Source organism: Mesorhizobium sp. M0909 (assembly GCF_040319515.1).
In the GTDB taxonomy this organism is placed as follows: Bacteria; Pseudomonadota; Alphaproteobacteria; order Rhizobiales; family Rhizobiaceae; genus Mesorhizobium.
On sequence record NZ_JAMYOA010000004.1, the window covers coordinates 279,512 to 389,755 of the forward strand.

Below are 110,244 nucleotides of genomic sequence, written 5' to 3' on the forward strand. Positions count from 1 at the left end.
ATGAGCACAGCCGACGATGGCGCCTCCATTTGGAGGTCCGATATCGCGCTGGCGCTGCTTGCCACGGTGCTGGCACTTGCCGTCAATGCCTTTGCCGGCTTCCCGGCACTGACCAATGCCGGCGGCGACAACGACAATCTGCTGCGCCTCGTCGAAGTTCGCGACATGCTCGCCGGCCAAAGCTGGTTCGATCTCCACCAGTACAGGATGGGCCTGGAAGGCGGCTTCGTCATGCATTGGTCGCGGCTGGTCGATGCGCCGATCGCCGCCATCATCATCGCCGTATCGGCCCTGACCGGCAGCGCGGCGCTTGCCGAGAATGTCGCGCAAGTGCTGTGGCCGGCGCTGCTCTTCTGCCTGACCGTATTTTTCACCGCCCGCGCCGCACGCAGCTTTGCCGGTCACGGCGCTGTGCTGCCGGCTGTCGTCGTCGGCGCCGCCGCACTGCATTTCCTCGGCATTTTTTCGCCTGGCGCGCTCGATCACCACAATATCCAGCTGATGCTGAGCATGGCCAGCCTGAGCTTGTTGCTTGAAGCGCCATTGCGCAAGGCGGCGGCATTGCTCTCCGGCCTATGCGCCGGGCTGATGCTGGCCATCGGTATGGAAACCGCGCCATACGTTGCCACCATCGGCGCCTATGTCGCCATGCTGTTTGCCCTCGACGTCAATGGCGAGAGGTCGATCGCCAGGGATTTCGGCCTCGGCTTTGCCGGCATCTCCGCCCTCGTTTTTGTCGTCACCATTCCGTGGTCCGCTTGGGGTCAGGCGCAATGCGACGCCTTCTCGGCCGTGCAGTTCGTCGTCGCAGCGATTGCCGGAACCGGCCTTGCAACCATAGCGTCGATCGAGCCGGCCGGCCGCACGCGCCAACGGCGCATCGCCTCACTTGGCCTGCTCGCCATGCTATTGGGCGCTGTCGTCGTCTTGTTGTTCCCACAATGCCTGGCAGCGCCCTACGCCAACCTCGATCCGCGCCTCAAGGAGCTGTGGCTTGATCACATCGACGAGGCGCAGTCGCTGTTCAAGCTGCTCGCTGAAGATCCGGCCGGGGTGGTGGCGCGCTATGCCACGCCGCTCATTGCGCTCGTGCTGATGGCGCTTCGCCTTGGCCGCGGTGGCTGGCGGCGGCAGGACAGCCTTGTCGGCGCGCTGCTTGTCGTGGCCTTCATCGTCAGCGCCTGGCAGGTACGCGGTTCGACATTCTCGATCGCCTTCGCCGTCATTCCGCTTGCCGCCTGGATTGCCAAATGGCGTCAACGGGCCGAGGCCAGCGCGTCGCGCGGTGTGGCGCTGCGCATGGCTGCCGTCTGGCTGGTTTCGGTGAATGCGGTCTGGACTGGGGCTGCCGCGGCGACCTCGGTAGCCTTCGAAGACAGCAACACCACGGCGGATAATGGCGACGGCACCGATGTCGCTTGCCAGCGCAAGGCCTCCTTTGCGGCGCTCGGCCGCCTGCCCGGCACCACCGTGCTGGCAATTTCCAATCTCGGATCGCCTATCCTGGCCTATTCCGGACATCGCGTCTTCGCCGGGCCTTATCATCGCAATGTCGCCGGCAACCTGCTGGCGCTCGATGCCTTCCTTGGGTCCGATGCCGATGCCAAGACGGTCGTCGCGGATCATAACGTCGGCCTCGTCGCGCTGTGCCCCGGCAGCGCCGAAAGCAAGCTCCTCGCCGCCAAGGCGCCGGCAGGCTTTCTTGCCGGGCTGATGCGCGGCAGCGTGCCGGAATGGCTTGCGCCGGTTGCCGGGACCAGTGGAGCCGCCGTCGAATTGTACCGCGTCCGGCTGGGCGGCTGATCGATCGGCGGCGCGTGCGGCCTTTTGTCGGACATAAGTCGCGCCAATCCACTCTTTCGCCCTTGCCCGCCCGACACGGCTGGATAGGATGCGCGCCGGCCGACCGAGATCATTGGACCGGGAGAGAATTTCATGATGCCATCGGCACGCTTTGCCGACCTCGAAGGCGCTTCGGTGCTGATCACCGGCGGCGGCTCCGGCATTGGTGCTGCCTTGACCGAAGGTTTTGTCCGCCAGGGGGCAAAGGTCGCCTTTATCGATATCGCCGACCGTCCGAGCCTGGCGCTGGCCGATCGGTTGGACAAGGAGCTCGGCCGGCGGCCGTTCTATCTCAAGACCGACATACGCGACATCGAGGCATTGCGGGTATCAATCGCCAAAGCCGCCGAGGCGCATGGCGACGTGACCGTGCTGGTCAACAATGCCGCTCAGGATGACCGTCATGCCGTCGAAGACGTCACGGTCGAGTTCTGGGACAACAACCATGCCATCAACCTGCGCCCGCATTTCTTCAGCGCACAGGCGGTGGCGCCAGGCATGAAGCGGGCCGGTGGCGGCTCGATAATCAATTTCACCTCGACCTCGTTTCTCATTAACCATCCCGATATGCCGGCCTATACCGCCGCCAAGGCCGGCATCGTCGGCCTCACCAAGGGTCTCGCCGGCAAGCTTGGTGCCGACGGCATTCGCGTCAACGCGATCGCGCCCGGCTGGGTAATCACCGAGCGGCAGAGAAAGCTCTGGGTCACCGAAGAGGCGCTCGCCGCCCACGTCGCCAAGCAGTGCATCAAGCGTGTGATGCAGCCGGAAGACATTGTCGGCACCGTGCTGTTCCTGGCGTCGGATGCTTCACGCATGCTGACCGCGCAGATGCTGATCGTCGACGGGGGGTTCCTGTGATCTCACCGAGCAAGGCAGCTTCCGTCGCGGCCGTCGACTGGGGCACCACCCGCATGAGGGTATGGCTGCTCGACGGCACCGGCGACGTTCTCGCCGAGCGGCGCGGCGATGACGGACTGATCACCGCTCAGGCTAAAGGGTTTTCGTCCATTCTCGAAGGGCATCTGGCCGCCATGGGCGCACCCGAAAACCTGCCGGTCATCATTTGCGGCATGGCCGGCTCGCGCCAGGGCTGGCTGGAGGCGCCCTATGTCAGCGTTCCCACGCCAATCGGCGCTATCCTGGCCGACGCTGCCCGCATCCCCGGCCAGCGCCGCGATATCCGCATCGTGCCCGGCCTTGCCCAACGCCTCGCCGATGCACCTGACGTCATGCGCGGTGAGGAAACGCAGCTTGCCGGAGCCGGTTTGCCGGCAAAGGGACGTCACCTCGTCTGCATGCCCGGCACCCATTCGAAATGGGTGCTGGTCGAGGACGGCTCCGTTGCCGGGTTCGGCACCTGGCCGACCGGCGAGCTGTTTTCGGTGCTCGCCGCGCACTCGATCCTGCGCCATTCGCTGGGCGAGCCGCCGCAGCCGGTTGCCGCCGAAAGTCCGTTTTTTCGGGACTGGTGCCTGAAGGCGTTGGCCGAAGGCGGTGACGTCGTTTCAAGTTTGTTCTCGATCCGCGCCGCCAGCCTGCTGCAGGACCTGAAGCCCGAAGGTGCCGCAGCCTGCCTGTCCGGCCTGCTGATCGGCGGCGAGATCGCTTCGGCAAATCGCCGTTATGAAGCAAGCGCTGTGCCCGTCGTGCTGATCGCGTCGGGCGCACTCGGCACGCTCTATGCCGAGGCGCTCGGCCTTGCCGGGCTCGCTTTCAGGGCCGTCGACGCCGACGAGGCGGTGCGTGCCGGCCTCGCCGAAGCCGCGCGCGAAAATGGCATGATCGCCAAAAATGGAGTTGTCGCATGACCGAAACCGCACCTTTTCCAAAGCTCGAGCGGGGTCTGGTCGCGATCCTGCGCGGCCTGAAGCCAGGCGAGGCGGTGGCGATCGGCCAGGCGATCTTCGGCGCCGGCATTGAAGCGATCGAGGTGCCGCTCAACTCGCCCGAGCCCTTTGCCTCCATCGCCAGCATTGTCGAAGCGCTTCCTCCGACAGCTCTGGTCGGCGCCGGCACGGTGCTCACCGCCGCCGATGTCGACGGTCTGCACAAAGCCGGCGGGCGGCTGCTGGTCAGCCCCAATATCGATGCCGAGGTCATGGGCCCTGCCATGCAGTACGGTATGGTGACGATGCCCGGCGTGTTCACGCCAACCGAGGCATTCCAGGCCATCCGGCTCGGTGCTTCGGCACTGAAATTCTTCCCGGCGAGCGTGCTTGGCGCGGCAGGCATTTCGGCGATGCGCGCGGTGCTGCCGGCCAATGTGCTGGTCGGCGCCGTCGGCGGCGTTTCAGACAAGGATTTTGCCGGCTACAAGGCAGCCGGCGTCAGCGTCTTCGGTCTTGGCTCCAGCCTGTTCAAGCCGGGAATGAGCGTCGACGAAGTGGCAGCACGGGCGAAAGCCGCAGTTCAGGCCTGGGACGCGGCGTTTGGAGTGGCATGATGAGCGAGACCATCGTTTCGGTTTTTTCCGACCACGTCTGCCAACTCGGCGAGGGACCAAGCTATGACCCCGCCACCGACACGCTCTACTGGTTCGACATCGTCAACGGCCAGCTCCTGGAAAAGCGTTTGTCCGGCGGTGCGGTCAAGATCCACGAGCTCCACCAGATGGCCAGTGCGATTGCCGTCATCGACGACCGGCGTCAGCTGATCGCCACGGAAACCGGCCTGCATGTCCGCGACGTCGCGACCGGCAAGCTGACGCTGCACACGCCGATCGAGGCCGACAATCCGCTCACCCGCTCGAACGATTCACGCGTTCACCCTTGCGGCGCCCTCTGGGTCGGCACCATGGGCAAGGGCGAGGAGAAGGCCGCCGGTTCGATCTACTGGTTCTTCAAGGGCGAGCTGCGCCGGCTCTATGCGGATATCACGGTGCCCAATTCGATCTGCTTTTCCGAAGATGGGACCATCGCCTATTACACCGACACCAGCACCGGGCTGTTGATGCGCGTCGGCTGCGATCCGGCGACCGGCCTGCCGGTTGGCGAACCGAAGGTCTTCGTCGACCACCGTTCGGCCAAGGGCTATATCGATGGTTCGGTGCTCGACCGCGACGGCATATTGTGGAACGCCTGCTGGGGCGGCAGCGTCGTCGAAGCCTATGGGCCCGACGGCAAACTTGTCCGTTCGGTGGCGATGCCGGTCACGCAACCGTCCTGTCCGGCTTTTGTCGGCGGGAATGCCGACCGGCTCGCGGTCACCTCCGCCTGGTCGGGCAAGAGCGAGAAGCAGCGCCTGCTCGACCCGCAAGCCGGCATGACGTTTATGCTCGACATTCCGGTCAATGGTCGCTTCGAGCCGCGCGTGTTGATTGCCTGAGAGCAGTTGCTGTCGTGCGGGCACCCGGCTGACGTCGATTCCGCGAAAGCCGAATGCGCTCGCCGTGCGATGCTAGAACGGTTCATCGTTTCGCGGGAACGCTGAACCGCTCTATCTCTTTGTTTGAAGCAATTCCGGACGGAAAACCGTTTCACACTTTTCCTGGAATTGCTCTAGCAATCGTGCTGCCGGGAAATCGTTCAGTCATGTCAAGCCGCAAGCCGAAGCTGATCCTTGTCTACGAGCCGGAACAGGCCTGTTTCGATCGGCTGGTCACCGACAATCATGTGCCGGAGCGTGCCGCCGAAATCGCCTCCTACCTGGCGCAATCGACCGACATCGCTGCTGAATTCGACGCACTTGCCGCCGCTTGCCAAACGCGCGGCTTGTCGTTTGCGCCGGTGGCGCTCGACGACGCCGCAAGCGTTCTCGCCGGCGAAGTTCCGAAGACCTCGCTTGTCTGGACGTTGACCGACGGCATTGCCTATTTCCGCGGCGGCGCGGCACCGGCTCTGGCACGGCTGAATGGCTTCGACGCGATCGGCGCCGACGATGCGTTGTTCGCGCTCTGCCAAGACAAGTTCCGGTCCGGCGCCGTGCTCGGCGCGCTTGGCCTGCCGGTGCCGCAGGCGGGCCTTGCCCGTGACGGTGCGTGGCTGGTCGCGCCGCCGGCCTCGCCGGCCGGCTGGTTCGTCAAGCCGAACCGGCTCGGCGCCAAGATCGGCATCTGGCCGGATTCGCGCTGTCACGATCTCGGCCACGCGCTAAAGCTTAGCCGGCGCGTATTCGCCGCCTATCGCGACGATGTCGTCGTCCAGCCCTATGTCCCCGGACGCAATGTGCGGGCCAGCTTTCTCGGCCTGAAGCCGGATACCGGCATTGAGGCGCTCGGCGTCGCCTTTGTCGATTCGGGCGGCGATTTCCAAACCATGCAGGACAGCTTGGCGCTTTACGGCAATACCGGCGAAGCGGCCAAAGCCACGGGAAATTACGCCGAGCCGTTGCTGCTTCCCGTTGGCGCCAGCCAGCCTCGAGCCGATGCAAGAATCCGTCGCATCGCCGAAAGCCTGATGGTCGGGCTTGGCCTGCGGGACGTCTTTTCCATCGACTTCCGGGTCGAAGCCGACGACAGCGTGCATGTCATCGAGTTCGAGGTCTGCCCGGGCCTGCCTTGCTTCGATTTTCGCGATTACTGTCGCAAGCAATGGGGCCTGAGCCTCGCCGATGCGATGGCGGAGGCAGCGGCGAACCGGCTTCGCGCCTAAATCCCCTCGACCAGGACGATTTCGCCATCGGCCACCTTCTGGCGGATCGCGACGGCGCGCTGGTATTCGGGCGAGTGGTAGCAGTCATGCGCCACCGCAAGCGACGGAAATTCGATGATCACGTTGCGGTCGCGGCCCGGTCCCTCTGCCTTCTCATGCGCGCCGCCGCGCGCCAGGAACTTGGCGCCGAAGCGGTCGAAGGCCAGCTTGGCGGCTGCGACATAGTCTTTGTAGCCTTCCGCATCGCGCACATCGACGCGAGCGATCCAGTATCCCTTGGGCATGGTATTTCTCCGGGTTAATTCCTGGCATCAGGCCGAGCGCATTTCATCGAGAATGGCTTCCGCCGCCGCCCGCCTGTCGGTGGCGCCGACGATCGGCCGGCCAACGACGAGATGGCTGGAGCCGTTGCGGATCGCCTGCGCCGGCGTCACCACGCGTTTCTGGTCGCCATGGTCGCTGCCCTTCGGTCGGATTCCCGGCGTCACTACCGCCAGATCGGGGCCGACGATGCGGCGTACCGCCTCCGCTTCCTCGGCCGAACAGACGATGCCGCCCATGCCGGCATGCAGCGCCTGCTCGGAGCGCCTCAGCACCAGCGTATGCGGGTCATACTCATAGCCGGCGTCGATCACGTCTTGCTCGTCCATCGAGGTCAGCACGGTAACCCCGAGCAGGCAAAGGTCGCTGCCCCTGGCAGCCTCGACCGCCGCCTTCATCGTCTTCGGATAGGCGTGGATGGTCAGCATGCTCATGCCCATCCTGACGATGTTGTCGACCCCCTTGGCAACGGTGTTATCGATGTCGAGCAGCTTCATGTCGAGAAAGATCCTGGTGCCGCCGCTGGCCAGCTCGCGGGCGAAGTCGAGCCCGCCGGCAAAGGCGAGCTGGTAGCCGATCTTGTAGAAGGAGACGATCCCGTCGAGCTCGCGCACCGCCTTCTCGGCTTCCCTCAGCGTCGGCAGGTCGAGGCCGACGATCAGCCTTTCCTGAATTGTGTCGGCACGCGCGGCGTCCGGGATCATGCCTCGATCCGCGTCGACAGCATGCGCGAGGTTTCGATCAGCGTTCGGCATAGGTGCTCCATCGATTGGCGTAGTCTTTCGTCCCGGAAGTTGCCTTCGTCGTCGAAGGCGCTACCGCCCTCCGGCACCGAACACTCCGGTGTTACCACCTCCATCCGGCAGCGCACCAGCACAGCGCGCAGATGGTTGATGCAGCGTATCCCTGCAAAGGGTCCGCTGGAAGACGAGCACAGGCCGGCGACCTTGCCGGCAAGCGGCCTGAACGTCCGGCCCCCATCCTTGCGCAGTTGGCTCACCCAGTCGATGGTGTTCTTGAGCAGCGGCGGAATGGAGCCGTTATATTCGGGCGTCGCGATCAGCAGGCCGTCATGGGCGGCGATCATCCGGCCGAGGCTGACGGCGTTTTCGGGAATGCCTTCGTCCTTTTCCAGATCCTGGTCGAGGATCGGCAACGGATAGTCGGCGAGCGAGATGCGGGTCACCTCCGCGCCCTGCATGGCAAGTTCCTTCTGCGCCACGTCGGCAGTCCTGCCGCTATAGGCACCGCTGCGCACCGAACCGGCGACGACGAGAATTTTCGGGACGATCGGCATCGCAATCCCTTGCTGTGGCGGCAGCTATAGGCGATGCGTGGGATGAATCAATAGCCGAGATTGCGGCACGCATTTAGCCTTGGCCGCTTTGGCGACCGGCGCCAGCGGATAGGGCGGGACCTCGTGGGATTGAAATGGGTTGGCTATGGTCTTGTCGCTCTCGCGGTGGCTGCTGCCGTCGGCTACGCCGCTTTCGTCCTTAGCCCGTGGCCTTCGGTCCTTCTAATCCGTTACGCTTTTCACAAGGATGCAGTGGCAAAGAACCGCGCGCTTGAAAAGCACGTGCCCGCCAATGTCGGCGAACTGCGCGACGAGCGCTATGGCGAGGACCCCGACGAGACCCTTGACGTCTTCTTTCCCTTGGACGCTCAGGCAAAGGCGTTGCCGACGGTGGTCTGGGTGCATGGCGGCGGCTTCGTTGCCGGAAACAAGGCCGACATCTCGGCATATATGAAAATACTGGCCGGGCGGGGCTACGTCACTGTCTCGGTCGGCTATTCCATCGCCCCTGGCGCCCGCTATCCGACGCCAGTCCTCCAGGCCAACAAGGCGCTTGCCTTTCTTTCCGGCAATGCCGGCCGCTACCGCATCGATCGCAACAGACTTTTTCTCGCCGGCGACTCCGCCGGCTCGCAGATCGTCGCTCAACTGGCTGCCACGATCAGCAATCCCGCCTATGCCGCCATGATGGACGTCGATCCGGGCATAGAGCGCGCGCAACTGAAAGGCGTTGCACTGTTCTGCGGCATTTACGATCCCGCGATGATCTCGCCCGAAGGGCCTTTCGCCGGCTTCAACAGGACCGTCATGTGGTCGTATCTCGGCGTGAAGCGGCTGGACGACGACCCGCGCATTGCCGAATTTTCAGTCGACAGGCACCTGACGCCGCAATTTCCGCCGGCATTCGTCTCGGTCGGCAATGCCGATCCGCTGGCGCCGCAGTCGCGTCTGATCGCGCGCGCGATCACGGCGCAAGGCATTGCGGTCGACATGCTGTTCTTTCCGGACGACTACAGTCCGGCCCTGCCGCATGAATATCAGTTCGATCTCGACGGCAAGGCGGGAGAGCAGGCGTTCGAAAGGCTGACGGCATTCCTGGACCGATTGGCCAACCAGCCGCAATGACCGGCATCGGGAACTCCGATATGCGTTCAGCCGCGCCGATAGATCCAAAGCTGCGTCGGCGGAATGTTGCGGATGACGAAATGGAAATGCTCGACCGTATAGTCGCCGCGGCCGGGCGGGATCGGCGACAGCGGCCCGTAAGTTAGTTGCACGATCGGCCGGCCCGCCGGGATACGGTCGAGCAGGCTCTCGACATAGGCGATGCGCTGGGCGACCGGAAAGTTGAGCAGCGGCACGCCCGATATCACCGAATCGAAGATCAGGTCGCGCTTGTCGCCAAGCGTCGCGTCGAGATTGAAGGCGTCGCCCTCGATGACGTTGACGCCTGGATAAAGCTGACGCAGATGGCGCACGAAATCAGTGGAATATTCGACCGCGTAGAGATTTTCAGGCTTTATGCCCTGGGCGAGGATGGCGCGCGTGATGACGCCTGTGCCGGGCCCGACCTCGAGCACCGGCAAGCCGGATTTCGGATCGACGATCGAGGCCATCTTGCGCGCGGTGACGGAACTGGTCGGGACGATCGAACCGACCGCCTTCGGCTTGTCGATCCAGCCCTTGAAGAACTTCAACTCGTCGTCGAACTTTTCCGCCAGCGTCTTTCGCAGTCCGGGACTACGCGTCATCGAAAGTCCTCCTCAACGCTCCCTCGCATGCTACTTAACAGCTACGAGGTGCAAGACAAGGCGAATCCCCGGATAAGGTGTTGATGACGCTCGGGAAGCGTTTTCCAGGGATCAGCTTCGGTGCTCGCCGAACGTTTCGAAAAAGTCCTTCATGCGGGCGAAAAATCCGCTCGACTGAGGCGAATTGTCCTTTGAGGAAAGCTGCTCGAATTCTTCCAGCAATTCGCGCTGGCGGCGCGAAAGGTTCTGCGGCGTCTCAACCACGGTCTGGATGTAGAGGTCGCCAATATTGGGCTGGCGCAGCACCGGCATGCCCTTGCCCTTGAGGCGGAACTGGCGACCGTTCTGGGTGCCTTCCGGCACCTTCACCTTCGTCTGGGTACCGTCCAGTGTCGTCACCTCGAACGAGCCGCCAAGCGCTGCCGTTGTCATCGAGATCGGCACCTTGCAATAAAGATCGGCGCCGTCGCGCTGGAAGAATTCGTGCGGCTTGACCGCGAGGAAGATGTAGAGATCGCCGGACGGGCCGCCGCGTAGGCCGGCCTCGCCCTCATTGGCCAGCCGGATGCGGGTGCCGTCCTCGATGCCGGCAGGGATGTTTACCGACAGCGAGCGCTCCTCGGTGACACGGCCCTGGCCGGCGCATTTGGGGCACGGATCCTTGATGGTCTGGCCGCGCCCCTGGCATTGCGGGCAGGTGCGCTCGATCGAGAAGAAGCCTTGCGTGGCGCGCACCTTGCCGTGGCCGTTGCACATCGAGCAGGTGACGGGCTGGGTGCCGGGCTTGGCGCCGCTGCCGGAGCATTCCGAGCAGGAGATCGAGGCCGGCACGCGAATCTGCGCGGTCTTGCCGGAAAATGCCTCCTCCAGCGTGATTTCCATATTGTAGCGCAGGTCGGCGCCGCGCTCGCGGCCGCCGGACGAGCGGCGCTGGCGCCCGCCCATCATGTCGCCGAAAATGTCTTCGAAAATGTCGGCGAAGCCGCCCGCGCCAAAGCCCTGCGCCCCGCCATTCATGCCGCCGTGCTCGAAGGCCGCGTGGCCGAAGCGATCATAGGCGGCACGCTTTTGCGGGTCCTTCAGCGTTTCGTAGGCTTCGTTGATTTCCTTGAACTTGTGCTCGCAGGCATGGTCGCCTGGGTTGCGGTCGGGATGGAACTGCATGGCCAACTTGCGGAAAGCGCTCTTGAGCTCCTTCTCGTCGGCGCCCTTTTGCACGCCCAGCGTTTCGTAAAAATCAGCTTTCATGTTTTCCCGCAGTCCGGATAGTCAACGTCTTGAAGCATCGTTGCGTCGTTTGCCGGCACGCTGTTCCGATTTAGGTGTGATGGAGCCGCGATGCCAGTGTCTACGAGGCTTTGTCCGCATTTTTTCGGGGAGCTCCGCGTTTTTCTGGCAAAGGGTTGCAAAAAAGCCCGGCTGCGCGCCGGGCTTTTTGCTTACCTGTACCGTCAGGCGGTTCAGGCCGACTTCTTCTTCTCGTCGTCCTCGTCGATTTCCTCGAAATCGGCATCGACGACGTCGCTGTCCTTGGCGGCATCAGCCTTGGCGTCGGCCTCGGCGGCTTCCTTCTGCGAAGCCTCGTACATGGCCTGGCCGAGTTTCATCGAGACTTCGGCGAGCGTCTGCGTCTTGGCCTCGATCTCGGTCACATCGTCGCCTTCGGCAGCGGTCTTCAATGCCGCGATCGCATCGGCAATCGCCGTGCGGTCGGCCTCGGAAACCTTCTCGCCATATTCCTTCAGCGACTTCTCCGAAGAATGCACCAGCGCCTCGGCCTGGTTGCGGGCCTCGACCAGCGCGCGCCGCTTCTTGTCCGCTTCGGCATTGGCCTCGGCGTCCTTGACCATCTTCTCGATGTCGGCGTCCGAAAGGCCGCCAGACGCCTGGATGCGGATCTGGTGCTCCTTGCCGGTGCCCTTGTCCTTGGCCGAGACGTTGACGATGCCGTTGGCGTCGATGTCGAAGGTGACCTCGATCTGCGGCACGCCGCGCGGCGCAGGCGGGATGCCGACCAGATCGAACTGGCCGAGCGCCTTGTTGTCGGCGGCCATTTCACGCTCGCCCTGGAAGACGCGGATGGTCACCGCCGACTGTGAATCCTCGGCCGTGGAGAACACCTGGCTCTTCTTCGTCGGGATCGTCGTGTTGCGTTCGATCAGCCGCGTGAACACGCCGCCCAGCGTCTCGATGCCGAGCGACAGCGGCGTCACGTCGAGCAACAGCACGTCCTTGACGTCGCCCTGCAGCACGCCGGCCTGGATGGCGGCGCCCAATGCAACAACTTCATCCGGGTTGACGCCCTTGTGCGGCTCCTTGCCGAAGAACTGCTTCACGATCTCCTGGATCTTGGGCATGCGGGTCATGCCGCCGACCAGGACGACTTCGTCGATTTCGCCGGCCTTGAGGCCGGCGTCCTTGAGCGCCGCCTTGCAGGGATCGATCGTGCGCTGGACGAGATCCTCGACCAGGCTCTCGAACTTCGCCCGCGTCAGCTTCAGCGTCAGGTGCTTGGGGCCGGTGGCATCGGCGGTGATGAAGGGCAGGTTGATTTCGGTCTGCGTGGTGGACGACAGCTCGATCTTGGCCTTTTCAGCCGCTTCCTTGAGGCGCTGCAGGGCGAGCTTGTCGTTCCGCAGGTCGATGCCCTGTTCCTTCTTGAACTCGGCCGCCAGATATTCGACCAGGCGCATGTCGAAATCTTCGCCGCCGAGGAAGGTGTCGCCATTGGTCGACTTCACCTCGAACACGCCGTCACCGATTTCGAGCACCGAAATGTCGAACGTGCCGCCGCCAAGGTCATAGACGGCAATCGTCTTGCCTTCCTTCTTGTCCAGTCCATAGGCAAGTGCGGCCGCCGTCGGCTCGTTGATGATGCGCAGCACTTCGAGGCCGGCGATCTTGCCGGCATCCTTGGTCGCCTGGCGCTGGGCGTCGTTGAAATAGGCCGGAACGGTGATGACCGCCTTCTCGACCTTCTCGCCGAGATAGGCCTCCGCCGTTTCCTTCATCTTCTGCAGGATCATCGCCGAGATCTGGCTGGGCGACTGCTTCTTGCCGCCGGCCTCGACCCAGGCATCGCCATTGTCGCCCTTGACGATCTTGTAGGGGACAAGCTTCTTGTCCTTCTCCGTCACCGGATCGTCGTAGCGGCGGCCGATCAGGCGCTTGACCGCGAAAATGGTGTTTTCAGGATTGGTGACCGCCTGGCGCTTGGCCGGCTGGCCGACGAGGCGCTCGCCGTCGCTGTTGATGGCGACGATGGAAGGGGTCGTGCGGGCGCCTTCCGCATTCTCGATGACCTTGGATTCCTTGCCATCCATGATGGCGACACAGGAGTTGGTTGTTCCCAGATCGATACCGATTACTTTTGCCATTGTTCTAATCTCTCCGCTAAGCAGGCTCTCAGGACCCGTACAGGCGTTCCGATGAAAGCCCCTGTTCACAAGAAATTCCGCTCCGGCAACCGGCATTCGGCGCTGGACGGCTTGGCGCGTATATAAGAACAGGCTGCGTGGCGCGCAAGCATTCTGCGCAAGGCGTTCACCATTCATCGCGGTTGATCGGATCCGGGACCGGCAGGCCGGTATTTTCCGGCGGTGATCCAGCCGGCCCGGCCCCGGCCCATGAACCTTTCCGCCTCGCCCCGCGACAGACGCTCAGGTGCCGCACGGTGCGGCCCCGGAAAGGAAAGCCCCATGACCACAGATCCAGAGGCTCCATGGTCTCATGGAACAGCAGGAGCTCAGCGCGACCTTCGCCTTCCCATGACCTGTGGGGGGAGATCCATGTCTTGCGACCACGGGGCGTTCGTGCGCTCTCGTGGCGGCCGTTTGCGCCGCGCCATCCAGGCTGCCAGCGGATTGTCGATCTTGGCGCTCGCCGCTGGGCTGAAGAAGCCCGATCTGCAGAAGGTGAAACAAGGCAACCGCAAGCTCTTCCTGCCACGGACGGCCAGGCTGCGGCGCCATTCGAACTGAAATCCAAGGCCGTGCACTGGAAAGGCCTTGGAGGAAAGGTCTGCACCAGAAGAGAAGTGGCTCGCACCGCTTCTCGCCTTCTGCGCGGACGCCGGATTCCTGTCGACAAGCGGCGCCGAGATGATTACGGCGAAGGCGGGCTCAACAACGGGAAGCGGACATGGCTCAAAAAACCCTGATTGCGCCATCGGTGCTGGCTTCCGATTTCTCGAAGCTCGGCGACGAGGTCGAGGCGGTGGCCGCCGCCGGCGCCGACTGGATCCACCTCGACGTCATGGACGGGCATTTCGTCCCGAACATCACCTTCGGGCCGCCGGTGATCAAGGCGATCCGCAACCGCACCAAGGCCTTCTTCGACTGCCATCTGATGATCGCCCCGGCCGATCCTTATCTGGCCGCCTTCGCCGACGCCGGCTGCGACGGCATCACGGTGCACGCCGAAGCCGGGCCACATCTCGACCGGTCGCTGCAAACGATCAAAAACCTTGGCAAGAAGGCCGGTGTGTCACTCAACCCCGCGACACCGGAGACGATGATCGAATACGTGCTTGACCGGCTTGATCTGATCCTGATCATGACGGTCAATCCGGGGTTCGGCGGCCAGGCCTTCATTCCGGCGATCGTCGACAAGGTGAAGCGGGTGAAGGCGCTGATCGGCCGCAGGCCGATCAGGATCGAGATCGACGGCGGCATCTCGCCCGAAACTGCGCCCCTGGTCACTGCCGCCGGCGCCAGCGTGCTGGTCGCCGGTGCGGCCATCTTCAAGGGCGGCAGCGTCGAAGCCTACCGGGCAAACATCGAGGCAATCAGGACGGCGGCGGACAAGGCGGCCGGCTGACCGCCGCCGTCCGGCCGGAGTCAGCCGCTCGGGGTAAACATGAGCAACCATCTGTTTGATGCTTTCCGTGCCCGGATGCTCGCGCACGGACGCCTTTTGATGGAGGCAGAGGACGGGCGCTCGATCAGCTACGGCGATATGCTGGCGCGCTCCGCACAACTGGCGCATGCGCTGTCGCGGCTCGGCGTCGAAGCCGGCGACCGCGTCGCCGTTCAGGTCGAGAAGAGCCCGGAGGCCATTTTCCTTTACCTCGCCTGCCTGCGTGCCGGCGCGATCTTCCTGCCGCTCAACACCGCCTATACGCTGACCGAGCTCGACTATTTCTTCAGGGATGCCGAGCCACGCCTGGTCGTCTGCGACCCGGCGCGAGTGAGCGAAATCGGCGCCTTGGCGCAGGCCTCGGGCGCTGCGGTCGTGACACTCGGCAGCAAGGGCGAGGGTTCGTTGACCGATCGCGCCTCTGAGGCGGCCGTGGACTTCCACGATGTGGCGCGCGGGCCGGACGACCTTGCTGCGATCCTCTACACGTCCGGCACGACCGGCCGTTCGAAAGGCGCCATGCTCAGCCACGAAAACCTCGCCTCGAATGCGCGGGTGCTGGTCGACCTCTGGCGCTTCACCGCCGCAGACGTGCTGGTTCACGCGCTGCCGGTTTTCCACACGCATGGCCTTTTCGTCGCCACCAATGTCGTCCTGATGGCCGGCGCCTCGATGCTGTTCGAAACCAAATTCGACCCGGCCCGCATCGTCTCGCTGCTGCCGCGCGCCACCGTCCTGATGGGCGTGCCGACCTTCTACGTCCGCCTGCTGCAGCAGGACGGTTTGAACCGGCAGGCGGCGAAAAGCATCCGCCTGTTCATTTCTGGCTCGGCGCCGCTTTTGGCCGAGACGCACAGAGCCTGGCGAGAGCGCACCGGCCACGCCATTCTCGAGCGCTACGGTATGACCGAGACCAATATGAACACGTCGAACCCGTATGAGGGCGAGCGGCGAGCCGGCACGGTTGGCTTCCCCTTGCCCGGCGTCTCCCTGCGCATCGCCGATCCCGACGGCGGCGAAACACTTGCCCGGGGCGAGGTCGGCATGATCGAGGTCAAGGGCCCGAACGTCTTTTGCGGCTACTGGCGCATGCCGGAAAAGACCAGGGCCGAATTCCGTGACGATGGTTTCTTCATCACCGGCGATCTCGGGCTGATCGATGCCGACGGCTATGTCCACATCGTCGGTCGCGGCAAAGACCTGATCATTTCGGGCGGCTACAATATCTATCCGAAGGAAGTCGAGAGCGAGATCGACGCGCTGCCTGGTGTTGCCGAAAGCGCTGTCATCGGCGTTGCCCATCCGGATTTCGGCGAAGGCGTCACCGCGGTCGTGGTGCGGGCGCCGGGCTCGACCATCAGCGCCGCGGGGATCATCGAGGCTATCGCCGGGCGCCTTGCCAGGTACAAGCATCCGAAACGGGTGATCTTCGTCGACGAACTGCCGCGCAACACGATGGGCAAGGTGCAGAAGAACCTGCTGCGCGAGACCTATAAGGACCTCTATACGTCCAAAACCGGCTAAGCCGGAGGGATAGCGTTAGCTGCAAAAACTTTGGCGCCGTCGATCCAGACGCTTTTAATGTCCAGATCGTCCGACAGCGAAACGATGTTGGCGGCGGTGCCTTTGGCGAAACGCCCGAGCCGGCGCGACTGGCCGATCGCTTGCGCCGGATAGAGCGAGGCCATGCGCAAGGCTTCGTCGAGGTCGAGACCGACGACGCGGTGCACGAAGCGCACCGCGGAAATCATGTCGAGATCGGCGCCCGCCAGCGTGCCGTCGGCAAGTGTCAGCCTGCCATCCTTACGGTGGATGGTGCGGCCGTTCAGCGTAAACGAGGTCATGTCGGTACCGATCGTCGCCATCGCGTCGGTGACGAGCAGGATCTTGCCCGGCCCCTGCTTGGCGCGCAAGGCGATGGCCATGGTGGCCGGATCGACATGGATACCGTCGGCGATGATGCCGGCATAGAATGTGCCGGCATCGATTGCCGCGCCCGCCAGCCCCGGCTCGCGATTGCCGATCTGGCTCATCGCATTGAACAGATGGGTGACCACCGTTGCGCCGGCCTCGGCAAAGGCGCGAGCCGTGGCATAGCCGGTATCGGAATGGCCGATGCTGACGACAATGCCGGCCTTGCTAAGTGCCGACACCTGGCCGGGCTCGACGGATTCGGGCGCCACCGTCGTCAGCAGCACGGGCAGGTTTTTCCGTGCGGCGATCAGCATCGCCTGGTCGGGGCCTAGCATCGGCCGGATCAGGGCCGGGTCATGCGCGCCCTTGCGGGCGATCGAAAGATGCGGCCCTTCAAGATGCAGGCCCAGGAACCCTGGCACCTTCCTCCGTGCCGCCTCGGCTCCGGCCGCAACCGCCGCGGCGGTGATCTCGGACGTGTCGGTGATCAGCGTCGGCAACAGCGCCGTCGTGCCGAAGGGTGCGTGCGCCCGGCAGATGGCCTCGATCGAGGCAACGTCCGGATGGTCGTTGAGCATGACGCCGCCGCCGCCATTGACCTGCAGATCGACGAAGCCAGGCGCCAGCATGCCGCCGCCGGTCTCGATACGCGCAACATTTGATGGAATCGCGCCGGCGGCAACGATGGCCTCGACGAGGCCGTCGCGCACGACAAGCGCCGCATTGTCGTGCCAGTCGTCGCCATCGAAAATCCGGGCGCCGGTCAGGGCAAAGCGATCGCTCATAGCGTTTCCGTCACCTTGCGCAGATTGGGCGGCGTGTCGGGGTCGAGACCGCGATGGCGAGCAAAAGCCTCGACGAAACCATAGAACGACACGATCAGCGTCAGTGGATCGGTCAGCGGATGACCGGTTGCGACATGCGGCAGCGGCTGTGCGCTCCTTGCCTTGTTCGACGTCACAAAGACGGCGGCGCCCTTGCCGGCCAGGCTGTCGGCGGCATCGGCCACCGACGGTTCGGACGCATCGCGAGCAGCCAGAGCCAGCACCGGGAAGCCGGGACCGATCAGCGCCAGCGGGCCGTGCATGACCTCGGCGGCACTATAGGCTTCCGCGTGCATGGCGCAGGTTTCCTTGAATTTCAGCGCCGCCTCGTTGGCGATCGCCGCCGACGGGCCACGGCCAAGGATGAACAGCGATTTCGGCGTCTCGAGTGCCGCTGCCAGCGCCATCCAGTCGCAAGCGATCGCCTTGCGAAAATGCTCCGGCAGGCGGGCGAGTGCTGCCAGAAGTTTGTCATCGCCGGTGCTGTGCGCCATCAAGGCGAGGCCGGCGACCGCCGAATTGACGAAGGTCTTCGTCGCCGCGACGCTGAGCTCCGGTCCGGCCAAGATATCGATGGCGTAATCCGAGGCTCGCGCGAGCGGCGAATCGGCAGTGTTGGTGATGGCGACGGTCAGCGACCCGCCGGCCCGCGCCGCCTGCGCCATTGCGACGATGTCCGGGCTCTTGCCGGACTGCGAGATCGCCAGGCAGGCCGAGCCGCCCAGCTTCAGCTTGGCGCCATAGATCGAGGCGATCGACGGGCCGACCGATGCAACCGCCAGCCCGGCGGTCAGCTCCACGGCATATTTCATGAAGGTTGCGGCATGGTCGGACGAACCGCGCGCCACGGTGACGACGAAATTCGGGTCGCGCTCGCGAATGCCGCGCCCGGCCTCGGTCAGCACCGCGGCCGAGCCGTCGAGCAGGCGCGCGGTGGCCTCCGGGATCTCGTCGATCTCGCGCCGCATATGGGTAATTGTTGCGCTCATGACCGGCCCTCTTCGCCCGGCCCGCTTAGCCGGAGTTCGGCGACAAAATCATAGGCGTCGCCTCTGTAGATGGAGCGGGTGAACTCGATCACCTTGCCGCTCGCCAGATAGGAGATACGCTCGATATGCAGGCCGGCAATGCCTGGCGGCACTTCGAGCAGATGCGCATCGCCATCGCCGAGATTGGTGGCGGAAATGCGCTGCACGGCCCGCACCGGTCTGTTGCCGGTCTTTTCCAGCGCCGCGTAGAGCGACGAACCGATCGCCGCCGGATCGGGCAGCACGCTTGTTGATAGCGAGGCGCGCTCGATCGCCAGCGGCGTGTCGTTGGCGATGCGCAGGCGCGCCACGCGCGCCACCAATTCGTTCGACGCCAGGCCGAGCACCATCATCTCGTCGGGCGACGGCGGATAGAGGCCGCGGTCGAGCCAGGCTGAACGCACCGCCATGCCGCGCCGCGCCATGTCTTCGGTAAACGAGGTCAGCATCGACAGCGACTGCTCGACGCGCTCCATGCGCGGCGCAACGAAGGTACCGGAACCATGGCGCTGGACGAGGATGCCGCCCTTGACCAGGTCCTGCACCGCCTTGCGCACGGTGACGCGCGAAATGTCGGCCTTGCTGGCGATGTCGCGCTCGGAAGGCAGCGCATCGCCCGGTCCGATCAGCCCGCGTTTGACCGCATCCTCGATGCTCTTCCTCAGCTGCAGATAGAGCGGCGCGCCGCTCTGCGACGATTGTTTCAGCGCCGTGAATATCTGGTCGGCGGCCTCGCTCATCGCGCTGTTTCCGCCGTGTTTGCGAAAATCCGAACCGCCATCTGCACCGCGCCGCCCAGCGCGTCGTCGAGCGGCGGTTTCAGCAGCGCCCGGTAGCGGGCCGACAGGCGCGGCGCGTAAAGCGGCGCCAGCCCGCCGAGCAGGCAGAGCGGATCGTCGCCGCCCAGGTCGAGTACGCCAAGCGCTGCCTCGACATCGGCGACCGCCTTGTCGAGGATCCAGATAGCGACGACGTCGCCTTTTTCGGCGTGTTCGAACACCTTGGGCGCGAAGCCGCCGAAATCGCCGGGCTTGGCGTTGGTGGTGAATTCGACCACATCCTCGGGATTGTTGCGGAAGATGGCGAGCATGGCCTGCGTCAGCGGCGAGCCTTCGCGGATGCCGTCATAGGCGAGCAGCGTCTGCTCAAGCAGGTCGCGGCCGATGCGGGCGCCGCTGCCCTGGTCGCCGACCTGGAACCCCCAGCCGCCGATGGCGCGCGACTTGCCTTGTCTGCGCGCCATATAGGCGGTGCCGGTGCCGAGGATGGCCATGGCGCCGTCGCCGGAGCCGACCGCACCTTCCAGCGCGATTTCGGCGTCGGTCTCGACACGGCTGATGCGGAACGGCAGGATCGCTTCGAGCTGCTGCCTATAGGTGCCGACATTGGCGCCGGCCAGGCCGAGAACGGCCGGCGTTTGCGGGATCAGTGCGGGATCCCTGCCCGCGGCGACAAAGGCCTGCTGCGCCGCGTCGACGATGTTCGTCCTGGCGCCGGTGAGATCGGTGCGGATGTTGGCGGCGCCGCTTTTGGCGCGGCCGAGGACGCTGCCGTCGGCCGTTGCAAGGGCCGCCCTGCAGCTGGTGCCGCCGCCATCGATGCCGAGCACGAATTTCACGCGATTTCTCCTCGGGGCGGATAATACCAATAAAATACCAATAGCCAAGGGTTAATTTCCATTTCAAAAAAGTTAAGGCCTAGTTTGTTGAGAAATCAGCGGATTTCGTCTGCAGGCCTATCCCGAACGTAGGGATTTCATTAATGCGTGTGGACAAGTGGTATTTTTTTGGTATTGTTTTCTGGATTGGAGGAAAGCGGATGGCCGAAACGCGCACCGAAGCGCTTCACCACAATGCCGAGGGACTGGACATCCAGGCCCCGGACGCCATCCTTTCCTCTTTGGCCAACGCACAGATCGAGGCCGCCAAGGCCGTACGCGGCGCCATTCCTGCCATTGCCGCGGCAGCCGAAATTATCGCAACCCGGCTGAAAAGCGGCGGCAAGCTCGCCTATGCGGCCGCCGGCAGCTCGGGCCTGATGGCATTGGCCGATGCGCTGGAACTGCCGGGCACTTTCGGTATCCAGCGCGACCGCATCGCCATCCTGATCGCCGGCGGCGACGAAGCTTTCAGGACACTGGCCGGCGGGCCTGAGGATGACGTTGACGAAGCTTCGGCTGCGGTCGCCGCCGCCGGCATCGGCAATAGCGATTGCCTGATCGCCGTCTCGGCCAGCGGCTCGACACCTTACGCTGTCCGCGCGATCGAGGAAGCCAGGCGCCGCGGTGCAGCGACGATTGCCATCGCCAACAACAGGGATGCGCCGCTGCTGCGGCTGGCCGACATCGCCATCCTGCTCGAAACGCCGCCGGAGCTGATTGCCGGCTCGACGCGCATGGGCGCCGGCACCGCCCAGAAGATCGCGCTCAACATGCTGTCGACGCTGGCCGCAATCCATCTCGGCCATGTCCATAACGGCTACATGGTCAACCTCATGGCCGACAACATCAAGCTGCGCGACCGCGCCGCACGCATCGTCGCCGCCGTCAGCGGGCGCGACAAGGACGAGGCGGCGCGCCTGCTCGAAAAGAGCGGCGGCGCCGTCAAGACCGCCATTCTGCTCGCCGCCGGCGCCACCAGCGCCGACGCGGCCGAGAAGATACTGGAAGGGACCGGCCACAAGCTGCGGCCAGCCCTTTCCGCGATCGAGGGGAGCAAGGGGCGCAATGCCTCTGTTCTCATCAAAACCGAACCTGAAAAAGGTCAACAGGGAGACTGAGCATGACAACGAAGCTACTGACGGCACTTCTTCTCGGCACCAGCATTCTCGGCTCCGCCGGGGTGGCTTACGCCGACGACGTAACGCTCAACATCGAAAGCTGGCGCGGCGACGACCTTGCCATCTGGAAGGACAAGCTGATCCCGGCCTTCGAAGCCAAGAACCCGGGCATCAAGGTGGTGTTCGCGCCGTCGGCGCCAACCGAATATGACGCCGCCCTCGGCGCCAAACTCGCCGCCGGCTCGGCCGGCGACCTGATCACCTGCCGCCCGTTCGACAAGTCGCTGGAGCTCTTCAAGAAGGGCAACCTCGCCGACATCTCGACCCTGCCCGGCATGGAGAACTTTTCCGACGTCGCCAAGGCCGCCTGGCAGACCGACGACGGCAAGTCGAGTTTCTGCGTGCCGATGGCCTCCGTCATCCATGGCTTCATCTACAACAAGGACGCCTTCGACAAGCTCGGCATCAAGGTGCCGGAGACGCGCGACGAATTCTTCGCCGCGCTGGACAAGATCAAAGCCGACGGCACCTACATCCCGATGGCGATGGGCACCAAGGACCTCTGGGAAGCGGCGACCATGGGCTACCAGAACATCGGCCCGAACTACTGGAAGGGCGAGGAAGGCCGCCTGGCGCTGATCAAGGGCGAGCAGAAGCTGACCGATCCGCAGTGGGTCGAGCCCTTCAAGGAACTGGCCAGGTGGAAGGACTATCTCGGCGACGGCTTCGAGGCGCAGACCTATCCGGACAGCCAGAACCTGTTCACGCTCGGCCGCGCCGCCATCTACCCGGCCGGCTCGTGGGAGATCGGCCTGTTCAACACGCAGGCGCAGTTCAAGATGGGCGCCTTCCCGCCGCCGGTGCAGAAGGCCGGCGACACCTGCTACATCTCCGACCACACCGACATCGGCATGGGCCTCAATGCGGCCTCGAAGAACGCGGATGCGGCCAAGACCTTCCTGTCCTGGGTGGCCTCGCCGGATTTCGCCACCATCTACGCCAACGCGCTGCCGGGCTTCTTCAGCCTGAACAACACCCCGGTGAAGATGGAAGACCCGCTGGCCCAGGAATTCGTCTCCTGGCGTGGCAAGTGCAAGTCGACGATCCGCTCGACCTACCAGATCCTGTCGCGCGGCACGCCGAACCTCGAAAACGAGACGTGGGTTGAATCGGCCAACGTCATCAACGGCACCGACACGCCGGAAGCTGCCGCCAAGAAGCTGCAGGACGGCCTCGACAGCTGGTATAAGCCGGCGAAGTAAGAGCGCGGCGAAGCGTTGTCTCCCCCCTCGAGGGGGAGATGTCGCCGAAGGCGACTGAGAGGGTTGGTCGAGGCAGGCTGCGGCTTGATCGCTGCTGGAAAGCACGGTCGAAACCACGATGGCGGGCCGCCTCGCCGACCCCACCCGCCTCGCTGTGCGAGGCGCCCTCCCCTCGAGGGGGAGGGAGGCGCCGCGCCCTTTGACGGCAATTGCAAGAACCTGATCCGCGGGGACCGAACGCATGGCCGCAGCACCGAAAAGACCGTTCCGTTGGCATATCGGCGTTTTCCTGGCGCCGGCGCTGCTGGTCTATACGGCGATCATGATCCTGCCTCTGGCCGGCACGCTGCAGCTTTCCTTGTTCCGCAACATCAATCAGTCGCAGGTCTTCGTCGGACTGGAAAATTTCCGCATGCTGTTCGGTGACCCCAACTGGTCGGTCAACTTCTGGAACGCGCTCAGGAACAATGTCTGGTTCTTCATCATCCATATGCTGGTGCAGAACCCGATCGGCGTCCTTTTGGCCGCACTTCTGTCCAGCCCCAGGCTGCGGTTTTCCGCCTTCTACCGCACGGCGATCTTCGTGCCGACGATCCTGTCCTTCGTCATTGTCGGCTTCGCCTGGAAGCTGATCCTGTCGCCGCTATGGGGCGTGGCGCCGCATATGATGGACCTTGTCGGCCTGAAAAGCCTGTTCACGCCCTGGCTCGGCAAGGCACAATATGCGCTGACCGCGCTCAGCCTGATCTCGGTGTGGCAGTTCGTCGGCATCCCGATGATGCTGATCTATGCGGCACTGCTGTCCATTCCCGAAGAGGTGATCGAAGCGGCCGAATGCGACGGCATCACCGGGATGGCGCAGTTCTGGAAGATCAAGCTGCCGCTCATCCTGCCGTCGATCGGAATCATCTCGATCCTGACCTTCGTCGGCAATTTCAACGCTTTCGACCTGATCTACACCGCGCAAGGCGCGCTGGCCGGGCCGAACTATTCAACGGATATTCTCGGCACCTTCCTCTACCGCGCCTTCTTCGGTTTCCAGCTGCAGGTCGGCGATCCCAACATGGGCGCGGCGATCGCCACGATGATGTTCCTGATCATCCTCGGCGGCGTCTGCGTCTATCTGTTCCTCGTGCAGACGCGCTTGCGTCGCTACCAGTTCTGAGGCGCGACATGAGCACGGCAACCCGCTCGCTGCCCCGCACCATTGGCGCCCACGCGATCCTGTTGACCTACACCGCCATCGCGCTGTTTCCGGTCATCCTCGTCATCATGAATTCGTTCAAATCGCGCGCAGGGATTTTCGGCGCGCCGCTGACGCCGCCGACGCCAGGGACGTTCGACCTGATCGGCTACGCCACGGTGATCGGCCAGGGCGACTTCATCCACTATTTCCAGAACAGCCTTGTCGTCACCGTCGCCTCGCTGTTCTTCGTGCTTCTGTTCGGCGCCATGGCTGCGTTCGCGCTGTCGGAATACCGCTTCCGCGGCAATTCGCTGATGGGGCTCTATCTGGCGCTCGGCATCATGATCCCGATCCGCCTCGGCACCGTCGCCATCCTGCAGCTGATGGTGGCGAGCGGGCTGGTCAACACGCTGACGGCGCTGATCCTGGTCTACACGGCGCAGGGCCTGCCGCTTGCCGTCTTCATCCTGTCGGAATTCATGAAGCAGGTCTCGGACGATCTGAAGAATGCGGGCAGGATCGACGGCCTGTCCGAATACACTATCTTTTTCCGGCTGGTGCTGCCGCTGGTGCGCCCATCGATGGCGACGGTCGCGGTCTTCACCATGATCCCGATCTGGAACGATCTGTGGTTCCCGCTGATCCTGGCGCCGTCGGAGGAGACCAAGACAGTGACGCTCGGCGCCCAGCTGTTCCTCGGCCAGTTCGTCACCAACTGGAACGCCATTCTGGCGGCACTGTCACTGGCGATCATGCCGGTGCTGATCCTCTACGTCATCTTCTCGCGGCAGCTGATCCGCGGCATCACTTCGGGAGCGGTCAAGTGAGTTCGCAACAACCTCTGCGCGTCGTCGTCGCCGGTCTCGGCAATATGGGCCGCAGCCATGCGCTGGCCTACCATACCAATCCGGGCTTCGAGATCGCGGCACTGGTCAATCGCTCCGACGTGCCGTTGCCGGCCGGGCTCGCCAGTTATGGCATCAGGCGCTCCTTTGACCAGGCGCTGCGCGACGAGAGTCCTGACGTCGCCTGCATCGCAACCTATTCCGACAGCCATGCCGACTATGCGGTGAGAGCGTTCGAGGCCGGCTGCCATGTCTTCCTCGAGAAGCCGCTGGCAACCACCGTCGCCGATGCAAAGCGCGTGGTCGCGGCAGCCAAGGCCAACGGCAAAAAACTGGTGATCGGCTACATCCTGCGCCACCATCCGTCCTGGATCCGGCTGATCGCCGAGGCGCGCAAGCTCGGCGGCCCTTACGTGTTCCGAATGAACCTCAACCAGCAATCCTCCGGCCATAGCTGGGAGACGCACAAGCAGTTGATGCAGACGACGTCGCCGATCGTCGACTGCGGCGTGCATTATCTCGACGTGATGCTGCAGATCACCGACGCCAGGCCGGTCGAGGTGCGCGGCATGGGGCTGCGGCTGACCGACGAGATTGCGCCCACGATGTATAATTACGGCCACCTGCAGGTGCTGTTCGACGATGGTTCGGTCGGCTGGTACGAGGCCGGCTGGGGGCCGATGATCTCGGAGACGGCCTTCTTCGTGAAGGACGTGATCTCGCCCAATGGCTGCGTGTCGATCGTCATGAAGGAGGGCGTCAGGTCCGACGACATCGACACCCACACCAAGACCTCGACCATCCGCCTGCACAGTGCGGCGACCGGCGCGGACGGCAAGTTCGCCAAACCGGACGAGATGCTGTTGATGGAGGGCGAGCCTGGCCATCAGGATCTTTGCGACCTGGAACAGGCGTTTGTGCTGAAGGCGGTTCGCGAGGATCTCGACTTGACCCGTCACATGGACGACGCGGTGAAGTCGCTCGCCGTCTGCCTTGCCGCCGACGAGAGCGTGCGCAGCGGCCTCGCCGTGAAACTCTAGAACAGGGACGAAGCCGTGGGCTCGCTGAACATCGAGAATGTCAAAAAGGCCTTCGGGCCGGTAGAGGTGCTGAAGGGCATCAACCTCGAGGTGACGGATGGCGAGTTCGTCGTCTTCGTCGGTCCATCCGGCTGTGGAAAGTCGACGCTGCTCAGGGTCATTGCCGGGCTGGAGGACTCGACCTCGGGCCGCGTGGTGATCGACGGGGCGGACGTCTCCGCCACGCCGCCCGCCAAACGCGGCATCGCCATGGTGTTCCAAACCTATGCGCTCTATCCGCATCTGACGGTGAAGAACAACATGGGTCTCGGCCTCAAGCAGGCGGGCACGCCGGCGGCCGAGATCGACCGCCGCATCGGCATCGCCTCTTCGATGCTGTCGCTGGAGCCCTACCTAGAGAGGCGGCCGGCCGAGCTTTCCGGCGGTCAGCGCCAGCGCGTCGCCATCGGCCGCGCCGTGGTGCGCGAGCCCAAGCTTTTTCTGTTCGACGAGCCCCTGTCCAACCTCGATGCCGCGCTGCGCGTCAACACCAGGCTGGAGATCGCCCAGCTGCACCGTCGGCTGAAGGCCACGATGATCTATGTCACCCACGACCAGGTCGAGGCGATGACACTGGCCGACAAGATCGTCGTGCTGAACGCGGGAAAGATCGAGCAGATCGGCGGACCGATGGAGCTTTACAATTCGCCGGCAAATGAATTCGTCGCCGGCTTCATCGGCTCACCGAAGATGAACTTCGTCGACGGGGCCAGGCTTGGCGAGACGGCCAAGACCATCGGTGTCCGTCCCGAGCACCTGACCGTCGATGCGAAATCCGGTGCCTGGAAAGGCACGGTTGTCCATGCCGAGCATCTTGGCGCCGACACCAATCTCTATCTCGACTGCGAGAAGGCTGGCTTGATCACCGTGCGCATTTTTGGCGTCTATAACGCCGAACCTGGTGCCACGCTCTACGCGACGCCGGATCCGGCGAAGACGTACCGGTTTGGGGCCGATGGGAGGGTGCTGAAGTAGCTGCTCTTTTTCCTTCTCCCACAAGGAGAGAAGGGAAGAGTGCGCTACACGTCAGCCCTGAACGTCTGCTTCTGGATGCCCAGCCCTTCGATGCCGAGCTCGACGACGTCGCCGGGCTTCAGGAACACCGGCGGCTTCATGCCGAGGCCGACGCCGGGCGGCGTGCCGGTCGAGATGATGTCGCCGGGGTGCAGCGACATGAACTGGCTGAGATAGGACACGAGATAAGCGACGCCGAAGACCATGGTCTTGGTCGAGCCGTTTTGCATCGTCTTGCCGTTGACCGTCAGCCACATCGGGATGTTCTGCGGGTCCTTGACCTCGTCCTTGGTCACCAGCCACGGACCGATCGGCCCGAACGTGTCGCAGCTCTTGCCCTTGGTCCACTGGCCCTGGCGCTCGGCCTGGAACGCGCGCTCGGAGACGTCATGCGCGACGCAATAGCCGGCGACATAATCCAGCGCCTCGGCCTCGGTGACATACTTCGCTTTTCTGCCGATGACCACGCCGAGCTCGACCTCCCAGTCGGTCTTGACCGAGCCGCGCGGGATCAGCACGTCGTCATTCGGCCCGACAATAGCCGAGCTTGCCTTCATGAAGATGATCGGCTCAGGCGGCACGGTAGCGCCGGTTTCGGCGGCGTGGTCGGAATAGTTGAGACCGATGCAGATGAATTTGCCGGTGCCGGCGACGCAGGCGCCGATCCGCGGCTTGCCGGAAACCGCCGGCAGCGATTTCGGATCGAGCTTCGACAATGTCTCGAGCGATGCCGGGTCAAGCGCCTTGCCGGCAATGTCGGTGACATGGGCGGAGAGGTCACGGATCGTTCCATCGGCATCGAGCAGGCCGGGGCGTTCGTTCCCCGCCTCGCCATAGCGCAGCAGTTTCATAGAATTCCTCTCCTTGATTTGAGATGAGCTTAGATCGACCAGCCACCGTCGATATTATAAGCCTGCCCCGACGTATAGGTGGCGCCGGCCAGATAGACGGCGAGATCGGCGATTTCCTCGGGCGTGCCGAGGCGGCCCATCGGCTGGCGAGCGATGAAGGCGGCGCGAGCTGCTTCGTAGTCGCCCTGCGCATGCATGCGATCCTGCAGCGACGGGCTTTCGACCGTGCCCGGACAGATCGCATTGCAGCGTATGCCCTTGCCGACATAGTCGGCGGCGACCGATTTGGTCAGGCCGATGACGGCTGCCTTGGTCAGCCCGTAAACGAAGCGGTTCGGCACGCCCTTGGTCGAACTGGCCAGCGACGCCATGTTGATGATCGAGCCGTCGCCGCGTTCCAGCATGCCGGGCAGCACGGCGCGGATGGTGCGGATCATCGAGCGGACATTGAGATCATAGGCGAAGTCGAGATCGCCGTCCTTCATCTCGAGGATCGAGCCGGAATGGACGAAGCCGGCGCAATTGAACAGCACGTCGACGGCGCCGATCTCGGCAAAAGCGGCATTCACCGCCTCGTCGTTCAGCACGTCGAGCTTGCGGGTCTTGATACCGGGCGTCTTGCCGAGATCGGCGAGCACCACCTCGTTGATGTCGGTGGCATGGACGACGGCGCCGGCCTTGGCGAACGCCAGCGCACTTGCCCGGCCGATGCCTTGCGCCGCCGCCGTGACGACAACGATCTTGCCAGTCAGATCTGCCATGCTTTTCTCCTCGCCCGTCTTTAATCGTTCGGCTTTTTACCGGCACAAGGCCGGGCGCAATGTGCCAGGCGGGCAGTACCATCCCGCCTGTTTCGGTATTCGCTTGCCGCCCAAATGTTTTTTCTCGGTAAAGAACATCTTTTGGCCCGTCAAGCCCGGACGTCCCCTCCGGGACACTCAGTCGCCGTAGGGCACCCAGACGTTCTTGACCTCGATCGCACGCCGCAGCAAGGCATCGCCGGCTGCTTGGCTCGACGCCCAGTCGAGGCTGTGGCCGTTGCCGGTCCAGACACGCTTGAGATTGCCGATGGACTCGGCCTCCGCCTTGGCACAGGTGTCGGCATCGGCGAACATCCAGAGCCCGTCGACATCGTCGTGCTTGGCCAGCACGCCGGCCAGCTCGGCGCTACGGCCCGTAACGATGTTGATAGCGCCCGCCGGAACGTCGGAATATTCGATGACCTGGTAGAGGTCGGTGGCAAGCAGCGGGTATTTTTCGGATGGCACTGCGACTACGGTGTTGCCCATGGCGAGCGCCGGTGCCATCAGCGAGATCAGGCCAAGCAGAGGCGCATTGTCCGGTGCGATGATGCCGACGACGCCGACTGGCTCGTGCAGCGCCAGCGTGACGGCGCGGGCCGGCGGCTGGTGGACGCCGCCCTCGAATTTGTCGGCCAGGCCGGCATAGAGGAACAGGCGCTCGATCGACAGCTCGACCTCGTCACGCGCCGCCTTGCCGGTCGCGCCGGTGAGCTGGGTCAAACGGGCGGCAAACTCGTCGGCGCGGCCGGAAAGGTTTTCGGCCACGTAGTAGAGTACCTGGCTGCGGTTGTAGGCGGTCGCCTCCGGCCAGGCCTTGCAGGCGCGCGCGGCCGCGACGGCGTCGCGGATATCCTTGCGGTTGCCGAGACCGACCTCGCCGGCAAGCTTGCCCTTGGCGCTGGCGATGGGCAAGGAATAATTGCCGTCCGGCCGGACCTGCTTGCCGCCGATGAACAGCTTTGCCGTGCGGTCGATGACGCCACCTTCCGCCTGCTCGACAGGTTGGGCAGAAGAATTTGCGGGTTTGATGATCGGGCCGAGCGGCAGTTTTGCCGAGAGATATTCGAACATGCCCTCGCGCCCGCCTTCGCGGCCAAAGCCGCTCTCGCGATAGCCGCCGAAGCCGCAGGCGGCGTCGAACATATTGGTGCCGTTGACCCAGACGACGCCGGCCTTCAATTGCGGCGCGACGTGCAGGGCAAGATTGATGTTCTCGCTCCACACCGAAGCGGCCAGGCCATAGCGTGTGTTGTTGGCGAGCTCGATCGCTTCCTCGGTGTTGCGGAAGGTCATGGTGACGAGCACCGGCCCGAACACCTCTTCCTGTGCCAAGATGTTAGCCGGCGAAACACCGGTCGCCAGCGTCGGCAGATGGTAATAGCCCGCGGCGGGCAGCGCCGAGTCCGGCTGCCAGCAGATCGCGCCCTGCTTGGCACCGTCGGCGATCAGGCCCTTGACGCGATCGAGCTGAGTCAAATCGACCAGCGGGCCGATATCGGTGTTCTTGTCGAGCGGGCTGCCGACGCGCAGCCGGCTCATCCGCGTCTTGACCTTGGCGATGAAGGCGTCGGCGATGCCTTCCTGCACCAGAAGGCGCGAGCCGGCACAGCACACCTGGCCCTGGTTGAACCAGATGCCGTCGACCAGACCCTCGACGGCGCTGTCGAGGTCGGCATCCTCGAAAACGACGAATGCCGACTTGCCGCCAAGCTCCAGCGAAAGTTTCTTGCCCGAGCCGGCAGTGGCCTTGCGGATGATCTTGCCGACCTCGGACGAACCGGTGAAGGCAATCTTCTGGACGCCGGGATGGTTGACGATGGCCGCGCCCGCCTCCGGCCCGCCCTGGACGATGTTGACGACGCCCTTCGGCACGCCGGCGCGTGCGCAGATCTCGGCAAACAGGATCGCGGTGAGTGGCGTGAATTCCGCGGGTTTGAGCACCACGGTGCAGCCCGCGGCGAGCGCCGGCGCGATCTTCCAGGCGAGCATCAAGAGCGGGAAGTTCCACGGGATGATCTGGCCGACGACGCCGACGCCCTTGTGACCGGGAAAATCCCTGTCCAGCGTCTGCGCCCAGCCGGCATGATGGATAAAATGGCGGATCGCCAGCGGCACGTCGATGTCGCGGCTTTCGCGGATCGGCTTGCCATTGTCGATTGTCTCAAGCACCGCGAACAGCCGTTGGTGGCGCTGCATGGCGCGGCCGATGGCATAGAGCACCTTGGCTCGGCTGTAGCCGGTGCTGGCGCTCCATTTCGGCAGCGCTTTTGTGGCGGCCGACACCGCCGCGTCGATATCGGCGGCACCAGCGTCCGACACCTTGGCCAGCAGCTTTCCCGAGGACGGATCGCTGGTGTCGAAGGTTTTGCCTTCGCTGGCTGCCTTCCAGTCGCCGCCGATGAACAGCGCCTTGCCGAAATCCCGCGCGGCCAGCCAGGCATCGGCCTCGTTGCGGGCTTCCGGCGCCAGCCCGTAATCCATGGCGTGATAGCGTTCGAGGATGTTCATGAAGCGCTCCGAATCACGCCATCGCGTGGCGATGATTGGCCGAGTAGTGGCCGGTCAGATGATGCTCGAGCTGGCGCTCGATATCGGTCAAAAGGCTCGATGCTCCGAAGCGGAACAGCTCCGGCTCCAGCCACGGCCGGCCAAGCTCTTCCTTCATCAGCACCAGCCAATCGAGCGAGGCTTTTGCCGTGGAAATGCCACCGGCCGGCTTGAAGCCGATGAGATAGCCGGTTTCCTCGAAATAGGCGCGGATGGCGCGCACCATGGCAAGGCCGACCGGCAGCGTCGCGTTGACACTTTCCTTGCCGGTCGAGGTTTTGATGAAATCTGCACCCGCCATCATCGCCACCATCGAGGCGAGCATGACGTTGCGCAGCGTGGCGAGGTCGCCGGTACCGAGGATCACCTTCAGATGCGCCTCGCCGCAAGCGGCGCGCATCGAGACGATCTCGTTATAGAGCTCCTGCCATTTCGCCCCGAATACCAAGCCGCGCGGGATGACGACGTCGATCTCGTCGGCGCCGTCGCGGACCGATGCTTCGATCTCTTGCAGGCGCGTCGAAAGCGGTGCAAGTCCATGCGGGAAGGCGGTCGAAACGGCGGCGACATGGACGCCGCTGCCGCGCAGCGCTTCGACGGCGGTGGCGACGAAGGGATGATAGACGCAGACCGCCGCGGGGCGGATCTTTTCACCAGTAATGCCGAGCCCTTCGACGATGTCGCGACGGAACGGGTTCACCGCCTTGGCACAAAGCCGGCGCACGCGCTCTTCCGTGTCATTCGAGTTCAGCGTCGTCAGGTCCATGCAGGCGACGGCGCGCAGCAGCCAGGCCGCCTGGTTATCGGCCTTGATCGAGCGTCTTTTGGTCAGGCTGGCGACGCGGCGTTCCAGCGCCGAGCGGTTGACGCTGCGCATCGATTCCATGAAGCCGAGATCGAGCCTCATGCCGGGATTGCGGGCAATGCCATGGGCTTGCGGCATCGGCGCATTGGCGGCGGCGCGCGCCGGCAGCGGCGTGATCTTGGACGTGCCGAGATCGGTTTCGCGGATTGTGCTGCTCATCTCCTGCCCCTTGTTCAGCGAGTTATGCCGAAGATAGACCGTGAAGCAGCGCTTCACGAGTCCTTCAAGCGGTCATAGCGGAAAAAGACGGTCGAGGCAGCCGACTTTTGACCGTATGGTCAAAATCAGGGTCGCAAACCAGTAGACTCTGAACTGCCGCGTCTCAGCCGACGAAGGCGCGCTCGACGACGAAGCTTGCCGGATGATGCAGCGAGCCTTCCTGGAAGCCGTGGCTTTCAGCCAGCTCCTTGACGTCCTTGAGCATATGCATCGAGCCGCAGATCATGATGCGGTCGGTCTCGGGATTGAGCCTGTCGATGCCGAGATCGGTGTAGAATTTGCCCGAGCCGATCAGCGCGGTGATGCGGCCCATGCGCTCGGAGGTCTCGCGCGTTGTCGAATTATACAGCGTGACGCGGCCGCCGGTAAGCTCGCCGATCAGCGGATCGTTCTCCAGTGCGGCCACCAGTTCCTGGCCGTAGGTGAGCTCGGCATTGTCGCGGCAGGTATGGGTCAGGATAACCTGCTCGAACTTCTCATAAGTATCGGGATCGCGCAGCAGGCTGGCGAAGGGAGCAATGCCGGTGCCGGTCGAGATCATGAACAGGCGCTTGGCCGGCGTCAGCGCGTCGACCACCAGCGTGCCCGTCGACTTCTGCCGCATGATGACGGTATCGCCGATCTCGATTTTCTGCAGCTCCGAGGTAAGCGGGCCGTCCGGCACCTTGATCGAGAAGAACTCGAGTTCGTCGTCCCAGGACGGGCTGGCGATCGAATAGGCGCGGAACACTGGCTTCTCGGCATTGGGCAGGCCGATCATGACGAATTCGCCGGAGCGAAAGCGCAGCGACTGCGGCCGGGTGATGCGGAACGAAAACAGCCGGTCGGTATAATGCTTCACCGAGACCACGGTTTCGGCATAGACATTGGCCGGTATCGGAAACTGCAGCGGCCGCGCGCCGGCGGTGTTGAACGCGGATGTGGTGTTCATCAAACTAACCTTCTGGGCCGGCTCAGCGGCGGCGCCAAATCTCCACCTGCGCGCCCGAACCGGTCAGGTTCCAGCGTGCCGTTTGCACACTCCGAAGCGGTAAGCTCTTGTGTCCGGAATTTATTAGTATACAAACGATATTTGCGTCAAGACGCCGCCGTAAAACAGCTTTCCAAACTAAGGCATGTAGGCAGTTCGGGCATTTCGGGTTTCGACAATGGGACAGAATTTTTCGGCGCAAGCGCTGGATTCGACTGGCAGCGTCGTCGCCGGCATCGATGTCGGCGGAACTTTTACCGACCTCCTTCTGATCGACGGCCGTGACGGTGGCCGGGTCCACATCGCCAAGACCCCGACGACAGTCGACAACCAGGCGTTCGGCGTCGTTTCGGCACTTGGCGCCACCGGATTTCCGGTCGACGGCATCGACCTCATCGTGCACGGCACGACGACGACCACCAACGCGGTCCTGGAGCGCCGGCTGGCCAAGACCGGCATGATCACCACGCGCGGCTTTCGCGACGTCATCGAGCTTGGCCGGCGGACACGGCCGCAGGCCTATGGAATGACGGGCACCTTCGTTCCGATCATTCCGCGCAATCTGCGGCTCGAAGTGTCGGAGCGGGTCGAGGCCTCAGGCGCGGTGCGCATCCCGCTCGACGAGGCCGAGATGCGGACAGCGGTTTCACAACTGATCGCAGCCGGCTGCGAATCCCTGGTCATCCATTTCCTGCATTCCTACGCCAACCCGGCGCATGAGCGGCGCGCCGCCGAGATAGCGGCCGAGCTTTGGCCGAACGGCTACATCACGACAGGCCACGCCCTGCTTTCGGAAGCGCGCGAATTCGAGCGCGGCGTGACCGCTTCGGTCAACGCCTCGGTGCAGCCGATCCTCGAACGCTATGTCGAGCGGCTGCGCAAGGAGCTGGCGTCAAAAGGCTACGCCCGCGACTTCCTGATCATGAACGGCAATGGCGGCATGATCTCGGCCCGCTTTGTCACACGTGAGTCGGCCAAGACCGTCATGTCCGGCCCCGCTTCCGGTGTCATTGCTGCCGCCTATACCGGCAAACGCGCCGGCTTCGAAAACCTGGTCACCTACGACATGGGCGGCACCTCGACCGACGTGGCGCTGATCCGCAACGCCGAGCCGGCAGTGTCGAACGAGATCGAGATCGAATATGCGATGCCGATCCACGTGCCGATGGTGGCGGTCCATACGGTCGGCGCCGGCGGCGGCTCGATCGCCCGCGTCGATGCGGCCGGCCTGATCCAGATCGGCCCGGAAAGCGCCGGCGCCAATCCCGGGCCAATCTGCTACGGACGCGGCGGCTTGGAGCCGACCATCACCGACGCCAATCTGGTGCTCGGCAGGCTGGCGCCGAAGAAGCTGCTCGCGGTGGAAAACCCGGTCACCGTCGAACGGGTCACCGGCATATTCGAGGACAGGATCGGCCGCGCCACAGGCTTGTCCGGCGTCGAGGCGGCGGGTGCGGTGCTGCGGCTCGGCAACGTGAAGATGGCCGGCGCCATCCGCATGGTCTCGGTGTCGCGCGGCCACGACCCACGCGATTTCGCGCTGTTCGCCTTCGGCGGCGCCGGTCCGCTGCATGCGACGGCATTGGCGCGCGAACTAGGCCTGCCGAAAGTGCTGGTGCCGGCGCGGCCAGGCATCACCAATGCTCTCGGCTGCGTCGTCGCTGATCTGCGCCATGATTTCGTCAACACGGTCAACCAGCCGGTGGCCAATCTCGATGAAACCCAACTCCACGAGACATTGGAACGGCACCGAAACGAAGGCGAGGAGCTGATCGGCAAGGAAGCGGTGAAGCCGGAAGCAATCCGTGTCACGCATTCCGCCGACATGCAGTTCGTCGGCCAGACGCATATCATCAACGTGCCGCTGCCGTCGTCTGCCGTGACACGTCAGGTACTGCAGCAACTGTTCGAGAGTGCCTATTTCGCCCGCTTCAAGGTCGAGCTACCGGAAATCCGCGCCAATCTGGTCAACCTCAACACGTCGGTCACCGGGGTGCGGCCGACGATCGATCTGTCCCGGCTGATCGACCCGGCTGGGCGCGCCAAAACGCTCGAAGGGGCGCGGCGCGAGATCCGGCCGGTCTGGTACGGCGGGCGCTGGTACGATACGCCGGTCTACAGCAGGGAAAAGCTGCCGCTCGACGCAGTCATCATGGGGCCGGCGATCCTCGAACAGATGGACGCCACTACCGTGCTAGAGCCCGGCGACCGGGCGCGGTCGGATGCCGACGGCAACATCATCATCGATATCGGTGAGGCCTGAGATGGCGCAGCTCGACACTATTACGCTTTCGGTCCTCCAGGCGGCCCTGCAGCAGGTCTGCGACGAAATGGACCTGACGTTTTCGCGCGCCGCGTTTTCGCCTGTTATCGCCGAGGCCAATGACCGTTCGGATGGCATCTATTCGGCGCTCGATGGTTCGCTGATCGCGCAAGGCAGCCAGGGCCTGCCGGTGTTCGTCGGCGTTATGCAGTATTCGACCAAAACGGTGATCGAGATGATCGCCGACGGCCGCTGCCTGCCGCCCGAGCCGGGCGATATCTACATCGTCAACGATCCTTATCTCGGCGGCACCCATCTGATGGATGTGCGCTTCGCCATGCCGGTCTACCGGGACGGGAAGATCTTCTGCTGGCTGTCGAACACCGGCCATTGGCCCGACATTGGCGGTTCGGTGCCGGGCGGCTTCTCCGCCTCGGCAACGGCGGTCGAGCAGGAAGGCTTGCGGTTGCCGCCGGTGAAACTGTTCAAGAAGGGCGTGCTCGACCCGGAGATCTACGCCATCATCTCTTCCAACATCCGTGTTGCCGACCAGCGCATTGGCGATATCCGCGCACAGGCGGCGGCACTGCTGATCGGTCAGGACAGGCTCAACGGAATCCTGGATCGTTACGGAGATGAAACGGTTGTCGAAGCGATCGCCGAATTGCGGCGCCGCGCCGCTGAACAGATGCGCGTCAACATATCGGCCATTCCCGACGGGATCTATCGTTCGCTGGCCTTCGTCGATTCAGACGGCGTGGTAAACGAGCCGCTGATCATCGCGCTGGCAGTCGAGAAAAAAGGCGACACGCTCAGCTTCGACTTCTCGGGCTCATCAAAACCCTGCGCCGGGCCGATGAACAGCGTTCTGGCGACGACGTTGTCCTCGGTCTATCTCGCCATGCGCCATATTTTCCCGGATGTGCCGATCAGCGCCGGCGCCTTCGAACCGCTGATCGTCAAGCGGCCGGAAGGCACCTTCCTCGACGCCAAATATCCACGCCCTGTGTCGGGCTGCGCAGCCGAGGTTTCGCAGCGCATCGCCGAGGCGGTGTTCGCGGCGATGGTGCAGGCTCTGCCGGACAGGGTGACGGCGGCTCCGGCTGGCTCCAGCGGCAATTTCGCGCTCGGCGGCAACGACCCGGTCCGTGGCCGCGACTACGTCATGTACCAGATTTCCGGCGGCGGCTATGGTGGCAATGCTGATCACGACGGCCTGACCAATGGCTGCTCGACCATAGGCATCTCCAAGTCGCCGCCGGTCGAAATCATGGAGCAGGCCTTCCCGGTGCTCTACCGCCACTATGCGCTGCGCGAAGGCTCGGGCGGCGCCGGCAAGCACCGCGGCGGTTTCGGGCTTGCCTATGAGGTGGAAATCCTGCGCGGCGACGCCCGCGCCTCCTTCGTCATGGATCACGGCCGGTTCGGCCCGCAAGGTGCGCTCGGCGGCAAGGACGGCGCGGTCAACACGGTGACCGTGTTCCGCGACGGCAAGGAACATGTGCCGCCGCATCTGTCCAAGGAGCAGGACATCGCGTTGAAGGCAGGCGACCGCGTGCGCGTCGGCACACCGGGCGGCGGCGGCTACGGCGACCCGTTGCAGCGGGACGCCGATCTGGTGGCGAGGGATGTCGCGCTGGGCTATTACACGCCCGCAGAAGCCGCCGAAAAGTTCGGGGTCGCTCTCTCGGCGGATGGATTGGGGATCGACCGGGCAGCCACGGAAAAGAGGCGCGCCGGATGACGGCGCGGCCTCGGATTCCCTCATTTGCGGCCAACAATCAGTTGCGGTGATCCAGTCTCGCGACCAGCCGGTCGCCGGCCCACTGGATGCCGCAGACCAGGACGATCAGGACGATGACCACGGCGATCATGACTGACGTTTCGAAGCGCTGGTAACCGTAGCGGATGGCGAGGTCGCCGAGCCCGCCGGCGCCGATGGCGCCGGCCATCGCCGAGGCGCCGATCAGCGTCACCAGCGTCACCGTGAAGCCGGCGACGATGCCGGGCAGCGCTTCCGGCACCAGCACCTCGCGAATGATCGTCCAGCGGTTGCCGCCCATGGCGCGCGCCGCTTCGATCAGCCCGTGGTCGACCTCACGCAGCGACACTTCGGCGATCCGGGCATAGTAGGGCGTCGCGGCGATCGACAGCGGAACGATCGCTGCCCAAGTGCCGATCGAGGTGCCGACGATCAGCCGCGTCACCGGGATCAGCGCAACCAGCAGGATGATGAAAGGCACAGAGCGGAAGCCGTTGATGACAGCGCCAAGCGCGCGGTTCACCCACAGGTTTTCGGCGATGCCGCCGCGGTCGGTGGCGACCAGCGCCAGGCCGAGCGGCAGCCCGAAAACCAGCGAGATGAGGCCGGAGGCGGCCGTCATCAGGATCGTTTCCCAGATCGAACGGACGAGAAGCTCAAACAGAACCGGCGACATGGCCAAGCACCTCCACCCGCGCTTGGCGGGCTTTCAAGAACGCGATCACCTCTGCCAGGTGAGCTTCATTGCTGCCGGCGACCGCAACGAACAGTGTCCCGACCGGCTGCTGCTGGACGTGATCGATGCCGCCATGCACGAGGCGGAACGAGCCGGGAACTGCCGAGGCAAGATCGGACAAAAGCGGGCTTCGCGCGGCCTCACCGGCCACGTCGATCCTGAGGATCGCCTCCACGCCGGCGTTCCGCGTTAGCCGGCTTGCGATCTCTGCCGGCAATTGCGGCCGGATGCCGCCGAGCAGGCTCTGCGTGATCGCCGACTTGGGGTCCGCAAAAACCGACCAGACCGGGCCTTGCTCGACGATCCGCCCAGCGTCGATCACCGCGACACGATCGGCGATCGAACGGATCACCTCCATCTCGTGCGTGATGAGCAGGATGGTCAGGCCGAGCTGCCGGTTGATGTCTCTGAGCAAGGCAAGGATGGAGCGCGTCGTCTCCGGGTCCAACGCCGAGGTCGCTTCGTCCGACAGCAGCAGCGCCGGGCGCGCCGCAAGCGCCCGGGCAATGCCGACGCGCTGCTTCTGCCCGCCCGACAGCGACGCCGGATAGGCTTTCGCCTTCTCCGACAGGCCGACAAGCTCGAGCAGCTCGGCGGCGCGCGCCAGGCGTTCGGCCCTGGGCCGGCCTTCGATCTTGAGCGGCAGCGCTACATTGTCTTCGACCGTCTTGGCGGACAGCAGGTTGAAATGCTGGAAGATCATGCCGATGCGCCGGCGCAGCGGCTGCAATTCGCGCTCGCCGAGCCGGCTGATGTCGCGGCCTTCGATGAAGACTTGTCCTGAATCCGGCCGCTCCAGGCCGTTCAGGCAGCGTATCAGCGTCGACTTGCCGGCGCCGCTGCGGCCGATGATGCCGAGGATCTCGCCCTGGCGCACGCTGAGCGACACGCCGTCCAGCGCCGCTGTCGCGCCGAAGCGGCGCTTCAGCTCGATGAGACGCACGACATCGTTCGGTCCCGCGGAGCGGCCGCCGACGGGATGCGTGACTTCGGTGACCGAGGCGAAATGCTGGTTCATGAAAGTTCCTGTATTGGTGTCCCGCAAACGCGATCGCGGTCCGCGTTGAAGCGCGGACCGCTTTATCATGCTAGGCTTCAGCGCCCAGTCGAGCTCGGCATCAATAGGCGCTGATGCCGGTTCCCTTGTAGACCCGGTCGAATTCGGCCTTCACCTTTTCGTTCTGATAGGAGGCGACCAATGTCTTTACCCAGGGCTGGTTTTCATTGCCGGCCTTGACCGCGATGAAATTGCGATAGGGATTGTCGGCCACCGCCTCCTGGGCGATGCGGTTCTCCGGTGTGAGGCCGCTCTTAAGCGCCCAATCCGTGTTGACTACGGCCCCGTCGAGGTCTTCCACCGAGCGCCCGACGATGCCTGCGTCCAGCTCCTTGATGACCAAGTGCTTCGGGTTTTCGGCGATGTCGGTGGTCGTCGCAAGAATGCCGGTGCCCTCCCTGAGCTTGATCAGATGTTCGCTCTGCAGGACGCGCAGTGCGCGGCCCTCATTGGACGGGTCGTTCGGCACGCCAATGACCGCGCCTTCGGGCAGGTCGGCAATATTCGCGTACTTCTTGGAATAAAGGCCGATCGGCCAGACCCCGGTATAGCCGACCGGGACGATGTGATAGCCCTGCGTCTTGATCTGGTTGTCGAGATAGGGCTTGTGCTGGAAGGCGTTGGCGTCGATTTCGCCACGCTCGAGCGCTTCATTCGGCTGGGTATAGTCGTTGAACACCACGGTCTCGATCGTCAGGCCCCTCTCCACCGCCTGGGCGGTGACGACGCGCCAGACGTCCTCGTCCTCGCCGCTCATGATGCCGACCTTGACCGCCGTCTTGTCCTCGGCGAACGACGGCGCAGCAAGGCTGACAATCGCAACCGCTGATGCGAAAAGTACAGCGAGGCCGGCGCGCCGGCTTATAGTTGCCGAAAAGAATGGAAGCAAAGTGTTGGTGTTCCCAGGCATGGTCAATCCCATCGGTTTTGCAATCGTTGCGGCCAGGCGGAATGCGAAGCCTTGCGGGCATCATCGGAAATGCTGATCGCCAGATCAAAGAACAGTATTTCACACCAGATGAGGAGCCGGGAATATTCTCTCAAAGTTTCTGGTCTGGCGAGCACAGAACCCTGCCGCCTGGCGTGCTGACTCGGCTATGTGGCCCGCCGTGCGTCGGAACGGCGGGCCTTTCTGCGTCGGAATGCCCAACAAGGGCAGCAGTCTGGGATGTCGACAATGCTGGACGCGCCGCATGTCCCTTCAAAGCGACGCGCTTGTTCACTCGATGACCTTCACGATCCTGCGCGTGCCAGGATCGACCAGGACGGTCCGATTGTCGACGACGACGTAGCGGTATTTGACGCTGGGAACTTCATGAAGCTCGACGGTATCGGGCAGTGTCGAGCCGACATTGAGCTCCACGCCGGGAAGCTGGACGGACGCCAGAGGCTGCTTTTTCACATACTCGCGTACGATCGTCTCCTGCTGCGGTTCGATGACCACGTCCTGGGCCGCAGCGGCGCCAACACCCGCAAGCAGCAAGAACCCAGCCGCAGCCGCGGAAAGATGCATTCTCATGATCGTCTCCTTTCGTCGTGAGCCACCTCTGCGCTGCGCCGCGTCATGCCGTTCGCAGCGGGGTCGCTAGGTCGGTAACGTCACCGGGCAAAGCTTGTTCCGCCGCTCGGATCGCTTGCCGTTTCGCTCGGTTAATTTGGAACAAAGTTTTTTAGCCGCAGTTTTACGCGGTGAAGGGACGCATTTTCCAAGGAGATCTCTCATGAAAGGCGTTCTGATCACCAGCATGCTAGCAATCAGCGTCAGCTGCGGAGCGGCACTTGCCCAGACGCAGCAGTCGACCGACGACCAGTCCGGCGCCAATTGCGCAGCCGGCACTGCCAACTGTCCAAATGGCGCCAAGATGGGCGAGCAGGCTCAGGGCAAGGCCGGCGCTACGACTGAACAACAGGCGCAGGGCAACAAAAAGCTGAAGACCGACGAGCAAGCTCAGGGCAAGGCTGGCGCCACGACTGACCAGCAGGCCACGGGCAACACCAAAATGAAAACCGACGAGCAGGCCCAGGGCAAAACCGGAACCACCACTACCGAGCAGGCCCAAGGCAACACGAAAATGAAGACCGAGGAGCAGGCTCAGGGCAAGACTGGGACCACGACCAGCGAGCAGACTCAGGGCAACGCCTCTACGCAGACGCAGGACCAGAGTTCGACCGCTTCCATCAGCAATGTGACCGTTGAACAGAAGACAGAGATTACCCAGGTCATCAAGGAAACGAATGTCCAACCGGTTTCCAATGTCGATTTCGACATCTCTGTCGGCGTCGAGGTTCCGCGAAAGAAGGTCCGGCTGCATCGTCTGCCGGCGCGCATCGTCAAGATTGTTCCGGCTTACGAATCCTATGAATATTTCGTGCTGGCCGATGGCCGAATCGTCATCGTCGATCCGAATACCTACAAGATCGTGCTTATCCTGACCTAGTTGTAGCCGGACGGTTTGCAAGACCATTTGATTGCACCGGTAAGCCCGCGGCGCGACTTGCGCGGCGGGCCTTACCGCATCCCACTCCACAGCGTTGCAGCGTCTGCAAATCGCAGATCACGGCCCGTCCTCGGGGCGAGGAGCCAGCATGGTCTGATCGATGGTGTCGGGCAGGCATGGACTTGGAGCGCACCTTGTTCGGAATGACGCAGTGGCCATGGCATCAATATTCGGGACCAGCACCATTCTCGCGTAGTGCCGCGGCCACAGCGGTTCTCCAAACAAGATGAAGATGCCGCCAACCATCAGCGCCACCAACAAGAGCGCCGTTGCGTTTGCAAATATCTCGCCGTAGCGCATGGTAACCTGTCCCGGCCGGAAATCGATTCAGCCTGTGACAGCGGCAATCGGAACGGTGCCGAAACCCAGCTCTACTGCCCTCGGCACCTCGCGAATGCCGCCTCCCATTGGATCCTCCCGGGAATAGGCCAAGTGAATAACGGCACTCTCGGTACTTTGTTCCCGGGCCGACGACGGCCGCTCCCTTCAAGCTCGGCGTCTCCGTTGGCGAAACCGCTGGCGGTCGTCGCCCTCATTGATGCGCGGCAGCGAGATCCTTCACGTGACGTTCGTGCATTTGCAGCACCGGCAGCGTCTTTTTGGCAAATTCCTTCATCGCCGGATCGTCGCCGGAATTTGCGTAAGCGGAAAACAGCGCCACCGCTTCCTTATGCGCCTGGGTCTGCATGTCGATGTATTTCGATTGGAAGCTGTCCCCGCTGGCCTCCTTGAGTTGGTCGAGCAGCGCCTGGTGCTTGGTGTCCAGCGGCGGGCCGGCTGGCGCGGTGGCCGAAGTCGTCTGACCCTTGCTGAGCGCCGCCTTGAACTCCTCGTCGGCCTTGGTGTGGTCCGTGACCATTTGCGCCGCGAAGGCTTTTACGTCGTCGGCCTTCGCCTGCGTCTGCGCAAGTCGGCTCGATTCGATTTCGAATGTATTGGCGATGGGCACCGTCTTGACGAACGTCGCAGTGTCAACCTTGCTCATGGTGTCGGTCGTTAGAGGCGTCAGCGTCGCCGATTGGGCAAAAGCAACCAAAGGCGCGCCGGCCATCATCGCTGCCGCAGTGATGGATAGAAGTGTTTTCATGGGAGCTCTCCGAGGCTGATGTCATCCCTCGATGGCTCAACGCGGAAGCTGCAGCGAGGTTGCCTGGTCGTGGCGCCAGAGCCGCCGCGACGCCAGACAATAGTTTGGAAACGCAAAACAAAGGACGCCGGCTGCGTCCCGCAAATTGCAACGCACGCGGCGAGATCGTACGCAATCGTACAAGCTCTTTCGCTTTGCCGCGGTCTTGCTATCGTTGGCCGGGAGAGATGGGTGGAGGCTTCCGTGGGGCAGATCAAGTCGCCGCTTGGTATGGAAACCGACAAAGCCATTCATACCGTCATGGCCGACTACCATTCCGGCGATATTCTCTCGACCACCGTCGTCATAGCCGATTTGCGCAGACGCTTTCCCTAGTTCCGGCAAACCGACGAGGAGCTGGTTGGCTTCATCGTTCGCGCGTTGGACGGTCGGGAGATCGCGGTCAGTTTTGACCACCGCGGCCGTTAGGCGCTAATTTGCGGCAAAAACCAACAGGCCGCGGAGCCTATGCTCCGCGGCCTGGTCAGGCTGTGATCACCGGGCGCTTACTTGCCGCAGTGGTTGTCGTTAACCGTCGGGGCCATCGTGCCAGGAGCCTTGCCGGTCGCATCAGGCAGAGCCCCCTGCGGGCCTGGCGGGCAATTCCGGTCGGCATTCGAATTCGTCGTTGAGAAATCGCGAATGCTGTTGGTGATGGTCGAATCCGTGCCGGTGTCCGGGCCGCCATTATTCGGGGCTACGATCGTCCGCCCGCTGCCGTCGGTAGCGTCTCCGGAGGGATCGCCGACGTTCTGGGCCATCGCTGACGTGGCCAGACCGATCGTAAGCGCGGAAGCTGCGAGAATTTTCGTGAGCATGATGCTTCTCCTTTTACGAGGGTCGTCGCGTTGCGACTACGAAAACAACCGTTCGGGCGGGCGAAGGTTCCGACAAATTCCCCATGAATTTCAGCATCTTCTCAGGTGTTCAAGGCGGCCGCCATGCCATTCTCCGCCGGCATGCATCTGTGGACTTTTCTGACGGCACGGCCCGGCATTTTGCTCGCCGCATGAGTGTACGCCTTACCGTCCCGCCGGAACAGGAATGCTTCTTGCGAGTTCATACCTTTGTACAATGCGACGCGCTGATGCGAATGGCGGCAGCGCAAACAAGGAGAGCAGACATCATGGGCCTTGGAACCATTCTCATCATCATCTTGGTCCTTGCCTTGCTTGGCGGCTTCAGCGGCTTGGGCGGCGGACCGTTCTATGGCACCGGCTATTACGGTGGTGGCGGCCTCGGCTTGGTGCTGCTTATCGTCATTATCCTGGTCCTGCTTGGGCGCATTTGATGCATGTCGCGCAAAAGCATGCCCTCGGGCTTGACCGAGGGTGTGCAGCGGTTTTGTGATAACGACATGCATAAAACAGGAACCTAAAGTGCATCGCATGAGGCCGGTCAAGCGCGACACGCGTTAGTGTCACGCTCGCGACAAAAACGCCTGCCGCTTGGTAATAAGCGCCGGGCGTTTTGTCGTGAAAAGACAAGATTTCCAAGATCCTTGGCAAACCGGGACCCTGGCCAGAAAGGGCGACTCGGTGCCCGAACCTTTCGGCGCCGAGGACGCCGCCATAGCAGCAGCTTAGTGTTGGCGATCGGCGGCCAGCGCTTCTTTCAGATCGGCGCTGAGCACACCCTCGTTGAACAGCGACATGATACGGGCTGCCAACCGCTCGCGGACAGGACTGTCGTCCGCAACACCCAACTCGCGGCAGCAGTCGTCGAGCGCTTTTCTCAGCACGCTCAGTTCGGCTGGAGTTGCTGCACCTTGCATCGACATGCCATCCTCCCTTGAAAAGGGCGAAAGCGCTAAGCGTCTTTCAAGCGTCCACTCGCCATGCCTGTGTGGACGACTCCAATTCAATTAGCGCCGCTCTCGTCCAAACTCAATGTACAGAAATTACCAAGCAGACAGTTTGGGAACGACTGTCTTGCACCTGCATTGTTGCTGCGATCCAACCCACCCTCATTTGGATCACTGGGCGTAGCCCACGACGCCCGAATGGAGCCCGTTGCATCCCTCGCGACGGGCTCTTTTGCGCCCGGCGATCTCAATTGTCGTTTTCGTACCAAGCCGTCTTTGGTACGTTTCCAACTCTAACTTTCAGTCGGATGTTTTCGTAGGCAAGCGGCAGGAGAACTGCCGTGCATCGATTCATTTTTTTATTTAGTAGGCTCCATACCTTTCAGTGCTTATATAAGCGCTATCGTTCGCAGGTTATACCGGGCGCGGACGGCTGGGAGATAAAAAAGCTCTTGCCCTGTTTTGGGCCCAACTATGTCTGATCCAGCAACTTCCAATAAGAATCCATATTCGAATAAAAATCCATACAAAAACAAGCTGTTGCGCCGAATGAGCGCCGGCGATTTCGCTTCTCTCGAGCCGCACATCGAGCGCTGTCCGCTGGAGTTACGGCAATCGCTCGAAGTGTCCGGATCGCCGATCGAGGCCATTTATTTCCTCGAGGAGGGTATCGGTTCCGTGGTTGCGAAAATGCCGAACGGCAGCGATGCGGAAGTTGGCGTTGTCGGCTTGGAAGGTATGACCGGCTCGGCCCTGATAATGGGCGACGACCGTACGGTCCATGATTGCTATGTGCAGCTGGCGGGAGAAGCCGCCAAGATCGACGCCGAGCCGTTCAAAGCGGCGCTGACACAAAGCCCGACGCTGCGGCTGTTCTTGCTGCGCTACGTGCAATATCTGCATGTACAGACTGGCTTTACCGCGCTGGTTAACGCGCGATCGAAACTTGAAGACCGGCTGGCGCGCTGGCTGCTCATGTGTGACGATCGGGTGGACGGCGGCCGGCTGACGATCACTCACGAATTCCTGTCGATCATGCTTGGCGTAAGGCGCCCGGGTGTCACGGTCGCGCTGCAGCTGCTTGAGGGGCGAGGGCTCATCCGGTCCCGTCGCGGCGAAATTATCATCCGCGACCGCGATGGTCTCGTCGCACTGGCAGATGGCGGCTACGGCTTGGCCGAGGCCGAATACATCCGCCTGGTCGAGCATATCGGCGAGCGCTGACGGCGCTTTCCTCGCCGATTGCTGCCGCAGGTCGAGGCCCTTGCGACACCACACGCGGGTCGGAAAAAATTTTCAAAGCTCCCGTAGCGTCAGGGAACTTGTTTCCCGTCGGAGGGTTATCGGACACCTCCACTTTGCGAGGCGGCACCTACCATTCGGGAGAGGATCATGGCGACCACGAAAAAGGCCGCGAAGGCGGCAAGCAAGGGCCTTGAGGATCTGTTCCTCGACGGGCTCAAAGACCTCTACTACGCCGAGAAGAAGATACTGAAAGCGCTGCCCAAAATGGCCAAGGGAGCGGAGTCGGAAGAAGTGACCGCCGCTTTCGAGAAACACCGCATGGAAACCGAAGGACATGTCGACCGCCTCGAGGAGGTGTTCGAGAAATTCGGCAAGCCGGCCCGCGGCAAAACCTGTCCGGCGATTGACGGCATCATCGAAGAGGGCTCGGAAATGCTCGAGGAGTATAATGGTGCTCCCGCGCTCGACGCCGGGCTTGTCGGTGCGGCGCAAGCTGTCGAACATTACGAGATCGCTCGCTACGGCACTTTGATCGCGTGGGCGGAAGAACTTGGCAAGAGCGATGTTGTCGAGCTGCTCAGGGCAACTCTCAAGGAAGAGGTCGCGACCGACGAAGCGCTTTCCAAGCTCGGCGAAAGCGGTGTCAACGAACGCGCAATGCAAGAAGCCGCTTGATTTCAAAACCGCAACCGAGCCTCGGAAATGTTGCCAAGGCTCGGTTGGCCGCGGCGAACCGGTGAATTCTGCATTGGTCCGTCATGAACGGTAGAGCCGGCGGCTAGAACCTTGAAGCGGTGCCTCGGAGCGGACTTACTCGATCTGCTCGAACGTGCATTGCCGGGGCTCCTTGTCCGGCCGCCAGCGCAACAGCTTTGTCCCGTGCCGGAACCGGTCCCCTGTCACATGGTCGAACCGAACCTCGACCACCAGTTCAGGCTTTATCGGTTCCCATTGTCCGCTCCGCTCCGTGCTCCAGCGGCTTGGTCCGCCCGGCGCCTTGCCGGTGAAACCCGGTTTGGCCCGCAGTTTTTCCAGCCGTCTGGTCAATGCTGCCCTGTCGTCCTTGCCGATGGTCGAGGTGAACCCGACATGGTCCAGCCTGCCTTCGTTATTGTAGAGGCCAAGCAGCAGGGATCCGACTTCGTTGCTGCCGGCGAGATAGCGAAAGCCGCCGACCACGCAATCCGCAGTGCGCAGTCGCTTGACCTTGACCATGGCGCGCTCGCCGGGCCGGTATGGCCCGGCGATCAGTTTTGCAACAACACCGTCGGTGGAGCCGTGGCCGGCGCCCTGCAGCCAGCGCTCGGCGGTAGCGGCGTCGTGCGTATATTTGGACAGGTGCAGTTCGGGCCGTGCCGCCGTCGCGACAAAGGCCTCAATCGCCTGCCTCCTGGTGGTGAGAGGCTCTTCGATGATGATCCTGCCGCCGGGTTCGGCCAGCATATCGAACAGGACCAGCATGGCAGGCGTCTCGAGGCTTAACTTGCGGATCCTGCTTTCGGCGGGATGAAGGCGCATTTGCAGGGCCTCGAAAGAGGACGATCCGTCGACCTCGATGACAATCTCGCCATCGGCAACAAACTGTCGCGAGCTCACATCGCGCAGCACCGCGACCAGTTCGGGAAAATAGCGGCCAAGCGGCTTGCCGGATTTTGCACGCAGGTCGACCGCATCGTCGCCCTTGAACGCGAGGCAGCGAAACCCGTCCCATTTCGGCTCGTATTGCCAAAGCCCGTCGCCGCCAGGAATTGCATCGGCGGCTTTGGCTTCCATCGGACGAAGGTCGAGCGGCAACGGAAATGCGGTCATGGCTGGTCCGCGCCGCCGCTACGCCATTCGCTACCGCCGCCGGCCATTCCCCTGTGCCCCGCTTTGCCGCCTCGGCGCCTTGCGGCCGGCTTGGTCGGCGGAAGGCGAAAGCGGATCGACCTCGCCGGATCCACCGATCTCCTTGGTGATGCGATAGGCCAGATAAGCGACGGCTCCAGCAAGCAGCAAGCGGACCATGACTGCAAATCCTTCGTTGGCGTGAACCAACCAACCCGCAGGCCGAAGGTTTTGTTCCGCCGCTGCCCATCTTCGGGTGAATCGTCGGCGGCGCAACCAAAATCCAGGCGCATCGTTTGTTGCTTATCGACGAAAAGAATTTGCGATGAAGACGCTCTTGCCCTTGTTCGCTTTGACCATGGCGCTATTCCTGGCCAGCAGCGCCTGGCCCGACGGGTGACCGCGATGCTCCTCGTTGTTCCGGTTTGGCAGGACATCGCAGCACGACTACTTCTGACCGCGCTCGCCGGCCTGTTGATAGGCCTCAACCGGGAGGCGCGGGGGCACGCGGCGGGGCTACGCACCACCGTGCTGGTCGGGTTGGCGGCCGCCATCGCAATGGTCCAGGCCAGCATTCTGCTGGGAACTGTTGGCAAGCACCCGGATTCGTTTGCATCGATGGACGTCTTGCGCTTTCCGCTGGGCGTGCTGACCGGCGTCGGCTTTATCGGCGGTGGCGCCATTCTTCGCCGTGGGAGTCTTGTCAGCGGCGTCACCACGGCGGCCACCTTGTGGGTGATGACGGCGATCGGATTGGCTTTCGGTGGTGGCCAATACGGCTTGGGCGCGGCCGGCACCGCACTGACGCTGGCCACCTTGCTCGTCCTGAAATGGGTGGATCTTCGAATTTCGCGCGAACACCACGCCCAGTTGGCGGTGACCTGGAAGGCCGCAGCCCGACAGGAACTCGATACGATGATCGGGCCGCTTGGCTACCGGGCACGCCTCGTCGCGATAGAGAGGCGCCCGGATATCAAAGACCCTGTTTTCTCGTTCGAGATCAGTTGGAGACGGCCGGACACTGGCGCACCGCCAATAGATCTGCTGGAATCGGTGGGCGAGCATTGCGAGATCCAGAAGTTTGATCTCCTCAGCGAACCTGCCCGCTAGCTGGCGGCTTGCAACGATCGCGGCCTGAATCAGGCCATAGCTTCTCCACACCCCTTTCGATACCTATCTGTCGAGGCAGGACTCAAGGAGCAAGCAAAAGACCGTGGCACAGCGATCGGGAAGTGCTGATCTCCCACTTCACGGCGGGCGCGTACCGAAATGGCTCGGCGACCGCATGACGCGGCTTGGCGCGGTCATGTGCGAGGCGATCATCCACCATTACGGCCGCGATGAATTGCTGCGCCGGCTGGCGCATCCGTTCTGGTTCCAGTCTTTTGGCGCCGTGATGGGGATGGACTGGCATTCCTCCGGCATCACCACCAGCGTCGTCGGAGCGTTGAAGCGCGGGCTGTCGCCGCTTTCCGGCGAACTCGGCATCCACGTTTGCGGCGGCCGCGGCGCGCATTCGCGCAAGACCCCGCATGAGCTCGCCCTGATCGGCGAGCGTGTCGGCCTCGACGGGCAAGGCCTCGCGACTGCCAGCCGGCTTGTCGCCAAGGTGGACAGCGCCGCGGTCCAGGACGGTTTCGATCTCTATCTGCACGGCTTTATCGTCACCGACGACGGCAAGTGGGTGGTGGTGCAGCAAGGCATGAACGGCGACAGCAAGGTGGCGCGCCGCTATCACTGGCTGTCCGAGGGCCTGAAGAGCTTTGTCGACCAGCCGCATGCTGCCATCGAGGGCGCCAATCAGGGCGAGATCGTCAACCTGACCGACCGCCGCGCCGAAGCGTCGCGCCAGGGACAACTGGACCTTCTGCACGGCCTTGGACCGGATCGCATCGTGAGGGAACTTGCCGCTTTGGAGCGGGGTTCGGCGCCAGCGCCGGAGCCGGCGCAAAAGCTGTTGCCGCATCTGGTCATGCCGGCGCACCACGATGTGCGCGAAAGCGATGTCGTCATGCGCCGCCTGCACGGCAACATCGCCGCGGCGGCCGAGCGCGGCCCGACGGATTTCGCCGAGCTTCTCCTGGTGCCCAATGTCGGCGCGCGCACGGTGCGGGCGCTGGCGTTGGTCGCCGAAGTCGTGCATGGCGCGCCGTGCCGTTTTTCCGATCCAGGACGCTTCTCGCTGGCGCATGGCGGCAAGGACAGGCACCCGTTCCCTGTGCCGCTGAAAGTCTATGACGAGACGATCGGCGTGCTGAAGTCGGCTGTCCACAAGGCCAGGCTCGGCCGTGACGAAGAGATCGGCGCCTTGCGGCGGCTGGACGACCAGTCGCGGCAGGTCGAGCGCTATGTCACCGGCCCAAGCCTGAAGGAAATCGTCGCCGGGGAGTTCGAGCAATCGCATCTGCTCGGCGGCCGCAGCGTCTTCGGTTGGGAGGGTGTACCCGAAACGGCCGCAGTCAAATCAACGAAGTGATCGGCTCGGATCAAGGCTCCAGGTCGATCAGGGCGACGCCGAGTTCGGGATGATGCCTGCGGCGCAGATGGCCAGGCGTCTCCACCAATGTGACCTCGAGCGTCGGCCGCACGATTCCGTCCAGCAGATGACCACCCCTCGTGGTGCCGTCACTCAATCCAAGGACTGCGTGGACGTGCAGGCTGGGCCTGCCGTCGTCGCCGATGGCAACATCGCGGATCGCGCTCAGCACTTCGCACTGTTCCTGGATGGGGATTTTCCGGTAGGTCCTTTCTCCAGGGTCGAACCAGCCGACGGTTGCCCTTTCGAAAGCGCCGAGCGCAGTCAGCGACGCGCCGCCGACGCCACGCTCGACCGCGAACGACGTCAGCTGCGCAAACGCCTCTTCGCCGGGATCAAGCACAACCACGAACGTTCTCTGCCCGGCGCTTTCGGCAACAAGCTGTGATTTCATGATTTCGCTCCAGCCGTCAGGAATTCAAACCCACCACACCAGCAATGCCAGAAAGACGAGACCCACCAGGCCGGCGATGAAAATGATCCGGCGCGCCCGCGTCCGCAGGATGATCTCGCCCTGCCGCGCCTGCTCCGCCGAAAAGACAGGACCATTCTTGTCCGGGTCGCTGCTCATCCATCGTCTCTTTCCGGGGCAATTATTCGGCATTTGATTGGATCTGGCGCCCGATAGAACACAATTTCGTTTGGCGGATGAGGTTCCACGGCTGGGCGCCGTTTGCAACTATTCCTTTGGCGCGGTGGCGGGCGCGGTATAGCGGCGGCGCACTGCGTCCAGGATGTGGTTGCGGCTCTCCTGCGCCGAAAGTGTGCCGTCTTTCTCCGCCTCCGCGGTCTCGCGCGCCAGTTCCTTGTCCCTGATCTGGTGGCGAAACCATTCGGAATAGTCGCCGGCGCGCAGATGATGTTCCCAGGTCCTGTCGTCGATACCCTCGGCGATCTGGGCGAAAATCATCAGATTATGGGCGCGGAGGTTCATTGCATTGTCGGGGCCGCGGAAATAGAAGCTGCCCTTCTCGTCGAGCTGGCCCTCGGCATATTTGCGGCTGTGGCGCTTGAGCGACTGCCGCGGCTCGATCGGCTCGACCATGGCAGGTTTCTTGTGCGCCTGCGGCCGCCAGAACAGCACGCGCTCGTCTTTTGGAGAGCTCAGATCCTTGTCCTTTGGCGGTTCGGTGCCGGTCTCGCGGCAGAACGTCTTGATGACCTTTTTTGCCTTCGGGCCGAGTGCGATGACGGCGGTGACCAGCCGCAATGCATCGGTTGAGATCGCGTCCGGATGAACCGTGATCAGGATCGTGCCCGGCAATTCCATCGCCAGCACCATTGGGGTATCGTCGCGCCGCTTCGGCAGGAGGTGATGCGCCTCGTCGATGATCAGCCAGTGCGGTCGTGCCGTACGGAAACGAAGACTGCCGAGGCCCGGCAGCAGGTCGGCAAAGAAGTCCGGCCGCTCGTTGACGCGCAGCGCCAGGCCATTGACGACAAGATTGTTGTCAGGCTTCTCCAGGAGATCGAGCAATTGCGTTTTCGTCGGCGCGTTCGAGCCGTCGCCCAGCCGGACCGCGCCTTCGAGGCCATCGTAGTCGCCTTCCGGATCGAAGATGCAGAACTGGAACTTTCTCTCGACGAAGCGCTCCGTCAGTGCGGTCGCCAGGGTCGATTTGCCGATGCCGGAGCTCCCGGCGATCAGCACCGTATCGGTTGGCGACAGATACACCTCCTTGCCGTCCTCCGAGCCAAGCACAATGCCGTCGCGGCTCGGCACAAGCTCGCGATCGCGCTCCACCACCTTGGTGATCAGTTCCTCGACGCCTTTTCCGCGCGCGCCGCGTGTCACGAGATCCGCCGTTTCCTTGACTGCCGGCAGTGCGTTGTCGACGGCGACGCTGAAGCCGCAGGCGCGCAGGAAGGCGTGGTCGTTTTCGGCGTCGCCGACACCGACGACGTTGTGCGGCGACAATCTGAGGTCTTGAAGCGCGGCTGTCAGGCCGGTCGCCTTGTTGATGCCGCTGGGCAGGATCATCACCGCGCCCTTGTTGAAGATGATTTCCAGCTCCAGCCCCAATTTCTTGATGACCTCGAGCGCGGTAGCCTGATGCGGTTCCCAGGTTGCTACGATCGAGCGTCCGACCGAAAGCGGTTTGACACCGCGTTTCCTGAGTTTGGCGATGAGCTCGGGGGCGGGCGGCGGAGATATCGTCCGCTCCTCCTCGCTGGCCGGCGTGTAGATCAGCGCCCCGTTTTCGGCGACGACCTTGTCGAAGATCGCGACTTCGGGAAAGACGCGTTTGAGGTCGGGCAGCTCGCGCCCGGTGACGAGAATGAGTTTGCGGCCGCTCTTCTTGAAGCGTTCAAGCGCCGCAAGCGTCTTCTCGGCAACGATCCCCTCATGCGCCAGCGTGCCGTCATAGTCAGTGGCCAGGGCAATGAAATACATGCCGTCAATAGCCGCCCACGATCGGCAATATCTCGCCGGTGATATAGCTCGAGCAGTGCGGCGAGGCGAGGAACACGTAGGCCGGCGCGATCTCCTCCGGCTGGGCGGGCCGTTTCATCGGCGTATCGGCGCCAAATTTCGAAACATCGCCGGCTTCCTTGTCCGAGGGGTTGAGCGGCGTCCAAACCGGGCCTGGCGCCACGGCGTTGACCCTTATGCCCTTGTCGACAAGGTTGCCTGAGAGCGCGCGGGTGAAGGCATGAATGCCGCCCTTGGTCATGGAGTAGTCGACCAGTTGCTTCGAGCCCTCGATGCCGGTCACGGAGCCGGTATTGATGATTGCCGAACCGGGCTTCATGTGCGGTACCGCCTCCTGCGCCATGTGGAAATAGCCGTAAAGGTTGGTCTTCAGCGTCGTGTCGAAATGCTCCTCGGTCAGCTCGCTGAAATCGCTGGAATGGATCTGGAAAGCGGCGTTGTTGACCAGCACGTCGATGCGCCCAAACTCCTGCACGATCTCAGCCACCGCGTTGTGGCAGTGGTCGCGTTCGCTGACATCGGCCTTGATCAGGATGCAGCGCCGGCCTTCGGCTTCGACGGCCCTTTTGGTCTCTTCGGCGTCCTTGTCCTCCGAGAGATAGACGATCGCCACATCGGCGCCTTCACGCGCATAGAGCACGGCCACCGCACGGCCGATGCCTGAATCGCCGCCGGTAATGACGGCCACTTTGCCGTCGAGCTTTTTTGATCCGATATAAAATGGCGCATCATAAAGCGGCGCCGGCTCGATCGCCCATTCATGCCCCGGCTTCGGCTGGTGCTGCTCGGGGAAGGGCGGCTCGGGATATTTGCGGGCGCCGGCCTGCATGGCGCCTTTTTGCTTGCCATTGGATTTGGACTTGTCCTTCTCGTCGATACGGCGCTGGATATGCCGCTGCTTGGCGGCCTCGCCGGCGATTTCCGATTTCATCTGCATGGTCATCTCCCTGGCTTGAAACCCAACAACGCATGTCCGGCGAAAAGGTTTATGCCATGGCGTCATTCCTTCAGTCCGGAGCGGATCGTGCGAAGTCTGAGCCACGGCAACCCGCTGCAGTACGAACCCGCTGAAAATGCCCAGGAGATTGCGGCGTCCTCAGCGGCGCATTTGTTCGGCCCGCCCTGAATCACAGATTGTTCTGCAGTGTCGCCCGACCGCTGGCTCCAGCCGTCCTATTCATGTCGCTGCCCTTGCCATCGAGTTGCCTGGCCTCGTCCTCGGCTGCGTCTTCGAGCTTGGCGACGAGCAGATCCTTGAGGTCGCCAACCTCTTCCTCGATGTCCTCGATGGGTACCCCGGCGTTGGCCGCCTCTTGCTTGCATTCCCTGGCGAGGATTTCCGCCTCCTTTTCAAGCCTGATCGGAGGCGGCGGCACATGAACGTTTTCGTGAATCCAGTCCTGCAAGAATTCTATCGCATTAGCACTCATGGTGCTCACCTGTAGCGGCAAACTGTAGTGTCATTAACGTACGTGCTGCAAAATGGATGCTTGGCAACGCCGAATTTCAAACAGCGATACTTAACGATAGCGTGATCGCCAAAGCTAGAGCTTTGCAGTCAAGGGAAATCATTTGGCGTCGCAGAATGCCGCTAACCAGACATTTGGGGCGGGGGTGTAATTTGCAGGTATCCCTAAGACGCGTCGCGCCGTCGCGCCGGTGTTGCGCGGTTCGGGTCGCCTGACGGCCGAACATCGTCACCTGCGGCAGATCGTGTCGGCCGCTCAGCGACACGGTCGGCGCGCATTTTGCGTTTATGCGCCATCCAGAACGGCAAGAGCTCAGCAAGAAAACTGTATAGCGTGGTCTTCATCGGCATGCTCCGGACAACGGTTACAACTCGTGATCCCCGAGTTCCGTTCCGACAAAGAATTCCGTTCCGACGAATCCGTCACTTCTACAATTGCGATTCGATCGGCAGGCACCCAACCAGCGCTGCAATGATGCGCCGATAGAGACTGGCCTCCGGTTCACGCGAATATTGCCGCATCTCGCCATCCGCCAAGCCGAGCCACCGCAAGGCGCCTTTGTCCAGGACCAGCTGGTAGCTCGTCTGCGGTGACTTTTCGTGCTCGAACAGCCGGCGCAACTCCATTACCAGATTGATATCGTGGAAAAGCACGCCCATTTCCGCATTCAACGACACCGAACGCGGATCGAAATTGAAGGAACCGACAAACCCCAGCGTGTCGTCGACCGTAAAGGCCTTGGTATGCAGGCTGGCTCCCTTTGAGCCGAAAACGGAGATGTTGGCCTGGCGGTCGAAGGGCTGCAATTCGAAAAGCTGGATACCTTTTTTAAGCAGCTTGCGGCGGTATTTGGCATAGGCGCCGTGCACGGCGGCGACGTCCGTCGCGGCGAGCGAGTTGGTCAGGATTGCAACCTCGGCGCCACGGTCCACCAGCTTCGACAGGATGGCCAACCCGGTGCGGCTGGGGATGAAATAGGGCGAGACAATTTCGAGGCGCTGCCTGGTCGCCGCGATAGCGGGAAGCAGCTCCTTTGTCAGCCAGTTCCTGCGCCTCTTGCCGCGCACCTTTTCCGGCGGATCGGAAATGACGCGAACGCCTTTCGTCCAGCAGACGTCGCTGTGCGCTACAATGAACTCCGTGATCGTGCGCCAGGCACGGAGGCTGTTCAAAAGCTGGCCATCCGTGGTCGCATCGAGATTGTTGAGGAAATCGGCGCGCGAACCCACCGCAGCCGGGTTGAGCAGCTGAATCGGCTTTGCCGCCTCGCAATTCCAGAACGCCTCGAAGATACGCATCGTCTGCTCTACGGCAGGACCGAGAAGCAACAGGTCGAGATCGCGAAAATTCGTCTCGGCAGCGTCGAAATAGGCATCGCCGATGTTCCTTCCGCCGACGATGGCCAGGCCCTCATCGGCGATCCAGGCCTTGTTGTGCATGCGGCGGGTCATCGCAAACAGCCGGGCGACCATCTCCAGCGAGCGAAAGATGCTGCCGTTCCTCATGCCGCTGGGATTGAAGAGCCTCAGCTCGATGTTCCTGTAGCTGTTGAGCGCCAGGTAAGCGGCGTCGCTGTTGCGCGGATTGATATCGTCCAGCAGCATTCGGACGCGGACACCGCGCTCCGCCGCCTTGACGACCTCCTGCATAAGCAGCCGGCCGCTATGGTCGTCGTGCCAGAGATAATACATCAGGTCGAGGCTGCTTGTGGCACTGCGCGCAGCAAGGATTCGCGCGGCAAACGCGTCATAATTGTCGGCGATCAGCAGCAACCCGGTATTGCCGGCCGCGATCTTGTCCCGGGCAAACCGCGAAATGGCTGTATCCATCAAGTGCACCGGCAAACGTCAGCGAAGCAAACCGTCTGAAATCTGACTAACAACCCTTCAGGTTCATTCTGGTTGCAGTCGTGGCTGCCGTATCGCGTCCAGGTTCAGCCGGGCCTTGATCGGCAGATGATCGGAAGCCCGCTGCGCCAGCGGCGTCTTGTGCACCTCGATGCTGGAAATCAGGTGCGGCGGCCTGGCCAGGATGCGGTCGAGCGCAAAAAGCGGAAAGCGCGACGGAAAGCTCGGCAGAACCGCATCGATCGGACCGAAATGCGGCAGCAGGGCCAGCAGCGAAGACCTGTTGCGGACGCGCCATTCGTTGAGGTCGCCAAGCAGGATTGTTGGCCGCAGAACCGGGTGCGTGGCTTCGACCAGCGCGTTGGCCTGCTGCGAGCGCGACCGCCGCAGCAGGCCAAAATGTGCGGCTATGATCCTGAGCGAGACGCCCTTCAGCTCCAGATCCGCGATGACCGCACCGCGCGGCTCAAGGCCGGGCAGCCGGATCTGGTTCACGCTTTCGACCACGCCGCGGCGCGCCAGGATCAGATTTCCGTGCCAGCCATGGCTGCGGCGGTTTTCCGGGACATGTGTGGGGACGAGGTCGCTGTCCCGCTCGAGCGCTGCGAGATCGAGCAAACCCTGCCTGCTTCCGGTTCTTTCGTCGGCCTCCTGCAAAGCAATGATATCGGCGTCGAGTTCCTTGACCACGGCCGCGACCCGCTCCGGATCGAACCTGCCATCGGTGCCGACGCATTTATGCACATTGTAGGATGCAACCGTGGTGCACGAAATTTCATTGCCGGGCGCCGTAAACCGCGGCACTTCCCTTCGCAGCGCAGCGCCAAGCGACCTTGGAAGGGTAGGCGATCGATCCAGCATCTGATCCATTTGCTGTTGAGTCGGCGAGTGGCGGCCATTGCGATTATGGCGCGTGCGGAGGTCTGAAACAACGACGAACCTTGCAAAACCGTTCCACCACCGGCCTCGGCGCGCGGTCTGGAACCCTGACGGGCAACAACACGTTTCGGGAGGGCAGCGCAGTCTACGGAGAAGTCGAATGCAGCCCTTAGCCGCAAATTCCGCCCCCCAGCCAGGCCCGCTCAGGATTGTCCCGTTCGATGGAACCGTAACCGTTCGGTTCTCCGACGCCATTATTGCATCGAGCGCGCGGGCAAAGCTGCTCTACGAAGACGGTCACGATCCTGTCTTCTACATACCCTTCGAGGACATCTATTTCGACCTTCTGGAGAAGACGAACACAACGAGCCACAGCCCGCTGAAGGGCACGGCAAGCTATTGGCGTGTTCATGCGGTCGGCTCGTCGGCAGAAGACTTCATGTGGGCCCACGAGACGCCCGACACTCCGGCACTGGCGATCGCCCGCCACGGCGCGTTCGATCCCGGCCGGGCGCGGATTGAGGCCGATCCCGCGGAGGACAAGCGGCATACGCCGCACGTCACCGAATAGACCCACATCGGCGACAGGCGCCAGCCTTCCGTCAGCTCGCGAACTCTTCTCTGAGAATGCGCAGGCCGGCTTCGTATTTCTCTGTCGAGGCACCGATCTGCCGTGCCTGCCATAGATTGTCGACAAGATCGGCGCGCTTGACCGGCAACGCCAGCGGGTTGGCCGCAGCCCTGCGAACGAACACGGAATCGTCCTCGTTCGGCCGCCGTGTCAGTGCGTCGACGGCCGATACGATGGACGGCCCGAACCCGGCCGCCTCAAGCCGGTCGCGGTTCCAGCCGTCGCCTTTTTCGATGACGTCGTGAAGATAGGCGATGGCTTTCTGGTCGAGCGTTTCGACGGCATCGACGACCCGGCGGCAATGTTCGATATAAGGCCGCCCTGTCTTGTCCGTCTGCCCGGCATGAGCCTGTTCGGCGATTTTCGCTGCGCGATAAAGCACGCTCATTGGGTCGATCCCGTAACGAACAGCACATGTCCTGGCGCACCAACGCGCCATTGTCAGTGCGAGTTCCTACGCGCCGCGGGACCCTGCTGCCTCGCTTGCGAGCTGAATGCCGCGGTGGCGGGCGCGATAATCAGGAGACGCGTTCAAAACTGTCGAGGCTGGTTCCAAAGGCACGCCAGGCGGGGAGTTTCCTGGCTCGGGCCGGCGCCCCTTCCTTTTCCGCCGACAAAGCGGCATCCGCAACGGTGTGCCATAGCATCTCCAGCTTCCCCTCCCTGAGGATGCCGGTATAGCTCACCGCTGCGGCTCCGACACGCCCTTCGGCCGCGCAGGTGAATCCGATGACATCTCCATGGCAGGCTCCGAACAGCGGCACCGTCGTGCCGAAGAAGGCGCTGTCCTCCAGCGCCGTCCTGAAGGTTCCGCGGATCCGTCCGCCCTCTTCGCTGGTCAGTTCGACGACCGACCCGTACTGGTTCCGCCAGGTGCCCAGCCAACTCATCGCGGCTCCTCCTGATTGCTGCCATAGGGATTACGTTGGCACACGGCCTCCAAGCCGCGGTAGCGGCCTTCAATCAGCCGCAATGCCAGCCATCGACATCTGAACGAAGCGCAGCGGCGCTTCCAGCGTCCAGGTGATGCCGTGCCTCTCAAATTCCAGGCGGCCGGTGCCGCTGAGCGCCTGCGGGGTGACGCGTTTGAGCACGACCGTTCCGAAACCGCGTCGCGTGTTTTCATCGACCAATGGTCCGTCCAGTTCCCGCCAGACAAGGCGGAAGCCGTCGCTGCCATCGGCGGCTGGCGTCACGGTCCATTCGACCTCGACCCGCCCGTCGAGGCGCGACAGCGCTCCGTGCTTTACCGAATTGGTGGCCAGCTCGTGAAAGGCAATGCCGAGATATTGCACCGCATTCGGCTGCAGCATGATCATCGGCCCGCTCATCGACAGCCTGGCCTGTGTCGCGAAGGCCTTGGTCTGGGCATGGATTAGTTCGCCGATAGTCGCGCCACGCCATTCGGCATCGACCAGCAGATCGTGTGATTCCGAAAGTGCCATGATGCGTTCCCGGACCTGGGAAAGGAAAGCCTCTGGCGTACCCGCCAGCTTGCTGGTCTCGCGGATCATCGAGACAATCACCGAATACTGGTTTTTAACGCGATGGTTGACTTCGCGCATGAGTGTGCGGATACGCCGTTCGCTGTCCTTGTGCGGGCTGATGTCGCGCGCGATCTTGGAAGCGCCGACGATACGCCCAGTGCCGTCGCGTATCGGCGAGATGGTGAGCGAAACCGGAACCAGGGTGCCGTCCTTGCGCTGCCGGATAGTCTCATATGAAGGAATCCGTTCGCCGGCGCGAATGCGGCTGATGATCATGGCCTCCTCATCCAGGTGGTCGGGCGGGATGAGCATCGTCACTGGGCGACCGATCGCCTCCGCGGGCGTGTAGCCGAACAGGCGTTGTGCCGCGTCGTTCCAGCTGGTGATAATGCCGTTCAGGTCTTTCGACACGATCGCGTCCATCGAAGATTCGACGATGGCAGCGAGCCTTATGCTGGCGTCGTCAGCCAGTGCCTGGGTGCGCAGGTCGAGCAAGGTGTTGATGGCGCCGACGACCTCACCGTTCGCATCGCGAAGCAGGACCGGATGCGCGCTGAACGGGATGAACTGGCCGTCCGGCCGCTCGGCGATCGCCCGGCCCCCAGGAACGTCCCGCTCCTCCAGCAAGGCAACGGCCATCGGACATTCGTCGTGCGCCATCGGCCGTCCGTCGAGGTGGCGAAGCTTCCATGATCCGCACCAGCGGTCCTGGCCGATAACCGGACGATATCCCCAGAGATCGGCAGCGGCTTCATTGAAGAAGGTGACGTAGCCTTGTCTGTCGGTGGTGTAGACAGCCACAGGCAACGCCTGCATCAGATCGGCGGAGGAAACTTGCGGGATTCCGCCAGTCTTTAGTTCAACGACGTCCACCAGTCCCCCGCTCCGCTTGGCTTGCCGACGGATTGCTACGTCATCTAAATGCGCGCGAGCGTTTTCGGTTCCGTTCGATCCGCTTTCGGACATTCAGGCTGATCTGCGTTTCGCGGCCGTTCCCGGGCCTTTGTTAGGCGCCTTGCCGCCTTCCTGCGCCAGGCTTCTGCGCAGAATATCGGCGAGGTTGACGACATTCGTCCTCGGCGCAGGTGCCGGCTTGGGCGGTTTCTTGCCCTTGCGCTTGGCTTCGATCATCGCAACCAGCGCCTGTTCATAAGTGTCTTCGAACTTCGACGGGTCGAATTTGGCGGGCTTCTTGTCGATCAGCAATTGCGCGATTTCCAGCATCTCGGGATCGACCTTGCGAGCCTTCAGTCCTTCGAACACCGCGTCGGTTGCGACCACTTCATTGTGGTTGCGTAATTCCGTCATCACCATGCCCTTGCCCAGCGGCTGGATCAGCACCTCTCGGCCTCGCTGGTACAGCACGACGCAGGACCGGGCTGCCACTTTCTTCCTGGCCATGGCGTCCCGGATCACCGCGAAGGCCTCAGTGGAGGGCGCGTCGGCCGGAACCAGATAATAGGGCTTTTCGAGGTAGCGTGCGTCGATTTCGGCGGTGGGCACAAACTCGCCGATCTCGAGCGTGTGCTGCGATACCATCTTTAGTTTCTTGATTTCGTCCGGCTCTATGCGGATGAATTCGCCCTTCTCGACTTCATAGCCCTTTACCTGGTCGGCAGCCTCCACCGTATCGCCGGTCTCCTCGTCGATATAAGCGCTCTTGACCGGGAGACCGTCCTTGCGGTTCAGGATCCTGAAATGCACTTTCTCGGCCTCGCTGACGGCGCCGATGATCTTGACGCCACAGGAAACCGATCCGACCTTCATAAAGCCCTTCCAGGCAGCTCGCGGCGTCGCCATGTCAATCACTCATTTGCCGAACGGACGGAACGGCTGCGAGCCGAAATCGTTCCGCCGTGGCAGGCTGGTCCGTACGCCGGCCCGGACGAGAACATTCGGTTCATTTTCGTCAGGGGAATAGCGGAATGGCCAAACGCAGCGCAGGGTTGCTCATTTATCGCCAAAGCCGAGGGTCACTTCAGGTGCTGCTGGTGCATCCCGGCGGCCCATTCTGGGCGAAGAAGGACGACGGCGCATGGTCGATCCCGAAGGGCCTGGTCGACGAGAACGAAGACGAACTGACGGCGGCAAAACGCGAAGCCGAAGAGGAGCTCGGGGTCGCCATCGATGGAGTTTTCGAACACCTTGGCAGCTACCGGCAGCCGGGCGGCAAGCTCGTCGTCGCGTGGTGCGTCGAAGCGGACTTCGACAGCGACGCCATAAGCAGCAACACCTTCGTCATGGAATGGCCGCCAAGGTCCGGCTCGATGAAGGAATTTGCCGAAGTCGACAGAGCGGGCTGGTTCTCCCTGCCTGAAGCCAACCTCAAGATACTGAAAGGCCAGCGCGCCATGCTGGCGGATTTGGCCGGTCGGCATGGCGACCCATGAAATCGTATCGGCTCAGTACTTCAGGGCGGCGCCTGGCTTGCCTTACGGCGCTATCCCAAGCGAATTTTGAGCGCGCAACGTGCGCAATGTGATCGAATAGCGGTGCTCGGCGACCGGCGGAATGCTGTGCTCCCATTCGTTGCGCGCAGCACCCGTCATCAAATAGGCTGATCTTGGCTCGACGGTGACCGTCTTGCGATCCCATCGCGTGCCGTTTTTCCGGCGCAGGCGGAAGCTGCAGGCGGCCAGCAGCGAAACGCCGGCGACCACTTCGAAATGAGGCTTGTCGCGATGCCAGCCGATACCGGCGCCCGGCCGGTACTCGTTGATCAGCACCTGCACGAACGTTTCGGCCGGCAGGCGGACAAAGGCTGCAACTTTGTCCCTGAGCGGCAGCAGAAAGCCGGGTATCGGCGGTGCTTCGACGACTTCGCGCCGGTCGTAGTCGTAACGCAGCCCGAAGCCGACCACCCGCCGGTTTGCCAGATGGCCGTGAAAGTCGAAGGGCTGAAAAGGCAGGCCGTCGAGCTGGCTTGCCAACGCTGCTTCCTCGTCCGGCGTGATCAGTTCGGGCCGGTAGCGGAATCCTTTCGGCAGGTCGTCGGTGGCGGCAAAGAGATCGCCCTGACGGGCTGCAGCCGATGTCTTGAGCGGTGGCATCAACTGTACTTGGTGAAGCCGGCCCGTAGCGGCAAGGCTGCTTCGGCAGCAAGGAACCTCGCTCTCCGTGCAGGGTTATTCACACGATGGCGTGGATTGGAGCACTGCCGAGCATTGGAGCTGTCGAGATGCCTTCAACTGCGATCAGAAACATCGACTACCAGCCGGCGACGAGGGTACTCTCGGTGTGGTTCGTCCCGAGCGGAAACCGCTATGATTACGAGGACGTTCCGCCGCAGGTCCACGCCGCGTTCCGCAAGGCTTCGTCGAAGGGCCGGTTCTTCAACGAACATATTCGCGACCGGTATAAATACCATCTGGTCGAGCAGAGCCATTCGAGCTGAGTCTTCCGACGCTTCTCAACCATGATCTCGGCTCTCCGCCATTCGTAGCCGCGCGGCAATGAGCGGACTTCGCAGTTGGTGAGCGACCTGATATTGATCATGGTTTCACCGGAAACATCGAAAGCCTGGAATGCCCGCCGAAGTCGAAAAAACCGAGCAGCTCCAGCAATTGCTCGATACCCCGCATCTGGCGGGCGTGCTGGATAGCGAACAATTCAAGAGATTTCTCGACCAGCTGCCGATCGCGATCGCAATTTCCGATCTCAGCGGCGACGAACGTGTCGTCTATGTCAATTCCGAGTTCCAGAAATTGTCAGGCGTATCCGTCGCCGAGCTCGAGCGCTGGAACTGGGCCGCACTGAGCGGAGAGGGCTTGAGCGAATACAAGGACCGGCCGCTGGCCCGGGCCATCGTCGAGGATATCGATCGTGCGGGAACATTCAGGATACAACGTGCTGCCGCAGCGCCAGCCATCGTCGATGTCTATTCGAACCTGATCGAGGACGAGCGCGGGCGACGGTCCTTTCGACTGGTCGCCCTTGTCGACGTTACCGCGCACAAGGCAAGCGACAGCGAGGCCATCGAACAACGCATTCGGGAAAAGGACATGCTGCTGCGCGAGTTGCAGCATCGGATGAAGAACAATCTCCAGATGATCACGGCTCTCATCAGATTGGAGGCCCGCAGTGCGGCGTCACCCGATCAGAAACGCTTCGAGCGCCTCGCCGGCCGCGTCGATGCGCTCGCAATTCTCTACCAGACGCTGTCGGTCGACGAACAGAAGGCCGAAGTGGACCTTGGCGTCTATCTCAGCCAGATCGCTTCCGCCGTGATGACGTCGCACGCCATGCAGGGCATCCGGCTGGACATGAAGGTCGATACCTATCCCGTGTCCATCAACGTGGCGATGCCAACGGGTCTGGTGGTCAATGAGCTTTTGACGAACGCGCTGAAACACGCCTTTCTGGGTCGCGAAGGCGGGACGATCACGCTGCGCAGCGTCGTCGACGGAGACGGTTTTCGCATCGTAGTCGCCGATGACGGCATCGGCCTGCCCGAAGGCGAGACCTGGCCGAAACCCGGCAAGCTCGGCGCGTTGATCGCTCAATCGCTGATTGAAAATGCCAAAGCCCGGTTCGAGGTGGATTGTGCCCCCGGCAAAGGAACGCGGGTGACCATCGTGTTCAACAGATCGGCCGCCGTCGCGACGTAGCCGGCCGAGCAAGCGCCATTCAAGGCCATCCGCATCAGCCAGGCCCGTCGATCACCTTGCGCGTGTGGCGGGCGATTACACCTTCTTCGTCGGTTGCGATGACGCGGACTTCGACCTTGCTGTCCGCCTGGCTTATGAGCGCTTCATGGGAGCTGTTGTCGGCTTCGTCGATCGCCACGCCGAGCCAGCCAAGCCTGCCGCAAATCGCTTTGCGGGCCGCGGCAGAGTGCTCGCCGATGCCGCCGGTGAAGACCAGGCATTCCAGCCCGCCCAGCGTATTGGCGAGGGCGGCAACTTCCCTGGCGGCGCGGAAGGCGAAAAGCTCCACCGCTTCGCGCGCCCGGCGGTCATCGCTGGCCTCCAGCGTGCGCATGTCGCCGGAAATGCCGGACACGCCGAGCAGGCCGGATTCCTCGTAGAGCATGTCTTGCAGCGCCTCTCCCGAAACGCCTCTTTCCAGCAGGAGGTACAAAAGCACGCCCGGATCGATGGCGCCGCAGCGTGTGCCCATGACCAGGCCGTCAAGCGCCGAAAAGCCCATCGTCGTATCGACGCTTCTCCCGTCGCGCATGGCGCACAGGCTCGCCCCGTTGCCGAGATGGGCGACGATGGTTCTTTTCGCCGCCAGATCGGGCGATATCTGCTTGAGCCGGCCCGCGACATATTCGTAGGAAAGCCCGTGAAAGCCGTAGCGGTGGATGCCGTCTGCCTCATAGCGGCGCGGCAGCGCAAAACGGCTGACCAGAGGCTCGATGGTCCTATGGAAGGCCGTGTCGAAGCATCCGACCTGCGGCAGGTCGGGCCGCAGCGCGGCAAGCGCCCGGATTGGTGCGAGGCTGCGCGGCTGGTGCAGTGGCGCAAGCGGCGTCAGCCTGTCGAGAGCCTCGATAACTGTCGGCGTCAGGCGGACAGGTTCGACGAACTCGCGTCCGCCATGGACGATGCGATGGCCGGCGGCGATCAGTTTCCTTCCGCCAAGTTCGTTCTCGATCCATTGCAGCATCTGGCCGAGGCCCATGTCGGGCGATGCGTCCGCGGCAAGTGGCCGATCGCACTGCAGCTCGCCATCGGCGGCTTTTGCGGTCAGCCTTGGCGCATCGCCCAGATCCAGCGAACCGCGCGACGCAAGATCCAGCTCGGCGGATGCTGCAAGGTCGTAAAGTCCGAACTTGATGCTCGACGAGCCGGCATTCAACGCAAGGATCGATCGTAGCATCAATCGCCGGCCCTTGTCGCGCCGTCCTGTGGCCAGGACCATTTCTGGATCTCGGGCATGTCCTCGCCATGTTCGCGGACATAGGCCTTGTGCTCAGCTAATTTCCCATGCAGCGCCGCGGCAAGCTCCTTCGCCCGCTCGGCCAGCCCCGGCACACGCGCGATCGCGGCGAGCGCCAGATGATAGCGGTCGAGCTGGTTAAGCACGACCATATCGAACGGCGTCGTCGTCGTGCCTTCCTCGCGAAAGCCATGCACATGCATGTTGTCGTGGTTGGCGCGCCGATAGGTCAGACGGTGAATGAGATAGGGGTAGCCGTGATAGGCGAAGATGACCGGCTTGGCCTTGGTGAACAGCGCGTCGAATCTGTCGTCGGCAAAGCCATGCGGATGTTCGGAATTCGACTGCAAAATCATCAGGTCGACGACATTGACGACGCGGATCTTCAGGTCCGGAACGCCCGAGCGCAGGATGTCGGCTGCGGCAAGCGTCTCCAGCGTCGGCACGTCGCCGGCGCAAGCCAGGACCACATCCGGATCTTCGCCCTTGGCAACCGTCCCGGCCCATTCCCAGATGCCCGCGCCGGCCTTGCAGTGCGCTTCCGCGTCCTCGGCGGACAGCCATTGCGGCGCCAGCTGCTTGCCGGCGACGATGACGTTGATGCGGTTGTAGGTTTTCAGGCAATGGTCGGTGATCCACAGCAGCGTGTTTGCATCCGGCGGGAAATAGAGCCTTACCGTGTCGGCCTTCTTGTTGGCGACGAAATCGGCAAAGCCCGGATCCTGATGGCTGAAGCCGTTGTGATCTTGCCGCCAGACATGCGAGGTCAGCAGGTAGTTTAGCGAGGCGATCGGCTTGCGCCAGGCAAGTTCGCCGGAGGTCTTCAGCCATTTGGCGTGCTGGTTGACCATGGAATCGACGATGTGGACGAACGCCTCGTAGCACGAGAACAGGCCGTGGCGGCCGGTCAGCAGATAGCCCTCCAGCCAGCCTTGGCAAAGGTGCTCGCTGAGCACTTCCATGACGCGGCCGCCGCGGGAAAGATGAACGTCGTAAGGCTCGATCCGCTCCATCCAGACCCGGTCCGTAACCTCGAACACGTCGTCGAGGCGGTTCGAGGACGTCTCGTCGGGTCCCATCAGCCGGAAATTCCTGGCCTCGGCGTTCAAGCGGATCACGTCGCGAAGATAGCTCCCCACGGTCCGCGTTGCCTCCCCAACAGTGCCGCCCGGACGCGGTACGTCGAGCGCCAGGCCTTTCCAGTCGGGAAGCACGAGGTCTTGCTTCAGCAGGCCGCCATTGGCGTAGGGGATTGCGCCCATGCGTCTTGGCCCTGTGGGCGCCAGCGCCGCGAGCTCCGCCAGGAGATGCCCGCCTTCATCGAACAGCGTCTTCGGTTCGTAGCTGCGCATCCAGTCTTCGAGGATCTGGCGGTGCGCCGCATCGCCGCGTGCGTTCGACACCGGGACCTGGTGCGAGCGCCAGAAATCCTCGACTCGTCTGCCGTCGACCTCTTTCGGCCCGGTCCAGCCCTTTGGGCTGCGCAGCACGATCATCGGCCACAGCGGCCGCTCTCCCTTCCAGCCCGCGGCTCGTGCAGGCTCCTGGATGGAGTGGATCCGGTCGAGCACGGTATCGAGCGTGCGGGCCATCTCCCGATGCATCGGGGCAGGCTCGTGGCCTTCCACGAAAAAGGTTTCGTAGCCATAGCCGAGGAACAGGCTGCGCAACGCCTCGTCTTCCATACGGCCGAGGATCGTGGGGCTGGCGATCTTGTAGCCGTTGAGATGCAGGATCGGCAGGACGGCACCGTCGGATGCCGGGTTCAGGAACTTGTTGGAATGCCAGGCCGCGGCGAGCGGGCCGGTCTCGGCTTCGCCGTCGCCGACGACGCAGGCAACCACAAGGTTCGGATTGTCGAAGGCGGCGCCGAAGGCATGGACCAGCGCATAGCCGAGCTCTCCGCCTTCGTGGATCGAGCCGGGTGTCTCCGGGGCAGCGTGGCTCGGCACACCACCGGGGAACGAGAACTGCCGGAACAGCTTTCGCAGGCCGTCTTCATCCCTGCCGATCTCGGGATAAATTTCGCTGTAGGTGCCCTCGAGCCAGGTGTTCGCGACCATTGCCGGGCCGCCGTGACCCGGCCCGCAGATGAAAAGAACATCGAGACCACGTTCACGGATGATCCGGTTCAGATGCACATAGATGAAATTGAGGCCGGGCGTCGTGCCCCAATGGCCGAGCAGCCGTGGCTTGATGTGCTCGGGCCGCAAGGGCTCGCGCAAGAGCGGATTGTCGAGCAGATAGATCTGGCCAACCGAAATGTAGTTCGCGGCGCGCCAGTAGCGGTCCATCAGATCCATCTGGTCAAGGCCGGTTGTTTGCGCAGTGGTGCGGGCCTCGTCGTTCATGGAAATGCCTCCGGAATACCCTCGTCCGTCGTTATCTGGAGTGGCGTCGCCTCGGAGAAAGGATTTGCCTCGAAATAAGTTTGGGCGGGCGCGGCCAGCTCCCGCTCGCCGATCCTGCAATCCGCCTCGCCCGACAAAAAGCGGGTCGGTCTTTTGAGGAACCTCGGGGCTTGCCAACGGTTAGGAAGATGCACCGCATTGCATGAATCCAAGGGGACTGCCGAGGCCCCCGGGACATCGACTGGCCAAAGTGCCGTTGAGCAGCTTGGGCGATTGTGGCGGAGGCCCGTAGGAGGAGCAAAAAATGCTCGATCTCTCCCATGCCCGCAACCAGATGGTCGACATTCACCTAAGCCGCCGTGGCATTCGCGACCGCAATGTCCTTCAGGCGATGCGCGAGGTCCCGCGCGAGGCTTTCGTCGAGCCCGGTTTTGAAGAATTTGCCTATGAGGACGGGCCGCTGCCGATCGCCGAAGGTCAGACGATATCGCAGCCCTATATCGTTGCGTTGATGATCGAAATGGCCGAGGTCGGAGCCGGTGACCATGTTCTCGAGATCGGCACCGGCTCGGGCTATGCGGCTGCCGTAATGAGCCGGATCGTCGAACGTGTCTACACCATCGAGCGCCACGCCGCGTTGGCTGCAACGGCAAGGCAGCGGTTTAAAAAGCTTGGCTACGACAATATCGCAGTCCGCACCGGCGACGGCACCAAGGGCTGGCCAGAGGCTGCACCCTTCGATGCGATCCTGGTTGCCGCCGCTGGCCCCGGCGCACCGCTCGCTCTGCAGGAACAGCTCGACGTCGCCGGCCGGCTTATCATCCCGGTCGGCGACGAATTCGACGCGCAGCGCCTGCTCAAGGTCACCCGGACCGGCGCAGCAACTTACACCGAGGAGGATTTCGGCGGCGTGCGGTTTGTTCCGCTGATCGGCGAGCAAGGCTGGGGCGAGCCAGGCAGCGACAGCCAGATAGCGGCCGATCTTCCGCACCGGCATCAGCGCAGGAGCAGCCTGCCGCAGATGATAGCGGCCGCCGCCGAACCGCTTCCGGATTTCGACGATCCGGCCTTCGGTGCGCTGTTCGACCGGTTTGCCGACCGCCGCGTCGTCTTGCTCGGCGAAGCCAGCCACGGCACGTCGGAGTTCTATCGTGCGCGCGCGGCGATCACGCGCAGGCTGATCGAGAAGCATGGCTTCACCATCGTCGCGGTCGAGGCCGACTGGCCCGATGCCGCGGCGATCGACCGTTACGTCCGCCACCGGCCACCACGGCCGGGCGCCGATCCGCCGTTCCAGCGCTTTCCCACCTGGATGTGGCGCAACACCGACGTCGCGGCGTTCGTCGACTGGATGCGAGAGCATAATGAGCGGATCAGGATATCCTCCCGGCGGGCCGGGTTCTATGGCCTCGACATCTACAATATGGGCGGGTCGATCGCGGCGGTCCTGCAATATCTCGACCGGGTCGATCCGCAGGCGGCAAGGATCGCACGCGAACGCTACGGCTGCCTGACTCCGTGGCAGAACGACCCGGCCACCTATGGCCGTGTCGCACTCACTTCCGGTTACCAGAAATGCGAGAAGGCCGTGCTTGAGCAATGCCGGGAACTGCTTGCCAGAGAGCTCGATTATGCGCAGCAGGACGGGTTCGATTTCCTCGACGCCACCCAGAACGCCCGCCTGGTCGCCTCCGCCGAGCGCTATTACCGCACCATGTATTATGGTGGCGCGCAATCCTGGAACCTGCGCGACACCCACATGTTCGAAACGCTGGAGCACCTGCTGCAGGCCCGCGGCCCGAACGCCAAGGCGGTGGTGTGGGCGCATAATTCCCATATTGGCGATGCCCGCTATACCGAGATGGGGATCGTCAGGGACGAATTGAACATCGGCCAGCTCTGCCGCCAGCGTCTTGGCGACGAGGCTGCCTTGATTGGGCTCAGTACGCATTCCGGGACGGTGGCCGCTGCCACCGACTGGGACGGCGACATGGAAGTGAAACCGGTTCGGCCTTCCCACAACGACAGCTATGAGCGGCTTTGCCACGACAGCGCCGTCTCGCCTTTCCTGCTCGATTTCGAGCGCGACGACACGCTGCGCCAACGGCTTCTGGAGCGCCGGCTGGAACGCTTTATCGGCGTCATCTATCGGCCCGAGACCGAGCTGCACAGCCACTATGCGGACGCCTCGCTCGCCCGCCAGTTCGATGCTTTCGTCTGGTTCGATGAGACCAATGCCGTGACGCCGCTTGGGCCGGAGCATGCGGGGACAGGCCTTCCCGAGACTTACCCTTTCGGGCTGTAGCGAATCTGGAACTTGGGGAAGCGGAAAATCCAAAGGAAGGAGGTCACCAATGGCCGGAAAGAAGACTCATGAGCAGCAATTGCGCATCATCGAAGAGCGCGAGAACACGAAAAACGCCGGCAAGGATTTCGACGCGGAAGCGGATTTGAAAAAGACCAGGCAAGAGCGCGAGGCGTTCCGGCGCGGTGCCGAGCTCAGATCGGACCCGAAGGATATTGCCGATCCCGACGATCGCAACATCATCCGCGGCGAGCACCAGGAAAGCGCCCACAACAAGCATCGCGCCGACCGCTGAACGGCCGGATCGCTTGACGTTAAGACAATACGATGCCGGGTCCGTCCCTTGACCTTAATCCCTGGGGCTATTCGGCAAAAAATGTCGCGGCGACAGCAATTGAGACGAGGCTCAGCATTGCCAGGCCTGCCCTGACCACATGCGAAGCCTCCCAGACGTTGCGCAAATCTCTCCAGTCGCCGGTCTGCTTTCGAGAGAACATTGAAAAAAACGTCGCGGCGGATTTCGGCAGGACAGTGTCTTGCACCCAGAAATTATTGACGGGGTGGGTGACCAACCAATAGGTCGCGTGCTCCGCCAGCAATGAGACAAGCGCCGCCAAGGTCCACCAGAATCGGGCGCTTGGATAGGGCGTCAGGTAAAGCAGGACGGCGAGTGCAATGATGCCGCCGATCTCGGCGAACCCGCCGATCGTGAAGCCGGGATAGTAGATCGCCTGCACTGATCTGTAGGTGGCCTCCTTGAGGCGCAACTTGCCGGGCAATTCCAAAGCGTGCGCGAGCGAGAGCGCCATCGAGACGGCGACCAACAGAAGCGTGGCGATCGTCAATGCGCGCATGTTCCTGCTCCCGACCATGCGCTCGTGGTGCGCGCGTAGATAGGGTGGTTGGTGATCCTGAAAAGGCGCCCGACTTCGCCGGCAGGCTGTTCGGTCATTCCCCGATCTGGCTGGTCGAGCGTTCGTGGAGCCTGGCGCCGGTCTGCGCGTCGACCGCGACCATGCTGACCTCGTAGCCCCAGAGCTTGCGGATGTGGCGCAGCGTGGCGTCGCGGCTGCCGCCTTCCAGCACGATGCCGTCCTTGACCTTGTGCTGCAGGCGCAGATGCCGGTCGCCGAGCAGGTCCACATCCACCACCTGGATGTCCGGCCGGCTGGCGCCGATGTCGTAGCTGTGGGCGAGTGCGCTGCGGATACTCTCGTAGCCGCGCTCATTGTGTATCGAGGCGACTTCGTAATGGGGGTCGTTGGCAGCGTCGGCAAGCACAAAGAACCGCCATTTCCGTATCAGGGTAGGGCTCAGATATTGGCGGATGAAGGACTCGTCGCGATGGTTGGCCCAGGCGTCCAGCAAGGTCTGGCGCCAGTCGCCGTTGCCGGCGATATCGGGGAACCAGTCGCGGTCCTCGGCCGTCGGCGCGGTCGAGATGCGCTGGATGTCCTGCATCATGTCGAGACCCAGCGCGTAAGGGTTGATACCGGAAAAGCGCGGATCGTCGAAGCCCGGCTGGAAGATCACGTTCGAATGGTTGCGCAGGATGTCCAGCATGGCACCTTCGCCGATCAGCCCGCGGTCGAACAAAAGGTTCATCAGCGTGTAATGCACGAAGGTGGCGCAGCCCTCGTTCATCACCTGCGTTTGGCGCTGTGGATAGAAATACTGCGCGATAACGCGGACAATCCGGATAACCTCACGCTGCCACGGTTCCAGGATCAGGCTGTTCTTCTCGAGGAAATAAAGCAGGTTCTCCTCGGGCAGCTTGAGCGATTTCTTGCGCTCCGCCATGGTGTCCGTCTCGCGGACCTTGGTGCCGTCCTTGGACGGCGGCAGCGTGCGCCACAGATCGTTATAGGAGCGCTCCTCGTATTCCAGGCGCTCGCGAAGGCCCTCGCGCTGCTTTTCCGACGACAGCTTCGGCGGCCGGTGATATCTGAACACGCCCTGTTCCATCAGCGCGTGTGCGGCATCGAGGATCTCTTCCACCGCATCGACGCCATGCCGCTCCTCGCAGCGGGCAATGTAGCCCTTGGCGAAGTCCAGATAGCTGAGGATGGCGCCGGCGTCCGTCCACTGCCGGAATAGATAATTGTTCTTGAAGAAATGGTTATGGCCGAGTGCTGCGTGCGCCGTCACCAGGGCCTGGAGGGCCATGGTGTTTTCCTCCATCAGATAGACGATGCAGGGATTCGAATTGATGACGAGTTCATAGGCGAGCCCTCGCCCGCCTTTGCGATAGAGCAGTTCCTGGTAGAGGTAGTGCTTGCCGAAGGACCAGTGCCGGTACATCAGCGGCATGCCGACCGAGGAATAGGCGTCGAGCATCTGTTCGGACGAGATGATCTCCATCTGTACCGGATAGGTGTCGAGGTGGAGCTCTTCGGTGGCGATCGCCTCGATGGTCTCGTAGGCGCGCGACAGCGTCCTGAAATCCCAGTCGGAACCGGAAAACAGCAGCCCGGATCTGCTCGCCATCAGCCCCCTCTTTCACCGCTCTTTTGATAGCCCGGCTGTCTGGCGAAGAGCTGGCGGAAAACCGGGTAGATGTCGGCCGCGGTGGCGATGCGGCTCATCTGGAAGTTCGACCATCTCAGCTTGACCGCACTGTAGGCACGCCATAGCGACGTGCCGTTGTCGGTAGCGCCGAAGATGTGGCTCTCGCGCTCGTCGAGGATCTCGACATAGGCGAAATACTGGCACAGCCGCATGATCTGTTCGTCGAGCAGGGCGATGCAGCGCTCGGAATCGGTGACGAAATTGTCACCGTCCGAGGCCTGGGCGACATAGATGTTCCATTCGCGGCTGGGATAGCGTTGCTCGACGATGCGGTGCATCTCCTCGAGCGCGGTGGAAACCACCGTACCGCCGCTCTGGGTGTTGTAGAAGAAGGTTTCCTCGTCGACCTCCTGCGCCTCGTGGGTGTGGCGGATGAAGACCACCTCGGTCCGGTCGTAGCGCCGCTTCAGGAACAGGTGCAGCAGCACGAAGAAGCGCTTGGCCAGATCCTTCTCGCGTTCGCCCATCGAACCGGACACGTCCATGAGGCAGAACATCACCGCGTTGGCGTTCGGCACCGGCTGGGCGTCGAAGCGGTTGAAGCGGATATCGACCGGGTCGACATAGGCGATCCGCTTGCGGCGACGCTCCAGTCGATCGAACTCTTCCTGCAGCGCCACGATGCGCTGGCGCATCTCGACGTTTTGCGGCTTCGCCTCCAGCGACGCAATCTCCTGCGCGATCGCATCGAGGTCCTCCTGCTTGGGACGCCTGAGCGCTATGCGGCGGCCATGGCTGTTGCGCATCGTGCGCCCGACATTGATGTTGGTCGGCGAGCCGGTCGCGGCGAAGCCGGCCCGGCGCGGCTTGAAGGCGAGGATCTCCTTGAGGTTGAGCTTGACCATGTCAGGCAGTTCGAGGTCTTCGAAAAAGAGGTCGAGCACCTCTTCGCGCGACAGCACGAAACGGAAATCGTCCTCCGATTCGGTTCTCCCCGGTGCGGACCCCATGCCGCCGCCCTGGCCGGGCTTGGGCAGCCGGTCGCCTGGGGAGAAATGCTTGTTGCCGGGCAGGACGTGCTGGCGGCTGCCGCTGTTCCTGGCATCGTTGAAACTCGGCTCGCCGGTGCCCCGCGCCGGCATCGAAACGGCATGCTCGGCGTCCACATCGGCGATCTTGCCGGTGCGAATCTGATCGCGGATGGTGCGCTTCAACTCTTCGCGCGCCCGCCGCAGGAAACGCTGCCGATTGCCGAGGCTTTTGTCCTTCGGGTTCAGTCGGCGATCGATGAAGATCGGCATATATTACCCCGGGCTGGCTTCAACCCGCCTTGTTCACCCGCATGTACCAGTCCACCAGCCGGCGAACCTGGCGTTCGGTGTAACCGCGCTGGATCATCCGCTGCACGAATTCGGTATGCCGCTTCTCCGTCACGCTGTCCTGCTTGGAGCCGAAGCTGATCACCGGCAGCAGATCCTCGACCTGCCCGAACATCCGCTTCTCGATGACTTCGCGCAGCTTTTCATAGCTTGTCCATGACGGGTTGCGGCCATGGTTTCTGGCCCGCGCGCGCAGCGTGAACTTCACCACTTCGTTGCGGAAGTCCTTGGGATTGGCGATGCCGGCCGGCTTTTCGACCTGCGACAGTTCGTTGTCCAAAACCTCGCGATTGAGGATCTGGCCGGTATCGGTATCCTTGTAGTCCTGATCCTCGATCCAGGCATCGGCATAGGCGATGTAGCGGTCGAACAGGTTCTGGCCGTATTCGCTGTAGGATTCCAGATAGGCCTTCTGGATCTCGTGGCCGATGAACTCGGCATAACGGGTGGCCAGCTCCGACTTTATGAAATCGAGATAGTCCGCCTCTGTTTCCTTCGGGAACTGCTCGCGCTTGATCGCCTCTTCCAGGATGTACATCAGATGCACCGGATCGGCGGCCACCTCTTCGGTGTCGTAGTTGAAGGTCTGCGACAGGATTTTGAAGGCGAAGCGGGTGCTGACGCCGGTCATGCCTTCATCGACACCGGCCGCGTTTCGGTACTCCTGGACCGACTTCGCCTTGGGATCGGTTTCCTTGAGGTTCTCGCCGTCATAGACGCGCATCTTGGTATAGAGCGGCGAATTGTCGTGTTCGGCCAGGCGGGTCGAGACGGTGAACCGGCTGAGGATGTCGAGCACTTCCGGAGCGCAGGGGCTGTTAGCCAATTCGCTTTCGCGCAACAGCTTCTCGTAGATCTGCCGCTCTTCGGTTACGCGCAGGCAATACGGCACCTTGACCACCAGGATGCGGTCGAGGAACGCCTCGTTGTTCTTGTTGTTCTTGAACTGCAGCCATTCCGATTCGTTGGAATGGGCAACGATGATGCCCTGATAGGGGAAAGCGCCGAAATTCTCGGTGCCGTTGTAGCTGCCTTCCTGGGTGGCGGTCAGCAGCGGATGCAGCACCTTGATCGGCGCCTTGAACATCTCGACGAATTCGAGCAGTCCTTGCGTCGTCCGGTTCAGCCCGCCGCTATAGGAATAGGCGTCCGGATCGGACTGGCTGAAGTTTTCCAGCTGCCTGATGTCGACCTTGCCGACCAGGGCCGAAACGTCCTGGTTGTTCTCGTCGCCCGGCTCGGTCTTGGCGATGCCGATCTGGCGAAGCCTGGACGGCATCAGCTTGACGACGCTGAATTTGGAGATGTCGCCGGACAATTCGTCGAGACGCTTGGCCGCCCAGGGCGAGATCAGGCCGGTCAGCCGCCGCCGGGCGATGCCGTATTTGTCCTCCAAAAGGTCGCCCATGCGGTCGGGATCGAACAGCCCGAGCGGTGATTCGAAGACCGGGCTGACCTGGCCGCCGACCTTCAGCGTATAGATCGGACGCTGCTCCATCAGCCTTTTCAACTGCTCCGCAAGCGAGGACTTGCCGCCGCCGACCGGGCCGAGGAGATAGAGGATCTGCTTGCGTTCCTCGAGGCCTTGCGAGGCATAGCGGAAATAACCGGCGATACGCTCGATCGTATCCTCCATGCCGTAAAAGTCGGCGAAGGTCGGATAGATCTTAATCGTCCGGTTCGAAAAAATACGGCCGAGCCGCTCGTCCTTGCTGGTATCGACAAAGGTCGGCTCGCCGATCGCCTCGACCATCCGCTCGGGCGCCGAAGCGTACATCGACTTGTCCTCGCGGCAGGCAAGCAGATATTGCTGGAGGCTTATCTCCTCCTGCGCCGCATTCTTGTAAACCTCGGAAAACAGATCGAAGACGTCGGATTGATTCTCACGCATGGTATTCCTAGCCCCGGAGCCGATGTGGCTGCATGTTTGTCTCTTGAACAACCAAATGTTGGAAAGCCCTTGTGGTTCCCTTCACTTCGCAGAGAGTGCATGTGACCGAACGATAAGAGTCTAGATAAGGGCATCCTGAGTGCAGACAAGGCGTGGAACGTCCTGCTCGCGGCACAAAATCCTGAATCGCACCACGTCCTGCGGGCGACATCCAACAAGACGGAGGAACGGTTCGGGTCCTTTCCGGTTGTGAGGGAAAGGAGACGGTCGATGTCTGGGAATAGTTTGTGGTTGCTCGTTGTTGCAGGCGGTCCACTGCTGCTGGCAGTCCTGATCGCCTACGCCCTGCTCACGCAGCGCCGTCGCGGCCCGGCGGAGCGCAGGGAAAGCGAGCGTGCGACCGAGCGCCTGTATCAGGAAAAGAAGGACTGACCGACGGGATCGCAGCTCAGCTGCCGGCAACCGCCAGCCCGGTCGCTTTTTCGGCGCGCAGCAGCATGCCAAACAGGTCGCGCGGCTCATCGGGATCGGCCAGAAGGTCTAGTTCCTCGTAAAGGCCGGTCCGCTGCAGCTGATCGCGGACGTAGCGCAGCGCGGAAAAATCCTCGATCGCAAAGCCGACGGAGTCAAACAATGTGATCTGTCGGGCATCCGTCCGGCCTGCTGCCTTTCCTGTCATCACCTGCCACAATTCGGTGAGCGGGTGATCCGCATCGAGCTGCTGGCTCTCGCCTTCGATGCGCGTCTGCGGCGGATATTCTACGAAGATGTCCGAGCGCAGCAGAATGTCGCGATGCAGCTCGGTCTTGCCCGGGCAGTCGCCGCCAACCGCGTTGATGTGCACGCCGGATCCAACCATGTTGTCGGTCAGGATTGTTGCCGACCGCTTGTCGGCGGTAACCGTGGTGATGATCTCTGCACCTTCAACGGCTTCCTGCGCCGACGCGCAGAGCTTGATGTCGAAACCCATGCCGGCAAGGTTCCTCATGCATTTCGTCGAGGCCGCCGGGTCGATATCGTAGAGACGCAGCCTGCCGACGCCAAGCAGCGCCTTGAACGCAATCGCCTGGAATTCCGATTGTGCGCCATTGCCGATGATCGCCATGCACCTGGCAGCCTCGGGAGCGAGGTATTTCGCCGCGACCGCCGAGCTTGCGGCGGTTCTGAGCGCCGTCAGGATGGTCATTTCCGAAAGCAGCATCGGATAGCCGTTGCCGACATCGGCAAGCACGCCGAATGCGGTCACGGTCTGGCGGCCGTCACGCGTGTTCTTCGGGTGCCCGTTGACGTATTTGAACCCGTAGAGCTGCCCGTCGCTGGTCGGCATCAGCTCGATGACGCCGTCAACGCTGTGCGAGGCGATGCGCGGCGTCTTGTCGAACAGCTCCCAGCGCCTGAAATCCTCTTCGATATAGGTGGCAAGCTCGACCAGGAAGCGCTCGATGCCGATGGCAAGCACCAGCTTCATCATGCGGTCGACGCTGACGAACGGGACGATGTTCAAATTGACGGTCATGGCTCAGAACCCCCTCGTCGGACGGTCCATGATCCGCCGGCCCATCAGGCTCGCGGTCAGGTCGACCAGAAGCGTGGCGGTGCGGCCGCGTTCGTCGAGAAAAGGGTTGAGCTCGACCAGGTCGAGACTGGTGACGAGGCCGCTGTCATGCAGCATTTCCATTGCCAGATGCGCCTCGCGGAAGGTGGCGCCACCTGGAACGGTGGTGCCGACCGCCGGGGCGATCGACGGGTCGAGAAAATCGACATCGAGGCTGACGTGCAGCATGCCGTTGGCGGCGCTCACCCGCTCGAGAAAGGCGCGAAGCAGTTGCGCAATGCCGTGCTCGTCGATCGAACGCATGTCATGGACCGTCACGCCGGCTCTGCGCAACGCTTCCCTTTCCGCCAGGTCCACGCTGCGGATCCCCAGCGCGCATATGCGAGCCGGGTCCACCTGCGCTGCAAGGCGGGGGAAATAGCCCTCGAAGCCGGGCTGCCCGCTGGCATAGGCCAGCGGCACACCATGCAAATTGCCGCTGGTGGTCGTGTCGAGCGTATGAAAATCGGGGTGCGCATCGAGCCACAGCACGAAGAGCGGCCGGCCGGCATTCGCCGCCCGGCGGGCAATGCCGGCGAGCGTACCGGCCGAAATGCTGTGGTCGCCGCCGAGAAAGATCGGCATCGCATCGGCGCTCGCGGCATAGGCCGTTTCGCTGATTGCTGCCGTCCAGGCGGCAATTTCCGGCAGCGCCTTCACCGCCGCGTTGCCGTGTACGACAGGACGCATGTCGGCCGGGACGATCGTTCCGAGGTCGGTCAGCGTATGGCCGAGCTCGGTCAGTGCGGTGGCCAGGCCGGCCGTGCGCAGCGCACTCGGCCCCATCTCGCAGCCCATGCGGCCTGAGCCGGCCTGGATCGGTGCGCCCACGATCGTGCAATGCATTCTCATACCCCGCCAATTGCGATGCCTTTATTGAAGCCCGCATCGCTGGCAGAATGAACATGTCAAATTGGCAAATTTGTCGAAATGCCTTACCATAGTGGCATCATCTACTTCCGTTGTGAGCAATCATGGACCAGCTCGACGAGCAGATCATCACCTCTTTGCGGCACGACGCCCGGCGCAGCATTTCCGATCTTGCCGTCGGCCTGGGTGTCTCCCGGGCAACCGTAAGGTCCCGGATCGAGCGGCTTGAAAGGGACGGCGTCATCGTCGGCTACACCGTCATTCTGCGCGCCGACGCGGTCGATCAGCGCGTGCGTGGCATCATGATGATCGAGATCGAAGGCCACGCCGCCGATCGCGTCATTCGGGCGCTGGGTGGCTTCTCCGAGGTCTCGACCATCCACACCACCAATGGCCGCTGGGATCTGGTGATAGAACTCGGAACCCAGACCCTGAGCGAGTTCGACGCGGTACTGAGACGTATCCGCCTGATCCCCGGAATTACCGGCAGCGAAACAAGCCTGCTCCTGGCAACGCCACGCACCACCAAGGCTCGGCTGTGATCCTCGAGTAACCACCTTGCCCTGTAGCGGCAACGAAATCCGAAGCCGCGGAACCTTCAATTGCCGCCGTGGTTGGGCTCGGACAGGCCTCCTTCGAGGGAGAACAATCATGGCTCACGCCCAGCAGGAACTGGTCGAATTCGTTATCAGCAAAGCCTTCAACCCGGTCATGCGAGCCAAACCGGACGGAAAATCCGATGCCGAGCGCAAGACGCTCGAACACGTCCAGCAGGCCACGAAGACCGAGATTGAGCGCTATCGCCGCTACGGCTCGGCCGAGGAGGTCGCGACCAACTTCAGGCGCGACCTGAATTCCGACGCTGCCAAAAAGTTGCACGCCCAGCTGCGCCGACTGCATCTGCCGACGATCGAGGACATTCGTGACGACTTCGAGGACAAGGCCCGCAAGCTCGGGGTCAAGGCCTCGTCGTAGATCCGCGACCGATCGCCTCGGTGACGTCCGTCAGGCCGGCATCACAATCCATCCTTGGTCGGAGGCCACCCTGACCGAGCTGTCTCGGGGATGTTGTCCGACGTCAGCTCGCCGCGATTGAGCTTTTCAATCGCTTCATCGGCTTCGCTTTCGTCGAGACCGGAAAGCGGCAAGCCATCGACCACGACGGCTTCGTCGCTCTCGCTGTCATAGACCTCCCAGAGGCCTTCCGGATCCTGTCGTTTGTCGTAAACGGTTGGCATGGCGATTTCCGTAACCACTCCTGCAGGCAAGGCCGCCATTGCACGCCCGCCACCCATTTCAGGGCCTGGGCTTTTTCTGACTTGCTGCCTGCCCGAAACAAACTCGGGCCATTTGTGGATGTTCCCTGCCGGAGGCGTGCTTGACTTCAACCTGACATGGCTAGAATCGGCCGGCTTCTCCGATCGGCCCTCGGATCGCCTGGGTCACGACGGTGTAACGCGTGACTTGACCCTCCTCCGGGTCCTCCCCGTGGAAATGGATTGCCGCGTTCGGCGGCAGCCGCGCAGTGCTGCCGAACTGCTTGACGGCGGAGACATGCACGATCTGCATGTCGGGGTCGCGCGTCATGGCGTCCATCGCTGCCAGCTCGGCGCTGCTGCTGCCACCGATCCGCCAGCTGGCTTCCAGCACACCCGATCGCCAGATGCCCGAGGAATCGACACCTTGGCCGATGTCGTAGTTGCGTCGCGAAGCGAAGAATCCTGGATAGCCATCCATCGCTGCGTCATAGGTCCTCGCCTGCGCCACGGCCAAACCCAGCGCCGGAGATAATCGCAGCTCATCCAGCGCCTCCCATCCGCCGCGCACCACAACCAGATCGGATCCGCCGTAAACGGGCTGTCCGTCGTTGTCGGTCGTCGTCCGCTGGGTGCCGTAATAGCTGATCGACAATTCGTCGATCATGGTTCTGCCAACGCTCAGCGTAACGATGTCGCGAAGCTGCGTTTCGAGAACAAGGCCGTATTCGCTTAGCTCAGACGATGGATATTGGTCCAGCAGCCTTTCGACATCGCCGACTGTCGCGGCGGTGTGCTGGTCGCGGCCCCGCGAAGCGCGCGGTGGCTTGAACCGGACCAGCCCGAGCTCCAGCAGACGTTGCGCTGCGCGCAGCGCGTCATGGCGTGAAAATGCAGTGTAGCCGGGCAGTACGGCCGCGGCGACGGCGCTGCCGAAGCCGGCGGGCCATTCTTTTGGCCGTGCCGCCGATCCGTCCACCAGCTCGTGGGTTATGGCCTTGGTGGTTGCGAGGCGCCAGGGCACCACCCCGCCGAAGAGATCGTCGGGCCCGTTTATGCCCAGTTGAACCGCATCGGCAGCAAGCAGGCTGTCGTCCGGCACGAAATACAGCCCGCCGCTGTCACCGCCACCTTCACGCAGGCCCTGGCGGAAGGAAAATCCCTTCAACGCTGCAATCGTGCGCGCGACGGCAGCGACGGTTTCCCGTTCATGGGCGTAGATGGTCTCGCCGCCCGGCGCGGAGAATGCGACCACAACACCTTTCGCCCCGCTTGGTTGCCTACCGCTTAGCCCGGTCATGTCGCGCCCTTCGTCCATTGCCGAGCCCATTGCCGTTTCCGCGGCAATGCGTCCGAACCAAAAAACCCGTTGGCGCGGCGAATGTTCCGGCCAACGGCCGGCTGCGGGTTTGACCGGGTGGCTGCCCGGAGCTTCTTGCGGTCGACGTCGAGACGCTGCGTCCCGGCGAGAAGGCCGCCGTAGACGACGTGCTGAAGGAGGCCGCCCCACACGTCCTGGGAGACGCCGACGTCGTCGGCACATTCGAACGGGCTTGAGACCGGAGTTCGCTGTCGCATGAACTGCGGCCGATGGCCGGAATAATCGCTAAATCAGCGGTTCATGTTCATGATCGCGTTCATCGGCATCAAATTGTGGTCGAGATTGGCCATGATCCAGATCGAGCCGCCGATCACCAGAACTACGATCAGCACGCCGAAGGCAAGCGCCAGGGCGTTGTTGGTGTTGTCCGGTCCCGTCGTGATGTGCAGGAAGAAGACGAGATGCACGCCCATCTGGGCGATCGCCAGCACGACCAGCGCCACCGGAACGCCGGGTGCCCATACCAGGTCGGTTCCGGGCAACCAGAACGAGGCGATGGTCAGCAGCGTTGCCAGCCCGAGGCCGATCACATAGCCGCGTAGCCCGGATCCGACGTCGGTGTCGCCGAGGTATTCGTCACCCGGCGCCGTATCGATGTCGTAGCGCTCCAGGCCATGGGTGTCGCGCCGTTGCGCGTGGCGATCATCCGCATTGCTCATCGACTTGCTCCCAGGAGATAGACCACGGTGAACAGCGCGACCCAGATGATGTCGAGGGCGTGCCAGAACAGGCTGAAGCACATGAAACGCCGAAGAATATCGTCGCGGAATCCCTTGGCGAAGATCTGCGCCATCATCGTGAGCAGCCACAGCAGCCCCGCCGTGACGTGAAGGCCATGGCATCCCACCAGCGTGAAGAACGCCGACAGGAAAGCGCTGCGCGTCGGTCCGGCACCGCTGGCAACCATATGCACGAACTCGCGCAATTCGAGCAGGATGAAGCTGGCGCCGAGCACGAAGGTGACAGTCATCGCGACATAGAACCAGGAGCTTCGCCGCGCTGTCACGGCAAGGCCGGCGAGACCGCAGGTAAAGCTCGACAACAGCAAAGCGGCCGTCTCGATCGCGACGTTGCGCAGGTCGAACAGCTCGGCCCCGCTTGGTCCGCCCGCCGTCTTGCCCGCCAGCACGGCATAGGCCGCGAAGAAGGCGGAGAACATCACGATGTCGCTCAGAAGGAAGATCCAGAAACCATAGCCGACGACGATCCGGATCGGGGCCGGGCCGCCGGGTGCATGGCCGTGCCCGCCATGGATACGGTAAGGGTCACGCTCTCGAACGTCTATCGCGGTCATGGCCTTGGCCCCGTGTAGGTAGCCAGTGCCTCGCGGCGCGCGCTTCGGTTGGCGCGGTCGATCCGGGCGACTTCGGCGGCAGAAATGACGTATTCGGGTTTGTCGCGCCATGCGAATACGACGAAGGTGGCGAAAGCACCGAGCGCGCCGAGTGCCACCATCCACCAGATATGCCAGATGAGGGCGAAACCCATCACCGTCGCAAAGAAGGCGCAGATGAACCCGGTGGGACTGTTGCGCGGCATCTCGATCGGCTCGTATTCAGGCTCGTCGCGCAGGCGGTTTTGCTCGCGTGCCCGCTGCTTGATGCTCCAGTAGGGCTCTTCGCCCTCGACGTGCGGAAGCGCGGCGAAGTTGAAGACCGGCGGCGGTGAGGGCGTTGCCCATTCCAGCGAGCGCCCGTCCCAGGGATCCCCTGTGGAATCTCGAAGCGCCGCACGCTGCCGGATGCTGACGACGAGCTGTATGATCTGCGCGACCATGCCGGCGGTGGTGATGATCATGCCGGCGCCCGCAACCAGCACCCAGGGATACCAGGCCGGCACGTCGAAATGCTGCATGCGGCGGGTCATGCCGAGCAGGCCGACGGCGTAGAGCGGCACGAAGGTGGCGTAGAACCCGATCAGCGTCAGCCAGAAGGCCAGCTTGCCCCAGCCCTCGTGCAGCCGGAAACCGAATGCCTTGGGAAACCAGTAGGTATATCCGGCGAAGGCGCCGAACAGCACGCCGCCGATGATGACGTTGTGGAAATGCGCCACCAGGAACAGGCTGTTGTGGAGCAGGAAATCGGCCGGCGGCACCGCCAGCAACACGCCCGTCATGCCGCCGATGACGAACGTCACCATGAAGCCCAGCGACCACAGCATTGGGGTCGCGAAGCGGATGCGGCCGCCATACATGGTGAACATCCAGTTGTAGATCTTCACGCCGGTACCGACAGCGATGATGCTGGTGGCGATGCCGAACGCAGCGTTGACGTCGGCGCCGGCGCCCATGGTGAAGAAGTGGTGCAGCCACACCATGAAGGAAACGATGCAGATGAAGAGTGTCGCGGCCACCATCGAGCGGTAGCCGAACAGCGGCTTGCTGGAGAAGGTGGAGATGACCTCCGAGAAGATGCCGAACGCCGGCAGGACGAGGATGTAGACCTCGGGATGGCCCCAGGCCCAGATCAGGTTCACGAACATCAGCATGTTGCCGCCGGCTTCGTTGGTGAAGAAATGAAAGCCGAAATAGCGGTCGAGTGTCAGCATCGCGAGCGTGGCTGTGAGGATCGGGAACGCGGCGACGATGAGCAGGCTGGCGGCGAGCGAAGTCCAGCAGAACATCGACATCCTGAGGTAACTCATGCCGGGCGCGCGCATCTTCAGGATCGTGGTGACGAAATTGATGCCGGTGAGCAGCGTTCCGACACCCGCTATCTGCACCGCCCACAGATAGTAATCGACACCGACGCCCGGCGAGTAGGCGGTCTCGCTGAGCGGCGGATAGGGCAGCCATCCGGTGCGTGCGAACTCGCCGATCACCAGCGAGATGTTGACCAGCAGCGCGCCGGTGGCGGTGAGCCACAAACTCACCGAGTTGAGCGTTGGAAAGGCAACGTCGCGGACGCCGAGCTGCAGCGGCACGACCAGGTTCATCAGGCCGATGACGAACGGCATCGCCCCGAAAAAGATCATGATGGTACCGTGGGCCGAAAAGACCTGATTGAAGTGGTCGGGCGGCAGATAGCCGGGTGCCTGGAACGCGAGGGCCTGCTGGGACCGCATCATGACGGCGTCGCTGAAGCCGCGCAGCAGCATCAGCAGCGCCAGCAGCACGTACATCACGCCAATCCGCTTGTGATCGACGCTGGTGATCCATTCGCGCCACAGATAGGGAAAATGGCCGGCCAGGAAGACCCAGGCCAGCACGCCGAGGATTGCCAGGGCGACGACCGCCGAGGCGATCATCGGCAGAGGCTGATCGAACGGAATGACGTCCCAGCTCAATTTTCCGAGCATTGTCAGCCTCCTGTCTTGGGCGATATGCCCGGCTCGGGGCGATCGGCCTGGGGACCGGGCGCGGGCGGAACGCCCTGCGTCGCGATTTCGTGGAAAAGGTCCGGCTCGACCGAGCGATAGGTCGAAGGCGGCACGTCGATGCTCTGTCCGGCTAGTTCCTGGTAGCTGGCCTTGTCGAGTGCCTGTCCCTGGCTTCGCGCCGAATTGACGAACGCGTCGAAGGCATCCGCTGCGACGGCATGCAGCACGAATTGCATGCCTGGAAAACCGTCGCCGCTGAAATGGGCCGACCGCCCATAGAATTCGCCGGGCTGATCCGCCTGCAGGTGAAGCTGCGTCGTCATGCCGTTCATCGTGTAGATCATACCGCCGAGCTGAGGCACGAAGAACGCATTCATGACGCTTGCCGAGGTGAGCGAGAAATGCACCGGCCTGCCCGCCGGCACCACAAGCTGGTTGATGCTCGCGACATTCTGCTCGGGGTAGATGAACAGCCATTTCCAGTCGAGCGAGACGACCTGCACCTCGAGCGGCTTTTGCTGGGAATCCAGCGGCTTCATTGGATCGAGGTCATGCGACCCGATCCAGATGATGCCGCTCAGAAACAGGATGACGAGGATGGGGATCGACCAGACCACCAGTTCGATGCGCCCGGAATAGGCCCATTCCGGCAGGTACCGCGCCCTTGTGTTGGTTTCCCGGAACCACCAGGCAAAACCGAGCGTCGCCAGGATCGTCGGGATGACGATGGCCAGCATGATGGCGACCGAATTGAGCAGGATCGTCCGCTGCGCGGCGCCGACTGGTCCTTGCGGGTCGAGTACGCCGCCCTGGCAGCCGGCAAGCAGCGCGGCAAGCAGCATCGTCGCGCCGACGCGGCCAACACGGATGGCCGCACAATTTCGAACGATCGCCCTCAGCAACATGAGATCTCGCCGTGTCCTGAAACCGATTGGAACGTTGCAGGCAGCGTGGCTGCCAACCCCGAATGTGCGCGCCGGTGTGCTCCTGGCGACAGTTTCTTCACGCACGGGGCCCCGGCTCGCAGAACCACATGCGGCGGATGTCATCGTTAAGCGGTCGACCTGTCGAGAACCCCTCCAAATCCTAAAAACCAGCGGCAAATCCCAAGCAACCAGAGCCAAATCCTAAGAAAACCAGAACCAAATCCCTAAGAAACCAGAAACAGTACCCAGATCGAAGTTATCGCCAGAAACGTGGCGAATGCCAAGGCGGCAAACCGGTTCATGGCCGCGCCCATAGTTGGTCCATTTAGTCCGCTCCCTGCGACGTGGCTGCTGATTCCAGTGATGCCGCTCTGGAGGGCTGCGCCAACCGAACGAATGTTCGTCGCGAAAGTTCCCAAAAACCTAGATCCACCGCAGCCTTTGGTTGCAGCGCACGGCGGCAACGCGATGCGAACCAGGGGCGGCTGGGCGGCTTTCTGCCAAACCGGAAACGAGTTCGGCTTTGCGTATGTAAAAACTACTTGTGTAGGTGAAAATAGTTGCTACTAATCGGCTGGGCCGGCGCATGGGCGGCTCTGGGAGGAATTTCGGCATGACAAGACTGCGCGGCCTCGCGTGGGATCACCGACGCTGCTGGGGTCCGCTCGAGGCCAGCATCGGGCCGTATTGCGCCGCCAATCCCGGTCTTGAGATCGAATGGGACCGCCGCAGCCTCTATGAGTTCGGCGAGGGCGCGCTTGGTCCGGTGCTCGGCGCCTATGATCTTGTCGTGTTCGATCATCCGTTCATCGGCGATATTGCCGAAGGCGGGCTGATGGTGCCGTTCGATTTGTCGGCTGAGCAGCGCCGCGGCTTCGAACGGGATTCGGTCGGCGCATCCTGGCAATCCTACGCGAGGGACGGGCGCCAATGGGCGTTGCCGATCGATGCTGCCTGCCAGGTTGCCTCGTATCGCCCTGATCTACTGGAGCGCTACGGTTCGTTGCCGCGCAGCCATGACGAGGTGCTGGAGCTCGGCCGGCGCGCCTTGAAGGACGGTAAATGGCTTGGGCTGCCGTTGGTGCCGACTGACGCCATGTGCCTGCTTTTGACGCTCGGTGAGCCCCGCGAAGACGGCGACGAGTTCATTGCTGGGGAAAAAATCGAGCAGGCCGTCGGGCAGTTGCGCCAGCTTGCGGCGCTGTCGCACCCGAACTCGCCGAAATGGAACCCGATCCGCTGCTACGATCATATGATCGCGCATGACGACGTGGTCTACGTGCCGTTCGCCTTCGGCTATGTGAACTACGCCTCCAGGGCAGACAGGCCGTATCTGCGCTTCGCCGACGTGCCGACACCGCGATCCGCCGGCGCCTTGCTTGGCGGCGCCGGCATCGGCGTCAGCGCTCAATCGAAACACAAGCAGGCAGCCATCGATTACGCGCTGTTTCTGTGCTCGCCCGGCTATCAGCGCGGCGACTACGTGAAATCCGGCGGACAGCCGGGATCGCTGGCGGCGTGGCAGGATGCCGAGGTCAACGCTCTCTCAGGCGGCTTCTTCGCCTCGACGCTGGCGACGATCGAAGCTTCCTATCTGCGCCCGACCCATCCGGGCTTCATCAGCTTCTTCCGCCAATGCGCCCCTCACGCCGCGGCGGCCATCACCGGCGAATTGCCGGCGGCGGAGCTCGCGAACCGGCTGAACCGGCTCTATCGCGAGACCAGGCATGGCCAGCCGCAACGGAGCGTCGCGTAATGGCCACCGATATTGCCAAGATCGCCGACGAAGGCGAAAGCGGCCGCAACGGCTACCGCGTGCCTGCTGTGGAGAAGGCGCTCGACATCCTGGAATTCATGGCTGCCGGCGGCGAGCCGCTGACCCAGACCGAGATCGCCACCGGAATTGGGCGCTCCATTCACGAGATCTACCGCATCCTGCTGCTGCTGGAGAAGCGCGGCTACATTTTCCGGACGCAATCGGACCGCTTCCGCCTGTCGCTGAAGCTGTTCGAACTGGCGCATATGCATCCCCCGGTGAACCGCCTGGTCGAATGCGCGCTGCCGGTGATGCGCGGCCTGGCCGCCAATGCCGACCAGAGCTGCCATCTGGTCGTCCGCGAAGGCGAGAGCGCACTGGTCGTGCTGCAGATCGATTCGCCTTTGCCGATGCGTTATTCGGTTGCCCTTGGCTCGCATTTCCCGATCCTCGAAACGAGTTCCGGCGCGGTGCTGCTGGCGCATTCGAGTCGCGCCGAGCGCGACCGCATCGTCGAGCGGATCGTCGCTGCAGGCGAAGGCCAAGGCAGCCGGGCGGAAATCGAAGCGCGGCTTAACGAAGTCGCAAGGCTCGGCTATGAAATGCGCGCCTCGCTGGCTGTCGAGGGCTGCATCAACATCTCGACGCCGGTGCGCGACCATACCGGCGCGGTCATTGCCGCGCTCACCGTCCCGTTCCTGCCGCAAAAGGCCGCGCGCTTCGATCGCAGCACCGTCTTTGAGCGGACCAAGGCGGCGGCCGAGACGATATCGGCGGCGCTGGGCGCGGGCGAAGCTGCCGCCTCTTCACGTGCCGACCCGGAACGGCGGGACTATCCGTTCAGCAACTGACAAGAAATACAAGGGAGAAGAAACATGAACTGGTCCAAATCGATGCTGTTTGCCTCGGCGGCCGTGCTGGCTCTGAGCGCCGCCACGGCACAGGCCGAAAACATGCCGAAGCGCATCGGCTACGTCACCAACTACGCCACGCATGAGTGGTATCAGAACGTCATTAAGGGCATGCAGGCCCGTGCCAAGGAACTCGGTATCGAGCTCGAGGTGCAGGACGCCAATCTGGACGTCGCCAAGGAGGTCTCCGCCGCCGAAGATTTCATGGCCAAGGGCGTCGACGTCCTGATCATCACGCCCGTCAACGAGGAAGGCGTCGTGCCGCTGCTGCGCCAGGCGAAATCCAACAACGTTCCGGTCGTGCTCGAAGGCAATCCGGTCAAGGGCATGACCACAATGGTCGCGATCTGCGACTACGACACCGGCTACACCGCCGGCGTCGAAGCCGGCAAATACGCCAAGGAAAAGCTCGAAGGCAAAGCCAAGGTGATGAATGTCGGCCTGCCGCTGCTGTCCGCCACCGTCCTGCGGTCGCAGGGTTTCATGGACGGCCTGAAGACCATCATCCCCGACGCGGTCATGGTCCACGACCTCGACGGCGGCGGCAGTCCCGATCGCGCACTCGAAGTCTCTTCGGCGGCTCTTGCCAAGAACGCCGACATCAACATCATCTACGGCATCAACGATTCCTCCTCGCTCGGCGGCCTTCAGGCCTGGAAAGCGGCCGGCAAGCCGCAGGACGGCCTGTTGACTGTCGGCACCGGCGGCGAAGGCCTCGCCTTCATCAATGCGATGCAGAACGAGCCGTCCTACCGGATCGAGGCCGCGATGTTCCCGGAAAAGGAAGGCTACACCGCCATCGATGCAGCGGTTAAGCTCTTCAACGGCGAAGAGGTGCCGGAACACATCGTCAGCCCGACCGCGCCGATGAACGGTGACGACTGGAAGAAGTTCTACGACTACGATGGCACCACACGCAAAATCAAATGGGATGCCGTCAATGCGCTTCAGCCACCGGAAAAATGCATGAAAACTTCCGCCGATCTGAAGAAGTAATTCCGGGTAGCCCTTCCCGCACGGCGGGAAGGGCAGCGGATCGGATATGCTGACGGCAAAACAGGGCAACCGTCCTGTTTTGGCCGGCAGGCTTCGAAACGGCGACGGCACCGATATGGGCCCGGAGATGAAATGGACATGAGCGAGCTTACGCAATCCTCTGCGCCAAGGCGTTTCATCGGCGGCCAGCTGCTGGGCAGCAGCCAACTGGTGCTCGGCGTGATCCTGGCCGTGCTCTGCATCGCCATGTCGATTGCGGCGCCGCAATTCTATTCCGAGGCCAACATCATCGCCATCCTGCGCCAATGCGCGCTGGTGCTGATCGTTGCCTCCGGCATGACGATGCTGATCATCACCGCGGAAGTCGACCTGTCGGTCGGTGCATCGCTGGCTTTTGTCGGCTGTATCGGCATGGCCGTGCTCAATTCAACACACAGCCTGACGCTCGGCCTGCTGGCGGCACTCGCCTTTTCAGGCGCGGTCGGTCTGTTCAACGGGCTGGTCGTCACCATGCTCAAGGTGAACTCGCTGATCGCCACCATCGGCACCATGATGATGCTGCAGGGCGGCGTCTATCTGTTCACCCGCGAGGCGGTGCAGAACCACCACCGACTTGCCGGCTTCACCGATCTCGGCGCCGGCTATATCGGCGCGATCCCGCTGCCCGTGGTCGTTGCCGCGGTGATTTTCGCGCTGGCCGCGGCAACGCTGCGCTTCACCACGCTCGGCCGTTATCTCTACGCTGTCGGCGCCAACGAGCGCGCGGTTCGTCTCTCCGGCGTGCGCTCGCAACGCTTAAAACTCTTCGCCTTCGTCGTCACCGGCCTCTGCGTCGGCATTGCCGGCATGATCCTGTCGTCGCTGATGAATGCCGGCCAGCCGACCGCCGGCCGCGGCTTCGAGCTGACGGTTATTGCCGCGGTCATCCTCGGCGGCACCGGCCTGCTTGGCGGCCGCGGCTCGCTGCTTGGCACGTTGCTGGGCGTGCTGGTGCTGAAGGTCATCGACAACGGCATCATCATCCTCGGCTGGAACCAGGATCTGCAGATGGTGGTGCCCGGAATCGTCATCATCCTGGCGACCTATCTCGACATCGTGCGGAACAGATCCAATGTCGGTTGATTTCCTTCACCCCGCCGAAACCGTGGCTGTCGATAAAAGCGTGCCGGCGCTGGAGATGCGCGGCATCGGCAAGCGCTTTCCCGGCGTGGTGGCGCTGGATAACGTCGATCTGACCCTGGAACCCGGCAAAATCCATGCCCTGATGGGCGAGAACGGCGCCGGCAAGTCGACGCTGATCAAGATCATGGCCGGGGTCTACGGCAAGGACGCCGGCACCATCCGCCTGCGCGGCCGCGAGGCCGACATCGAGTCGCCGCGCGACAGCCTGAAAGAGGGCATCAAGGTGGTGTTCCAGGAGATCGCGCTGATCGCCGAATTCAGCGTCGCCGAGAACATCTTCCTCGAAGGCTATCCGACCGGCAAAGGCGGCTCGATCGACTGGAAGAAGATCCGTGCCGATGCGGCCGCTCTGTTCAAGCGTATCGGCTTCAACATCGACCCGGCGGCGCGCACGGGATCGCTGCCGGTCAGCCAGCAGCAGATGGTCGAGATCGCCCGCGCACTCGCCCATGAAGCACGCGTCGTGGTGATGGACGAGCCGACCTCCTCGCTGACGCCGAACGAGGTCTCGCTGCTGTTCACCGTCATCCGCCGGCTGGCCGCGCTCGGCATCGCCGTGCTCTATGTCAGCCACAAGCTCGACGAGGTCTTCGAGATCGCCGACACCGTGACCGTATTGCGCGACGGCCGTCACGTCTCGACCAGGCCGATCGGCGAGCACACCAACGATACGCTGATCCAGGACATGATCGGTCGGCGCATCGAAAACCTGTTCCCGCGCAAGCGCGGTGCACCAGGCAGCAAGGTCGCCCTTTCCGTGCAAGGACTTAGCACGGCGAAGAAGCTGAAGGACGTGTCGTTCGAAGCGCATGCCGGCGAAGTCCTCGGCTTCTTCGGCTTGATGGGGGCGGGCCGGACCGAGCTCGCCAAGGCGATTGTCGGCTTCGATCCGATCACCTCCGGCACGATTTCGGTCGATGGCAGCCCGCTGCTGCCGCACGACACGCACACCGGCGTCCGGCTCGGCATCGGCCTGCTCACCGAAGACCGCAAGAGCGAAGGGCTGATGGGCGAACTGCCGGTCTACCAGAATGCCAGCCTCGCCTCGCTCGGCGCCTTCGCCAGGATGGGCTTCGTCGATAAGGCAAGCGAACGCAAAGCGGTGCAGGACTATGTCGACCGCTTCCGCATCAGGACGCCGAGCTTGTTCCAGCAGGTCAAGAACCTGTCGGGCGGCAATCAGCAGAAAGTGCTGATCTCGCGCTGGCTGATGCGTGGTCTCAAGGTGATCGTCGTCGACGAACCGACCCGCGGCATCGACGTCGGCGCCAAGTCGGAGATTTTTGCGCTCATCGACCGGCTCGCCGGCGAAGGCCTGGCGGTCGTCATGATGACGTCCGAAATGCCCGAGCTGCTGGGGCTTGCCGACCGCATCGCGGTGATGTGCGAAGGCTGCCTCACCGCTATCATGTCCCGCGACGAGGCCACGCAGGAGAATATCCTCAATGCGGCGATCGGCTAAGACGATGACGCTTCGCAAAGGGACCAAGTGATGAGCCTGGCAAGCACCGACACCACGGAATCTGGGCCGTCCATGCTGGCGCGGCTCGTCGCACGGCAGGAAGTGGCATTGCTCCTGTGCCTCATCCTGGTGATCGCGTTCTTTTCCTTCACCGCCGAGAATTTCTTCTCTGTGCGCAACATCACCAATGTGCTCGGTCAGGCTTCGCTAGCACTGACAGCCGGCATCGGCTGCGCCATCGTCTTCATCTCCGGCGAGGTCGACATCTCGATCGGCTCGCTGCTGGCGACCATCGCGCTGCCGCTGATCATCATCATGAACGACACCAACTCGCTTGTGCTCGGCATCAGCGGCGCGTTGCTGTTCGGGCTGATCATCGGCGTCGTGAATGGTTATCTGACGGCCTATGCCGGCATCAACTCGCTGATCGTGACCCTGGGCACGATGTTCATCATGCGCGGCGGTGTCTACCTCTACACCGGCCAGCGCGCCATCCCCGACGATGCAGCGCTCGACAGCTTCATCGCGCTGTCGGACGGTCGCCTGTTCAACGTCGTTCCCTATTCGGCTGTCATTGCCATCGTTCTGCTCGCCGTCTTCGCCTACGTGATGCAGCACCGGCCGTTCGGGCGGCAGATCTATGCCGTCGGCGGCAATCCGGAAGTGGCACGGCTGGCAGGCTACGACGTGCGCCGTGTCAAGTTCATCTGCTTCATCATCAGCGCGCTGCTGGCAACGGTAGCCGGCATTATCCTGGTCGCCCGCGTCGGCTCGGCGCAGCATACGGCCGGGCTGAATTTCGAGTTCCAGGTCGTCGCCGCCACCGTGCTCGGCGGGGTGAGCCTTGCCGGCGGCATCGGCAGCCTGACCGGCATGGCGCTCGGCGTGCTGATCCTGCAGTTCCTGTCCAACGGGCTGCGCGGGCTCGGCCTGCCGACCGAATGGCAATTGGTCATCACCGGCATGATCATCATTGCCGCCGTCGCTTTCGACGAAGCGAAGCGCCGGCGCGCCATTGGAGTCTGACATGGATCGTCTCAAAGGGAAAACCGCAATCGTCACCGGCGCCGCCGACGGCATCGGCCATGCGATCAGCGAGGCAATGGCGCGTGAGGGCGCGCACGTCTTCCTCGGCGACATCGATGATGAGAAGGGCGAAAAATTCGCAGCCGAGCTGCGCGCCGCCGGCCACCGCGCTGACTACATCCATTGCGACGTGGCGGAGGAGGCCGACATCGCCGCCCTGGTAGACGGCGCCGTCGGCAAAACCGGCCATCTCGACATTCTGGTCAACAATGCCGCCATCGCCATTGGCGGCATGCCGGTCCATGAGATGACCGACGAGCAGTGGCACCGGCTGATCGCGGTCAACCTGACCAGCGTGTTCCGCGGCTGCAAATATGCGCTGCCGCACATGATCGCGCAGAAATCCGGCTCGATCATCAACATGGCCTCGGCGCAAGGGCATATCGGGCTCGACGGCTGGACCGCCTATGCCGGCGCCAAGGGCGCGGTGATGGCGATGACGCGTCAGATGGCTGTCGAGTTCGGCCCGCTCAACATCCGCGTCAACTCGATCTCGCCCGGAACCATCAACACGCCGATGAACGACAAACTGGTCAAGGAGATCGGCGGCAATCTCGCCAAGGCCTGGGTGAAAATGCATCCGCTTGGTCGCATCGGCAAACCGTCCGAAGTGGCAGAAGCCGCCGTCTATCTCGCCTCCGACGCCGCCGGCTTCACCACCGGTACCGACCTGCGCATCGACGGCGGCCTCACCGCGGCACCCCGCTACGTACCCGACCTGCTTTGACAACCAATGAGACAAAAATGAACAAGGCCCTCGAAGGCGTCCGCATCCTCGATTTCAGCCATCTGCTGCAGGGGCCGTTCGCCACGCAGCTACTCGGCGACATGGGCGCCGACGTCATCAAGATCGAGCGTTCAGGCGCCGGCGACATGTTCCGCGGCATGACCTTCTTCGCCAAATGGGTCGGCGGCTCCGAAAGCCCGAATTTCCTCGCCTGGAACCGCAACAAGCGCTCCATCGCGCTCAACCTGAAAAGCCGCAAGGTGCATGCCATCATCATGGACATGGCCAAGAAGGCGGACGTGGTGGTGCAGAATTTCCGCCCCGGCGTGCTCGCCAGGCTCGGCTATGGCTACGAGGATTTCAAGGCGGTCAACCCCGCCATCATCTATTGCTCTGGCTCCGGCTATGGCGAGGAAGGCCCCTATGTCGAGCGTCCCGGTCAGGACATGCTGATCCAGGGGCTGTCCGGGCTGATCTCCAACACCGGCCGCGGCGATCAGGCCCCTGTTCCGGCCGGTGCCGGCCTCGCCGACCAGATCGGCGCCATGAACATGGTCTACGGCATATTGTCGGCGCTCTACTATCGCGAGAAGACCGGCAAGGGCCAGAAGATCGAGGTCAATCTGCTGGCCGGGATGCTGGCGCACCTCAATCAGGAATATGTCGCCGTGCTCAATCTCGGCGAGGATTTCGTGCGCCCGAATTCAGGCATCGGCCACCCCGGCATGCAGGCGCCGTTCGGTATCTACCAAGCGAAGGACGGTGGCTATGTGTCGATCGCCATGAGCCCGTTCAAGACGCTGTATGAAGTGCTGGAGGCGCCGCAGCTTGCTGTCTACGATGATCTGAAGACGCTCTTCGACAAACGCGACGAGGTGTTCGACAAAGTCAACGCCGAAACCAGGAAGTTTGCCACGCAGGACCTGCTGCCGCGGCTGCTGGCAGCCGACATCTGGTGTGCCGAGGTGAAGGACATAAGGCGCGCAGCCGAGGACCCGCAGGTCAAGCACTTGGGCATGATCACCAGCTACGATCATCCGCGCGGCGGTAAGGTCAGGGTGGTCGCACCGGCGGTCAAGATGAGCGAGACGCCGCCCACCATAGAGCGGCCGGCGCCGCTGGTCGGCCAGCATGGCCGCGAGATACTGGCCGAGTTCGGCCTCTCCAGCGGCGAGATTGCAGCGCTTGAGGCGTCCGGCGACATGACCGTGGATGCTGTCTGACGATGAGCGTGTACCAGACACTCAGCTTGGAAATATCCGGGCGCGTCGCAGTCGTCACCTTCCGGCGCGCCGATCAGCTCAACGCAATGAACCGGCTGATGCAAAGCGAGATCACCGATGTTTTCGAGGCGCTGTCAAGGGATGACGGGATCGGCGCGACCGTGGTGACCGGCGAGGGGCGCGGCTTCATGGCCGGCGCCGACATCAAGGAATACGCCGCCCAGACAGCTGCCGAGTTCGACGTCTTCCAGACCGCCGGCACGCGCATGTATGCGGCGATCGAGCAGAACCGCAAGCCGGTCATCGCCGCGGTCAATGGTTTTGCGCTCGGCGGCGGCATGGAGCTGGTGCTGTGTTGCGACATCGTCATCGCCAACCAGTTCGCAAAGCTCGGCCTGCCCGAGATCAAGCTAGGGCTGGTCCCAGGCGGCGGCGGCACGCAGCGCAGCGTCCAAAAGCTCGGCCGCAACCGCGCCAACCTTTTGCTGATGACCGGCGCCATCGTGCCGGCTTCCGAGTTCGTCGGCGCCGGGCTGGTCAACGAGATCGTCGACGCCGAAAGGCTGATGCCGCGGGCGCTGGAACTCGCCGGCATGATAGCCGCCGAACCGGCTGCCGCGATCGCGGCATTGAAGGCGCTGACAGCGCACGCCGTGTCGGGCGACTTGGCGGAAGGCCTTGCCATGGAGCGCGACGTACTGGGCCGGCTTTATCGTAGCGAGACCGGCCAGCAGCGGGTGAAGGCGTTCGCCGAAAAAAGTGCCGCGCGGGCGAAGGCTGGGCAATGACATCCCTGGTCAAGCCGAACCGGCCGCGCTTCACCGATGTCGAGGGCCTGGCGGCGATGGTCGGCGGCGGCGATGTCTTCGGCGTCGGCGGGCATCATTTTGCCCGGCTGCCGATCGCCCTGCTCCGCGCCATCGCCCGCTCGGGCGTCAAGGGCCTTCGCTATGTCTGCTGGGCCGGCGGCCTGCCGCTCGAACTGCTCCTCGAAGCGGATGCCGTGGCGGAGATCGACATCTGCTTTTCCAGCCTCGACATTTTTGGCTTGCCGCCGCGCTTCCGCGCGGCCGCCGAGACCAATGCCGTGCCGGTCCGCGACTGGACGGCGCTGGCCATGATCCAGGCGCTGCGGGCGGCGCAGCAGAACCTGCCGTCGATGCCGTTTCAGCTTCCCGAGGGCTCGGACATGCTGGCGCGCGTGCCGGGCGCGATCGCCGTGCCAGATCCCATTGCCAGAACCGAGATCGGGTTCATACCGGCCTTGCGGCTCGACACGTTCGTCGTCCATGGCCAGCGCGCCGACGAGAGCGGCAATGTCCAGATCATCGGGCCGCGGGCGCTGGATTCGCCATGGCCGGCGCGGCGCGCCAGGTGCTGGTCACGGTTGAGGAAATCGTCCCGGTCGGGGCGCTGCGGCATGACGGCCGGCAGAGCATTTTGACCCGCAATCAGGTGTCGGCCATAGCGCTGGCGCCGGGCGGCGCCTATCCCGCTTCCTGCCTGCCATTCTATGTGACGGATTATCAAGCGTTGGCGGGGGCGTTCGCGGTCAAGGAAATACCTTTGTCGGACAGCCTGAGCATGCCTTCGGAAGGCGTGCCGGAGCGGGTTCAAGATGCTGCAAAAGTCCGGGCTGAGACAGTCCTCGCCATGCCCGGGCTCGTGCACGGTGAAAAGCAGGCGTGCATCGACGAGATCATCGCCGCCCGCATCGCCGCCGAACTCGACAATGCGAGCTTTGCCAGTGCCGGCGCGGTGTCGCCGCTGGCCAATGTCGCCTATCGGCTGGCCAAAGCGACGCACGCGCCGGACATGATCATCGCCACCATGAGTTGCGGCCATCTCGACATCGCGCCGAGCCCGATGATCCTGTCGCTGATCGAAAGCCTCGATTGCGAAACGGCGGTGGCGCATGCCGGCGGCGACGACACCTATTCGACCTACTACCAGGCCGGCGCAGTGACGCATGAGATCGTCGGTGCCGCGCAGGTCGATCGACGCGGCCGCGTCAACACCATTGCGCTGCGCAAACGCGATGGCAGCGCCATCCGGCTGCCCGGGCAAGGCGGCATGGCCGATGTCGCGAACATGCACCGCGATTATCTGCTCTACGTCCCCCGCCATTCCGTGCAGTCGCTGGTCGAGACGGTCGAGATCGCCAGCTCGGCGCGCGGACTGTTGACGCAGGCCGAACGCGAGCCGATGGGCTACCGGACCGGCGCGGCATTGCTGTTCACCGACCTTTGCGTGTTTCGGCTCGACCGGGAGAGCCGGCAATTGGTCGTCGTCGAGACGATGCCGGGCGTGACCCGCCGGCAGATCCAGGATGCCACCGGCTTTGCTGTGATATTCGATGCCGATTGCCGAGAAGTTCCGCTGCCCTCGAACGAGACGCTCGACATCCTGCGAAACCGGATCGACCCGCTCGGCCTGCGGCGACTGGAATTCGTCAGCGCCAAGGCGCGTGGCGCGCTGATCGCCGAGATCCTCGCCGCCGACCGCATCATGGTCGAGCGCTGCATCGCCGCGCAGGCCGCAGGAGGCTGAAGGTCCCATGGCAAAGCCGTTGCTCGAACTGTCGGCCGCCAAGGTCTTCTTCGACGGCATCTTCACCAACCCGCGCGTCGCGCATCCTGAAGGCGTGGCCATCCATCGCGACGGCTCGATCTGGTGCGGCACCGAAACCGGCGACCTGTTGCGGCTGGCCGCCGATGGCAGCTCGGTCGAACGTATGGGTGGCACGGAAGGCTTTCTGCTTGGCATCGCGTTCGATAGCGCAGGCAACTGCTTTGCTTGCGATCTCAGACATGCGGCGGTCTTTCGCTGGGATGCCGCGACGGCTGATATGGCGCGCTTCGCTTCGGCCGGCGTCCGCGTGCCGAACTATCCCATCGTCGACGAGGTGCGCGGCTGGCTCTACGTTTCCGACAGCCTCGGCGAAGACAACCGCTCCGGCATCTTCCGCTATGATTTGCAGACCGGCGAAGGCGGCCTGTGGTGCCGCGAGGCCATGGCCTTCGCCAACGGCATGGCGTTGGCGCCGGATGGCAATGGGCTTTACGTCGTGGAAAGCCATGCGGCCTGCGTCAGCTATGTGCCGATCCGTGCCGACGGCACGGCAGGACCTCGCCAGCTCGTCGTGGACGGCGTGAACAACGTCCCCGATGGCGTCGCCGTGGCGCCGGACGGTTCGCTGTTCATCTCGTGCTACGAGCCGAGCCGCATCTATCGCTGGCGACAGGATAGCGGGCTCGAGGTGCTGATCGAGGATCCGGCGGCAACCACGCTCGCCCATCCCACCAACATCGCCTTCAAGGGCGACAAGCTCTACACCGCAAATCTCGGCCGCTGGCACATTACCGAAATCGACTTGACGGCGATTCCATAGATCTGGGCAGCGGCGGCGCCCTATGCCAGGCGGCCGTGACTGGAGCGGATGCGCAGCACCTGCACCCTCGACGGCAGCTCGATCAGGAACTCTTCGTCCCGCTCCAGATGGTGGATCCTCGTCGGATCGCCGCCGGTGAACGCCGCCATCGCCTCGACATTTTCCCAATAGGAGATCGTCACGAATTCCGAATGGCTCGGCGTGTCCTCACGAAAGGTTTGCACGCCCAGTGCCTTCTCGATCAGCGGCTTGATGCCGGCTTCGTAATTGTAATGCTCATAGGCATCCGCCTTTTCAGGCACGGTTCTGCCGCGCCAGACACGGGCGATGGTCGGGGTTTTCTCCGTAATTTTCTCTGTCATGGCAACGAATCCCTGCTGGTCTGATTGGTCCGCCGGCGTTCGAAGGCCAGCCAAGGAACGGATCTCCCCGGCTGGCAGCCTGGTATCCCATTGCCAGCGACTTTTCATCTTCCCCGGCCGACATAGGTGGCGCTGCCCGGCTAGGCCTCTTGCCGACCGGTGGGAGACTTACTCCTGATCCTCGGCGCCGCCTCCGTGGAAGAAGGACCGGATTTCCTGCATGTCGACGCTGCCGTCACCGTCCTCATCGACGGCGTTGAATATCCGCCCGACGAAATCCTGGACTTCGGTCTGGGAAAGCGCGCCATCGCCGTCGGCATCTACTATGGCGAACATCATTCGCATCCTCGCGCCGTGCATCCCGCGTCCCATGCCACCGCGGCCTCCCGTCTCCCAATCTCGGTCAGGCGGGCCCATCCTGTAGTCGTGATGCCAGCGGTCGCGACCGCGCCGTTCCGCCCGGGGCGCGCGATCCTCTTGCATTCTCTCCTCCAGCATCTCGGTCATCATCTGGCGCATCATATCGCGCATGGCATCCTGGCTCTGCCCGCTCATTCCGGGCGCCGGAGCTGCGGGCGCGGGCGGGCTCGTCTGGCCGAATGCCGGCGCGGCCAACATGGCCAGAGCCGCGGCAACTACAGTGGTTTTGCTTGCGAGCGTCATCGTAATCTCCATCGGTATGAATTGGTGGCTGCTGCATCCAAGCCAAACCGGCTGCTCGCCTCATGGTTCCTGGTCAGTCGGCTCGACCGCGCAAAAGTCCGCCTGGTCGCGGCAACGAAAGCCGCTTGCCCACGTTGCCGTTGATGCGAAGCTCCACCAGGAGGAAAAAATGGCCGACGATAAGAGCAAGCGAGATTTCCGCGACCGCGATCGCGTTTCGGCGGAAGACGACCGTGAAGTCGAGTATTTTGCCCAGCAGAACGGCATCACCGCCGACCAGGTCCGCCAGCTGATCAAGAGCTTCGGCAATGATCGCGGCCGCCTGGTCGAAGCCGCGAAGGCGTTGCGAGGGATTTCACCTGCCGGAGCCGACGAGGTGACCAGGGAAGCCCGCCAGCAGGCAACACCCATGCATCTCGGTAAACCCGACGAGTGATGCCAGGCAGCTGCTCTGCCGCTGCCGCAGGCGTCAGAATTTGCGGCTCAGATAATCCGAGCCGCGCAGCCCGAACCGCCACTCGGCATCGACAGCCTTGGAAATGCCGATCCGGCGGCCTGTAAGAATGGCGCTGGCGTCGCCCGGCTGCCTGAATTCGAATGGCGGCACGTCCAGCGGCAGCCCGTCATGGGATTTGTCGATTGCCAGCGCCTGACAAAGGCGACCCGGTCCCGAACAAAGCAGCCGGGGGTCGTCAACGCCGCGATTAGCCCGCATAACCTCCAGCCCGGATTGCGGTTCGATTGCGCGGATTAGCACGGCACTGCCGGGCAGGCACACGGCATTGAGGCACCAGTGCAGGCCATAGGAGCGATAGACATAGGCGCTGCCTGGGGTGCCGAACATTGCGCCATTGCGCACCGTCCTGCCACCGAAAGCATGCGAAGCCGGGTCATCGGGGCGATAGGCCTCGGTCTCGACGATGATGCCGCCAACGCCGTGCAAAAGCAGCGTCGCGCCAATCATGTCGCGCGCCACGGTGGTGGCGTCTCGGGCAAAGAACTGGTGGTTCGTGGTCAACGTGCACCGGACTGATCGCGCCTCAACCTGGCGCGTCAGCAAGTTCCCGGACCGGAAGCAAAATGTCCAGCCACTGCGTTGTATTCAGCGCAGCATGGCTGCGCCGATGAAAACCGTAGCGGCCAGCACGACGATGGCGGCAATCACCAGCACTGGCCCATATCTGCTCGGTTGGACGTTGGGCTCATCCTTCAGCGGACGCATCGCATTGGCATAGCTCGCCTGGTTGGTGAACTTCGGCGTTTCATGGCGCGCGGCAGGGCTCTTCGGCGGAACACTGCCGGCCGATTCCGCGTCCGTCTCCATGGGAGCCGCGGCTGGGTCGATCCCCGGTGTCTTATCCCCTCCGCGCCCGGCGTCGATATCGCCCCGCGCTTGAGCCGGGCTTCGCCCAACAGGTGCTGCGTCGGTCATCGTCGAGGTCCTTTCAGAGCATCGGCCTCAAGCATTCTAACCTGCGTCTCATTTCAAAGTTCCCCCGTTTCAAAGTTCCCCCTTCTTAAAGTTGTCCCTTCTTAAAGTTCCCCCTTCTTAAAGTTCCAACAAGCGGAAACCGCCTAGGCCCGCTTACAGGAACAACCGGCGATCGAGCGGGTTGAGCAAGCATTGGGGGGAGCAAGATGGACTTGGTGCGCCACGCGCCTACATGCGCGGCAGTTCGACAACGGGCCCCAGCGAGCGCGCATGATCTACTTCACCGCCGACACGCATTTCAGCGACCCGCGCATTTTGCGCATCGATCGCCGCCCGTTCGGCTCGCTGGCGGAGCATGATCGGGCGCTCATTGCGTTCTGGAACGAGACTGTCGGCCCGGACGACGAGGTCTGGCACCTCGGCGATTTTGCCAAGGGCTCGGCGTCCTTCGTGTCGTCGCTGCTGTCGTCTCTTCATGGCAGCAAGCACTTGATCATCGGCAACAACGATGCTGCGGCCACCATTGACGCGACGGGTTGGGCGAGCACGCAACACTACAAGGAGCTGACGCTGGACGGCAGCCTGCTGATCCTTTGCCACTATCCTTTTCGCACCTGGAACCAGATCGGCCGGAGGTCGATCGACCTGCATGGCCATTCGCACGGCCGGCTCACCCCCGTCACACGCCAGTATGACGTCGGTGTCGACAGCTGGGATTTTCGTCCGGTCACGCTTCCCACCATCCTCGCCAGCCGCGGCCGCCGGCCGGCGCGGGCAAAACCCGGCTGAAGGCGGCTGGCCGCAACCGGAACCTCTGCGGAGCTGAGGCGTTCGAAAAATTGCAAGGCGTAAAGGCAACGGCAATGGCTAAAAAGCTCACGACAGGCGCGAACGACCGGCCGCGCAATGAAACCATCGGCCAATCCGGCGAAGGCCTGCCGGACGATAGCAGCAGGCCGCTCGAGGTCGACGAAGGCTGGGTCGCCCGGTTGAGAAACAAGCTGCAGGGCAAGCCCCGGCAAGCCGCTCAAACCAACATGGACGAGGTTCCGGCAGGCGTCCCCGGCGCTGGCGAGAACATTTGCCGCCGCTGTGCAGGGTCAGGCATGATCGACGGCCGGACCTGCCCCGAATGCGGCGGAACCGGCAAGGTGACGACGCCGATAGGCTGAGGCTAGAGCAATTCCAGGAAAAGTATGAAACGGTTTTCCGTCCGGAATTGCGTCAAAAAAAAGATAGACCGGTTCTGCGTTTCCGTGAAACGCAGAACCGTCCAGCACGGTCAGATCGCCGGCACCCACTTCCAGAACACGCCCTCCTTGCGGTCGGGGTAGTGCTTGAAGTCGCATTCGAAGCGCCAACCGTAGTTCTTGGCGGCGGCAAGCGCCTCCTTGCTGACCGGGTTCATGCCGGTTCCCGGCGCAAACCAGTCCTCCAGCAGGTCGTCAGGTATGTAGGCGCCGATCCTCAATGGCAGCTTTTCGAGAACGACATCCATTTCGGGCGGTGCGGGCACGGGGCGCTCCCTTCGGGGTCTACTCACGAAGAAGTCGTTCAACGCCAAGCGGGTTCATTCTTTTGTTCATAGTCCTGGAACGCTTTCTGGAGACCGCCGATCACCTCGGCGGACGTCTCGAACATCGCCTTCAGCTGCGGCTCATCGACCTTCTCGATGTCCTCGCGAAGGTGCTGTTTCACCTCCTCCAATTTCTTCTGCATCTTCTGCGTGTGGTGGCGCGGATCGCGGTCGGCAGCGCTTGTCATGATCAATCTCCAATTTGTGGATCTCGGAGAACTCGGCCGGCTCTGAGGATCGCCAAGCGGGGTTTGCAGCGTAAACGGCTTGTCGATAGCTGTGGTTCCCGACTGTGTAGCGGTCTTCGTAGGCCTCAGCGCGCCGTTCTCGTTCTCAGCCGTCCGGTAGAGGCGGCTACAAGGCAGGTCGGAGAGGTCGCTTCCAATGAATTCGAGACGCGAGCAGTCGAAACGAGCCTAAATAAAGCTGAGAACTGATGGCGCCTCTGGCCAAGGACGGTAATCCACCACCTATATCCTACGCCGCGTCCGCGATCCATTCGAGCGAGGCGCCATGCGGGTCAGTCCAGGCTACAGGGGAACCGTTCGCAGACAGGAGGAAGCGGCCGGGCGGCCAGCTTGTTCCGGCGCGTGTTGCGATGGACGGGAAGACGCGAGGGAACTCGTTCGATACCCAATAAGGCGAGAGACGCATCGCCTGCTCGGCGAAAGCTTCTCTGTCACCAGGGTTGGAGACATAGTCGAGGACGGCTGTGTGAAAGATGACGAGTGTAGCGTCGTTTGGCGCTTCGTTGCAGAGTTGCACGAGGTCGCTCCCGCGCAGGTCGCCCTTCACCACCCGAGGCTTGACTGTGGCAGCGATCTTCAGGGCCGCCCGCAGATTGGCGAGCCGTGCTGTCTGTTCCGGCCAGACCAGTGTCTCAAGCCATGCGACTTGCGAGTCGTCCGAAGCATCTATCGGGCTCAGGTCCAATCCCGCCCGCCAGACGACTTGCGGCAAGGCCGTCGGCAATGGCGTTGTTTCGCTGGCGACGCATCGGAAGACAGGCGGCTCCAAGGCCATCGCGGGTGCGCGGATCACCGTGCGTCCGTAGTCATAGCCATAGAGGTCGGGCATGAGGCAGAGCCCTGCGGAGGTCCCGACCTCGATGAGGGCCAGCGGCTGCGGCAAACGCGCCAGGACGGGGAGCAGGGTGGCGCATCTTCCCGGCTCGTTGGTTTGCGTTGAGCGCTCGAGCATGAGCGAGCGGATAGCGTCGGGATTAGCCTGAAGCGCCTGGCGAAACTCAGTCCATCCTGTCGGCGTGCCGAACAGGTGACGCACCGCTGCAAGTAGAAGGTTCGGTTGCCGCTTTAGGTCCGGAAGGGTCGACAGGAAACCGAGCGCCTCCCGATCCCCAGCGACCGCCCGAGCCAACTCCTCGTAGAGCGGCGAGCGACCGCGAGCTTCCGTATCGGCGAAGCGAATATATCGGGCTGAGATCTCGGCCAAGCCCTCCTCGTCCATATCCGCTGATCCTCGGTCCCGACGTCTCATCACAGTACACGATCCACGGATCTTATTGGAGCCAGGCCCGGCGTTTTTGCACAAGCTTGACCCTCCGCGGACTTCCCGCAGTCGCCTACTTAACCGTTGCGCTAGGAGGCTGTGCGCAATCCAAAATTTGGGGAACAGTCCCTAATTGGTGTTTCACCCTATGGGTGCGGTCCACCATGTCTCCGGTATAAACCGTAACCTATGTGTCCAGAATGGACCCTTGAGATTTGGCGCACCCGACAGGATTCGAACCTGTGACCTCTGCCTTCGGAGAGATGCACTGTGCGTTTCCGAATAGTAGCGATAGAGATAATTGCAGAGACAAATCATATATTTACGCAATACCACCTTACGAGATACAATCCAATAGTTTCCTCTGAGTGCCCCTTGGCTGCTTCCGTAGTGCTTCCGCGGGGCTTCGAGTTGGTTGGAGCATTCGATGGCGAAATTGTCCAAACGTACGGTCGATGCGGCGGAGATAAGAAACAAAGAATACATCATCTGGGATGATGGCTTTCCAGGCTTTGGCCTTCGTATCTTCCCCTCCGGAAAAAAGTCGTATCTGTTCCAGTATCGGCATCATGGACGAACCCGTCGGATCGCTATTGGATCGTATGGGGCATGGACTCCTGACAAAGCCCTGAAGCGGGCAGTGAAGCTGCGCGACGACGTAAATGACGGTCGCGATCCATCTTCCGAACGCCACGCTATTTCCAAAGACATATCCGTATCCGCGCTCTGCGACATCTATCTGGGGACAGGGTGTGCGCACAAGAAACGATCAACCGTCGAAACGGATCGTGGTCGCATTTCACGCCATATCAAACCGCTTCTCGGCCATCTGCTCGTGAGAGCCGTTTCGTCGGCGGATGTCGAGGCATTCGTGAAAGCCATCGTTGCGGGCAAGACGGCGGGCGACCACAAGACAGGAAAACGAGGCCTCGCTAGAGTTCGAGGCGGTAGGGGGACGGCCACTCGCACCGTCGGGCTGCTCGGTGGTATTTTCACCTTTGCCCAAAAATCCAAGCTCCGATCAGACAACCCAGTACGGAATGTAACGACGCCCAAATACAGAAAACGCGAGCGGTTCTTGACGATCGAAGAACTTGGTCGGCTTGGGAAAGCGCTCAGTCATCCGGCCTCCATGGCAATGAATGCCAACGTCGTGCCTGTGATCAAGCTGCTCATCCTAACGGGCTGCAGGAAAAGCGAAATTATGAAGCTTCAGTGGTCTGAAGTGGACTTCGAGAACGGCTATCTCGATCTCGCCGATACCAAGACTGGAGCACGGAAAATTCCCTTAAACGATCAAGCGCTTTCGATACTTCGCAGCCGGCCCATCGTGGCGGGAAATCCGTACGTGTTTCCCGCAGCGTCGGGCTCGGGTCATTTCACCGCATTACAGGATGGTTGGCAGAGAGTTCGGGCTGCCGCTGACTTCCCCGATGTACGGATCCACGATCTGCGACATTCATTCGCAACGATCCTTGCAAAGGACGGCAATAGCCTGCTGATGATTGGAAAGCTCCTTGGGCACCGAGACCTGCGAACCACGCTGGTTTATGCTCATTTAGTAGATGAATCCCAACGTGACGCATCGCAGCGCGCCGGGCGGACCATTGCAGCAAGTTGGATTGGGGAAAGCGACCAGGGAAATGACCAAAAGTCCTGAATTTCCTCAAGCCTTTCAGGCTCTATCACAGCCAATATTTCGTCCCCATGAGCGACTGGCCGCCTTTCGCGAGTTTTACGAGGCGGGGGTGATGCGAGCGCTCCAAGACGCGCTGACCTTTTGTGATGAACTCGCAGACGAGGAAAGCGGCGTAACTGTCCCAAGGTGGATTTTAGCGGCTGCACGTGATCTTGTTATCGAACGCATAGAGAAGGGAAAAACCGTAGGAAAAGGTAAGCATGGAAATGACTCGGCAGTATACTTCGACCATCAAAAACACCTTTTGCGATACCTACGCGTTCGAGCGTTGATGAACACGGGTGTCACACTGGAAGACGCCTATCAACCAGCCTCTGAGGGCCTAAAGGGGACATCCGCCGAGGGCGGGGAGGATACAATTCGCACATCATATAAGAAGGTGCAAAAGGCGCTAAAGGACCCCAAGGAGGCGATGAGGCTATACCCCTACCGTGGCTTCGTCGTAGACTAAGCGAGGCCAACTTATCGCCGGATTAGTTAGTCTCGAAATCACTGGTCGTTTGAGGAATCCTCCTGACACTCGATACCGAGAAAGGACCTCAAATGCCCCAAGATGTGTTTATTCGTCCCGACAAGGCCGCGCATATTTTGCACTTGTCAGTCTCCAGTCTCGCCAAAATGCGGGTGCGTGGGGATGGGCCCCCATACGCAAAGTCGGGGCATAAACTCGTCCTCTATCGTGAGTCCGACCTGTATGTGTGGCTGTCTGCGCGCGTGCGTTCGTCAACATCGGAGCGTGTGACGCCGAGATCCGGGCCATGAGAATTGCTGAACTCGCGAAACGTCTTGGCGGTGACGTGAACGGCCGATGGATCAATATCCCCGGGCCTGGCCACAGCAGGAGAGATCGCTCTCTCGGCATATTGCTAGATCGAAAGGAGTCTAACGCCTTACGCATTCACAGCCTCGCTGGCGATGATCTTGCCGATTGCCGCGACCACGTGCGGGCACGACTTCAGGCAATCTCGAAAGACGGATCATTCCATGTCGATGGAGACGCTGGAGTCGATGACAAGGCAACACCATGGCGTGGGCGGATATTTTCCGCACTGAAAATATGGGAGCAATCTTTCCCGCCACATGGAACGGTAGTTGAAGCCTATCTCGCCACTCGTGGCTGCGTGCTCTCACCCTCCATCATCGCGGCTGAGACGCTTCGCTTTCACCCGTGCTGTCCGTTTGGGCCTGGAAATGAGCTTCCGGCGATGATTGCTTTGATGCGCGATGTGATAACCGGTGAGCCAAGAGGCATCCACCGGACCGCGTTGAAAGAGGACGGCACGGGCAAGCGAGCCATGCCTCGAGGCTCAAGTCCTAAGATGATGCTGGGCATTGCATCGGGCGCGGCGATCCGCCTTCAACCCGCGTCCTCATTGCTTGGAATCGCCGAAGGTATCGAGACTGCGTTCAGCGCCTCTAAAATCTTCGGCGTCCCTGTCTGGGCACTCATGTCAGCAGGCGGCGTCAGCTCCTTACCTGTGCTGAACGGGTTAAGGCGGCTGATCGTCTTCGCCGACCATGACGCAGCGGGTTTGCAGGCCGCTCGGCGGTGCGCCTGGCGACATGCGAAGGCGGGCACCGACGTGGAAGTTCGATACCCGCCCACCCTGAATTCCGATTGGAACGCCTATCAGCTGGTCGAGAGCGCGTGAGATGCCGCTGAAAATAACCAAGAAAAGCTCAACGGCACCTGGTGAAGCTGGAGGCTCCCATGGGCCGTCCGATGGGAAACCTGGCATCGTTCTCAGCTTTCCCGCCGGCGCGTCAAAGGACATATCCGAGCTGACTGAAGACTGGGTTGCCGATGACTTCGCGACCCGTCATAGCGACAACCTTCGCTACGACCACACTCTCGGCAAGTGGTTCATCTGGTTGAACACACATTGGAGAGAAGACGGCACCAAACTCGCATTCCATTACGCCCGCGAGCTGTGTCGGCTGCATCGAGGGGGCCAAACCCGGATGGCGTCCAAGAAAGCCGCTGAAGGGGTGGAGCATATGGCACGCGCCGATCCGCAGCTGTCGGTAACGGCCGAGAAATGGGACCGGAATCCCTTATTGCTAGGTACGCCCGGTGGGACCGTGGATCTAAAGACTGGAAAGCTAAACGAGGCCAAGCGCGACGATTACATCACCAAACTCACAAGTGTAGCACCCGCGACAGATGGCACACCATGCCCCACGTTCAGCAAATTCTTGTCGGAGGCCACGGGGGACGACCAAGCGCTTCAAAGGTTTCTGCAGCAGTATGCGGGCTACTGCCTCACCGGGGTCACCACCGAGCAGGCCTTGGTTTTCATCTATGGCGCCGGTGGAAATGGTAAGAGCGTGCTGCAAACCGTGATCTCAGAGATAGCGGGTGAATATGCTAAGACTGCAGCTATGGAGACGTTTGCCGCGACACGAAACACACGGCATCTGACTGAACTCGCAATGCTACATGGCGCACGAATTGTCGGCGTTTCTGAGACTGAGAAGGGGCAAGCGTGGGCAGAGAGTCGTATCAATCAGCTAACTGGCGGAGATCCCGTAACAGCGAACTTCATGAGGCGTGATCATTTTACGTTTACTCCAGTCTTCAAGTTCATCATCGTTGGCAACTATAAGCCGCAACTAGGAAACGTAAACGACGCCGCCCGCCGACGCTTCAACATCGTTCCATTTCTTCATAAACCGACAAAACCTGACCGAGCGCTGGTGACCAAGCTCAGGGCCGAGTACGCAGGAATTCTGCGCTGGATGATCGCTGGCTGTCTCGATTGGCAAGCTAACGGGCTAATCAGACCAGACGCGGTCCTACAGGCGACCGAAGATTATTTCGACGAGCAAGATTTAGTTGGCCAGTGGATTGCGTCCGGGTGTGAAGTTGGAGCTGACAAGAAGGCTTCGGCGTCCACGCTCTTCAACTCCTGGAAGGCATTCGCGCTGGATCACGGCGAACAACCCGGCTCTTCGAAAACATTCGGTTCGGCTATAACCCAACGCGGCTACTCGAAGACAAAGAGCTGCGTAACGATGTACCTTGGTATTCAACCGAAATCGACGCCGAACTCTAACGCTCTCGGCTCCGAAGGAAAAGGATGATGGGCGGATTGGGAGGATCGGGAGGATCGGCTGTATGGCCTTCCACCGAGCAGATAGTAAGTGTTTCTGGGAACCGTGGCTGTAGCAGTGCGCAGTGAGACGATGCTCCCAATCCTCCCCAACGGTGGGACATAAAATTAATTCGAAATCCCCGGGCGAACGAACTGGGAAGGGCGACCGTTAGATTGCCACCCGGATCGCCACCGGGACAGTGCTGGCTAACCACGAATGGCGTGAAGAACGCTGGAATTAGCTGAGAAGAACCGGTAGTCAGCCGCGTGGTGTAATTAATTACATTTGGGCGACATCCGGGGTGGAACGTAGATTGCGGTTTTTGGCCTGCTTCCTGAGGACCGGCGGAAAAGCTGTCAGGCCCACCTCAAGCAGCATCCGCCGAAATGGTAGGACCGGACAGCCATACGGTCGCTGTAGACGAATGGCTGTGCGCGGTTACTTACGCACCTTGCGTGACCAGTGGGCACGTTTGCTGGCGGGAACATGCCCAGGGACACTGAGTCCCCGGGGACACGATCCGCGACAGGACCCCCAGGCAATGCGGAAGGGGGTTGGTTCAGCCAAAATAACCAAGATACCTCTGTACCATCAGGCGCTTAGGGCAGAACACGTCAGACGGGGTTTGCTCGCCTTCGAATCTGGGGATTTGCATGACATAGCCGGACCAACTCGACCTCCATCGAAGCAGGCGCCGAAACTTTCGCCGGCGGGACAAGATTTTTGTCCTTCACTGTCCTTCCGGGGTAACCCCCTCGACAATAGCCGCTTTGAGTCGAACTTTGCCGTTCGAGTCGGGCGGCCGGAACGGGCAGGTAGCGCCAATAGCGGTCATTGGGAGTAGAGGGTTGCGTTCCCAGGACAATCCCCGCGCGGTACCATGCGGTGACCTTTCAAGAGACAGAAGCGCCCGTCCGCGGTGCCCGCTCACCAGAGCTGTGGTCTCCTCCTGGCGTCAAGTCGCCACTTCAGTTCAACGTTGATCACGCAGGTTTAATCCCCTCAACCCACGTCATTGCGTCCCGCACGCAGACGACGGTTCGGTGCTCCACGATAGAAGAGCGTCGACTACGGCCTTCGCGGCCGTTCGCGGGACTCCTGTGGCAATAACGTCGTCCAAAGCTTCATCAAGGATACTCGCGATGTTGCGGACGGCATCTTCAAACTCGGGTTCCCCGGCACAGCCGTCAAAGAACACAAAGGTGTTGCGCTGGGACTGAAGCTTCGCTTGATGCAGGGCTGAACGAGACGTCAACCCACGGGGCTGCGCTCGATCGCACAGGAACGCCGGTTGCGCGCGCGATTATTCGCGAGAACTGTCCCGGCCCTGCGCCAAAATCGATAGCGCTTTCACCTGCGCGGAAATTTGCCGGGGCAAGGCATCGCTGTGCAGCCTGCGCCACCCATTGAGGCTCACGTTTCTGCGCGCTATCCTACTGTGCCTTTTTCTTGCACTCTTTGTGTTCGTTTTCCACTTTTGCACCGCCTACCCCGCCAAGCGCCCCGGCAATGAGCATGCCCGCAATTTGTACGCCAAGTGAAGCGCCGCCGGTCGAAATTGCGAGGCCGGCCGATAGTACTGTACCTATGACGGCGGCCCAGCCGGTTTTGCGGTCGCTGTCACACTTTTCCTTGCTAGTGCCTCCGGCTTGCTGAAAAATCAGCCTGGGTTTAGCTCGATCTCCGTCCGCTCCACTGTTTGCCAATGCACTCAACGGATCACGCAGTCCTTCGAATTCTTTGAGCGCAGAAGTTATTGTATTTGTGACTTCTTCAGGGATATTGCCGGAGAACGACTTCTCCATTGGATCCACAACGCCAGCGAAATTTGCGAGCCTTGTCTCGACTGAGACTGGACAGACGCGCGATGTAAGATCGTGGTAATGCAGGCTGACGAAGTCGTTCCTGGAAAAGAATCCGGCCCGGAACGAGGACATTCCGTCGGTCCATTCGAAAACTAAACGAGCGTTGGTTTTGCCATTGCTGCGGGCCTCGACTATCGCCTTTGGGCTTGCGCCATCAGAAGGCCGACCCGGCAGATCCACCAAGTCCACCGATAATCCAGTCAGCGGCTCGTCAAGCTCCTCCAATGTCAAAGCAGATGTGGACTCTTCGAACGCATACTTCTTGGCACCGATCATTTGTTCGCTCATAGCGATCCTCTATGGTTAGCGGTGACGAACGCTCCCAATTGCGATAGAGAGCCATTAATGCTCTCCGTCGCGGTGAGAAGCAAGTTGGGAGGTTGGTCAACCACGCCTTGAAAGAGAACCTCACAATGGCGGGCAATTGAGCCGCGACGACAACTGTCCCAGGAATGTCACCGAGCGGGTCGAATTTGCCCTTGCCTGACGCTGAATGCGGCGCGAGACTGCTGTTGGAACGCGCCCAATCCGATGTTCCGGTGTTGACCGTTGGTCGGGTGCTCGAGGAGGAACGAGAGATGGAACTGCTTCCAATACGGGGATTTGAGTTAATCCCGAAACGCTGCGACGATGAGGCGGCCGCCGAGATCGACGTGCCGTTCGAACTCGACTTGGACGATGGCGACCGGATCTTAGCGACGATCGCCAAAACCGGTACCGTGCAGATCCGGGCCGTCGAGCCGGATAAGATGTTCGTCCTCGGGACCGTCATCATCGAAGGTTTCACCCCCGAACAGGCGCGGGCCATCGCCAAGGGCTTCTGGGGTCGGGTGTGGGCGCGCATTAAGGCGGCCTTTCGCGCCGTATTGGACGCGATCACGTTCGATGGCGGCCCTTATCTAGGCACGTGCAGGGCCGACGTACAGGTCACCCATGTAGACGGCGTGCCCGTAGGGGCGACCGTCGGAATTAAGTGCACCCAATAGATCGGCCGCTCCTGTACGTGTCGGAAAGGCTCTCACCGCCTCCTAGTCGATGAGGTGGGGCCCACTTTTTGCCGGAGGTCTTCAAGTCCATCGTTGCTGCGGGGATTGAGTGCTATCTCGACAATCACCGACACTGCTAGAAGTGGCGGGTAACCAATCCCAGGCGTTTGCCTTCGGCGACGAAAGCTATCGACGCGTGGGCGTCAAGCAGACC

General features: G+C 62.5%; 113 protein-coding genes. 54 read left to right on the top strand and 59 right to left on the bottom strand.

What is annotated here, in order from left to right; all coding sequences use genetic code 11:
• The 6 genes from NKH83_RS08090 to NKH83_RS08115 all read left to right on the top strand — a co-directional run bounded on the left by NKH83_RS08090 (position 1) and on the right by NKH83_RS08115 (position 6,434).
• Positions 1-1,803, top strand: coding sequence for a GtrA family protein (locus NKH83_RS08090; RefSeq protein ID WP_352476890.1), 1,803 nt, complete (start codon positions 1-3; stop codon positions 1,801-1,803).
• Between the two features lie 132 nt (positions 1,804-1,935).
• Positions 1,936-2,703 (top strand): SDR family NAD(P)-dependent oxidoreductase, encoded by a 768-nt coding sequence (locus NKH83_RS08095; RefSeq protein WP_352476891.1) that lies wholly within the window; start codon positions 1,936-1,938, stop codon positions 2,701-2,703.
• On the top strand, positions 2,703-3,653 hold the full coding sequence (locus tag NKH83_RS08100; protein WP_352477096.1) for a 2-dehydro-3-deoxygalactonokinase: 951 nt from the start codon (positions 2,703-2,705) through the stop codon (positions 3,651-3,653). Before NKH83_RS08095 ends, NKH83_RS08100 begins: the two co-directional genes overlap by 1 nt.
• Complete coding sequence (locus tag NKH83_RS08105; protein ID WP_352476892.1) at positions 3,650-4,288, top strand: 2-dehydro-3-deoxy-6-phosphogalactonate aldolase; 639 nt, start codon at positions 3,650-3,652, stop codon at positions 4,286-4,288. Before NKH83_RS08100 ends, NKH83_RS08105 begins: the two co-directional genes overlap by 4 nt.
• Positions 4,288-5,169, top strand: coding sequence for an SMP-30/gluconolactonase/LRE family protein (locus NKH83_RS08110; protein ID WP_352476893.1), 882 nt, complete (start codon positions 4,288-4,290; stop codon positions 5,167-5,169). Before NKH83_RS08105 ends, NKH83_RS08110 begins: the two co-directional genes overlap by 1 nt.
• Before the next feature lie 206 nt (positions 5,170-5,375).
• Positions 5,376-6,434 carry a D-alanine--D-alanine ligase family protein gene (locus NKH83_RS08115; RefSeq protein WP_352476895.1) on the top strand — a complete coding sequence of 353 codons (1,059 nt, stop codon included), beginning with the start codon at positions 5,376-5,378 and terminating at the stop codon, positions 6,432-6,434.
• On the opposite strand, the gene NKH83_RS08120 is transcribed toward NKH83_RS08115, so the two are convergent.
• Genes NKH83_RS08120 through NKH83_RS08130 form a run of 3 tightly spaced genes read right to left on the bottom strand, consistent with a single transcriptional unit; the run spans position 6,431 to position 8,052 of the window.
• Positions 6,431-6,718 (bottom strand): DUF1330 domain-containing protein, encoded by a 288-nt coding sequence (locus NKH83_RS08120; RefSeq protein WP_254815722.1) that lies wholly within the window; start codon positions 6,716-6,718, stop codon positions 6,431-6,433. The two genes, NKH83_RS08115 and NKH83_RS08120, sit on opposite strands and share 4 nt — an antisense overlap.
• Positions 6,719-6,745: 27 nt before the next feature.
• Complete coding sequence (pyrF, locus tag NKH83_RS08125) at positions 6,746-7,459, bottom strand: orotidine-5'-phosphate decarboxylase (protein ID WP_254815723.1); 714 nt, start codon at positions 7,457-7,459, stop codon at positions 6,746-6,748.
• A complete protein-coding gene (locus NKH83_RS08130; protein ID WP_352476896.1) occupies positions 7,456-8,052 on the bottom strand; it encodes an NADPH-dependent FMN reductase in 597 nt (198 codons plus the stop codon). The genes pyrF and NKH83_RS08130 overlap by 4 nt, the downstream gene beginning before the upstream one ends.
• 129 nt (positions 8,053-8,181) lie before the next feature.
• On the opposite strand from NKH83_RS08130, the gene NKH83_RS08135 reads away from it, so the two are divergent.
• Positions 8,182-9,177: an alpha/beta hydrolase gene (locus tag NKH83_RS08135; RefSeq protein WP_502895554.1), complete on the top strand. Its 996-nt coding sequence runs from the start codon at positions 8,182-8,184 to the stop codon at positions 9,175-9,177.
• 26 nt (positions 9,178-9,203) lie between these two features.
• Here the strand turns inward: NKH83_RS08135 and pmtA are convergent, their stop codons facing one another.
• The 3 genes from pmtA to dnaK all read right to left on the bottom strand — a co-directional run bounded on the left by pmtA (position 9,204) and on the right by dnaK (position 13,180).
• Complete coding sequence (pmtA, locus tag NKH83_RS08140) at positions 9,204-9,803, bottom strand: phospholipid N-methyltransferase PmtA (protein ID WP_352476898.1); 600 nt, start codon at positions 9,801-9,803, stop codon at positions 9,204-9,206.
• A 111-nt stretch (positions 9,804-9,914) separates the two neighbouring features.
• Positions 9,915-11,051 carry a molecular chaperone DnaJ gene (gene dnaJ / locus NKH83_RS08145; protein ID WP_254815727.1) on the bottom strand — a complete coding sequence of 379 codons (1,137 nt, stop codon included), beginning with the start codon at positions 11,049-11,051 and terminating at the stop codon, positions 9,915-9,917.
• A gap of 212 nt (positions 11,052-11,263) precedes the next feature.
• Positions 11,264-13,180, bottom strand: coding sequence for a molecular chaperone DnaK (dnaK, locus tag NKH83_RS08150; protein WP_023679851.1), 1,917 nt, complete (start codon positions 13,178-13,180; stop codon positions 11,264-11,266).
• A gap of 411 nt (positions 13,181-13,591) precedes the next feature.
• Here dnaK and NKH83_RS08155 point away from each other — a divergent pair, with 411 nt between their 5' ends.
• The 3 genes from NKH83_RS08155 to NKH83_RS08165 all read left to right on the top strand — a co-directional run bounded on the left by NKH83_RS08155 (position 13,592) and on the right by NKH83_RS08165 (position 16,184).
• Positions 13,592-13,783 (top strand): hypothetical protein, encoded by a 192-nt coding sequence (locus NKH83_RS08155; protein ID WP_352476899.1) that lies wholly within the window; start codon positions 13,592-13,594, stop codon positions 13,781-13,783.
• 160 nt (positions 13,784-13,943) lie between these two features.
• Positions 13,944-14,621: a ribulose-phosphate 3-epimerase gene (gene rpe, locus NKH83_RS08160; protein WP_352476900.1), complete on the top strand. Its 678-nt coding sequence runs from the start codon at positions 13,944-13,946 to the stop codon at positions 14,619-14,621.
• 39 nt (positions 14,622-14,660) lie between these two features.
• A complete protein-coding gene (locus tag NKH83_RS08165) occupies positions 14,661-16,184 on the top strand; it encodes a malonate--CoA ligase (RefSeq protein WP_352476901.1) in 1,524 nt (507 codons plus the stop codon).
• On the opposite strand, the gene nagA is transcribed toward NKH83_RS08165, so the two are convergent.
• The 4 genes from nagA to NKH83_RS08185 are packed head-to-tail and all read right to left on the bottom strand — an operon-like array spanning position 16,181 to position 20,044.
• A complete protein-coding gene (gene nagA / locus NKH83_RS08170) occupies positions 16,181-17,359 on the bottom strand; it encodes an N-acetylglucosamine-6-phosphate deacetylase (protein WP_352803151.1) in 1,179 nt (392 codons plus the stop codon). The two genes, NKH83_RS08165 and nagA, sit on opposite strands and share 4 nt — an antisense overlap.
• Positions 17,356-18,387, bottom strand: a complete 1,032-nt coding sequence (locus NKH83_RS08175; RefSeq protein WP_352476903.1) for an SIS domain-containing protein — start codon at positions 18,385-18,387, stop codon at positions 17,356-17,358. Before NKH83_RS08175 ends, nagA begins: the two co-directional genes overlap by 4 nt.
• Complete coding sequence (locus tag NKH83_RS08180; RefSeq protein ID WP_254815733.1) at positions 18,384-19,166, bottom strand: GntR family transcriptional regulator; 783 nt, start codon at positions 19,164-19,166, stop codon at positions 18,384-18,386. Before NKH83_RS08180 ends, NKH83_RS08175 begins: the two co-directional genes overlap by 4 nt.
• On the bottom strand, positions 19,163-20,044 hold the full coding sequence (locus NKH83_RS08185; RefSeq protein WP_352476905.1) for a glucosamine kinase nucleotide-binding domain-containing protein: 882 nt from the start codon (positions 20,042-20,044) through the stop codon (positions 19,163-19,165). Before NKH83_RS08185 ends, NKH83_RS08180 begins: the two co-directional genes overlap by 4 nt.
• Before the next feature lie 200 nt (positions 20,045-20,244).
• Here NKH83_RS08185 and NKH83_RS08190 point away from each other — a divergent pair, with 200 nt between their 5' ends.
• The 6 genes from NKH83_RS08190 to NKH83_RS08215 all read left to right on the top strand — a co-directional run bounded on the left by NKH83_RS08190 (position 20,245) and on the right by NKH83_RS08215 (position 26,551).
• Positions 20,245-21,204 carry an N-acetylmuramic acid 6-phosphate etherase gene (locus NKH83_RS08190; RefSeq protein WP_352803156.1) on the top strand — a complete coding sequence of 320 codons (960 nt, stop codon included), beginning with the start codon at positions 20,245-20,247 and terminating at the stop codon, positions 21,202-21,204.
• 2 nt (positions 21,205-21,206) lie between these two features.
• The gene (locus NKH83_RS08195) at positions 21,207-22,466 is read left to right on the top strand and encodes an ABC transporter substrate-binding protein (RefSeq protein ID WP_352476907.1); all 1,260 of its coding nucleotides are present in this window, start codon (positions 21,207-21,209) and stop codon (positions 22,464-22,466) included.
• 241 nt (positions 22,467-22,707) lie between these two features.
• Positions 22,708-23,631, top strand: coding sequence for a carbohydrate ABC transporter permease (locus NKH83_RS08200; RefSeq protein WP_023718922.1), 924 nt, complete (start codon positions 22,708-22,710; stop codon positions 23,629-23,631).
• A gap of 8 nt (positions 23,632-23,639) precedes the next feature.
• Complete coding sequence (locus tag NKH83_RS08205) at positions 23,640-24,479, top strand: carbohydrate ABC transporter permease (protein ID WP_254815738.1); 840 nt, start codon at positions 23,640-23,642, stop codon at positions 24,477-24,479.
• Positions 24,476-25,537: a Gfo/Idh/MocA family protein gene (locus NKH83_RS08210; RefSeq protein WP_352476908.1), complete on the top strand. Its 1,062-nt coding sequence runs from the start codon at positions 24,476-24,478 to the stop codon at positions 25,535-25,537. The genes NKH83_RS08205 and NKH83_RS08210 overlap by 4 nt, the downstream gene beginning before the upstream one ends.
• A 15-nt stretch (positions 25,538-25,552) precedes the next feature.
• Positions 25,553-26,551 (top strand): ABC transporter ATP-binding protein, encoded by a 999-nt coding sequence (locus NKH83_RS08215; protein ID WP_352476910.1) that lies wholly within the window; start codon positions 25,553-25,555, stop codon positions 26,549-26,551.
• Between the two features lie 44 nt (positions 26,552-26,595).
• On the opposite strand, the gene NKH83_RS08220 is transcribed toward NKH83_RS08215, so the two are convergent.
• The 5 genes from NKH83_RS08220 to NKH83_RS08240 form a co-directional block, all read right to left on the bottom strand.
• Positions 26,596-27,441, bottom strand: coding sequence for a fumarylacetoacetate hydrolase family protein (locus NKH83_RS08220; RefSeq protein ID WP_352476911.1), 846 nt, complete (start codon positions 27,439-27,441; stop codon positions 26,596-26,598).
• 29 nt (positions 27,442-27,470) lie between these two features.
• Complete coding sequence (locus NKH83_RS08225) at positions 27,471-28,202, bottom strand: SDR family oxidoreductase (protein ID WP_254815741.1); 732 nt, start codon at positions 28,200-28,202, stop codon at positions 27,471-27,473.
• 177 nt (positions 28,203-28,379) lie between these two features.
• The gene (locus tag NKH83_RS08230) at positions 28,380-30,752 is read right to left on the bottom strand and encodes an aldehyde dehydrogenase family protein (protein ID WP_352476912.1); all 2,373 of its coding nucleotides are present in this window, start codon (positions 30,750-30,752) and stop codon (positions 28,380-28,382) included.
• Between the two features lie 13 nt (positions 30,753-30,765).
• Positions 30,766-31,815 carry a deoxyribose-phosphate aldolase gene (gene deoC / locus NKH83_RS08235; RefSeq protein WP_352476913.1) on the bottom strand — a complete coding sequence of 350 codons (1,050 nt, stop codon included), beginning with the start codon at positions 31,813-31,815 and terminating at the stop codon, positions 30,766-30,768.
• A gap of 163 nt (positions 31,816-31,978) precedes the next feature.
• On the bottom strand, positions 31,979-32,806 hold the full coding sequence (locus tag NKH83_RS08240; RefSeq protein ID WP_352476915.1) for a ferredoxin--NADP reductase: 828 nt from the start codon (positions 32,804-32,806) through the stop codon (positions 31,979-31,981).
• A 217-nt stretch (positions 32,807-33,023) separates the two neighbouring features.
• On the opposite strand from NKH83_RS08240, the gene NKH83_RS08245 reads away from it, so the two are divergent.
• Both NKH83_RS08245 and NKH83_RS08250 read left to right on the top strand, forming a co-directional pair.
• Positions 33,024-35,108 carry a hydantoinase/oxoprolinase family protein gene (locus NKH83_RS08245; RefSeq protein WP_352803166.1) on the top strand — a complete coding sequence of 695 codons (2,085 nt, stop codon included), beginning with the start codon at positions 33,024-33,026 and terminating at the stop codon, positions 35,106-35,108.
• A 1-nt stretch (position 35,109) separates the two neighbouring features.
• Positions 35,110-36,852, top strand: coding sequence for a hydantoinase B/oxoprolinase family protein (locus NKH83_RS08250; RefSeq protein ID WP_352803168.1), 1,743 nt, complete (start codon positions 35,110-35,112; stop codon positions 36,850-36,852).
• 37 nt (positions 36,853-36,889) lie between these two features.
• Here NKH83_RS08250 and NKH83_RS08255 read toward each other — a convergent pair whose 3' ends face one another.
• From NKH83_RS08255 to NKH83_RS08270, 4 genes are all read right to left on the bottom strand, one after another.
• A complete protein-coding gene (locus NKH83_RS08255; RefSeq protein WP_352476918.1) occupies positions 36,890-37,546 on the bottom strand; it encodes a methionine ABC transporter permease in 657 nt (218 codons plus the stop codon).
• A complete protein-coding gene (locus tag NKH83_RS08260) occupies positions 37,527-38,624 on the bottom strand; it encodes a methionine ABC transporter ATP-binding protein (protein WP_352476919.1) in 1,098 nt (365 codons plus the stop codon). Before NKH83_RS08260 ends, NKH83_RS08255 begins: the two co-directional genes overlap by 20 nt.
• A gap of 100 nt (positions 38,625-38,724) precedes the next feature.
• Entirely contained in the window at positions 38,725-39,573 is an 849-nt protein-coding gene (locus NKH83_RS08265) for a MetQ/NlpA family lipoprotein (protein WP_352476920.1), read from the bottom strand.
• A 309-nt stretch (positions 39,574-39,882) separates the two neighbouring features.
• Entirely contained in the window at positions 39,883-40,182 is a 300-nt protein-coding gene (locus NKH83_RS08270) for a DUF1236 domain-containing protein (protein WP_254815751.1), read from the bottom strand.
• Between the two features lie 202 nt (positions 40,183-40,384).
• Between NKH83_RS08270 and NKH83_RS08275 the strand changes: the two genes are divergently transcribed.
• Positions 40,385-41,101 carry a DUF1236 domain-containing protein gene (locus tag NKH83_RS08275; RefSeq protein WP_352803173.1) on the top strand — a complete coding sequence of 239 codons (717 nt, stop codon included), beginning with the start codon at positions 40,385-40,387 and terminating at the stop codon, positions 41,099-41,101.
• 117 nt (positions 41,102-41,218) lie between these two features.
• Here the strand turns inward: NKH83_RS08275 and NKH83_RS08280 are convergent, their stop codons facing one another.
• Positions 41,219-41,461 (bottom strand): polymerase, encoded by a 243-nt coding sequence (locus NKH83_RS08280; protein ID WP_352803177.1) that lies wholly within the window; start codon positions 41,459-41,461, stop codon positions 41,219-41,221.
• Positions 41,462-41,693: 232 nt separating this feature from the next.
• On the bottom strand, positions 41,694-42,215 hold the full coding sequence (locus NKH83_RS08285) for a DUF4142 domain-containing protein (protein ID WP_352647974.1): 522 nt from the start codon (positions 42,213-42,215) through the stop codon (positions 41,694-41,696).
• Positions 42,216-42,491: 276 nt separating this feature from the next.
• Between NKH83_RS08285 and NKH83_RS08290 the strand changes: the two genes are divergently transcribed.
• On the top strand, positions 42,492-42,623 hold the full coding sequence (locus tag NKH83_RS08290) for a hypothetical protein (RefSeq protein ID WP_352803181.1): 132 nt from the start codon (positions 42,492-42,494) through the stop codon (positions 42,621-42,623).
• 170 nt (positions 42,624-42,793) lie between these two features.
• Here the strand turns inward: NKH83_RS08290 and NKH83_RS08295 are convergent, their stop codons facing one another.
• Positions 42,794-43,105 carry a hypothetical protein gene (locus NKH83_RS08295; protein WP_352803185.1) on the bottom strand — a complete coding sequence of 104 codons (312 nt, stop codon included), beginning with the start codon at positions 43,103-43,105 and terminating at the stop codon, positions 42,794-42,796.
• 308 nt (positions 43,106-43,413) lie between these two features.
• On the opposite strand from NKH83_RS08295, the gene NKH83_RS08300 reads away from it, so the two are divergent.
• Positions 43,414-43,578, top strand: a complete 165-nt coding sequence (locus NKH83_RS08300; protein ID WP_023677107.1) for a DUF3309 family protein — start codon at positions 43,414-43,416, stop codon at positions 43,576-43,578.
• Positions 43,579-43,869: 291 nt separating this feature from the next.
• On the opposite strand, the gene NKH83_RS08305 is transcribed toward NKH83_RS08300, so the two are convergent.
• Positions 43,870-44,067 (bottom strand): hypothetical protein, encoded by a 198-nt coding sequence (locus NKH83_RS08305; RefSeq protein WP_254815757.1) that lies wholly within the window; start codon positions 44,065-44,067, stop codon positions 43,870-43,872.
• A 498-nt stretch (positions 44,068-44,565) separates the two neighbouring features.
• Between NKH83_RS08305 and NKH83_RS08310 the strand changes: the two genes are divergently transcribed.
• Both NKH83_RS08310 and NKH83_RS08315 read left to right on the top strand, forming a co-directional pair.
• The gene (locus NKH83_RS08310; RefSeq protein ID WP_352803187.1) at positions 44,566-45,315 is read left to right on the top strand and encodes a Crp/Fnr family transcriptional regulator; all 750 of its coding nucleotides are present in this window, start codon (positions 44,566-44,568) and stop codon (positions 45,313-45,315) included.
• 168 nt (positions 45,316-45,483) lie between these two features.
• Positions 45,484-46,011 carry a YciE/YciF ferroxidase family protein gene (locus NKH83_RS08315; RefSeq protein WP_254815759.1) on the top strand — a complete coding sequence of 176 codons (528 nt, stop codon included), beginning with the start codon at positions 45,484-45,486 and terminating at the stop codon, positions 46,009-46,011.
• A 135-nt stretch (positions 46,012-46,146) separates the two neighbouring features.
• On the opposite strand, the gene NKH83_RS08320 is transcribed toward NKH83_RS08315, so the two are convergent.
• Together NKH83_RS08320 and NKH83_RS08325 are read right to left on the bottom strand one after the other, a co-directional pair.
• Positions 46,147-47,145: an ATP-dependent DNA ligase gene (locus NKH83_RS08320; RefSeq protein WP_352803190.1), complete on the bottom strand. Its 999-nt coding sequence runs from the start codon at positions 47,143-47,145 to the stop codon at positions 46,147-46,149.
• Between the two features lie 30 nt (positions 47,146-47,175).
• Entirely contained in the window at positions 47,176-47,343 is a 168-nt protein-coding gene (locus NKH83_RS08325) for a hypothetical protein (protein WP_352803193.1), read from the bottom strand.
• Positions 47,344-47,568: 225 nt separating this feature from the next.
• Here NKH83_RS08325 and NKH83_RS08330 point away from each other — a divergent pair, with 225 nt between their 5' ends.
• Together NKH83_RS08330 and NKH83_RS08335 are read left to right on the top strand one after the other, a co-directional pair.
• Complete coding sequence (locus NKH83_RS08330) at positions 47,569-48,273, top strand: MgtC/SapB family protein (protein WP_352476927.1); 705 nt, start codon at positions 47,569-47,571, stop codon at positions 48,271-48,273.
• Between the two features lie 103 nt (positions 48,274-48,376).
• Positions 48,377-49,639 (top strand): DUF763 domain-containing protein, encoded by a 1,263-nt coding sequence (locus NKH83_RS08335; RefSeq protein WP_254815763.1) that lies wholly within the window; start codon positions 48,377-48,379, stop codon positions 49,637-49,639.
• Between the two features lie 10 nt (positions 49,640-49,649).
• Here the strand turns inward: NKH83_RS08335 and NKH83_RS08340 are convergent, their stop codons facing one another.
• From NKH83_RS08340 to NKH83_RS08370, 7 genes are all read right to left on the bottom strand, one after another.
• Complete coding sequence (locus NKH83_RS08340) at positions 49,650-50,093, bottom strand: PPC domain-containing DNA-binding protein (RefSeq protein WP_352803196.1); 444 nt, start codon at positions 50,091-50,093, stop codon at positions 49,650-49,652.
• Between the two features lie 24 nt (positions 50,094-50,117).
• Positions 50,118-50,270 (bottom strand): peptide ABC transporter permease, encoded by a 153-nt coding sequence (locus NKH83_RS08345; protein WP_254815765.1) that lies wholly within the window; start codon positions 50,268-50,270, stop codon positions 50,118-50,120.
• A 108-nt stretch (positions 50,271-50,378) separates the two neighbouring features.
• Positions 50,379-52,094 carry an HAD family hydrolase gene (locus NKH83_RS08350; RefSeq protein ID WP_352803198.1) on the bottom strand — a complete coding sequence of 572 codons (1,716 nt, stop codon included), beginning with the start codon at positions 52,092-52,094 and terminating at the stop codon, positions 50,379-50,381.
• A gap of 4 nt (positions 52,095-52,098) precedes the next feature.
• Positions 52,099-53,070 (bottom strand): SDR family oxidoreductase, encoded by a 972-nt coding sequence (locus NKH83_RS08355; RefSeq protein ID WP_254815767.1) that lies wholly within the window; start codon positions 53,068-53,070, stop codon positions 52,099-52,101.
• A 190-nt stretch (positions 53,071-53,260) separates the two neighbouring features.
• Positions 53,261-53,563, bottom strand: a complete 303-nt coding sequence (locus tag NKH83_RS08360) for a hypothetical protein (RefSeq protein ID WP_352803200.1) — start codon at positions 53,561-53,563, stop codon at positions 53,261-53,263.
• Positions 53,564-54,030: 467 nt separating this feature from the next.
• Complete coding sequence (locus NKH83_RS08365) at positions 54,031-55,431, bottom strand: phospholipase D family protein (RefSeq protein WP_352803202.1); 1,401 nt, start codon at positions 55,429-55,431, stop codon at positions 54,031-54,033.
• Between the two features lie 63 nt (positions 55,432-55,494).
• Positions 55,495-56,310 (bottom strand): endonuclease/exonuclease/phosphatase family protein, encoded by an 816-nt coding sequence (locus tag NKH83_RS08370; RefSeq protein WP_302893445.1) that lies wholly within the window; start codon positions 56,308-56,310, stop codon positions 55,495-55,497.
• 178 nt (positions 56,311-56,488) lie between these two features.
• On the opposite strand from NKH83_RS08370, the gene NKH83_RS08375 reads away from it, so the two are divergent.
• Complete coding sequence (locus NKH83_RS08375; protein WP_352476933.1) at positions 56,489-56,899, top strand: DUF427 domain-containing protein; 411 nt, start codon at positions 56,489-56,491, stop codon at positions 56,897-56,899.
• Between the two features lie 31 nt (positions 56,900-56,930).
• Here NKH83_RS08375 and NKH83_RS08380 read toward each other — a convergent pair whose 3' ends face one another.
• The 4 genes from NKH83_RS08380 to ku all read right to left on the bottom strand — a co-directional run bounded on the left by NKH83_RS08380 (position 56,931) and on the right by ku (position 60,246).
• Entirely contained in the window at positions 56,931-57,347 is a 417-nt protein-coding gene (locus tag NKH83_RS08380) for an HD domain-containing protein (protein ID WP_352476934.1), read from the bottom strand.
• Between the two features lie 130 nt (positions 57,348-57,477).
• Positions 57,478-57,849, bottom strand: a complete 372-nt coding sequence (locus tag NKH83_RS08385) for an avidin/streptavidin family protein (RefSeq protein WP_352476935.1) — start codon at positions 57,847-57,849, stop codon at positions 57,478-57,480.
• 69 nt (positions 57,850-57,918) lie between these two features.
• Complete coding sequence (locus NKH83_RS08390; protein ID WP_352476936.1) at positions 57,919-59,319, bottom strand: PAS domain-containing HWE histidine kinase family protein; 1,401 nt, start codon at positions 59,317-59,319, stop codon at positions 57,919-57,921.
• A 93-nt stretch (positions 59,320-59,412) separates the two neighbouring features.
• A complete protein-coding gene (gene ku / locus NKH83_RS08395; RefSeq protein WP_352476937.1) occupies positions 59,413-60,246 on the bottom strand; it encodes a non-homologous end joining protein Ku in 834 nt (277 codons plus the stop codon).
• 125 nt (positions 60,247-60,371) lie between these two features.
• Here ku and NKH83_RS08400 point away from each other — a divergent pair, with 125 nt between their 5' ends.
• The gene (locus tag NKH83_RS08400) at positions 60,372-60,836 is read left to right on the top strand and encodes an NUDIX hydrolase (protein WP_352476938.1); all 465 of its coding nucleotides are present in this window, start codon (positions 60,372-60,374) and stop codon (positions 60,834-60,836) included.
• Between the two features lie 42 nt (positions 60,837-60,878).
• On the opposite strand, the gene NKH83_RS08405 is transcribed toward NKH83_RS08400, so the two are convergent.
• Complete coding sequence (locus NKH83_RS08405; RefSeq protein ID WP_352803211.1) at positions 60,879-61,496, bottom strand: alpha-ketoglutarate-dependent dioxygenase AlkB; 618 nt, start codon at positions 61,494-61,496, stop codon at positions 60,879-60,881.
• A gap of 128 nt (positions 61,497-61,624) precedes the next feature.
• Here NKH83_RS08405 and NKH83_RS08410 point away from each other — a divergent pair, with 128 nt between their 5' ends.
• Both NKH83_RS08410 and NKH83_RS08415 read left to right on the top strand, forming a co-directional pair.
• Positions 61,625-61,840: a KTSC domain-containing protein gene (locus tag NKH83_RS08410; protein ID WP_352476940.1), complete on the top strand. Its 216-nt coding sequence runs from the start codon at positions 61,625-61,627 to the stop codon at positions 61,838-61,840.
• A 130-nt stretch (positions 61,841-61,970) separates the two neighbouring features.
• Positions 61,971-63,053 carry a sensor histidine kinase gene (locus NKH83_RS08415; protein WP_352476942.1) on the top strand — a complete coding sequence of 361 codons (1,083 nt, stop codon included), beginning with the start codon at positions 61,971-61,973 and terminating at the stop codon, positions 63,051-63,053.
• A gap of 34 nt (positions 63,054-63,087) precedes the next feature.
• On the opposite strand, the gene NKH83_RS08420 is transcribed toward NKH83_RS08415, so the two are convergent.
• Both NKH83_RS08420 and NKH83_RS08425 read right to left on the bottom strand, forming a co-directional pair.
• The gene (locus NKH83_RS08420; protein WP_352477097.1) at positions 63,088-64,269 is read right to left on the bottom strand and encodes an acetate/propionate family kinase; all 1,182 of its coding nucleotides are present in this window, start codon (positions 64,267-64,269) and stop codon (positions 63,088-63,090) included.
• Positions 64,269-66,680, bottom strand: coding sequence for a phosphoketolase family protein (locus NKH83_RS08425; RefSeq protein ID WP_352803216.1), 2,412 nt, complete (start codon positions 66,678-66,680; stop codon positions 64,269-64,271). Before NKH83_RS08425 ends, NKH83_RS08420 begins: the two co-directional genes overlap by 1 nt.
• Before the next feature lie 304 nt (positions 66,681-66,984).
• On the opposite strand from NKH83_RS08425, the gene NKH83_RS08430 reads away from it, so the two are divergent.
• Together NKH83_RS08430 and NKH83_RS08435 are read left to right on the top strand one after the other, a co-directional pair.
• On the top strand, positions 66,985-68,985 hold the full coding sequence (locus NKH83_RS08430) for a protein-L-isoaspartate(D-aspartate) O-methyltransferase (protein WP_352476944.1): 2,001 nt from the start codon (positions 66,985-66,987) through the stop codon (positions 68,983-68,985).
• Positions 68,986-69,034: 49 nt separating this feature from the next.
• Positions 69,035-69,280: a hypothetical protein gene (locus NKH83_RS08435; RefSeq protein WP_023720508.1), complete on the top strand. Its 246-nt coding sequence runs from the start codon at positions 69,035-69,037 to the stop codon at positions 69,278-69,280.
• Between the two features lie 67 nt (positions 69,281-69,347).
• Here NKH83_RS08435 and NKH83_RS08440 read toward each other — a convergent pair whose 3' ends face one another.
• The 4 genes from NKH83_RS08440 to NKH83_RS08455 form a co-directional block, all read right to left on the bottom strand.
• Complete coding sequence (locus tag NKH83_RS08440) at positions 69,348-69,839, bottom strand: DUF1772 domain-containing protein (protein WP_352476945.1); 492 nt, start codon at positions 69,837-69,839, stop codon at positions 69,348-69,350.
• A 94-nt stretch (positions 69,840-69,933) separates the two neighbouring features.
• Complete coding sequence (locus NKH83_RS08445) at positions 69,934-71,472, bottom strand: SpoVR family protein (protein WP_352803221.1); 1,539 nt, start codon at positions 71,470-71,472, stop codon at positions 69,934-69,936.
• Positions 71,472-72,794, bottom strand: a complete 1,323-nt coding sequence (locus NKH83_RS08450; RefSeq protein WP_352476946.1) for a YeaH/YhbH family protein — start codon at positions 72,792-72,794, stop codon at positions 71,472-71,474. Before NKH83_RS08450 ends, NKH83_RS08445 begins: the two co-directional genes overlap by 1 nt.
• Before the next feature lie 19 nt (positions 72,795-72,813).
• Entirely contained in the window at positions 72,814-74,763 is a 1,950-nt protein-coding gene (locus NKH83_RS08455) for a PrkA family serine protein kinase (protein WP_254815786.1), read from the bottom strand.
• Between the two features lie 270 nt (positions 74,764-75,033).
• Here NKH83_RS08455 and NKH83_RS08460 point away from each other — a divergent pair, with 270 nt between their 5' ends.
• Positions 75,034-75,195: a hypothetical protein gene (locus tag NKH83_RS08460; protein WP_254815787.1), complete on the top strand. Its 162-nt coding sequence runs from the start codon at positions 75,034-75,036 to the stop codon at positions 75,193-75,195.
• Positions 75,196-75,211: 16 nt separating this feature from the next.
• Here NKH83_RS08460 and ocd read toward each other — a convergent pair whose 3' ends face one another.
• Positions 75,212-76,279 carry an ornithine cyclodeaminase gene (gene ocd, locus NKH83_RS08465; protein WP_352476947.1) on the bottom strand — a complete coding sequence of 356 codons (1,068 nt, stop codon included), beginning with the start codon at positions 76,277-76,279 and terminating at the stop codon, positions 75,212-75,214.
• A 3-nt stretch (positions 76,280-76,282) separates the two neighbouring features.
• Entirely contained in the window at positions 76,283-77,203 is a 921-nt protein-coding gene (rocF, locus tag NKH83_RS08470; protein WP_352476948.1) for an arginase, read from the bottom strand.
• A gap of 128 nt (positions 77,204-77,331) precedes the next feature.
• On the opposite strand from rocF, the gene NKH83_RS08475 reads away from it, so the two are divergent.
• Both NKH83_RS08475 and NKH83_RS08480 read left to right on the top strand, forming a co-directional pair.
• The gene (locus NKH83_RS08475) at positions 77,332-77,769 is read left to right on the top strand and encodes an Lrp/AsnC family transcriptional regulator (RefSeq protein WP_352476949.1); all 438 of its coding nucleotides are present in this window, start codon (positions 77,332-77,334) and stop codon (positions 77,767-77,769) included.
• 109 nt (positions 77,770-77,878) lie between these two features.
• Entirely contained in the window at positions 77,879-78,202 is a 324-nt protein-coding gene (locus NKH83_RS08480; RefSeq protein ID WP_352476950.1) for a hypothetical protein, read from the top strand.
• 41 nt (positions 78,203-78,243) lie between these two features.
• Here the strand turns inward: NKH83_RS08480 and NKH83_RS08485 are convergent, their stop codons facing one another.
• From NKH83_RS08485 to cyoA, 6 genes are all read right to left on the bottom strand, one after another.
• Positions 78,244-78,465 carry a hypothetical protein gene (locus NKH83_RS08485; RefSeq protein WP_254815792.1) on the bottom strand — a complete coding sequence of 74 codons (222 nt, stop codon included), beginning with the start codon at positions 78,463-78,465 and terminating at the stop codon, positions 78,244-78,246.
• Between the two features lie 160 nt (positions 78,466-78,625).
• The gene (locus tag NKH83_RS08490; RefSeq protein WP_352476952.1) at positions 78,626-79,813 is read right to left on the bottom strand and encodes a DUF3182 family protein; all 1,188 of its coding nucleotides are present in this window, start codon (positions 79,811-79,813) and stop codon (positions 78,626-78,628) included.
• Positions 79,814-80,094: 281 nt separating this feature from the next.
• Complete coding sequence (cyoD, locus tag NKH83_RS08495; protein WP_352476953.1) at positions 80,095-80,523, bottom strand: cytochrome o ubiquinol oxidase subunit IV; 429 nt, start codon at positions 80,521-80,523, stop codon at positions 80,095-80,097.
• Positions 80,520-81,158, bottom strand: coding sequence for a cytochrome o ubiquinol oxidase subunit III (cyoC, locus tag NKH83_RS08500; protein ID WP_352476954.1), 639 nt, complete (start codon positions 81,156-81,158; stop codon positions 80,520-80,522). Before cyoC ends, cyoD begins: the two co-directional genes overlap by 4 nt.
• Positions 81,155-83,161 carry a cytochrome o ubiquinol oxidase subunit I gene (cyoB, locus tag NKH83_RS08505; RefSeq protein WP_352476955.1) on the bottom strand — a complete coding sequence of 669 codons (2,007 nt, stop codon included), beginning with the start codon at positions 83,159-83,161 and terminating at the stop codon, positions 81,155-81,157. Before cyoB ends, cyoC begins: the two co-directional genes overlap by 4 nt.
• A 2-nt stretch (positions 83,162-83,163) precedes the next feature.
• Positions 83,164-84,087 carry a ubiquinol oxidase subunit II gene (gene cyoA, locus NKH83_RS08510; RefSeq protein ID WP_352476956.1) on the bottom strand — a complete coding sequence of 308 codons (924 nt, stop codon included), beginning with the start codon at positions 84,085-84,087 and terminating at the stop codon, positions 83,164-83,166.
• A gap of 634 nt (positions 84,088-84,721) precedes the next feature.
• Here cyoA and NKH83_RS08515 point away from each other — a divergent pair.
• The 12 genes from NKH83_RS08515 to NKH83_RS08570 all read left to right on the top strand — a co-directional run bounded on the left by NKH83_RS08515 (position 84,722) and on the right by NKH83_RS08570 (position 96,842).
• Entirely contained in the window at positions 84,722-85,864 is a 1,143-nt protein-coding gene (locus NKH83_RS08515) for an ABC transporter substrate-binding protein (RefSeq protein WP_352803230.1), read from the top strand.
• Positions 85,864-86,715: an IclR family transcriptional regulator gene (locus NKH83_RS08520; RefSeq protein WP_352803233.1), complete on the top strand. Its 852-nt coding sequence runs from the start codon at positions 85,864-85,866 to the stop codon at positions 86,713-86,715. The genes NKH83_RS08515 and NKH83_RS08520 overlap by 1 nt, the downstream gene beginning before the upstream one ends.
• A gap of 24 nt (positions 86,716-86,739) precedes the next feature.
• Positions 86,740-87,771: a sugar ABC transporter substrate-binding protein gene (locus tag NKH83_RS08525; protein WP_352803237.1), complete on the top strand. Its 1,032-nt coding sequence runs from the start codon at positions 86,740-86,742 to the stop codon at positions 87,769-87,771.
• Between the two features lie 138 nt (positions 87,772-87,909).
• Positions 87,910-88,893 carry an ABC transporter permease gene (locus tag NKH83_RS08530; RefSeq protein ID WP_352803239.1) on the top strand — a complete coding sequence of 328 codons (984 nt, stop codon included), beginning with the start codon at positions 87,910-87,912 and terminating at the stop codon, positions 88,891-88,893.
• Positions 88,883-90,415 (top strand): sugar ABC transporter ATP-binding protein, encoded by a 1,533-nt coding sequence (locus NKH83_RS08535; RefSeq protein ID WP_352803241.1) that lies wholly within the window; start codon positions 88,883-88,885, stop codon positions 90,413-90,415. Before NKH83_RS08530 ends, NKH83_RS08535 begins: the two co-directional genes overlap by 11 nt.
• Before the next feature lie 30 nt (positions 90,416-90,445).
• A complete protein-coding gene (locus tag NKH83_RS08540) occupies positions 90,446-91,441 on the top strand; it encodes an ABC transporter permease (protein WP_352803244.1) in 996 nt (331 codons plus the stop codon).
• Position 91,442: 1 nt separating this feature from the next.
• Positions 91,443-92,228: an SDR family NAD(P)-dependent oxidoreductase gene (locus NKH83_RS08545; RefSeq protein ID WP_352803246.1), complete on the top strand. Its 786-nt coding sequence runs from the start codon at positions 91,443-91,445 to the stop codon at positions 92,226-92,228.
• 17 nt (positions 92,229-92,245) lie between these two features.
• Entirely contained in the window at positions 92,246-93,451 is a 1,206-nt protein-coding gene (locus NKH83_RS08550; protein ID WP_352803249.1) for a CaiB/BaiF CoA transferase family protein, read from the top strand.
• A 2-nt stretch (positions 93,452-93,453) separates the two neighbouring features.
• A complete protein-coding gene (locus NKH83_RS08555; protein ID WP_352803250.1) occupies positions 93,454-94,239 on the top strand; it encodes an enoyl-CoA hydratase/isomerase family protein in 786 nt (261 codons plus the stop codon).
• Entirely contained in the window at positions 94,236-94,895 is a 660-nt protein-coding gene (locus tag NKH83_RS08560) for a CoA-transferase (RefSeq protein WP_352803253.1), read from the top strand. Before NKH83_RS08555 ends, NKH83_RS08560 begins: the two co-directional genes overlap by 4 nt.
• A complete protein-coding gene (locus tag NKH83_RS08565) occupies positions 94,805-96,001 on the top strand; it encodes a CoA-transferase (RefSeq protein WP_352803255.1) in 1,197 nt (398 codons plus the stop codon). Before NKH83_RS08560 ends, NKH83_RS08565 begins: the two co-directional genes overlap by 91 nt.
• A 7-nt stretch (positions 96,002-96,008) precedes the next feature.
• Positions 96,009-96,842, top strand: a complete 834-nt coding sequence (locus NKH83_RS08570) for an SMP-30/gluconolactonase/LRE family protein (protein ID WP_352803258.1) — start codon at positions 96,009-96,011, stop codon at positions 96,840-96,842.
• 20 nt (positions 96,843-96,862) lie between these two features.
• Here NKH83_RS08570 and NKH83_RS08575 read toward each other — a convergent pair whose 3' ends face one another.
• Both NKH83_RS08575 and NKH83_RS08580 read right to left on the bottom strand, forming a co-directional pair.
• Positions 96,863-97,204, bottom strand: a complete 342-nt coding sequence (locus tag NKH83_RS08575; RefSeq protein WP_352803261.1) for an antibiotic biosynthesis monooxygenase family protein — start codon at positions 97,202-97,204, stop codon at positions 96,863-96,865.
• A 168-nt stretch (positions 97,205-97,372) separates the two neighbouring features.
• Entirely contained in the window at positions 97,373-97,867 is a 495-nt protein-coding gene (locus NKH83_RS08580; protein WP_352476969.1) for an EF-hand domain-containing protein, read from the bottom strand.
• A 169-nt stretch (positions 97,868-98,036) separates the two neighbouring features.
• Here NKH83_RS08580 and NKH83_RS08585 point away from each other — a divergent pair, with 169 nt between their 5' ends.
• Entirely contained in the window at positions 98,037-98,303 is a 267-nt protein-coding gene (locus NKH83_RS08585) for a DUF3606 domain-containing protein (RefSeq protein ID WP_352476970.1), read from the top strand.
• Between the two features lie 33 nt (positions 98,304-98,336).
• Here the strand turns inward: NKH83_RS08585 and NKH83_RS08590 are convergent, their stop codons facing one another.
• Both NKH83_RS08590 and NKH83_RS08595 read right to left on the bottom strand, forming a co-directional pair.
• Positions 98,337-98,885, bottom strand: coding sequence for a DNA-3-methyladenine glycosylase (locus NKH83_RS08590; protein ID WP_352803264.1), 549 nt, complete (start codon positions 98,883-98,885; stop codon positions 98,337-98,339).
• 84 nt (positions 98,886-98,969) lie between these two features.
• Complete coding sequence (locus tag NKH83_RS08595; protein WP_352803267.1) at positions 98,970-99,299, bottom strand: hypothetical protein; 330 nt, start codon at positions 99,297-99,299, stop codon at positions 98,970-98,972.
• 270 nt (positions 99,300-99,569) lie between these two features.
• Here NKH83_RS08595 and NKH83_RS08600 point away from each other — a divergent pair, with 270 nt between their 5' ends.
• On the top strand, positions 99,570-100,088 hold the full coding sequence (locus NKH83_RS08600; protein WP_352800919.1) for a metallophosphoesterase: 519 nt from the start codon (positions 99,570-99,572) through the stop codon (positions 100,086-100,088).
• Positions 100,089-100,162: 74 nt separating this feature from the next.
• Positions 100,163-100,471, top strand: coding sequence for a hypothetical protein (locus NKH83_RS08605; RefSeq protein WP_352803356.1), 309 nt, complete (start codon positions 100,163-100,165; stop codon positions 100,469-100,471).
• 110 nt (positions 100,472-100,581) lie between these two features.
• Here NKH83_RS08605 and NKH83_RS08610 read toward each other — a convergent pair whose 3' ends face one another.
• From NKH83_RS08610 to NKH83_RS08620, 3 genes are all read right to left on the bottom strand, one after another.
• Positions 100,582-100,815, bottom strand: a complete 234-nt coding sequence (locus tag NKH83_RS08610; protein WP_254815811.1) for a hypothetical protein — start codon at positions 100,813-100,815, stop codon at positions 100,582-100,584.
• Between the two features lie 38 nt (positions 100,816-100,853).
• On the bottom strand, positions 100,854-101,063 hold the full coding sequence (locus NKH83_RS08615; RefSeq protein WP_352474763.1) for a hypothetical protein: 210 nt from the start codon (positions 101,061-101,063) through the stop codon (positions 100,854-100,856).
• Positions 101,064-101,352: 289 nt separating this feature from the next.
• Positions 101,353-102,342 carry a DUF2332 domain-containing protein gene (locus tag NKH83_RS08620; RefSeq protein WP_352803269.1) on the bottom strand — a complete coding sequence of 330 codons (990 nt, stop codon included), beginning with the start codon at positions 102,340-102,342 and terminating at the stop codon, positions 101,353-101,355.
• Between the two features lie 469 nt (positions 102,343-102,811).
• Here NKH83_RS08620 and NKH83_RS08625 point away from each other — a divergent pair, with 469 nt between their 5' ends.
• The 4 genes from NKH83_RS08625 to NKH83_RS08640 all read left to right on the top strand — a co-directional run bounded on the left by NKH83_RS08625 (position 102,812) and on the right by NKH83_RS08640 (position 107,167).
• The gene (locus NKH83_RS08625; protein WP_352803272.1) at positions 102,812-104,044 is read left to right on the top strand and encodes a tyrosine-type recombinase/integrase; all 1,233 of its coding nucleotides are present in this window, start codon (positions 102,812-102,814) and stop codon (positions 104,042-104,044) included.
• Positions 104,045-104,135: 91 nt separating this feature from the next.
• Positions 104,136-104,534: a hypothetical protein gene (locus tag NKH83_RS08630; RefSeq protein WP_352803275.1), complete on the top strand. Its 399-nt coding sequence runs from the start codon at positions 104,136-104,138 to the stop codon at positions 104,532-104,534.
• Positions 104,535-104,841: 307 nt separating this feature from the next.
• Positions 104,842-105,735, top strand: coding sequence for a DUF7146 domain-containing protein (locus tag NKH83_RS08635; RefSeq protein WP_352803278.1), 894 nt, complete (start codon positions 104,842-104,844; stop codon positions 105,733-105,735).
• Position 105,736: 1 nt separating this feature from the next.
• On the top strand, positions 105,737-107,167 hold the full coding sequence (locus tag NKH83_RS08640) for a phage/plasmid primase, P4 family (protein WP_352803281.1): 1,431 nt from the start codon (positions 105,737-105,739) through the stop codon (positions 107,165-107,167).
• A 1,445-nt stretch (positions 107,168-108,612) separates the two neighbouring features.
• Here NKH83_RS08640 and NKH83_RS08645 read toward each other — a convergent pair.
• Entirely contained in the window at positions 108,613-109,332 is a 720-nt protein-coding gene (locus tag NKH83_RS08645; RefSeq protein ID WP_352803284.1) for a hypothetical protein, read from the bottom strand.
• 224 nt (positions 109,333-109,556) lie between these two features.
• On the opposite strand from NKH83_RS08645, the gene NKH83_RS08650 reads away from it, so the two are divergent.
• Entirely contained in the window at positions 109,557-110,030 is a 474-nt protein-coding gene (locus NKH83_RS08650; protein ID WP_352803287.1) for a hypothetical protein, read from the top strand.
• The last annotated feature ends 214 nt before the right edge of the window (positions 110,031-110,244 follow it).

What these genes read in the sequence shown, in the direction of transcription:
- NKH83_RS08090 (WP_352476890.1), top strand. Translation starts at nt 1, where the DNA reads ATGAGCACAGCCGACGATGGCGCCTCCATTTGGAGGTCCGATATCGCG.
- NKH83_RS08095 (WP_352476891.1), top strand. Translation starts at nt 1,936, where the DNA reads ATGATGCCATCGGCACGCTTTGCCGACCTCGAAGGCGCTTCGGTGCTG.
- NKH83_RS08105 (WP_352476892.1), top strand. Translation starts at nt 3,650, where the DNA reads ATGACCGAAACCGCACCTTTTCCAAAGCTCGAGCGGGGTCTGGTCGCG.
- NKH83_RS08110 (WP_352476893.1), top strand. Translation starts at nt 4,288, where the DNA reads ATGAGCGAGACCATCGTTTCGGTTTTTTCCGACCACGTCTGCCAACTC.
- NKH83_RS08115 (WP_352476895.1), top strand. Translation starts at nt 5,376, where the DNA reads ATGTCAAGCCGCAAGCCGAAGCTGATCCTTGTCTACGAGCCGGAACAG.
- NKH83_RS08120 (WP_254815722.1), bottom strand. Translation starts at nt 6,718, where the DNA reads ATGCCCAAGGGATACTGGATCGCTCGCGTCGATGTGCGCGATGCGGAA.
- pyrF (WP_254815723.1), bottom strand. Translation starts at nt 7,459, where the DNA reads ATGATCCCGGACGCCGCGCGTGCCGACACAATTCAGGAAAGGCTGATC.
- NKH83_RS08130 (WP_352476896.1), bottom strand. Translation starts at nt 8,052, where the DNA reads ATGCCGATCGTCCCGAAAATTCTCGTCGTCGCCGGTTCGGTGCGCAGC.
- pmtA (WP_352476898.1), bottom strand. Translation starts at nt 9,803, where the DNA reads ATGACGCGTAGTCCCGGACTGCGAAAGACGCTGGCGGAAAAGTTCGAC.
- dnaJ (WP_254815727.1), bottom strand. Translation starts at nt 11,051, where the DNA reads ATGAAAGCTGATTTTTACGAAACGCTGGGCGTGCAAAAGGGCGCCGAC.
- dnaK (WP_023679851.1), bottom strand. Translation starts at nt 13,180, where the DNA reads ATGGCAAAAGTAATCGGTATCGATCTGGGAACAACCAACTCCTGTGTC.
- NKH83_RS08155 (WP_352476899.1), top strand. Translation starts at nt 13,592, where the DNA reads ATGTCTTGCGACCACGGGGCGTTCGTGCGCTCTCGTGGCGGCCGTTTG.
- rpe (WP_352476900.1), top strand. Translation starts at nt 13,944, where the DNA reads ATGGCTCAAAAAACCCTGATTGCGCCATCGGTGCTGGCTTCCGATTTC.
- NKH83_RS08165 (WP_352476901.1), top strand. Translation starts at nt 14,661, where the DNA reads ATGAGCAACCATCTGTTTGATGCTTTCCGTGCCCGGATGCTCGCGCAC.
- nagA (WP_352803151.1), bottom strand. Translation starts at nt 17,359, where the DNA reads ATGAGCGATCGCTTTGCCCTGACCGGCGCCCGGATTTTCGATGGCGAC.
- NKH83_RS08175 (WP_352476903.1), bottom strand. Translation starts at nt 18,387, where the DNA reads ATGAGCGCAACAATTACCCATATGCGGCGCGAGATCGACGAGATCCCG.
- NKH83_RS08180 (WP_254815733.1), bottom strand. Translation starts at nt 19,166, where the DNA reads ATGAGCGAGGCCGCCGACCAGATATTCACGGCGCTGAAACAATCGTCG.
- NKH83_RS08190 (WP_352803156.1), top strand. Translation starts at nt 20,245, where the DNA reads ATGGCCGAAACGCGCACCGAAGCGCTTCACCACAATGCCGAGGGACTG.
- NKH83_RS08195 (WP_352476907.1), top strand. Translation starts at nt 21,207, where the DNA reads ATGACAACGAAGCTACTGACGGCACTTCTTCTCGGCACCAGCATTCTC.
- NKH83_RS08200 (WP_023718922.1), top strand. Translation starts at nt 22,708, where the DNA reads ATGGCCGCAGCACCGAAAAGACCGTTCCGTTGGCATATCGGCGTTTTC.
- NKH83_RS08205 (WP_254815738.1), top strand. Translation starts at nt 23,640, where the DNA reads ATGAGCACGGCAACCCGCTCGCTGCCCCGCACCATTGGCGCCCACGCG.
- NKH83_RS08220 (WP_352476911.1), bottom strand. Translation starts at nt 27,441, where the DNA reads ATGAAACTGCTGCGCTATGGCGAGGCGGGGAACGAACGCCCCGGCCTG.
- NKH83_RS08225 (WP_254815741.1), bottom strand. Translation starts at nt 28,202, where the DNA reads ATGGCAGATCTGACTGGCAAGATCGTTGTCGTCACGGCGGCGGCGCAA.
- NKH83_RS08230 (WP_352476912.1), bottom strand. Translation starts at nt 30,752, where the DNA reads ATGAACATCCTCGAACGCTATCACGCCATGGATTACGGGCTGGCGCCG.
- deoC (WP_352476913.1), bottom strand. Translation starts at nt 31,815, where the DNA reads ATGAGCAGCACAATCCGCGAAACCGATCTCGGCACGTCCAAGATCACG.
- NKH83_RS08240 (WP_352476915.1), bottom strand. Translation starts at nt 32,806, where the DNA reads ATGAACACCACATCCGCGTTCAACACCGCCGGCGCGCGGCCGCTGCAG.
- NKH83_RS08245 (WP_352803166.1), top strand. Translation starts at nt 33,024, where the DNA reads ATGGGACAGAATTTTTCGGCGCAAGCGCTGGATTCGACTGGCAGCGTC.
- NKH83_RS08250 (WP_352803168.1), top strand. Translation starts at nt 35,110, where the DNA reads ATGGCGCAGCTCGACACTATTACGCTTTCGGTCCTCCAGGCGGCCCTG.
- NKH83_RS08255 (WP_352476918.1), bottom strand. Translation starts at nt 37,546, where the DNA reads ATGTCGCCGGTTCTGTTTGAGCTTCTCGTCCGTTCGATCTGGGAAACG.
- NKH83_RS08260 (WP_352476919.1), bottom strand. Translation starts at nt 38,624, where the DNA reads ATGAACCAGCATTTCGCCTCGGTCACCGAAGTCACGCATCCCGTCGGC.
- NKH83_RS08265 (WP_352476920.1), bottom strand. Translation starts at nt 39,573, where the DNA reads ATGCCTGGGAACACCAACACTTTGCTTCCATTCTTTTCGGCAACTATA.
- NKH83_RS08270 (WP_254815751.1), bottom strand. Translation starts at nt 40,182, where the DNA reads ATGAGAATGCATCTTTCCGCGGCTGCGGCTGGGTTCTTGCTGCTTGCG.
- NKH83_RS08275 (WP_352803173.1), top strand. Translation starts at nt 40,385, where the DNA reads ATGAAAGGCGTTCTGATCACCAGCATGCTAGCAATCAGCGTCAGCTGC.
- NKH83_RS08280 (WP_352803177.1), bottom strand. Translation starts at nt 41,461, where the DNA reads ATGCGCTACGGCGAGATATTTGCAAACGCAACGGCGCTCTTGTTGGTG.
- NKH83_RS08285 (WP_352647974.1), bottom strand. Translation starts at nt 42,215, where the DNA reads ATGATGGCCGGCGCGCCTTTGGTTGCTTTTGCCCAATCGGCGACGCTG.
- NKH83_RS08295 (WP_352803185.1), bottom strand. Translation starts at nt 43,105, where the DNA reads ATGCTCACGAAAATTCTCGCAGCTTCCGCGCTTACGATCGGTCTGGCC.
- NKH83_RS08300 (WP_023677107.1), top strand. Translation starts at nt 43,414, where the DNA reads ATGGGCCTTGGAACCATTCTCATCATCATCTTGGTCCTTGCCTTGCTT.
- NKH83_RS08305 (WP_254815757.1), bottom strand. Translation starts at nt 44,067, where the DNA reads ATGTCGATGCAAGGTGCAGCAACTCCAGCCGAACTGAGCGTGCTGAGA.
- NKH83_RS08310 (WP_352803187.1), top strand. Translation starts at nt 44,566, where the DNA reads ATGTCTGATCCAGCAACTTCCAATAAGAATCCATATTCGAATAAAAAT.
- NKH83_RS08315 (WP_254815759.1), top strand. Translation starts at nt 45,484, where the DNA reads ATGGCGACCACGAAAAAGGCCGCGAAGGCGGCAAGCAAGGGCCTTGAG.
- NKH83_RS08320 (WP_352803190.1), bottom strand. Translation starts at nt 47,145, where the DNA reads ATGACCGCATTTCCGTTGCCGCTCGACCTTCGTCCGATGGAAGCCAAA.
- NKH83_RS08325 (WP_352803193.1), bottom strand. Translation starts at nt 47,343, where the DNA reads ATGGTCCGCTTGCTGCTTGCTGGAGCCGTCGCTTATCTGGCCTATCGC.
- NKH83_RS08330 (WP_352476927.1), top strand. Translation starts at nt 47,569, where the DNA reads ATGCTCCTCGTTGTTCCGGTTTGGCAGGACATCGCAGCACGACTACTT.
- NKH83_RS08340 (WP_352803196.1), bottom strand. Translation starts at nt 50,093, where the DNA reads ATGAAATCACAGCTTGTTGCCGAAAGCGCCGGGCAGAGAACGTTCGTG.
- NKH83_RS08345 (WP_254815765.1), bottom strand. Translation starts at nt 50,270, where the DNA reads ATGAGCAGCGACCCGGACAAGAATGGTCCTGTCTTTTCGGCGGAGCAG.
- NKH83_RS08350 (WP_352803198.1), bottom strand. Translation starts at nt 52,094, where the DNA reads ATGTATTTCATTGCCCTGGCCACTGACTATGACGGCACGCTGGCGCAT.
- NKH83_RS08355 (WP_254815767.1), bottom strand. Translation starts at nt 53,070, where the DNA reads ATGCAGATGAAATCGGAAATCGCCGGCGAGGCCGCCAAGCAGCGGCAT.
- NKH83_RS08360 (WP_352803200.1), bottom strand. Translation starts at nt 53,563, where the DNA reads ATGAGTGCTAATGCGATAGAATTCTTGCAGGACTGGATTCACGAAAAC.
- NKH83_RS08365 (WP_352803202.1), bottom strand. Translation starts at nt 55,431, where the DNA reads ATGGATACAGCCATTTCGCGGTTTGCCCGGGACAAGATCGCGGCCGGC.
- NKH83_RS08370 (WP_302893445.1), bottom strand. Translation starts at nt 56,310, where the DNA reads ATGCTGGATCGATCGCCTACCCTTCCAAGGTCGCTTGGCGCTGCGCTG.
- NKH83_RS08375 (WP_352476933.1), top strand. Translation starts at nt 56,489, where the DNA reads ATGCAGCCCTTAGCCGCAAATTCCGCCCCCCAGCCAGGCCCGCTCAGG.
- NKH83_RS08380 (WP_352476934.1), bottom strand. Translation starts at nt 57,347, where the DNA reads ATGAGCGTGCTTTATCGCGCAGCGAAAATCGCCGAACAGGCTCATGCC.
- NKH83_RS08385 (WP_352476935.1), bottom strand. Translation starts at nt 57,849, where the DNA reads ATGAGTTGGCTGGGCACCTGGCGGAACCAGTACGGGTCGGTCGTCGAA.
- ku (WP_352476937.1), bottom strand. Translation starts at nt 60,246, where the DNA reads ATGGCGACGCCGCGAGCTGCCTGGAAGGGCTTTATGAAGGTCGGATCG.
- NKH83_RS08400 (WP_352476938.1), top strand. Translation starts at nt 60,372, where the DNA reads ATGGCCAAACGCAGCGCAGGGTTGCTCATTTATCGCCAAAGCCGAGGG.
- NKH83_RS08405 (WP_352803211.1), bottom strand. Translation starts at nt 61,496, where the DNA reads ATGCCACCGCTCAAGACATCGGCTGCAGCCCGTCAGGGCGATCTCTTT.
- NKH83_RS08410 (WP_352476940.1), top strand. Translation starts at nt 61,625, where the DNA reads ATGCCTTCAACTGCGATCAGAAACATCGACTACCAGCCGGCGACGAGG.
- NKH83_RS08415 (WP_352476942.1), top strand. Translation starts at nt 61,971, where the DNA reads ATGCCCGCCGAAGTCGAAAAAACCGAGCAGCTCCAGCAATTGCTCGAT.
- NKH83_RS08420 (WP_352477097.1), bottom strand. Translation starts at nt 64,269, where the DNA reads ATGCTACGATCGATCCTTGCGTTGAATGCCGGCTCGTCGAGCATCAAG.
- NKH83_RS08425 (WP_352803216.1), bottom strand. Translation starts at nt 66,680, where the DNA reads ATGAACGACGAGGCCCGCACCACTGCGCAAACAACCGGCCTTGACCAG.
- NKH83_RS08430 (WP_352476944.1), top strand. Translation starts at nt 66,985, where the DNA reads ATGCTCGATCTCTCCCATGCCCGCAACCAGATGGTCGACATTCACCTA.
- NKH83_RS08435 (WP_023720508.1), top strand. Translation starts at nt 69,035, where the DNA reads ATGGCCGGAAAGAAGACTCATGAGCAGCAATTGCGCATCATCGAAGAG.
- NKH83_RS08440 (WP_352476945.1), bottom strand. Translation starts at nt 69,839, where the DNA reads ATGCGCGCATTGACGATCGCCACGCTTCTGTTGGTCGCCGTCTCGATG.
- NKH83_RS08445 (WP_352803221.1), bottom strand. Translation starts at nt 71,472, where the DNA reads ATGGCGAGCAGATCCGGGCTGCTGTTTTCCGGTTCCGACTGGGATTTC.
- NKH83_RS08450 (WP_352476946.1), bottom strand. Translation starts at nt 72,794, where the DNA reads ATGCCGATCTTCATCGATCGCCGACTGAACCCGAAGGACAAAAGCCTC.
- NKH83_RS08455 (WP_254815786.1), bottom strand. Translation starts at nt 74,763, where the DNA reads ATGCGTGAGAATCAATCCGACGTCTTCGATCTGTTTTCCGAGGTTTAC.
- NKH83_RS08460 (WP_254815787.1), top strand. Translation starts at nt 75,034, where the DNA reads ATGTCTGGGAATAGTTTGTGGTTGCTCGTTGTTGCAGGCGGTCCACTG.
- ocd (WP_352476947.1), bottom strand. Translation starts at nt 76,279, where the DNA reads ATGACCGTCAATTTGAACATCGTCCCGTTCGTCAGCGTCGACCGCATG.
- rocF (WP_352476948.1), bottom strand. Translation starts at nt 77,203, where the DNA reads ATGCATTGCACGATCGTGGGCGCACCGATCCAGGCCGGCTCAGGCCGC.
- NKH83_RS08475 (WP_352476949.1), top strand. Translation starts at nt 77,332, where the DNA reads ATGGACCAGCTCGACGAGCAGATCATCACCTCTTTGCGGCACGACGCC.
- NKH83_RS08480 (WP_352476950.1), top strand. Translation starts at nt 77,879, where the DNA reads ATGGCTCACGCCCAGCAGGAACTGGTCGAATTCGTTATCAGCAAAGCC.
- NKH83_RS08485 (WP_254815792.1), bottom strand. Translation starts at nt 78,465, where the DNA reads ATGCCAACCGTTTACGACAAACGACAGGATCCGGAAGGCCTCTGGGAG.
- NKH83_RS08490 (WP_352476952.1), bottom strand. Translation starts at nt 79,813, where the DNA reads ATGGGCTCGGCAATGGACGAAGGGCGCGACATGACCGGGCTAAGCGGT.
- cyoD (WP_352476953.1), bottom strand. Translation starts at nt 80,523, where the DNA reads ATGAGCAATGCGGATGATCGCCACGCGCAACGGCGCGACACCCATGGC.
- cyoC (WP_352476954.1), bottom strand. Translation starts at nt 81,158, where the DNA reads ATGACCGCGATAGACGTTCGAGAGCGTGACCCTTACCGTATCCATGGC.
- cyoB (WP_352476955.1), bottom strand. Translation starts at nt 83,161, where the DNA reads ATGCTCGGAAAATTGAGCTGGGACGTCATTCCGTTCGATCAGCCTCTG.
- cyoA (WP_352476956.1), bottom strand. Translation starts at nt 84,087, where the DNA reads ATGTTGCTGAGGGCGATCGTTCGAAATTGTGCGGCCATCCGTGTTGGC.
- NKH83_RS08515 (WP_352803230.1), top strand. Translation starts at nt 84,722, where the DNA reads ATGACAAGACTGCGCGGCCTCGCGTGGGATCACCGACGCTGCTGGGGT.
- NKH83_RS08520 (WP_352803233.1), top strand. Translation starts at nt 85,864, where the DNA reads ATGGCCACCGATATTGCCAAGATCGCCGACGAAGGCGAAAGCGGCCGC.
- NKH83_RS08525 (WP_352803237.1), top strand. Translation starts at nt 86,740, where the DNA reads ATGAACTGGTCCAAATCGATGCTGTTTGCCTCGGCGGCCGTGCTGGCT.
- NKH83_RS08530 (WP_352803239.1), top strand. Translation starts at nt 87,910, where the DNA reads ATGAGCGAGCTTACGCAATCCTCTGCGCCAAGGCGTTTCATCGGCGGC.
- NKH83_RS08535 (WP_352803241.1), top strand. Translation starts at nt 88,883, where the DNA reads ATGTCGGTTGATTTCCTTCACCCCGCCGAAACCGTGGCTGTCGATAAA.
- NKH83_RS08540 (WP_352803244.1), top strand. Translation starts at nt 90,446, where the DNA reads ATGAGCCTGGCAAGCACCGACACCACGGAATCTGGGCCGTCCATGCTG.
- NKH83_RS08545 (WP_352803246.1), top strand. Translation starts at nt 91,443, where the DNA reads ATGGATCGTCTCAAAGGGAAAACCGCAATCGTCACCGGCGCCGCCGAC.
- NKH83_RS08550 (WP_352803249.1), top strand. Translation starts at nt 92,246, where the DNA reads ATGAACAAGGCCCTCGAAGGCGTCCGCATCCTCGATTTCAGCCATCTG.
- NKH83_RS08555 (WP_352803250.1), top strand. Translation starts at nt 93,454, where the DNA reads ATGAGCGTGTACCAGACACTCAGCTTGGAAATATCCGGGCGCGTCGCA.
- NKH83_RS08560 (WP_352803253.1), top strand. Translation starts at nt 94,236, where the DNA reads ATGACATCCCTGGTCAAGCCGAACCGGCCGCGCTTCACCGATGTCGAG.
- NKH83_RS08565 (WP_352803255.1), top strand. Translation starts at nt 94,805, where the DNA reads ATGGCCGGCGCGGCGCGCCAGGTGCTGGTCACGGTTGAGGAAATCGTC.
- NKH83_RS08570 (WP_352803258.1), top strand. Translation starts at nt 96,009, where the DNA reads ATGGCAAAGCCGTTGCTCGAACTGTCGGCCGCCAAGGTCTTCTTCGAC.
- NKH83_RS08575 (WP_352803261.1), bottom strand. Translation starts at nt 97,204, where the DNA reads ATGACAGAGAAAATTACGGAGAAAACCCCGACCATCGCCCGTGTCTGG.
- NKH83_RS08580 (WP_352476969.1), bottom strand. Translation starts at nt 97,867, where the DNA reads ATGACGCTCGCAAGCAAAACCACTGTAGTTGCCGCGGCTCTGGCCATG.
- NKH83_RS08585 (WP_352476970.1), top strand. Translation starts at nt 98,037, where the DNA reads ATGGCCGACGATAAGAGCAAGCGAGATTTCCGCGACCGCGATCGCGTT.
- NKH83_RS08595 (WP_352803267.1), bottom strand. Translation starts at nt 99,299, where the DNA reads ATGACCGACGCAGCACCTGTTGGGCGAAGCCCGGCTCAAGCGCGGGGC.
- NKH83_RS08600 (WP_352800919.1), top strand. Translation starts at nt 99,570, where the DNA reads ATGATCTACTTCACCGCCGACACGCATTTCAGCGACCCGCGCATTTTG.
- NKH83_RS08605 (WP_352803356.1), top strand. Translation starts at nt 100,163, where the DNA reads ATGGCTAAAAAGCTCACGACAGGCGCGAACGACCGGCCGCGCAATGAA.
- NKH83_RS08615 (WP_352474763.1), bottom strand. Translation starts at nt 101,063, where the DNA reads ATGACAAGCGCTGCCGACCGCGATCCGCGCCACCACACGCAGAAGATG.
- NKH83_RS08620 (WP_352803269.1), bottom strand. Translation starts at nt 102,342, where the DNA reads ATGGACGAGGAGGGCTTGGCCGAGATCTCAGCCCGATATATTCGCTTC.
- NKH83_RS08625 (WP_352803272.1), top strand. Translation starts at nt 102,812, where the DNA reads ATGGCGAAATTGTCCAAACGTACGGTCGATGCGGCGGAGATAAGAAAC.
- NKH83_RS08630 (WP_352803275.1), top strand. Translation starts at nt 104,136, where the DNA reads ATGCGAGCGCTCCAAGACGCGCTGACCTTTTGTGATGAACTCGCAGAC.
- NKH83_RS08635 (WP_352803278.1), top strand. Translation starts at nt 104,842, where the DNA reads ATGAGAATTGCTGAACTCGCGAAACGTCTTGGCGGTGACGTGAACGGC.
- NKH83_RS08640 (WP_352803281.1), top strand. Translation starts at nt 105,737, where the DNA reads ATGCCGCTGAAAATAACCAAGAAAAGCTCAACGGCACCTGGTGAAGCT.
- NKH83_RS08645 (WP_352803284.1), bottom strand. Translation starts at nt 109,332, where the DNA reads ATGAGCGAACAAATGATCGGTGCCAAGAAGTATGCGTTCGAAGAGTCC.